101 protein-coding genes and 1 pseudogene (2 of these 102 running past the window's edge) are annotated in these 113901 nt (G+C 68.7%); 45 read left to right on the forward strand and 57 right to left on the reverse strand.

The genetic code is table 11. The features are described 5' to 3' along the window. From dnaE to AB0P21_RS05680, 5 genes are all read right to left on the reverse strand, one after another. Window positions 1-102 carry the 5' portion of a DNA polymerase III subunit alpha gene (gene dnaE / locus AB0P21_RS05660; RefSeq protein WP_363693953.1) on the reverse strand. 3444 nt of this gene lie to the left of the window's left edge, so only the first 102 of its 3546 coding nucleotides appear in the window; the start codon lies at window positions 100-102; its stop codon lies off the left edge, out of view. A gap of 141 nt (window positions 103-243) precedes the next feature. Then, on the reverse strand, window positions 244-885 hold the full coding sequence (locus AB0P21_RS05665; RefSeq protein WP_363693955.1) for a Type 1 glutamine amidotransferase-like domain-containing protein: 642 nt from the start codon (window positions 883-885) through the stop codon (window positions 244-246). Between the two features lie 2 nt (window positions 886-887). Further along, the gene (locus AB0P21_RS05670) at window positions 888-1796 is read right to left on the reverse strand and encodes an RluA family pseudouridine synthase (protein WP_363694427.1); all 909 of its coding nucleotides are present in this window, start codon (window positions 1794-1796) and stop codon (window positions 888-890) included. Between the two features lie 20 nt (window positions 1797-1816). Beyond that, entirely contained in the window at window positions 1817-2464 is a 648-nt protein-coding gene (lspA, locus tag AB0P21_RS05675) for a signal peptidase II (protein ID WP_363693957.1), read from the reverse strand. Further along, window positions 2437-2892: a TraR/DksA family transcriptional regulator gene (locus tag AB0P21_RS05680; RefSeq protein WP_363693959.1), complete on the reverse strand. Its 456-nt coding sequence runs from the start codon at window positions 2890-2892 to the stop codon at window positions 2437-2439. The genes lspA and AB0P21_RS05680 overlap by 28 nt, the downstream gene beginning before the upstream one ends. Window positions 2893-3544: 652 nt before the next feature. On the opposite strand from AB0P21_RS05680, the gene ileS reads away from it, so the two are divergent. Continuing rightward, window positions 3545-6697, forward strand: coding sequence for an isoleucine--tRNA ligase (gene ileS, locus AB0P21_RS05685; RefSeq protein ID WP_363693961.1), 3153 nt, complete (start codon window positions 3545-3547; stop codon window positions 6695-6697). 38 nt (window positions 6698-6735) lie between these two features. Here ileS and AB0P21_RS05690 read toward each other — a convergent pair whose 3' ends face one another. Continuing rightward, window positions 6736-7215 carry a MarR family transcriptional regulator gene (locus tag AB0P21_RS05690; protein WP_363693962.1) on the reverse strand — a complete coding sequence of 160 codons (480 nt, stop codon included), beginning with the start codon at window positions 7213-7215 and terminating at the stop codon, window positions 6736-6738. Between the two features lie 46 nt (window positions 7216-7261). Here AB0P21_RS05690 and AB0P21_RS05695 point away from each other — a divergent pair, with 46 nt between their 5' ends. Next, a complete protein-coding gene (locus tag AB0P21_RS05695; protein ID WP_363693964.1) occupies window positions 7262-7720 on the forward strand; it encodes a pyridoxamine 5'-phosphate oxidase family protein in 459 nt (152 codons plus the stop codon). 150 nt (window positions 7721-7870) lie between these two features. Here AB0P21_RS05695 and AB0P21_RS05700 read toward each other — a convergent pair whose 3' ends face one another. From AB0P21_RS05700 to AB0P21_RS05725, 6 genes are all read right to left on the reverse strand, one after another. Then, complete coding sequence (locus tag AB0P21_RS05700; RefSeq protein ID WP_363693966.1) at window positions 7871-8641, reverse strand: DivIVA domain-containing protein; 771 nt, start codon at window positions 8639-8641, stop codon at window positions 7871-7873. Between the two features lie 209 nt (window positions 8642-8850). Continuing rightward, window positions 8851-9156, reverse strand: a complete 306-nt coding sequence (locus tag AB0P21_RS05705) for a YggT family protein (RefSeq protein ID WP_363693968.1) — start codon at window positions 9154-9156, stop codon at window positions 8851-8853. A 39-nt stretch (window positions 9157-9195) separates the two neighbouring features. Beyond that, window positions 9196-9714 (reverse strand): cell division protein SepF, encoded by a 519-nt coding sequence (gene sepF, locus AB0P21_RS05710; protein ID WP_363693969.1) that lies wholly within the window; start codon window positions 9712-9714, stop codon window positions 9196-9198. A gap of 38 nt (window positions 9715-9752) precedes the next feature. Next, on the reverse strand, window positions 9753-10469 hold the full coding sequence (locus AB0P21_RS05715; protein WP_363693970.1) for a YggS family pyridoxal phosphate-dependent enzyme: 717 nt from the start codon (window positions 10467-10469) through the stop codon (window positions 9753-9755). Then, a complete protein-coding gene (gene pgeF, locus AB0P21_RS05720) occupies window positions 10466-11197 on the reverse strand; it encodes a peptidoglycan editing factor PgeF (RefSeq protein WP_363693971.1) in 732 nt (243 codons plus the stop codon). Before pgeF ends, AB0P21_RS05715 begins: the two co-directional genes overlap by 4 nt. A gap of 121 nt (window positions 11198-11318) precedes the next feature. Beyond that, entirely contained in the window at window positions 11319-12317 is a 999-nt protein-coding gene (locus tag AB0P21_RS05725; protein ID WP_363693972.1) for a S41 family peptidase, read from the reverse strand. Between the two features lie 57 nt (window positions 12318-12374). Between AB0P21_RS05725 and AB0P21_RS05730 the strand changes: the two genes are divergently transcribed. Further along, window positions 12375-12896: a metalloregulator ArsR/SmtB family transcription factor gene (locus AB0P21_RS05730; RefSeq protein ID WP_363693974.1), complete on the forward strand. Its 522-nt coding sequence runs from the start codon at window positions 12375-12377 to the stop codon at window positions 12894-12896. Window positions 12897-13521: 625 nt separating this feature from the next. Here AB0P21_RS05730 and ftsZ read toward each other — a convergent pair. From ftsZ to mraZ, 13 genes and pseudogenes are all read right to left on the reverse strand, one after another. Beyond that, window positions 13522-14496 (reverse strand): annotated as a pseudogene (ftsZ, locus tag AB0P21_RS05735) (cell division protein FtsZ); the annotation flags it as partial. 242 nt (window positions 14497-14738) lie between these two features. Then, window positions 14739-15479 carry an FtsQ-type POTRA domain-containing protein gene (locus AB0P21_RS05740; protein ID WP_363693975.1) on the reverse strand — a complete coding sequence of 247 codons (741 nt, stop codon included), beginning with the start codon at window positions 15477-15479 and terminating at the stop codon, window positions 14739-14741. Between the two features lie 18 nt (window positions 15480-15497). Continuing rightward, window positions 15498-16937: a UDP-N-acetylmuramate--L-alanine ligase gene (gene murC / locus AB0P21_RS05745; RefSeq protein WP_363693976.1), complete on the reverse strand. Its 1440-nt coding sequence runs from the start codon at window positions 16935-16937 to the stop codon at window positions 15498-15500. Beyond that, on the reverse strand, window positions 16934-18022 hold the full coding sequence (gene murG, locus AB0P21_RS05750) for an undecaprenyldiphospho-muramoylpentapeptide beta-N-acetylglucosaminyltransferase (RefSeq protein WP_363693977.1): 1089 nt from the start codon (window positions 18020-18022) through the stop codon (window positions 16934-16936). Before murG ends, murC begins: the two co-directional genes overlap by 4 nt. Before the next feature lie 5 nt (window positions 18023-18027). Beyond that, window positions 18028-19314: a putative lipid II flippase FtsW gene (gene ftsW, locus AB0P21_RS05755; protein WP_363693978.1), complete on the reverse strand. Its 1287-nt coding sequence runs from the start codon at window positions 19312-19314 to the stop codon at window positions 18028-18030. Between the two features lie 15 nt (window positions 19315-19329). Further along, window positions 19330-20769 carry a UDP-N-acetylmuramoyl-L-alanine--D-glutamate ligase gene (gene murD / locus AB0P21_RS05760; protein WP_363693980.1) on the reverse strand — a complete coding sequence of 480 codons (1440 nt, stop codon included), beginning with the start codon at window positions 20767-20769 and terminating at the stop codon, window positions 19330-19332. Continuing rightward, a complete protein-coding gene (gene mraY, locus AB0P21_RS05765; RefSeq protein WP_363693981.1) occupies window positions 20766-21842 on the reverse strand; it encodes a phospho-N-acetylmuramoyl-pentapeptide-transferase in 1077 nt (358 codons plus the stop codon). The genes murD and mraY overlap by 4 nt, the downstream gene beginning before the upstream one ends. Then, window positions 21839-23248 (reverse strand): UDP-N-acetylmuramoyl-tripeptide--D-alanyl-D-alanine ligase, encoded by a 1410-nt coding sequence (gene murF, locus AB0P21_RS05770; protein ID WP_363693983.1) that lies wholly within the window; start codon window positions 23246-23248, stop codon window positions 21839-21841. Before murF ends, mraY begins: the two co-directional genes overlap by 4 nt. After that, the gene (locus AB0P21_RS05775) at window positions 23245-24786 is read right to left on the reverse strand and encodes a UDP-N-acetylmuramoyl-L-alanyl-D-glutamate--2,6-diaminopimelate ligase (RefSeq protein WP_363693984.1); all 1542 of its coding nucleotides are present in this window, start codon (window positions 24784-24786) and stop codon (window positions 23245-23247) included. The genes murF and AB0P21_RS05775 overlap by 4 nt, the downstream gene beginning before the upstream one ends. Window positions 24787-24836: 50 nt before the next feature. After that, window positions 24837-27437 carry a penicillin-binding transpeptidase domain-containing protein gene (locus AB0P21_RS05780; RefSeq protein ID WP_363693986.1) on the reverse strand — a complete coding sequence of 867 codons (2601 nt, stop codon included), beginning with the start codon at window positions 27435-27437 and terminating at the stop codon, window positions 24837-24839. A gap of 4 nt (window positions 27438-27441) precedes the next feature. Beyond that, window positions 27442-28035 (reverse strand): hypothetical protein, encoded by a 594-nt coding sequence (locus tag AB0P21_RS05785; RefSeq protein WP_363693988.1) that lies wholly within the window; start codon window positions 28033-28035, stop codon window positions 27442-27444. After that, the gene (rsmH, locus tag AB0P21_RS05790) at window positions 28035-29015 is read right to left on the reverse strand and encodes a 16S rRNA (cytosine(1402)-N(4))-methyltransferase RsmH (protein ID WP_363693990.1); all 981 of its coding nucleotides are present in this window, start codon (window positions 29013-29015) and stop codon (window positions 28035-28037) included. Before rsmH ends, AB0P21_RS05785 begins: the two co-directional genes overlap by 1 nt. Before the next feature lie 277 nt (window positions 29016-29292). Next, entirely contained in the window at window positions 29293-29724 is a 432-nt protein-coding gene (gene mraZ / locus AB0P21_RS05795) for a division/cell wall cluster transcriptional repressor MraZ (RefSeq protein ID WP_363693992.1), read from the reverse strand. A 304-nt stretch (window positions 29725-30028) separates the two neighbouring features. Between mraZ and AB0P21_RS05800 the strand changes: the two genes are divergently transcribed. From AB0P21_RS05800 to AB0P21_RS05810, 3 genes are read left to right on the forward strand one after another with little or no spacing between them, the layout of a single operon-like run. Beyond that, window positions 30029-30982 (forward strand): AAA family ATPase, encoded by a 954-nt coding sequence (locus tag AB0P21_RS05800; RefSeq protein ID WP_363694429.1) that lies wholly within the window; start codon window positions 30029-30031, stop codon window positions 30980-30982. Between the two features lie 3 nt (window positions 30983-30985). Next, complete coding sequence (locus AB0P21_RS05805; protein ID WP_363693994.1) at window positions 30986-32272, forward strand: DUF58 domain-containing protein; 1287 nt, start codon at window positions 30986-30988, stop codon at window positions 32270-32272. Then, window positions 32269-34635: a DUF3488 and transglutaminase-like domain-containing protein gene (locus tag AB0P21_RS05810; protein WP_363693995.1), complete on the forward strand. Its 2367-nt coding sequence runs from the start codon at window positions 32269-32271 to the stop codon at window positions 34633-34635. Before AB0P21_RS05805 ends, AB0P21_RS05810 begins: the two co-directional genes overlap by 4 nt. A 16-nt stretch (window positions 34636-34651) precedes the next feature. On the opposite strand, the gene AB0P21_RS05815 is transcribed toward AB0P21_RS05810, so the two are convergent. From AB0P21_RS05815 to AB0P21_RS05825, 3 genes are all read right to left on the reverse strand, one after another. Then, window positions 34652-35230 carry a GNAT family N-acetyltransferase gene (locus tag AB0P21_RS05815; RefSeq protein WP_363693996.1) on the reverse strand — a complete coding sequence of 193 codons (579 nt, stop codon included), beginning with the start codon at window positions 35228-35230 and terminating at the stop codon, window positions 34652-34654. Between the two features lie 160 nt (window positions 35231-35390). Further along, on the reverse strand, window positions 35391-35855 hold the full coding sequence (locus AB0P21_RS05820; RefSeq protein ID WP_363694431.1) for a DUF3040 domain-containing protein: 465 nt from the start codon (window positions 35853-35855) through the stop codon (window positions 35391-35393). 244 nt (window positions 35856-36099) lie between these two features. Beyond that, on the reverse strand, window positions 36100-36846 hold the full coding sequence (locus AB0P21_RS05825; RefSeq protein ID WP_363693997.1) for a methyltransferase domain-containing protein: 747 nt from the start codon (window positions 36844-36846) through the stop codon (window positions 36100-36102). Window positions 36847-36966: 120 nt separating this feature from the next. Between AB0P21_RS05825 and AB0P21_RS05830 the strand changes: the two genes are divergently transcribed. Then, window positions 36967-38676, forward strand: a complete 1710-nt coding sequence (locus AB0P21_RS05830; RefSeq protein WP_363693999.1) for a right-handed parallel beta-helix repeat-containing protein — start codon at window positions 36967-36969, stop codon at window positions 38674-38676. A 72-nt stretch (window positions 38677-38748) separates the two neighbouring features. Then, on the forward strand, window positions 38749-39369 hold the full coding sequence (locus AB0P21_RS05835) for an NAD(P)-binding oxidoreductase (RefSeq protein WP_363694000.1): 621 nt from the start codon (window positions 38749-38751) through the stop codon (window positions 39367-39369). Window positions 39370-39381: 12 nt separating this feature from the next. Here the strand turns inward: AB0P21_RS05835 and AB0P21_RS05840 are convergent, their stop codons facing one another. From AB0P21_RS05840 to AB0P21_RS05865, 6 genes are all read right to left on the reverse strand, one after another. Then, window positions 39382-40278, reverse strand: coding sequence for a neutral zinc metallopeptidase (locus tag AB0P21_RS05840; RefSeq protein WP_363694002.1), 897 nt, complete (start codon window positions 40276-40278; stop codon window positions 39382-39384). 53 nt (window positions 40279-40331) lie between these two features. Beyond that, the gene (locus tag AB0P21_RS05845) at window positions 40332-40835 is read right to left on the reverse strand and encodes a hypothetical protein (protein ID WP_363694004.1); all 504 of its coding nucleotides are present in this window, start codon (window positions 40833-40835) and stop codon (window positions 40332-40334) included. 142 nt (window positions 40836-40977) lie between these two features. Further along, window positions 40978-41490 carry a hypothetical protein gene (locus AB0P21_RS05850; RefSeq protein ID WP_363694006.1) on the reverse strand — a complete coding sequence of 171 codons (513 nt, stop codon included), beginning with the start codon at window positions 41488-41490 and terminating at the stop codon, window positions 40978-40980. After that, window positions 41491-41697, reverse strand: a complete 207-nt coding sequence (locus AB0P21_RS05855; RefSeq protein WP_363694008.1) for a type II toxin-antitoxin system HicA family toxin — start codon at window positions 41695-41697, stop codon at window positions 41491-41493. Window positions 41698-42647: 950 nt separating this feature from the next. Beyond that, window positions 42648-43121, reverse strand: a complete 474-nt coding sequence (locus tag AB0P21_RS05860; protein ID WP_363694010.1) for an SAV_6107 family HEPN domain-containing protein — start codon at window positions 43119-43121, stop codon at window positions 42648-42650. Beyond that, window positions 43118-43477, reverse strand: a complete 360-nt coding sequence (locus AB0P21_RS05865) for a DUF6504 family protein (protein ID WP_363694012.1) — start codon at window positions 43475-43477, stop codon at window positions 43118-43120. Before AB0P21_RS05865 ends, AB0P21_RS05860 begins: the two co-directional genes overlap by 4 nt. Before the next feature lie 313 nt (window positions 43478-43790). On the opposite strand from AB0P21_RS05865, the gene AB0P21_RS05870 reads away from it, so the two are divergent. From AB0P21_RS05870 to AB0P21_RS05880, 3 genes are read left to right on the forward strand one after another with little or no spacing between them, the layout of a single operon-like run. Next, a complete protein-coding gene (locus AB0P21_RS05870; protein WP_363694013.1) occupies window positions 43791-44387 on the forward strand; it encodes a DM13 domain-containing protein in 597 nt (198 codons plus the stop codon). Window positions 44388-44437: 50 nt separating this feature from the next. Next, entirely contained in the window at window positions 44438-45472 is a 1035-nt protein-coding gene (locus AB0P21_RS05875; protein WP_363694015.1) for a DUF4037 domain-containing protein, read from the forward strand. Between the two features lie 9 nt (window positions 45473-45481). Continuing rightward, window positions 45482-45952, forward strand: a complete 471-nt coding sequence (locus tag AB0P21_RS05880; protein ID WP_363694016.1) for a YbaK/EbsC family protein — start codon at window positions 45482-45484, stop codon at window positions 45950-45952. A gap of 52 nt (window positions 45953-46004) precedes the next feature. Here the strand turns inward: AB0P21_RS05880 and AB0P21_RS05885 are convergent, their stop codons facing one another. Beyond that, window positions 46005-47936 (reverse strand): N-acetylmuramoyl-L-alanine amidase, encoded by a 1932-nt coding sequence (locus AB0P21_RS05885; RefSeq protein ID WP_363694018.1) that lies wholly within the window; start codon window positions 47934-47936, stop codon window positions 46005-46007. Window positions 47937-48075: 139 nt separating this feature from the next. On the opposite strand from AB0P21_RS05885, the gene AB0P21_RS05890 reads away from it, so the two are divergent. The 3 genes from AB0P21_RS05890 (at window position 48076) to AB0P21_RS05900 (ending at window position 52296) form a co-directional block, all read left to right on the forward strand. Beyond that, window positions 48076-48687 carry a DUF4126 domain-containing protein gene (locus AB0P21_RS05890; RefSeq protein WP_363694020.1) on the forward strand — a complete coding sequence of 204 codons (612 nt, stop codon included), beginning with the start codon at window positions 48076-48078 and terminating at the stop codon, window positions 48685-48687. After that, window positions 48687-49994, forward strand: a complete 1308-nt coding sequence (locus AB0P21_RS05895; RefSeq protein WP_363694021.1) for an FAD-dependent oxidoreductase — start codon at window positions 48687-48689, stop codon at window positions 49992-49994. The genes AB0P21_RS05890 and AB0P21_RS05895 overlap by 1 nt, the downstream gene beginning before the upstream one ends. A gap of 73 nt (window positions 49995-50067) precedes the next feature. Beyond that, window positions 50068-52296, forward strand: coding sequence for a UvrD-helicase domain-containing protein (locus AB0P21_RS05900; RefSeq protein WP_363694023.1), 2229 nt, complete (start codon window positions 50068-50070; stop codon window positions 52294-52296). Here the strand turns inward: AB0P21_RS05900 and AB0P21_RS05905 are convergent. Together AB0P21_RS05905 and metF are read right to left on the reverse strand one after the other, a co-directional pair. Continuing rightward, window positions 52293-52823: a histidine phosphatase family protein gene (locus AB0P21_RS05905; RefSeq protein WP_363694024.1), complete on the reverse strand. Its 531-nt coding sequence runs from the start codon at window positions 52821-52823 to the stop codon at window positions 52293-52295. The genes AB0P21_RS05900 and AB0P21_RS05905 overlap by 4 nt on opposite strands. A gap of 181 nt (window positions 52824-53004) precedes the next feature. Next, window positions 53005-53919 (reverse strand): methylenetetrahydrofolate reductase [NAD(P)H], encoded by a 915-nt coding sequence (gene metF, locus AB0P21_RS05910; RefSeq protein WP_363694025.1) that lies wholly within the window; start codon window positions 53917-53919, stop codon window positions 53005-53007. Between the two features lie 57 nt (window positions 53920-53976). Here metF and AB0P21_RS05915 point away from each other — a divergent pair, with 57 nt between their 5' ends. Then, entirely contained in the window at window positions 53977-55050 is a 1074-nt protein-coding gene (locus AB0P21_RS05915) for a polyprenyl synthetase family protein (RefSeq protein ID WP_363694027.1), read from the forward strand. 14 nt (window positions 55051-55064) lie between these two features. Here the strand turns inward: AB0P21_RS05915 and AB0P21_RS05920 are convergent, their stop codons facing one another. Continuing rightward, window positions 55065-55469 carry a helix-turn-helix domain-containing protein gene (locus tag AB0P21_RS05920; RefSeq protein WP_363694029.1) on the reverse strand — a complete coding sequence of 135 codons (405 nt, stop codon included), beginning with the start codon at window positions 55467-55469 and terminating at the stop codon, window positions 55065-55067. 65 nt (window positions 55470-55534) lie between these two features. On the opposite strand from AB0P21_RS05920, the gene AB0P21_RS05925 reads away from it, so the two are divergent. Then, window positions 55535-55885: a DUF4180 domain-containing protein gene (locus tag AB0P21_RS05925; protein ID WP_363694030.1), complete on the forward strand. Its 351-nt coding sequence runs from the start codon at window positions 55535-55537 to the stop codon at window positions 55883-55885. Beyond that, window positions 55854-56561 (forward strand): DUF2071 domain-containing protein, encoded by a 708-nt coding sequence (locus AB0P21_RS05930; RefSeq protein ID WP_363694031.1) that lies wholly within the window; start codon window positions 55854-55856, stop codon window positions 56559-56561. Before AB0P21_RS05925 ends, AB0P21_RS05930 begins: the two co-directional genes overlap by 32 nt. On the opposite strand, the gene AB0P21_RS05935 is transcribed toward AB0P21_RS05930, so the two are convergent. From AB0P21_RS05935 to thiE, 3 genes are read right to left on the reverse strand one after another with little or no spacing between them, the layout of a single operon-like run. Continuing rightward, on the reverse strand, window positions 56539-56967 hold the full coding sequence (locus AB0P21_RS05935; protein ID WP_363694033.1) for a barstar family protein: 429 nt from the start codon (window positions 56965-56967) through the stop codon (window positions 56539-56541). The two genes, AB0P21_RS05930 and AB0P21_RS05935, sit on opposite strands and share 23 nt — an antisense overlap. Then, entirely contained in the window at window positions 56964-57389 is a 426-nt protein-coding gene (locus AB0P21_RS05940; RefSeq protein WP_363694035.1) for a ribonuclease, read from the reverse strand. Before AB0P21_RS05940 ends, AB0P21_RS05935 begins: the two co-directional genes overlap by 4 nt. Beyond that, complete coding sequence (gene thiE / locus AB0P21_RS05945) at window positions 57386-58051, reverse strand: thiamine phosphate synthase (RefSeq protein WP_363694036.1); 666 nt, start codon at window positions 58049-58051, stop codon at window positions 57386-57388. Before thiE ends, AB0P21_RS05940 begins: the two co-directional genes overlap by 4 nt. A gap of 42 nt (window positions 58052-58093) precedes the next feature. Here thiE and thiO point away from each other — a divergent pair, with 42 nt between their 5' ends. From thiO to pknB, 5 genes are all read left to right on the forward strand, one after another. Further along, a complete protein-coding gene (thiO, locus tag AB0P21_RS05950; protein WP_363694037.1) occupies window positions 58094-59248 on the forward strand; it encodes a glycine oxidase ThiO in 1155 nt (384 codons plus the stop codon). Beyond that, entirely contained in the window at window positions 59245-59445 is a 201-nt protein-coding gene (thiS, locus tag AB0P21_RS05955) for a sulfur carrier protein ThiS (protein ID WP_363694039.1), read from the forward strand. The genes thiO and thiS overlap by 4 nt, the downstream gene beginning before the upstream one ends. A gap of 8 nt (window positions 59446-59453) precedes the next feature. Continuing rightward, the gene (locus AB0P21_RS05960) at window positions 59454-60230 is read left to right on the forward strand and encodes a thiazole synthase (protein ID WP_363694040.1); all 777 of its coding nucleotides are present in this window, start codon (window positions 59454-59456) and stop codon (window positions 60228-60230) included. Window positions 60231-60421: 191 nt separating this feature from the next. Next, a complete protein-coding gene (locus AB0P21_RS05965; protein ID WP_363694042.1) occupies window positions 60422-61420 on the forward strand; it encodes a LysM peptidoglycan-binding domain-containing protein in 999 nt (332 codons plus the stop codon). 135 nt (window positions 61421-61555) lie between these two features. After that, the gene (gene pknB, locus AB0P21_RS05970; protein WP_363694044.1) at window positions 61556-63571 is read left to right on the forward strand and encodes a Stk1 family PASTA domain-containing Ser/Thr kinase; all 2016 of its coding nucleotides are present in this window, start codon (window positions 61556-61558) and stop codon (window positions 63569-63571) included. Window positions 63572-63647: 76 nt separating this feature from the next. On the opposite strand, the gene AB0P21_RS05975 is transcribed toward pknB, so the two are convergent. The 3 genes from AB0P21_RS05975 to AB0P21_RS05985 all read right to left on the reverse strand — a co-directional run bounded on the left by AB0P21_RS05975 (window position 63648) and on the right by AB0P21_RS05985 (window position 65624). Then, window positions 63648-63884 carry a hypothetical protein gene (locus AB0P21_RS05975; protein WP_363694045.1) on the reverse strand — a complete coding sequence of 79 codons (237 nt, stop codon included), beginning with the start codon at window positions 63882-63884 and terminating at the stop codon, window positions 63648-63650. A 74-nt stretch (window positions 63885-63958) separates the two neighbouring features. Then, window positions 63959-64126: a hypothetical protein gene (locus AB0P21_RS05980; protein ID WP_363694047.1), complete on the reverse strand. Its 168-nt coding sequence runs from the start codon at window positions 64124-64126 to the stop codon at window positions 63959-63961. Window positions 64127-64181: 55 nt separating this feature from the next. Beyond that, window positions 64182-65624, reverse strand: coding sequence for a PucR family transcriptional regulator (locus AB0P21_RS05985; protein WP_363694049.1), 1443 nt, complete (start codon window positions 65622-65624; stop codon window positions 64182-64184). Window positions 65625-65709: 85 nt separating this feature from the next. Here AB0P21_RS05985 and gabT point away from each other — a divergent pair, with 85 nt between their 5' ends. Both gabT and AB0P21_RS05995 read left to right on the forward strand, forming a co-directional pair. Next, window positions 65710-67032: a 4-aminobutyrate--2-oxoglutarate transaminase gene (gabT, locus tag AB0P21_RS05990; RefSeq protein ID WP_363694051.1), complete on the forward strand. Its 1323-nt coding sequence runs from the start codon at window positions 65710-65712 to the stop codon at window positions 67030-67032. Beyond that, window positions 67032-68390 (forward strand): NAD-dependent succinate-semialdehyde dehydrogenase, encoded by a 1359-nt coding sequence (locus tag AB0P21_RS05995; protein ID WP_363694052.1) that lies wholly within the window; start codon window positions 67032-67034, stop codon window positions 68388-68390. Before gabT ends, AB0P21_RS05995 begins: the two co-directional genes overlap by 1 nt. Window positions 68391-68393: 3 nt before the next feature. Here the strand turns inward: AB0P21_RS05995 and AB0P21_RS06000 are convergent, their stop codons facing one another. Beyond that, window positions 68394-69812 carry an agmatine deiminase family protein gene (locus AB0P21_RS06000; RefSeq protein ID WP_363694053.1) on the reverse strand — a complete coding sequence of 473 codons (1419 nt, stop codon included), beginning with the start codon at window positions 69810-69812 and terminating at the stop codon, window positions 68394-68396. Between the two features lie 41 nt (window positions 69813-69853). Here AB0P21_RS06000 and AB0P21_RS06005 point away from each other — a divergent pair, with 41 nt between their 5' ends. After that, entirely contained in the window at window positions 69854-70480 is a 627-nt protein-coding gene (locus AB0P21_RS06005; protein WP_363694055.1) for a TetR/AcrR family transcriptional regulator, read from the forward strand. 8 nt (window positions 70481-70488) lie between these two features. Here AB0P21_RS06005 and AB0P21_RS06010 read toward each other — a convergent pair whose 3' ends face one another. From AB0P21_RS06010 to ureA, 6 genes are read right to left on the reverse strand one after another with little or no spacing between them, the layout of a single operon-like run. Then, a complete protein-coding gene (locus AB0P21_RS06010; protein WP_363694057.1) occupies window positions 70489-71751 on the reverse strand; it encodes a GNAT family N-acetyltransferase in 1263 nt (420 codons plus the stop codon). Continuing rightward, window positions 71751-73193: an aminobutyraldehyde dehydrogenase gene (locus AB0P21_RS06015; protein WP_363694058.1), complete on the reverse strand. Its 1443-nt coding sequence runs from the start codon at window positions 73191-73193 to the stop codon at window positions 71751-71753. Before AB0P21_RS06015 ends, AB0P21_RS06010 begins: the two co-directional genes overlap by 1 nt. Further along, window positions 73190-74302, reverse strand: a complete 1113-nt coding sequence (gene ald / locus AB0P21_RS06020; protein ID WP_363694059.1) for an alanine dehydrogenase — start codon at window positions 74300-74302, stop codon at window positions 73190-73192. The genes AB0P21_RS06015 and ald overlap by 4 nt, the downstream gene beginning before the upstream one ends. A gap of 41 nt (window positions 74303-74343) precedes the next feature. Then, on the reverse strand, window positions 74344-75747 hold the full coding sequence (locus tag AB0P21_RS06025) for an aspartate aminotransferase family protein (protein WP_363694060.1): 1404 nt from the start codon (window positions 75745-75747) through the stop codon (window positions 74344-74346). Between the two features lie 18 nt (window positions 75748-75765). Further along, the gene (locus tag AB0P21_RS06030) at window positions 75766-77439 is read right to left on the reverse strand and encodes an urease subunit alpha (protein WP_363694061.1); all 1674 of its coding nucleotides are present in this window, start codon (window positions 77437-77439) and stop codon (window positions 75766-75768) included. Further along, window positions 77436-78203, reverse strand: coding sequence for an urease subunit gamma (ureA, locus tag AB0P21_RS06035; RefSeq protein ID WP_363694063.1), 768 nt, complete (start codon window positions 78201-78203; stop codon window positions 77436-77438). The genes AB0P21_RS06030 and ureA overlap by 4 nt, the downstream gene beginning before the upstream one ends. A gap of 70 nt (window positions 78204-78273) precedes the next feature. Here ureA and AB0P21_RS06040 point away from each other — a divergent pair, with 70 nt between their 5' ends. From AB0P21_RS06040 to AB0P21_RS06065, 6 genes are all read left to right on the forward strand, one after another. Then, window positions 78274-79440, forward strand: a complete 1167-nt coding sequence (locus AB0P21_RS06040) for an agmatine deiminase family protein (protein WP_363694064.1) — start codon at window positions 78274-78276, stop codon at window positions 79438-79440. Further along, window positions 79437-80543 (forward strand): ABC transporter ATP-binding protein, encoded by a 1107-nt coding sequence (locus AB0P21_RS06045; protein ID WP_363694066.1) that lies wholly within the window; start codon window positions 79437-79439, stop codon window positions 80541-80543. The genes AB0P21_RS06040 and AB0P21_RS06045 overlap by 4 nt, the downstream gene beginning before the upstream one ends. Beyond that, complete coding sequence (locus tag AB0P21_RS06050) at window positions 80540-81670, forward strand: spermidine/putrescine ABC transporter substrate-binding protein (RefSeq protein WP_363694068.1); 1131 nt, start codon at window positions 80540-80542, stop codon at window positions 81668-81670. Before AB0P21_RS06045 ends, AB0P21_RS06050 begins: the two co-directional genes overlap by 4 nt. Then, window positions 81667-83463, forward strand: coding sequence for an ABC transporter permease subunit (locus AB0P21_RS06055; RefSeq protein ID WP_363694069.1), 1797 nt, complete (start codon window positions 81667-81669; stop codon window positions 83461-83463). Before AB0P21_RS06050 ends, AB0P21_RS06055 begins: the two co-directional genes overlap by 4 nt. A gap of 38 nt (window positions 83464-83501) precedes the next feature. Next, a complete protein-coding gene (locus AB0P21_RS06060) occupies window positions 83502-84077 on the forward strand; it encodes a TetR/AcrR family transcriptional regulator (RefSeq protein WP_363694071.1) in 576 nt (191 codons plus the stop codon). Between the two features lie 193 nt (window positions 84078-84270). Then, window positions 84271-85800 (forward strand): agmatine deiminase family protein, encoded by a 1530-nt coding sequence (locus AB0P21_RS06065; RefSeq protein WP_363694073.1) that lies wholly within the window; start codon window positions 84271-84273, stop codon window positions 85798-85800. On the opposite strand, the gene AB0P21_RS06070 is transcribed toward AB0P21_RS06065, so the two are convergent. Continuing rightward, window positions 85793-88255 carry an excinuclease ABC subunit UvrA gene (locus tag AB0P21_RS06070; protein WP_363694074.1) on the reverse strand — a complete coding sequence of 821 codons (2463 nt, stop codon included), beginning with the start codon at window positions 88253-88255 and terminating at the stop codon, window positions 85793-85795. The genes AB0P21_RS06065 and AB0P21_RS06070 overlap by 8 nt on opposite strands. Window positions 88256-88420: 165 nt before the next feature. On the opposite strand from AB0P21_RS06070, the gene AB0P21_RS06075 reads away from it, so the two are divergent. Next, the gene (locus AB0P21_RS06075) at window positions 88421-91606 is read left to right on the forward strand and encodes a TIM-barrel domain-containing protein (RefSeq protein WP_363694076.1); all 3186 of its coding nucleotides are present in this window, start codon (window positions 88421-88423) and stop codon (window positions 91604-91606) included. A gap of 241 nt (window positions 91607-91847) precedes the next feature. Here AB0P21_RS06075 and AB0P21_RS06080 read toward each other — a convergent pair whose 3' ends face one another. Next, window positions 91848-94367: an FtsX-like permease family protein gene (locus AB0P21_RS06080; RefSeq protein ID WP_363694078.1), complete on the reverse strand. Its 2520-nt coding sequence runs from the start codon at window positions 94365-94367 to the stop codon at window positions 91848-91850. Between the two features lie 3 nt (window positions 94368-94370). Next, a complete protein-coding gene (locus AB0P21_RS06085) occupies window positions 94371-95171 on the reverse strand; it encodes an ABC transporter ATP-binding protein (protein WP_363694080.1) in 801 nt (266 codons plus the stop codon). A 224-nt stretch (window positions 95172-95395) separates the two neighbouring features. On the opposite strand from AB0P21_RS06085, the gene AB0P21_RS06090 reads away from it, so the two are divergent. From AB0P21_RS06090 to AB0P21_RS06120, 7 genes are all read left to right on the forward strand, one after another. Continuing rightward, complete coding sequence (locus AB0P21_RS06090; protein WP_363694081.1) at window positions 95396-96790, forward strand: BTAD domain-containing putative transcriptional regulator; 1395 nt, start codon at window positions 95396-95398, stop codon at window positions 96788-96790. Between the two features lie 47 nt (window positions 96791-96837). Next, window positions 96838-98139, forward strand: coding sequence for an NAD(P)/FAD-dependent oxidoreductase (locus AB0P21_RS06095; protein ID WP_363694083.1), 1302 nt, complete (start codon window positions 96838-96840; stop codon window positions 98137-98139). 87 nt (window positions 98140-98226) lie between these two features. Further along, window positions 98227-98934: an ANTAR domain-containing protein gene (locus tag AB0P21_RS06100; RefSeq protein ID WP_363694084.1), complete on the forward strand. Its 708-nt coding sequence runs from the start codon at window positions 98227-98229 to the stop codon at window positions 98932-98934. After that, window positions 98931-99629, forward strand: a complete 699-nt coding sequence (locus tag AB0P21_RS06105; RefSeq protein ID WP_363694085.1) for a GAF and ANTAR domain-containing protein — start codon at window positions 98931-98933, stop codon at window positions 99627-99629. The genes AB0P21_RS06100 and AB0P21_RS06105 overlap by 4 nt, the downstream gene beginning before the upstream one ends. Before the next feature lie 50 nt (window positions 99630-99679). Next, window positions 99680-100015: a PadR family transcriptional regulator gene (locus tag AB0P21_RS06110; RefSeq protein ID WP_363694086.1), complete on the forward strand. Its 336-nt coding sequence runs from the start codon at window positions 99680-99682 to the stop codon at window positions 100013-100015. Further along, window positions 100012-100806, forward strand: coding sequence for a hypothetical protein (locus tag AB0P21_RS06115; protein ID WP_363694088.1), 795 nt, complete (start codon window positions 100012-100014; stop codon window positions 100804-100806). Before AB0P21_RS06110 ends, AB0P21_RS06115 begins: the two co-directional genes overlap by 4 nt. Before the next feature lie 80 nt (window positions 100807-100886). Then, on the forward strand, window positions 100887-101741 hold the full coding sequence (locus AB0P21_RS06120; protein ID WP_363694090.1) for a DUF4184 family protein: 855 nt from the start codon (window positions 100887-100889) through the stop codon (window positions 101739-101741). On the opposite strand, the gene AB0P21_RS06125 is transcribed toward AB0P21_RS06120, so the two are convergent. Further along, window positions 101725-102486, reverse strand: coding sequence for an isocitrate lyase/phosphoenolpyruvate mutase family protein (locus AB0P21_RS06125; RefSeq protein ID WP_363694091.1), 762 nt, complete (start codon window positions 102484-102486; stop codon window positions 101725-101727). The genes AB0P21_RS06120 and AB0P21_RS06125 overlap by 17 nt on opposite strands. Before the next feature lie 358 nt (window positions 102487-102844). Between AB0P21_RS06125 and AB0P21_RS06130 the strand changes: the two genes are divergently transcribed. Then, window positions 102845-103726, forward strand: coding sequence for a DMT family transporter (locus AB0P21_RS06130; RefSeq protein ID WP_363694093.1), 882 nt, complete (start codon window positions 102845-102847; stop codon window positions 103724-103726). Window positions 103727-103736: 10 nt separating this feature from the next. After that, a complete protein-coding gene (locus AB0P21_RS06135) occupies window positions 103737-105020 on the forward strand; it encodes a glucoamylase (protein ID WP_363694094.1) in 1284 nt (427 codons plus the stop codon). Here the strand turns inward: AB0P21_RS06135 and AB0P21_RS06140 are convergent. Beyond that, window positions 105017-106090: a glycoside hydrolase family 172 protein gene (locus AB0P21_RS06140; RefSeq protein WP_363694096.1), complete on the reverse strand. Its 1074-nt coding sequence runs from the start codon at window positions 106088-106090 to the stop codon at window positions 105017-105019. The two genes, AB0P21_RS06135 and AB0P21_RS06140, sit on opposite strands and share 4 nt — an antisense overlap. A 148-nt stretch (window positions 106091-106238) precedes the next feature. On the opposite strand from AB0P21_RS06140, the gene AB0P21_RS06145 reads away from it, so the two are divergent. Continuing rightward, window positions 106239-106745 (forward strand): SigE family RNA polymerase sigma factor, encoded by a 507-nt coding sequence (locus AB0P21_RS06145; RefSeq protein ID WP_363694097.1) that lies wholly within the window; start codon window positions 106239-106241, stop codon window positions 106743-106745. Further along, window positions 106735-107907 (forward strand): hypothetical protein, encoded by a 1173-nt coding sequence (locus AB0P21_RS06150; RefSeq protein WP_363694099.1) that lies wholly within the window; start codon window positions 106735-106737, stop codon window positions 107905-107907. The genes AB0P21_RS06145 and AB0P21_RS06150 overlap by 11 nt, the downstream gene beginning before the upstream one ends. On the opposite strand, the gene AB0P21_RS06155 is transcribed toward AB0P21_RS06150, so the two are convergent. After that, window positions 107908-108435 carry a hypothetical protein gene (locus AB0P21_RS06155; RefSeq protein WP_363694101.1) on the reverse strand — a complete coding sequence of 176 codons (528 nt, stop codon included), beginning with the start codon at window positions 108433-108435 and terminating at the stop codon, window positions 107908-107910. A 99-nt stretch (window positions 108436-108534) separates the two neighbouring features. On the opposite strand from AB0P21_RS06155, the gene AB0P21_RS06160 reads away from it, so the two are divergent. Together AB0P21_RS06160 and AB0P21_RS06165 are read left to right on the forward strand one after the other, a co-directional pair. After that, complete coding sequence (locus AB0P21_RS06160) at window positions 108535-111645, forward strand: DPP IV N-terminal domain-containing protein (protein WP_363694103.1); 3111 nt, start codon at window positions 108535-108537, stop codon at window positions 111643-111645. A gap of 110 nt (window positions 111646-111755) precedes the next feature. Continuing rightward, window positions 111756-113901, forward strand: partial view of a glycoside hydrolase family 97 catalytic domain-containing protein gene (locus tag AB0P21_RS06165; protein WP_363694104.1) — the 5' portion only. It continues 470 nt past the right edge of the window; the window shows 2146 of its 2616 coding nt (coding positions 1-2146); the start codon lies at window positions 111756-111758; its stop codon lies beyond the right edge, outside the window.

Raw genomic sequence — 113901 nt, forward strand, 5'->3', positions numbered from 1 at the left:
CTCCTGGGCCGTTTTGAACAACTCGTCGATCCGCGCGGCGCCGTCCAGCATCGAGTACTCGGTGTGCACGTGTAGATGCACGAAACTGTCGCTGGACGCCATGTCTTCGCAGACCTCCCAGAGGCGTGTGTGAGTGGAACTGCGCCAGCCTAATCGGCGCTTCGGACAGTTCTGACACGCCCCTCGGGCGACGCCGCGAACTGACCCCGAATCGCCCGATATCCGTTCGTGGACGACACCACTTCACACCAGTTCGCGTCGCTCGCCGTCCACCACGAGCGCCTGCCCGTCCCGCAGCCCGAGGTGCCGCACGCCATCGCGTTCGTACGCCGCGACGACCTTCTGCAGCAGCTCTGTCTCCGGGTGGCCCGGCGAATCCAGGTGCGGGACGATCGCTTCGTCGAGCACCCCGAGCCCGTCCCAGATCAGCTCGCCGTCGACCTCCTCGACGGGATCGCACAGTTCCAGACCGCGCAGACTCGGTGCGAGCACGCAGCAGCCCGCGCTGTACCCCGCGTAGACGAATGCCTCCGACGTGATCAGCCCGGGCAGGATCAGATCGGCGCCGCTGGCGGCCATCGCGGCACGGAGTACGAACACGTTGCCGCCACGGACCCAGAGCCCGTCGTACTGCGTGAGCCGGGCGCGGAGGTCCTGGTCGGCGCGGGCGCCGCGTTCGGAGTACGAGCGGAGGTCGAGCTCCTCGGGACGAAGGCCGAGAGCGCGCAGCCAGGCGAGCTCGGCCGCCACCTTTTCCCGGCGGACGGCGGGGTCCGCGGCGTCGATGGCGTTGCAGATCACCGCGACCCGTCCTGCCTCCGGGAGCAAGGCGACCAGGTGCTCGGGGTGGTCGCCCAGCCGGAAGGAGGACAGGTACAGCTTCACTGCTACTGGTCGGCGGAGAGCAGGTTCAGGGCTGAGTCGAGGTCTTCGGGGTAGGCCGAGGTGTACTCGACGTACTCGCCGCTGCCCGGGTGGGTGAAGCCGAGGCGCATCGCGTGCAGCCACTGGCGCTTGAGCTGGAGACGCTCGGCCAGCACCGGGTCGGCGCCGTAGGTCAGGTCGCCGGCGCACGGGTGCCCGATCGCGGCCATGTGGACGCGGATCTGGTGCGTCCGGCCGGTCTCCAGGGTGATCTCCAGGAGGGTGGCGAAGCGGAACGCCTCGAGCGTCTCGTAGTGCGTGACGCTCGGCTTGCCGCCGGCCACCACGCCGAACTTGTAGTCGTGGTGCGGGTGCCGGTCGATCGGGGCGTCCACGGTGCCGGTGAACGGGTCGGGGTGACCCTGCACCAGCGCGTGGTAGATCTTCTTCACCGTGCGCTCCTTGAAGGCGCGCTTCAGCACGGTGTAGCTGTACTCCGTCTTGGCGACCACCATCAGCCCCGAGGTGCCGACGTCGAGGCGGTGCACGATCCCCTTGCGCTCGGCCGCGCCGCTGGTGGAGATGGCGAAACCCGCGCCGGCCAGGTGGCCGATCACGGTCGGTCCGGTCCAGCCCGGAGACGGGTGGGCCGCGACGCCGACCGGCTTGTCGACCACGACGATCTCGTCGTCGTCGTGCACGATCCGCAGGTTGTCGACCGTCTGCGGTACGACGGTGATCTCACCCGGCGGCGGGGGCAGCTCGACGTCGAGCATCACCCCGGCCGAGACCCGGGAGGACTTGATCGCGGTCGAGCCGTCCATCTGGACCAGGCCCGACTCGATCATCTCGGCCGCCTTGGTGCGCGAGACTCCGAACAGCCGGGACAGCGCCGCGTCGAGCCGTTCACCGGCGAGTCCGTCGGGGACCATCACCGTACGTGCGTCGCCGCTCACTTCTCAGCCTCTCCGGCCTCGCTGGAGGCAGGTTGTTTTCCGGTGTCCTTGGTGCCGTCGAGCTTGATCCCGCGCAGGGTCTGGATCACCAGCAGGATCGCCGCCGAGGTGACCGCCATGTCGGCGACGTTGAAGATCGCCCAGTGCGGGGTCTGCAGGAAGTCGACCACGTGCCCGTGGAACGGCGACGGCGCGCGGAACACCCGGTCGGTGATGTTCCCGACCGCGCCCCCGAACAGCAGCCCGAAGGCCACCGCCCAGCCGATCGACCCGAGCTTGCGCGACAACCAGACCACGCCGACCGCGACGATGATCTGGATCGCGCTGATCACCGGGGTGAAGTCGGCGCCCAGGCTGAAGGCGGCGCCGGGGTTCCGGATCAGGTTGAACTTCAGCAGGCTGCCGATCACGTTCACCGGCTCGCCCGGCGTCAGGTGCTGCAGAGCCAGCACCTTCGTCAGCTGGTCCAGCCCCAGGATCAGCAGCCCGACCACCCCGAACAGCACGGTCAGGCGCCGGCTCGGGAACGACGAGGAACCGGCCGACTCGAGGTCGGCCGGTTCGGTCCGGGTGGCTGCTGACTCGTCCCCTGGCAGGTGGGACGGTTCTGATTCGCTCAGCGGCGTTCTTCGCGTTCTTTGCATGACACGCACAGTGTCGCACGCGGGAACGCCTGCAACCGACCCTTGCCGATCGCCTTGCCGCAGCTCTCGCACTGTCCGTAGCTGCCGTCGTCGATCCGGGACAGCGCCCGCTCGATCTGGTCCAGCATGTCACTCGCGTTCCGGGCCAGCGACATCTCGTGGTCGCGCTCCAGCGTCGTCGAGCCGACGTCGGCCTGGTCGTTGCCGGCGCCGTCGCCGCCGTCGCGCAGCAGCCCGACGATCTCCTGCTCGGCGTCGCGGATCTCTTCCTTCAGATGGATCGCGTCGGCCTCGAGCTCGGTGCGCAGCTCGGCCATCTCGGCCGCGGTCCACGGGGTCTCGCCGTCCTTGACCGTCAGGTTCTCGGCCTTCTTCACGGGCGCCTTGGCCGGCGCCGTCGCCGGAGTACGGTTCTCGTTGGTCTTCATGGCCACCCTCTTCGTCGGAGTCTGCTTGGCAGGGGCCTTCTTCGCGGAAGGCTGTTGGGCCGCTACTTTCTTCGCGGCCGGTTCGGCGGAGTTCACGGCACTCTTCTCGGCCGCTGCGGGACGTCTGGGGGCGGACTTCTTCGGAGCCGATGTAGCCATGGTCGACTACCCCCTGCCTTCGTCGGAGACTGAAGCGGACTGGTCGCAAGACAGTAGGACACGCGGAAGTCGCGCGCCAGCCCGACGCGCAGACCGTGGACATACGGTAGTCGGTTCTTCAAGCCCACTCGATGTTCCGCGCGTCACAGCCGTGTTTCGGCCCTGGTTCAGCCAAACAGTTGCATCAGTTTCAGCCGAATCCCGGCCATTGTCGGGGACGGATCCGCGCCGGGCCAGTGATTAACGATTCGTAGCCGGATGGAACGAAGTCGTACACTGGCCGGGCACACCGCAAGGCAGTGATGGGGCGATCACCCCGGAGCCGCCGGAAGAACGGTCCGTCACGGACTCACTAGACCCGGCCGCGGAGCGTAACGAAGTGGGCGGCCGATTCCGGGCCGTCAAGGAGGGTGGTACCGCGGAGCCCGGCGACGATGCCGAGGCCTCGTCCCTTCGTCCAGCACGTACGACGCTCGACGAAGGACGAAGGACAATGGCGGACACCCCAACCACCCCGTGGCAGCAGATCCCCACCCAGGTCGATCTGCCCGCGATCGAGCGCGACGTGCTGGCGCACTGGGACGACCAGGACACCTTCGCCAAAACCCTCGAGCAGACCGCCGGCGGTGAGCCGTGGACCTTCTTCGAGGGCCCGCCGACCGCGAACGGGATGCCCGGCACGCACCACATCGAGGCGCGCGTCTTCAAGGACGTCTTCCCGCGCTACCGGACGATGAAGGGCTTCTCGGTCGAGCGCAAGGCCGGCTGGGACTGCCACGGCCTGCCGGTCGAGGTCGCGGTGGAGAAGGAGCTCGGCTTCAACGGCAAGAAGGACATCGAGGCCTTCGGGATCGCCGAGTTCAACGCCAAGTGCCGCGAGTCCGTACTGCGGCACGTCGACGCCTTCGCCGACCTGACCACCCGGATGGGCTACTGGGTGGACATGGAGCACCCGTACCGGACGATGGACCCGGAATACGTGCAGTCCGTCTGGTGGTCGCTCAAGCAGATCCACGACAAGGGCCAACTGGTCGAGGACTACCGCATCACGCCGTACTGCCCGCGCTGCGGCACCGGCCTGTCGGACCACGAGCTGGCGCAGGGCTACGAGACCGTGGTCGACCCGTCGGTCTACGTGCGCTTCCCGCTCACCTCCGGGCCGCTGGCCGGCAAGGCGGCGATGCTGGTCTGGACGACGACCCCCTGGACCCTGGTGTCCAACACTGCGGTCGCAGTGAACCCGGACGTCGACTACGTGGTCGCCACTGACGGCAACGAGTCGCTGGTCGTGGCTGAGCCGCTGCTCAGCTCGTTGGGCGAGGGCTGGACTGTCACCGACCGCTACCTGGGCCGCGACATGGAGCGGTGGAACTACCAGCGTCCGTTCGAGCTGGTCGAGTTCCCTGAGCCGGCGCATTTCGTAGTACTGGCTGAGTACGTGACCACCGAGGACGGCACCGGTCTGGTGCACCAGTCCCCCGCGTTCGGCGCCGACGACCTGATCGTCTGCCGGGCGTACGGCCTGCCGGTGGTCAACCCGGTCGAGGCCGACGGTACTTTCCAGGCCGACGTGCCGCTGGTCGGCGGGCAGTTCTTCAAGAAGGCCGACGAGGACCTGGTCAACGACCTGCGCGAGCGCGGCGTGCTGTTCAAGCACGTGCCGTACGAGCACCCGTACCCGCACTGCTGGCGCTGCCACACCCCGGTCATGTACTACGCGCTGCCGTCCTGGTACATCCGCACCACCCAGGTGAAGGACGCGCTGCTGCGCGAGAACGAGAAGACCAACTGGGTCCCGGACTCGGTCAAGTGGGGCCGGTACGGCGACTGGCTGCGCAACAACATCGACTGGGCCGTCTCCCGCTCCCGCTTCTGGGGTACGCCGCTGCCGATCTGGCGGTGCGCCGACGACCACCAGGTGTGCGTCGGGTCGCTGGCCGAGCTCGGCGAACTGGCCGGCCGCGACCTGAGTGCGACCGACCCGCACCGGCCGTTCGTCGACGACATCACCTTCGCCTGCCCAACCTGCGGCGAGGAGGCGACCCGGGTCGCCGAGGTGATCGACGCCTGGTACGACTCGGGCGCGATGCCGTTCGCCCAGTGGGGCTACCCGTGGGCCGAGGGGTCGCAGGAGAAGTTCAAGAAGTCCTACCCGGCCGACTTCATCTCCGAGGCGATCGACCAGACCCGCGGCTGGTTCTACACGTTGATGGCGATCGGCACCCTGGTGTTCGACGAGTCGTCGTACCGCAACGTGGTCTGCCTCGGGCACATCCTGGCCGAGGACGGCCGGAAGATGTCCAAGCACCTGGGCAACATCCTCGAGCCGATCCCGCTGATGGACAACCACAGCGCCGACGCGGTCCGCTGGTTCATGGCCTGCTCCGGCTCGCCGTGGAAGGCACGCGGTATCGGGCCGAACGTGCTGAACGAGATCGTCCGCAAGGTGCTGCTGACCTACTGGAACACGGTCAGCTTCCACGCGCTCTACGCCCGGCTGGCCGACTGGTCGCCCGCCGCGTCCGCTCCCCCGGTCGCCGAGCGCTCGGTGCTCGACCGGTGGCTGGTCAGCGAGACGCACCGGCTGGTGCGCGACACGGACGAGGCGTACGCGGCGTACGACACTCAGAAGCTCGGCGCGCTGGTCAGCCAGTTCGTCGACGTGCTCTCCAACTGGTACGTACGGCGTTCGCGCCGCCGCTTCTGGGCGGGCGACACCGGCGCGCTGGCGACGCTGCACGAGACGCTCGACGTGCTGACCCGGTTGATGGCGCCGCTGACGCCGTTCGTGACCGAGCGGGTCTGGCAGGACGCGTTCCGGCCGGTCACGCCCGGACTGCCGGAGTCGGTGCACCTGGCCGCGTTCCCGCAGTACGACGCGACGGTGATCGACGACCGGCTCGCGACGCACGTGTCGATGGCACGGCGCGTCGTCGAGCTGGGCCGCTCGGCCCGGGCCGAGGCGAAGGTCCGGACCCGGCAGCCGCTCAGCCGGGCACTGGTCGGGTCGGCCGCGATCGCCGATCTGGACGACGAACTGCTGCGCGAGATCGCCGAGGAGCTGAACGTCGGCGCAGTCGCGCCGCTGTCGTCGGCGGGCAAGGACCTGATCGACTACTCGGCGAAGGGCAACTTCCGCGAGCTCGGCAAGCGGTTCGCCAAGCAGACCCCGGTGGTCGCGGCGGCCATCGCCGCTGCTGACGCAGCCGGACTCGCTGCTGCCCTGAAGGCATCCGGTACTGCGACCGTGGTGGTCGACGGCGCGGACGTCGAGGTCAGCGCCGACGAGGTGCTGCTGTCCGAGCGTCCCCGCGAAGGCTGGTCGGTGGTCAACGAGCAGGGCGAGACGGTCGCGCTCGACCTCGAGATCACCCCGGAACTCAAGCAGGCCGGCCTGGCCCGCGAGGTGGTCCGGACCCTGCAGGAGGCCCGCAAGAACGCCGGCCTGGAGGTCTCCGACCGGATCACCGTCTGGCTGACCAGCACGGACTCCGACCTGGCCGATGCCCTCGGCAAGCACGCCGACGAGATCGGCCGCGAGGTCCTGGCCACCAGGCTGACCCAGTCGGCGCCGTCGGCAACCGACGCGCTGACCACGGGCACGGACGACGACCTGGGCCTCACCTACTGGCTCACCAAGGCCTGACCAACTAAGTGCTCCGTCGCCGCGCGGCGACGGAGCACTTAGTTCGGTGGGCGGACTCGTCGGGACCGTAGGGCCGGGGTTGCGTTCAAGTGGTTGAGGACATCGACCAACAGCAAGCGAGCTGACTCGACGCGGTCGGCTCCCAGCGCCTCCCGAAGTTCAGCCTCCAGTACTGCGCGCTGTTCGCGAGCCGCCGCGATGACTGCTTCTCCGCGAGCCGTCAGCGTGACGAGTCGCGCGCGGGCGTCGGCCGGGTCGGGAACTCGGGTGAGGTAGCCGCGTTTCTCCAGGTCAGCAACGGACTTCGACGCAGCTTGCTGGCTGACCTCGAGCCGCTCGGCGAGCGTGCTGATCGTCACCGGCGACGCCATCAGATGCTGGAAGATCACCCCGTCGGCGAACCGGGCGTCCGCGAAACCGGCGGCGGCCAGGCGGCGCTGGAGCTCGTCGGCGAGCGCCCATCCGGTGAAGAGCGAGGCCAGCGAGAGGTCCGCGTCGGCGGGATCGAAATCTGCCATGCCGAAGACTGTACAACCATGGTTGTGTATCAGTTAATCTACAACCATGGTTGTGGAAAGGGAGTTCATCGAGACAGCGCACCGCATCGTCTGGTGCACGGTGGCGACGGTCGACCGGCAGGGCCGGCCGAGGTCACGGATCCTGCACCCCTACTGGGAGTTCGACGGCGACCGGCTCGTCGGCTGGATCGTCACCAGGCCGACTCCGGTCAAGGTGGCCCACCTGGCCAGTACGCCGTACGTGAGTTGTTCCAACTGGGATCCCACTCAGGACGTCGCGATCGCGGACTGTCACGCGGAGTGGGTCACCGATGCGGCGACCCGGCAACGAGTCTGGGAGTTGTACCGCGAGGCTCCCGCGCCGCTCGGCTTCGACTTCTGGTCGGTCTTCCCCGACGGACCCGGCGGCGAAACCGTCTCGTTGCTGAGATTGACACCGTACCGGTTGCGGATCACCGATGTCGCGACGCTCAGCGGACAGAAGGCCCCGTTGACCTGGCCATGAAGTCCGGCGGCCGGTGGTGGGGACCCTTAGTCACGAAGAAACAACGCTCAGTCAGAAAAGTCAGGACATGACAAAGAGGCGGTGCTGCCGGATTAGCACCGCCCCTAGTCACGCCAAGACCAGGTACTACTTCTTCAGAGCTGGTACTGCTTAAACGCCGTGACCGTGAGCCTGGGCGCGGGCCTCCGGGCGGAAGCCGTTGCGCGGGCTGAGCGTGTCGTCGCCGTTGCCGAGCGCCTTGAGCTGCTCGGTGAAGTACGTCTTCAGGCGGCTGCGGTACTCACGCTCGTACGCGTGCAGGTCGTCGATGGTGCGCTCGAGCTGACCCTTCTGCTTCTCCAGCGTGCCCAGCATCTGAGCGCGACGCTCGGCGATCTCGCCGTCGAGCTTCTCGGCGCGGGCGCGGGCCTCACCGGTCATCCGGTCGGCCTTGCCGCGCGCCTCGTTCTCCAGCCGCTCGGCCTTGGCGCGGGCCTCGCCGATGATCTTGTCGGCGGTGTCCTTCGCCTCCTGGACCAGGTCGTCGGAGTGCTTGGTGGCCATCTCCAGCAGCCGCACGGCGGAGCTGGAAGCGTCACCAACGGTTCCTGCTGCCGCAGCAGCCCCCGCGACCGCTACTGGCGGGGCGACGACAGGCGGCGGCTCTTCCTTCGGCTTCTCGACGACCACTGGGGCCGGCTTGGGCTGCTGCACAACAGGCGGCAGGGCGGCGGTCTGGTCGACCACCGGGCGGTCCTGCCCACTGCCGGCACGCTGGGCCGCGGCAAGCTTGGCCCGCAGCTCCTCGTTCTCGGCGAGAAGTCGCTCCAGCTCGGCTTCGACCTCGTCGAGGAAGGAGTCGACCTCAGTGACGTCGTAGCCCTCCCGCAATCGGACGGGCGTGAACTGCTTCGAGCGGACGTCATCCGGCGTCAGCGGCATCTTTCACCTCGTTTGTCTGTGTCTTGGCGGAGTCGTCGTGGCCTTGACCTCGGCGACTCAGTAGATCACGTTATCGCTTCGTTGTGTTCTGGCGGAATCCGGGCGGGCGATAACTGTGATGGAACTCCTGTCGGGTCCGGTCGATTCCTACCCAGGTGGCCGGGCCCTCATGCTCCGACTTCCCTGTGGATCGGCGGGTTCCGTCGATCTCACAACGACCTGATCGCGGTCGAGTTGATCGACATCGCCAGCGAGACCAGCACGAACAGCATCAGCATCGACAGGTCGATCCGGATCCCTCCCGCGCCGATCGGGGGCAGGATCCGCCGCAGTGGCCGAAGAAACGGATCGGTCACCGAGTAGATCAGCTCGAACAGCAACAGCAGCGGCCCTTTCGGGTGCCATTGCGGCGCGAACATCACGATCAGGCTGAGTACGAACCGCGCCACCAGCATCAGGAAGAAGGCGAGCAGCACCCAGCTGAGAACACCGAGGACGAGCACGAGAGCATCCATGTCAGACAAGAGTGTAGAAGACGGCCGAAGCCGTGCCTCTCAGCTCTGGTTGTAGAACCCGTCCGCGGCGATCTTTTCCTTCTCCTCCGCGGCCAGCGTCACGTTCGGCGGGCAGACCAGGAACACCTTGGTGGTGATCCGCTCGATCGAGCCACGGCAGCAGAAGATCAGCCCGGCGGCGAAGTCCACCAGCCGCTTGGCGTCCGCGTGGTCCATCTCGGTCAGGTTCATGATGACGGGCGTGCCGTCACGGAAGTGCTCACCGATGACGCGCGCTTCGTTGTAGCTGCGCGGGTGCACGGTGGTGATGCGGGCCAACTCGGTAACCTCCGGCGTTGTTGCTGTGACGCCACGTCGTTCTGGGAACTTGCTGACCGTGCCGACCTGTTCGTCGCGACGGTCCGACACCGGCTCGGTCTCCTCGGAGTCCGCCTCGACGGCCTCGTCGTCGTACTCGTCGTAGCCGTCGTCGTACTCGTCGTCATAGCGCGCGTTGTACCGCTCGCCGTCCTCGACCAAGCCGAGGTACACACCCATCTTGCGCAACGCGCCGCTCATGGCCCTCCAGCCCTTCTTCGGTCGACTTGATGTCGACACTAGCCCAGAGGAGTACGCGTACCGAGTAATGCGCGCCCGAGCCGCACGTGTGTCGCCCCGTGCCTGATCGCGGCCTCCAGATCGCCGCTCATTCCGGCGGAGATCCAGCCGGCGCCCGGATGTTCGGAGCGTAGCCGCGAGGCTACCGATTCCAGCCCGCCGAACGCCTCGTCCGGATCCGATCCCAGCGGGGCCACTGCCATCACCCCGCCGAGCTCGAGACCGTCCGCGGCCGCGACCTCCGCAGCCAACTCCGGTACGTCGGCCGGCGCGACGCCGCCGCGGCTCATCCCGGTGGCTGCCCCGTCCGGCCCGTACTCCGCCAGGCTCACCTGCAACAGGCAGCGCAGTACCCGGCCCTCGTCGACGGCCGCCCGGGACAGCGCTTTCACCAGCGAGGACCGGTCGACCGAGTGCAGTACGGAGGCGTTGCGGACCACTGAGCGTGCTTTGTTCGACTGCAGTTGACCGACGAAGTGCCAGGTGACGTCCTGGCAGTCGGGCGCCTTGACCTTGAGCTCCTGCTCGCGGTTCTCCCCCAGGTCCCGTACTCCGAGGGCCGCCAGGGCCCGCGCATCGCTGACGGGGAAGGTTTTGGTGATCCCGACCAGGGTCACCGCGTCCACGGGCCTCCCAGCCGCCTCACAGGCCGCCTGGATCCGCTCCCGCACGGCCTTCAGGTTGTCGCCGAGCTCCTGCTCGCGGGTGGCGTTCACGCGGCGAGCCTGATCAGTCCGGCCAGCCGGCCGCTGACCGCGCCTTCGCGCCGGTACGAATAGAGGTTCTCCGACTCGATCGTGCAGGTGGTCGCGGCGATCACGGTGCAGTCCAGTTCGGCCAGCTGGGCGGTGACTCCGGCGGCGACGTCGATCGAGGGGGTGCCCCAACTCGTTTCGGCGTACGACGCGGGGATCCGCTCGGCGACCTCGGCGCGCATCTCCTCGGGGACCTCGTAACAGTTCCCGCAGGCATAAGGCCCGAGTACTGCGGTGATGTGCTCGGCACCCAGGGCACGCATGGCCGCGACGGTGGCCGGCACCACCCCGGCGTACAGGCCTTTGCGGCCGGAGTGGGCGGCGCCGATCACGCCGTTGACCTGGTCGGCGAGCAACACCGGAAGGCAATCGGCGGCGCGGACGCAGAGGGCGATATCGGTCCGGGTGGTCACCAACGCGTCGGCCCGCGGCATCGGTCGCACCGGCAGCTCGTCACCGGGCGCCACCACGTGCACGTCGTTCCCATGCACTTGGCTGACGCGCACCACGCCGTCCTCGGCGACCCTGAACTCCCCCGCGAGCCGCCGGAAGTTCTCGGCGATCGCGTCGGCCTCGTCCCCCTGCGCGCTCCCGAGGTTCAACTCCCCGTACGGCGGTTGGCTCGCTCCCCCGAACCGATCGGTGAAGGCGAAGCGGACACCGTCGAAAACCTCGTCATAACCGAACACACCTCAAGGCTATCCGTCCACCGCGCCCGGCTGCTGCGCAGCCGGGCGCGGTGGACGAGAGGAGAGCGCGGCCCGCTCAGCGCACGCGCTCGGCGCGGAATGCGCTCAGCGCGGCGCGCGCTCAGCGCCGAATTCTCAGCGCTCGCTCGGCGCTCAGCGTGGAGTGCGCTTCGCGCGCCTCTTCGGTGAGCGCGCGACGGGCCGGGTCGCTGGGCAACGCGAGCACGTGATCGAGTGCTCGGCCGTAGGCCTCCGGGTAGGCCTCCTCGGCAGCTACCTCCACGTCGGGAATCACTCCGACGCCTTCCCAGTTCGTGCCGGAGATCGGGTTCACCGCGCGGTGCAGCGGGATGGTCGCCTCCAGGTGCGGGTGCAGCTTGAAGCCCTGGCGAGGATGCGCGCCGCCGCCGGTGCGCTCGCCGACGACCGAGGCCCGGCCGAGTTGCTGCAGGTCATAGGAAAGCTCTTCCCCACCAGAGAAGGTCTCCGCACTGGTCAGCACCCAGATCGGCTTCGTGCCGCCGAACCGCGGGCCGGGCAGGTGCGGAATGCTCCAGTACTGGTGCACCTCTCCCGTGCCCGGCGTGACCAGATCGTTCAGGTGCACCGGTTCGCCGTCGAGCAGATGGCTGCACAGGAAGGTCACCATGTCCGGCGACCCGCCCCGGCAACCGCGCAGATCGAGCAGCAACGCATCTGTTGCTGACAGCAACGACATCGCGGCGCTCACGGCCGGCCCGGCGTGGGTCGGATCGAAGAGCAGCGGCCGGATCTCCAGCACCCCGACATTGCCAGGCAGGCGTTCCACCCGGGCCATCCCGCCCGCGGCCAGCTCGGCCTGCCGTCGCCAAGCCGCCTCCTCCGCGACCGGATCGGTTTCGTCGACCACCTCGTCGACGTGGAACTTGAGCCGCAGATGCTTGTCCTGGTTGCCCTCCTGCAGATCGGCGGTCACCCGGGCAGCCAGCTCCTCAGGCTCAGCCAGTACGTCGTACCGCCCGTCCGCCGCCGCCTTTGTCAGACGGCCAGCGATCTCGGCGCCAACCTCGGGGAACACGTAGTGCGAGCTGACCAGCTTCGCCAGCCGGTCGATCAGGGAAGAGATCTCATCTGTACGCATGCCGAAGAGTGAACCACCGGGATTGACAAAGCGTCAAGAACTCTTGACTCTTGATTCATGACCGATGAGATGGCCGACCGGCTCGACGTTTCGACCGCGGAGCAGTTCAAGGCGTTGAGCCATCCGCTCCGGCACCGGCTGCTGTTCGCGCTCGGCCAGGAGGCGGCGACGATCAGTCAACTGGCGACCGCGCTCGGGACCGCGAAGGGCAACATCGCGCACCACCTCGGCGTACTGCGGGACGCGGGGATGGTCCGGGTCACCGAGACCCGGCAGGTGCGCGGCGGGACCGAGCAGTACTACCGCCGGACCGCGAAGATCTTCAACTTCACCGGCGAGGGCGAACGCGCGAACACAGCGGTCGCCCTGCAAGCCGCCTCGGCCGAGTTGCAGTCGGCCACCGGCAAGCCGATGCTCAACCTGCGCAATATCCGGCTGACCGAGAAGCAGGCCGAGGAACTGCAGACCCGGTTGTCGGACCTGGTCCACGACCTGCAGGACGCGGGCCCCGGTGAGGCCCGCTACGGCGTGGTCGTCTCGGTCTACCGTCCCCAGCAGCCCGAGCCGACCCGCCCCTAGCTCACTTCAGGAAGTCCGGGATGTCCAGATCGTCTTCGTCGTTGTCCGGCTTCCGCGGCTGACGCTGCGGAGCGGGCTGTGCGGCCGGCGTGTTCGACGGGCCCGTGGTCGGCCAGCTGTGCTGGGCCGGCGCGGACGGCGTCGAGGTCGGCGCGTGCGGGACCGGCGGCTGGTTGGCCGGCTGTCCGTTCGGCTGGTGGGTGCGGACCGGCTCGCCGGCCTGCGGGCGGGCCGAGTGCGTGGTGCCGCGCTGGTCCGTGTTCGGGACCGGCACCGTGTCGTCGGTCGGCGTACCGGCGGGCACCTGGTAGCTCGGCGAGCCACCGGCTGCACCCTGACCGGCCGGAACCTGACCAGCGGATCCATGCCCGGCCGGCGACTGGCCGGCAGGGTCGGCGGACTGCTGCGCGGGCGCTTGCTGCGTCGCCGCAGGTGCCTGTGCCGGAGCTGACGACTGGCTGGCCGGAGGCGTGCCGTACGGCGGGGGCTGGCTGGCCGGCTGGTGCGACTGCGCCGCCTGAGCCTGGGCTGCCTGGGCCTGCGCCTCGGCCGACCGCGGAACGCCCTGGGTCGCGACGTCGCCGCCGGCCGCGGGGAGCTTGTTCTGCGGGCGGGCCTGGTTCATCGCCTGCTCGCGACGCTTCGGCATCCCACCGTCGAAGCCGGCCGCGATCACGGTCACCCGGACCTCGTCGCCGAGCGCGTCGTCGATGACGGCGCCGAAGATGATGTTCGCGTCGGTGTGCGCGGACTCCGAGACCAGCTGGGCCGCCTCGTTGATCTCGAACAGGCCCAGGTCCGAGCCGCCCGCGATCGACAGCAGCACGCCGTGCGCGCCCTCGATGCTTGCCTCCAGCAACGGAGACGAGATGGCCGCCTCGGCCGCCGCCACCGCGCGGTCCTCGCCGCGGGACGAGCCGATGCCCATCAGCGCCGAGCCGGCGTTGGACATGACGGCCTTGACGTCGGCGAAGTCGACGTTGATCAGGCCCGGGGTGGTGATCAGGTCGGTGATGCCGGAGACACCCTGCAGCAGCACCTGGTCGGCCTGCTTGAAGGCGTCCAGGACGGAGACAGCGCGGTCGGAGATGGTCAGGAGGCGGTCATTCGGAATCACTATCAGGGTGTCGACTTCTTCACGGAGAGCAGCAATGCCGTCCTCCGCCTGAGTCGCGCGCCGCTTGCCCTCGAAGGAGAACGGCCGGGTCACCACACCAATGGTCAGCGCACCCAGAGAGCGCGCGATCCGGGCCACGACGGGCGCGCCACCGGTTCCGGTGCCACCACCCTCACCCGCGGTGACGAAGACCATGTCGGCGCCCTTGAGCGCCTCCTCGATCTCCTCCGCGTGGTCCTCGGCGGCCTTCTGCCCGATCGCCGGGTTCGCGCCGGCGCCCAGACCGCGGGTCTCCTCGCGGCCGATGTCGAGCTTGACGTCCGCGTCGCTCATCAACAACGCCTGCGCGTCGGTGTTGATGGCGATGAACTCAACGCCCTTCAGACCGTGCTCGATCATCCGGTTGACGGCGTTGACGCCGCCTCCGCCGATACCGACGACCTTGATGAGTGCCAAATAGTTCTGCGGTGCCGCCACGTCCGCGCCTCTCGCCTCGTTCTGTTCCCGTTATGGCCAGTTGGCCGTCCGAGCTGCGCTGCCTCGGACCCTTCCGTACACCGATCCCCGTTAATCCGGCGCCGGAAAAGCCTGAACCTCAAGTAGATGGTTAGAGATTTGTCAAGCCTAGATTTCTTCGAACGCTACGGGAGTCGATCCGGCAATGTCCACGCGCCTCGCCGCCGGTCCCGCGATGTGTCCCCCAGCCAGGCGCACTGTGGGCACTGTCACTTCTTTTCCCCTTTGGTGACAGGGAGATCGGGCGCCGAGACGTCGTAGACCTGGGCGTCGCGTTTCATCAGCACGCTGAGTACCGCGGCCTTGCGCTCGCTGTCATCGGAGCTGCCCCAGACCACTTTCACCTTCGACCCCAGATTGAGGGTGATCGAGTCCGGCGAAGCCGCCGAGATCGACACCACCTGGGACCGCAGACTGGCCGGCAGGGCGGCCGAAACCGTCACCACCGAACTGATCGTCACCTCGCGCCGGGACCCGACCACCAGTGCCTCGGGCAATCCCTCCGGCTTGGCCGGCACCGTCTTGAAGGCCACGCCGGTCGCGTCCACCAGCTCGAAGTTGCTGCCGTCGGTGACCACGACCACCGGGACCCGCTCGGTCACCACGATCTTCAGCTGGTCCGGCCATGCCCTGGTCACCTGCGCGTCCGCCACCGCCTGGATCGTCCGCACCCGTTCCGCGATCGCGCCCAGGTCCACCTTGGTGAGCGGGGTGCCGAGCGGCGCCGCCGCGACCTCGACGATCGTTGCCGTAGGCACCGTATCGGCGCCGGCCACCTTCACCCCGGAGACCGCGAGCACGGACGAGAAGTAGAACAGCCAGGCGATCACACCGCCGAGCAGAACGACCAGACCGCCGGCCGCCCAGGGCAGCCAGCCGCGCCATCGCACCAACCGCTGCCGGCGCGCGAACCGCTCCTGTGCCCGGGCAAGGTCAGTGCTTTGACTCATCCCCTGCTCACCACCGGCTCACTCCGCGACCGCCGCAGTGCGCGCCGCCCGCTCGGCCAGCAGGCCGACCACCTCGGGCCCGATCAGCGTCACGTCGCCGGCACCGGCAGTGACCACCAGGTCACCCGGCTGGGCCAGGTCCGCGACCAGTTGCGGCACGGCGGACCAGGACGGCTCGAACCGGACCTGATCGGGCTTGAGCGGCACGTGGTTCGCGATCAGCGCGCCGGTGATGCCGGGCTCGGGATCCTCGCGGGCCGCGAACACGTCCATCACGACGACCTCGTCGGCCAGCGAGAGCGCCTCGGAGAACTCGGTCGCGAAGATCCGCGTCCGGCTGAACAGGTGTGGCTGGAAGCAGACGATCACGCGCCCCTCCCCGGCCACCGTGCGGGCCGCGGTCAGGTCGACGGTCAGCTCGGTCGGGTGGTGCGCGTACGAGTCGAAGACCCGGACGCCGTCCTCCAGGCCCTTGAACTCGAACCGCCGGCCGGTCCCGGTGAAGGACGCCAGCCCCTCGGCCAGGTCGGCCGCGGAGAAGCCCAGCCCGAGTCCGACGGTCAACGCCGCCGCGGCGTTCAGCGCGTTGTGCTTGCCGGCCTGCTGCAGCTTCACGATCGGCAGCTTGCGGCCGTGGAAGACCGGTACGAAGGACTGGATCGCGCCGTCGGCGACGATCTCGGTCACCTGGGTGTCGGCCGCCGGCGATTCGCCGTACGTGCGGACGTCGATCCCCTTCGCGCGGGCGAACTCGGCCAGCTCGCGGGCGCCGGCGTCGTCGTAGCAGACGACCATGAAGCCGCCGGGGACCACGCGGTCGCAGAACTGCTCGAAGGCCAGCCGGTAGCTGGCCTCGTCGCCGTAGTTGTCCAGGTGGTCCGGCTCGACCGAGGTGACGATCGACACCTCGGGGCTGTAGGTCAGGAAGGACTTGTCGGACTCGTCGGCCTCCGCGACGAACAGGTCGCCGCTGCCGTCGTGCGCGTTCGAGCCGGACTCGTTCAGGTTGCCGCCGATGGCGAACGACGGGTCCGCGCCGCAGTGCTGCAGCGCGACGGTCAGCATCGAGGTGGTGGTCGTCTTGCCGTGGGTGCCGGCCACCGCGATGGTCCGGCGGCCGACCATCACCGAGGCGAGCGCGGCGGCTCGCGGCAGGATCGGGATGCCGGCGGCGCGGGCGGCGACCACCTCGGGGTTGGTCTCGCGGATCGCGGTGGAGACCACCACGGTGTCCACCTCGGCGACCTGCTCGGCGGCATGACCGACCCAGCAGGTCGCGCCGAGGGCGCGCAGCGCGGCGAGCACCTTGCTGTCCTTGCCGTCCGAGCCGGAGACCTCGATCCCGCGGGCCGCCATGATCCGGGCGATCCCGGACATCCCGGCGCCGCCGATACCGACGAAGTGCACCCGGCCGAGCTTCTCGGCGGGCAGATGGCTGTCAGGAGAGGTGACGATCACGAAGAAGACCTCACCACATCGAGGATGATCCGCGCCAACCGGTCGTCGGCGTCGAGCTTGATCAGGCCTTGGGCCGCAGTGGACATGGCTGTCAGACGCTCGCGGTCGTGCAGAAGTTGCGGCACGGTGGCCCGAACCCAGTCCGGGGTCACCTGGGCGTTGTCGACCAGCAGGCCGCCACCCGCCTCGACCACGGCCTTGGCGTTCTGGCGCTGCTCTCCGTTGCCGTGCGGCAACGGAACGTAGATGGCCGGAAGGCCTACACCGGAAGCTTCGGTGACCGCGTTCGCGCCGGAGCGGCAGACGACCAGGTCGGCCGCGGCGTACGCGTAGTCCATCCGGTCGATGTAGTTGAGCACCCGGTACGGGTAGGGCCCGGTCTGCGCGACCTCGAGAGTGTTCTTCGAGCCGATCGCGTGGATCACCTGGACGCCGGCCGCGAGCAAATCGGCCGCAGCGCCGCCGAACGCCTCGTTCAGCTGCTGGGCGCCCTGCGAGCCGCCGGTGATGAAGACAGTTGGCGCGTTCGGGTCGAGCCCGAAGAACTCCCGGGCCTCCGCCCGCAGCGCGGCCCGGTCGAGGGTCGAGATCGCCCGCCGGATCGGCAGCCCGGCGTAGTTGGCGTGCGGCAGCTCGGTGCCGGGGAAGGACGTGATCACGTGCTCGGTGCAGTAGCGGGCGGCGAACTTGTTCGCGATGCCCGGGGTCGCGTTGCCCTCGTGCACCACGATCGGCGTCTTGCGCCGCCACGCGGCGACGTACGCCGGCATCGAGACGTAGCCGCCGAAGCCGACCAGCACATCGGCCTTGGTCTCGTCGAGGACCTTGCGGGCCGCGCTGACCGAGCTGAGCATCTTGCCCGGTACGGCGAACAGCGCCGGGGTGGGCTTGCGCGGCAACGGGACGGGCGGAATCAGTTCGAGCCGGTACCCGGCCTCCGGTACGACGCGGACCTCGAGGCCACGCTCCGTCCCGAGGGCGACGATCTCGATCGTCGGGTCGATCCGGCGCAAGGCGTCGGCGGTAGCGATCAGGGGGGAAGTATGGCCGGCGGTACCACCACCGGCCAGGACAATGCTCGGCACAGCTTTCAACGCTCCCGCGTGTTCTCACGGCCGGTTCGGCCAGGTGTGCGCCACGAAGACATCCACCCGAACCGAGGCCGCCGGAGTTCCTTGAGGGCGGCCTGCGCGCCGGGCTCGGCCTTCGCGAAGGACAGCAGCATGCCGATCGCGATCAGCGACGGCAGCAGTGCGGACCCACCGTACGACAAAAGCGGGAGCGGGATACCCACGATGGGTAGCAGTCCGATCACGGCGCCCAGGTTGACCAGCGTCTGGGCCATCAGCCAGACGGTGATCCCGGCCGACGCGTAGCGGACGAACGGGTCCGAGTTGCGGGTCGCGATCCGGACCCCGACGTAGGCCACGGTGAGGAACAGCCCGAGCACGGTGAGCGAGCCGATCAGGCCCAGCTCCTCGCCGATCACCGCGAAGATGAAGTCGGTGTGCGCCTCGGGCAGGTTGCCCCACTTCTGCCGGCTGTTGCCGATCCCGACGCCCCACCAGCCACCGGTGGAGAGCGCGTAGAACGCGTGGTAGGCCTGCCAGCCCACGTTGCTCGGGTCGGCGAACGGGTCCATGAACTGGGTCACCCGCTGCATCCGGTAGCTCTCCTGGCTGACGAAGAACGCCGCGATCGAGCCGACGATCACCATCATCCCGACGAACAGCCTGGTCGGCGCCCCGACCACCCAGATCATCCCGATCATCACCGCCATCAGCACCAGCGAGGTGCCGAGGTCGTGCTGGCCGACGATCAGCGCGATCACCAGGCCGCAGACCGGCACCATCGGGACCAGCAGGTGCTTCCACTGGGTCAGCAGCTTCTGCTTGCGGGCGTAGAGATCCGCGCACCACAGCACCAGCGCCAGCTTGGCGAACTCGCTCGGCTGGATCTGCAGCGGCCCACCGAAGCTGATCCAGTTGGTGTTGCCGTTGACCTCCTTGCCGATGCCGGGGATGTAGGTCAGCACCAGCAGGAACACCGAGCCCAGCAACGCGACGTACGCCAGCATCCGGAAGTGCCGCGGCGTCATCCGGGAGGCGACGTACGCCATCGGCAGACCGACGCCGACCCAGATCAGCTGGCGGTAGAAGATCGTGTAGCTGTTGTGGGTGGTTCGCAGCGACTGCACGCTGGAGGCCGACAGCACCATCAGGATGCCGAGCACCAGCAGCAGACCGGCGGCGCCCAGCAGGATGTGGTACGACGTGAGCGGCCGGTCCAGGACGTCCTTGATCGCCGCCAGCCAAGGGCGTTCCGTGGACTCGGGCGCCTTCGCGGCCTTGTCCTTGGGCTGATCCGTGATCGTCATCCGATCACCATCAGCTCAGCGGTCGCCCAGCCGCAGTACGGCTTCGGCGAAGGCGTCTCCGCGGGCTCCATAGTTGGCGAACATGTCCCAGGAAGCGCAGCCCGGCGCGAGCAGCACGGTGTCCCCCACCTGTGCCAGCTTCGTCGCCTCCCCCACCACAGTCTCCATGGCTCCAGTGTCCGTTGCCTCCACGACGATCACCGGGACATCCGGCGCGTGTCGGGCCAGCGCTTCGGCGATCACGGCCTTGTCCTGACCGAGCAGCACGACGCCGCGCAACCGGTCCTTGGCCGCCTCGACCAGCTCGTCGAAGGTCGCTCCCTTGGCCTGGCCGCCGGCGATCCAGACCACCGGGTCGTAGGCGAGCAGCGACGCCTGGGCGGCGTGCGGGTTGGTGGCCTTGGAGTCGTCCACATAGTTGACCCCGGCAACCTCACCGACGGCCGCGATCCGGTGCGCGTCGGGCCGGAACACCCGCAGCCCGTCCCGGACCGCCTTCGCCGGTACGCCGAACGCCCGCGCCAGCGCCGCAGCAGCCAGCGCGTTGGCCACGTTGTGCGGAGCGGGCGGCGTGATGTCCGCGATCGTCGCGAGCTCCAGCGCGGAGCTGGCCCGCTGCTCGACGAAGGCCCGGTCGACCAGCAGTTCGTCGACCAGCCCGAGCATCGAGATCGCCGGCATCCCGAGGGTGAAGCCGATCGCCCGGCAGCCCTCGATCACGTCGGCCTCGGCGACCAGTTCCTCGGTGGCCGGGTCGGCGACGTTGTAGACGCAGGCGACCTGGCAGTTCTCGTAGATCTTGCCCTTCGCCTGCGCGTAGGCGTCCATCGAGCCGTGCCAGTCGACGTGGTCGGGCGCGAGGTTCAGCACGGCGGCCGAGTGCGCCGACATCGAGTCGGTGAAGTGCAGTTGGTAGCTGGACAGCTCGACCGCGATCACGTCGTACGGCTCGGGGTCCATGACGGCTTCCAGCAACGGAAGCCCGACGTTGCCGGCGGCGATCGCGCGGTGGCCGGCGGCGGTCAGGATGGAGGTCAGCATCTGCACCGTGGTGGTCTTGCCGTTGGTGCCGGTGACGCACAGCCAGGGCGCCGCGTTGGCGGGATCGCGCAGCCGCCAGGCCAGCTCGATCTCGCTCCAGACCGGGATCCCGCGCTCGACGGCGGCCGCGAGCAGCGGCGCGTGCGGCGGGATGCCGGGTGACGTGACGACGATCTCGACGTCGGCCGGCAGTTCCGCGGTACTGCCGGGGCCGAGCTTGATGACGGCGCCCAGCGTCTCGAGGATCAGCGCCTTCTCCCGCAGCGCCTCGCTGTCGCGGTCGTCGAGCACCGTGACGTGGTCGGCGCCGGCCTGAATCAGCGAGTCGGCGCAGGCGTACCCCGCCGTACCGAAGCCCAGTACGACGAACCGCGTCGTCGCCCAGCCGTCGTCGGTCCGTGTCGTGAGGCTCACTGCGCCACCCATTCCGCGTAGAACAAGCCCAGCCCGGTGGCGACGCACAGACCGGAGATGATCCAGAACCGGATCACCACGTTGACCTGTTCCCAGCCGAGCATCTCGAAGTGGTGCTGCAGCGGCGCCATCCGGAACATCCGCTTGCCCACCCCGCCGGTCTTCTTGGTGATCTTGAACCAGCCGACCTGCAGGATCACCGAGGCGGTGATGATGACGAACAGGCCGCCGAGCAGCAGCACCAGCAGCTCGGTCCGGGTCATCACCGCGAAGCCGGCCACCGCGCCACCCAGCGACAGCGAACCGGTGTCGCCCATGAAGATCTTGGCCGGCGACGCGTTCCACCACAGGAACCCGAACAACGCGCCGGTCAACGCGGCCGCGACCACCGCCAGGTCGAGCGGGTCGCGGACCTCGTAACACTTGATCTGCGGCGCGGTCTTGCAGCTCTGGTTGGACTGCCAGATGCAGATCAGCGTGTAGGCGCCGAACACCATCATCGAGGCGCCGGTGGCCAGCCCGTCCAGACCGTCGGCGAGGTTGACGCCGTTGGACATCCCCGCGATCAGCAGCAGGATCCAGATCACCACCAGCACCGGAGCCAGGTGCAGCCAGGAGATGTCGCGGATGAAGGAGATGAACGGCGAGGCCGGGGTCTGGCCACGGTCGTCGGGGAACTGCAGGGCCAGGATGGCGAAGGCGACCGCGATCATCGTCTGGCCGGCCAGCTTGGCCTTGCTGCGCAGGCCGAGGCTGCGCTGCCGGAAGATCTTGATGAAGTCGTCCAGGAAGCCGACCGCGCCCATCCCGGCGAACAGGAACAGCACCAGCAGCGCCGACGTGGTCGGCACCTTCCCGGTGAACAGCTTCGCGACGAAGTACCCGACGATGGTGGCGATGATGAAGACGGTGCCGCCCATCGTCGGCGTACCGCGCTTGGTGTGGTGCGAGGTCGGGCCGTCGTCGCGGATCTCCTGGCCGTAGCCGCGCTTGGACAGCAGGTTGATCGCCAGCCGGGTGCCGAGCAACGTGAGCACCATCGACACGGCGCCCGCGAGCAGGATCGAGATCACTGCGAAGCCTCCTCGAGCAGGGCGGCGGCCAGTCTCTCCAGACCGGCCGCGCGGGATGCCTTCACCAGCACCACATCACCCGGCTGCAGTTCCTTGCGGAGCAACTCCAGCGCTCCGTCGATGTCGTCGACGTACGCCGACTCGTTCCCCCACGATCCTTCCAGGGAGGCCCCCAGATGGATCGGGCGGGCTGCCTCGCCGACCGCGACCAGCCGGTTCACGTCCAGCCGGACGACCAGCCGGCCGACGCCGTCGTGCTCCTCGGTGCTGGTGTCGCCGAGCTCACGCATCTCCCCCAGCACCGCCCAGGTGCGGCCGCCTCCGGTCTGCGCGGCGCGGCTGCGGCCGATCGCGACCAGCGCCTTGAGCGCGGCGCGGACCGAGTCGGGGTTCGCGTTGTAGGCGTCGTTGATGACCGTCACGCCGTCGGCGCGCTCGGTCACCTCCATCCGCCACTTGGAGACGGTCGTCGCGGCGTTGAGCCCGTCGGCGATCTGCGCCGGCGTCAGCCCGACAGCCTGTACCGCGGCCGCGGCGGCCAGCGCGTTCGACACTTGGTGCTCCCCGACCAGCTGGAGCTGTACCGCGTGCTCCTCGCCGCCCAGGTGCAAGGTGAATCCGGCCCGGCCGAGCGGGTCGAGCTCGATCCCGGTGGCCCGGACGTCCGCGTCAGGCGTCTCGCCCCAGGTGACCACGGTCTGCTCGGTCCGGCTCGCCATCGCGGCGACCCGCGGATCACCGGCGTTCAGTACGGCGGTACCGCCCGGCAGCACGGCCTCGATCAGCTCGCCCTTGGCCACGGCGATCGCGTCCTGGCTGCCGAACTCGCCGATGTGCGAGTAGCCGACGTTCAGCACCAGACCGACCTTCGGAGGCGTGATCCGGCACAGGTAGGTGATGTCCCCGACGTGCCGGGCGCCCATCTCGGCGACCAGGTAGCGGGTGGTCAGGTCGGCCTTCAGCGCGGTGAGCGGGTGCCCGATCTCGTTGTTGAGCGACCCGACCGGCGCCACCGTCGGCCCGTACGACGCCAGCAGCTGGGCGATCAGGTCCTTGGTGCTGGTCTTGCCCTGCGAGCCGGTCAGGCCGATCACCGTCAGGTCGGGCAGCTGGGAGACGACGTACCGGGCCAGCTCGCCGATCGCGATCTGCGCGTCGGCGACCACGATGCAGGGCGAGCCCTCGACCGGCCGGGTGGTGATCGAGACCGTCGCGCCGGCGGCGGTCACCGCCGGGACGTACTCGTGCCCGTCCACCTTCTCACCGGCGAAGGCGACGAACAGCCCGCCCGCGGTGATCTTGCGGGAGTCGATCTCGACGCCGGCGTCGACGACGGCGGCCGGGTCGGCGCCGACCAGCTCACCCCCGACGGCTTCGGCGATCTGAGCACAACTGACGGGAATCACAGGGTTGCCTCTCGCGTCGCCGCGATCAGCTCGCGGACGGTCTGCCGATCGTCGAACGGGTGGATCACGCCGTTGATCTCCTGGCCGGTCTCATGGCCCTTGCCCAGCACCAGCACGGTGTCACCGGGGCCGGCCAGCTCGATCGCGGTGGCGATCGCCTGCCGGCGGTCACCGATCTCCTGCAGATCCACACCCGGTACTGCGGCCCGCGCGCCTGCGACCGCCGTGGCCCGAATGGCCGCCGGGTCCTCGCTGCGCGGGTTGTCATCGGTCACGATCACCACATCGGCGGCCCGGGCTGCCGCGGCGCCCATCGCGGGCCGCTTGCCGGGGTCACGGTCGCCGCCGCAGCCGACCACGGCGTACAGGCGGCCCTTGGTGGCCGTTCGCGCGGCGCGCAGGGCGAGCTCGACCGCGTCCGGCGTGTGCGCGTAGTCGACGATCACGCTCAGGCCGTCGGCCCGGGTGAAGGTCTCCATCCGCCCCGGTACCGCGGCGTTCTGCAGCCCGGCGGCGATCGCCTCGGCCGGTACGTCGATCTGCCGCAGCATCACGGTCGCCAGCAGCGCGTTCGCGACGTTGAAGTCGCCGGGCAGTCCGATCTCGACGGTCAGCGCCTCGTCCGGGCCCTGGATGTCGATCACCGTGGTGCCGTGCTCGGACTGGTGCGTTCCGCCCACGGTCCAGTCGGCGTCCCGGGTGGTCGAGACGGTCACCAGCGGCACTGTCGTCTGGGCGGCGAGACGGCGGCCGTACTCGTCGTCGATGTTGACCACAGCCAGGTCGCAGCGCTCGGGCGTGAACAGCGACGCCTTGGCGGCGAAGTACTCCTCGAAGGTCTTGTGGAAGTCCAGGTGGTCCTGGGTCAGGTTGGTGAACCCGGCGACCGCGAACCGCGCGCCGTCCACCCGGCCCATCGCCAGCGCGTGGCTGGAGACCTCCATCGCGCACCAGTCGACGGACCGCTCCCGCATCACCGCGAACAACGCCTGCAGGTCGGTGGCCTCCGGCGTGGTCCGGGCGCTCTTGACCGCCTCGTCGCCGATCCGGGTCTCGATGGTGCCGATCAGGGCGGACCGGCCGAGATTCCGCAGGACGGAGTCGAGCAGGAAGCTCGTCGTCGTCTTGCCGTTGGTGCCGGTGATTCCCAGCAGGCGCAGGCCGCTGGTGGGTTCGCCGTAGATCTGGCTGGCGACGGCGCCGAGCACCGCGCGCGGCTTGGCCGACACCAGAACCGGCAGGCCGGTGGCTCGCGCCCGCTCCTCGCCTTCCGGGTCAGTGAGTACAGCGACCGCGCCGGACGCCTGCGCGTTGGCGGCGAAGGCGGCTCCGTGCGTCACCAGGCCCGGCAGGGCGGCGTACAGGTCACCGGGGTGGATCGACCGGGAGTCGAGCGAAACACCGGTCACGGAGACGTCAGCGAGGTCCGTCGAAGCCTGGGCTCCGGCGGTCTGGACGAGGTCGGCGAGGCCGACCGGCACGATCCGTTGCGGCCTGATCGCGGCAACGGCTCCGCCTGCGGCGGTTGGGGAGGACACGGGCCCAGAGGCTACCGCTCCGGGCCCTGCGACACCTACCTGACCCTGCGTCACCACTTGATCGGCACGGCCGGCGCCTTCACGCCGGTCGGCGGTACGACGTACTTCTGCAGCGCGTAACTCATCACGTCCCGGAACACCGGACCTCCCTGGAAACCGCCACCACGCCCGTTCGTCGGGTTCTGCAGTACGACGTACGTCACGAAGCGTGGGTTGTCGGCAGGGGCGAATCCGGCGAAAGAAGTGGCCCAGCGCTTGCCGTAGCACTTGCAGGTCGGGTCGACCTCCTGCGCCGTACCGGTCTTGCCGGCGATCCGGTAGCCCGGGATCGCTGCCTGGAGCGCCGTACCGCCCTCGGAGGTGACTGCCTCCATCATCGTGGACACCTGCTTGGCGGCGTCCTCGCTGACCACCCGGCGCGGCGGCGCGGTCTCGCTCGGGAGGTCGTTGCCGTTGCTGTCGACGTAGTTCTTGACCAGCTTGGGCGGCATGTAGAGACCGCCGTTGGCGACCGCGTTGACGGCGGCGGTCATCTGCACCGCGTTGACGGCGATGCCCTGGCCGAAGGCGACGTTCGAGCGGCTCAGCTCGGGCCACTCGTCACCGGCCGGCATCCGGCCCCGGGTCTCACCGGGGTAGTTCAGCCCGGTCGGAGCGCCGAACCCGAAGTCGTGCAGGTACTTCACGAACTGCGGGATCCGCATCTGCTGCGCGGCCAGGATGGTGCCGACGTTGGACGACTTGGCGATCACACCGGCCATCGTCAGTTGCAGGGTGCCGTGCGGGAACGCGTCCTTGATGGTCCGCCGGTCGACCTCGATCGTGCCGGGCACCTTCAGCTTGGTGTCCAGCGAGATCAGGCCGGCGTCGGCCAGCGCGGCCATCGTGACCACCTTCTGCACGCTGCCCGGCTCGTAGGAGACCTCGAGCGCGTTGTTCTTCAGCACGCCGTTGCTCAGCGCGCCGGACGGCAGCGCCTTGTTCGGGTCGTAGGTCGGGTAGTTGGCCATCGCCAGGATCTCGCCGGTCTTGCGGTCCATCGTGACCACCGAGCCGGACTCGGCCTTCCACTTCTTGACCGCCTCCTCGATCCGCTTCTCGGCGAACCACTGCAGGTCGGAGTCCAGCGTGAGCTGCACGCCGACGCCGGGCTTGGGCTCCTCGACGGTGTGGTCGGCGTTCGGGATCTTGTTGCCCTTGGCATCGACCTCGTACATCGCCTTGCCGTCGGTGCCGGACAGCTTGTCGTTCAGCGCGTACTCCAGGCCGGCCAGGCCCTTGCCCTCCTTGCCGAGCACGCCGACCACGTTCGCGGCGACGGTGCCGAGCGGGTGGTTCCGGACCGGGTCGGACTCGGTGTACAGGCCGATCAGGCGCGGCGCCCAGGTCTCCTTGGGCTTGCCCTTGTTGGCCTTGGCGATGGCGGTGTTCTGCAGCTTGATCTCGGCCTCGATCGCGTTCCACGCCTGCGGGGTGACCTGGTGCGCGAGCTGCACGTAGCGCTTCTTCAGGGTCAGGTCGGCGTAGAACTTCGCGTACGGGACGGTCGGGATCTTCGCGGTCAGGATGGTGGCCAGCTGCGCCGCGACCGGTGCGGTCTGGGTCGGGTCGGCGGTGATCAGCAGTGCCTCCTCCGACACCGACAGCGGGATCCCGTTGCGGTCCAGAATCGAGCCGCGGGTCGCGTGCAGCTCGAACGGCTTGGTGTTCTCCTTGGTCGCGGCGAGCGCGTAGGAGTCCGGGTCGACGCCCTGCAGCAGGATCAGCCGGCCGGCGAACAGCGACAGCACGAAGGCCATCACGCCGAACGTCACCCGCAGCCGGAGCGCCGGGCGCCCCAGCTTGAGGGTGCGCGGCGGCTTCTTCACCTTGGGCTTGCTCGGTGGACGTCTGTTCTGCGGCGGACGTCGCCTGGGGCCGTCGCCTGTGGGTCGCTTGCGCGGTGGCTCGCCTGTACGCCTTGGCGCGCTAGCAGCTTTCACTGGACGCGCTGCAGCAGCCTTCTTCGCCGTACGGCGAGGTGCGTCGCCCTTGCGCGGGTCGGCAGCAGACGGCCGCCGCTGCCCGGCCTTGCGGGCATCAGCCCCGCTGACGGTCTTACGTGCAGCGCCGCCTGAGGTACTGCGCGCAGTACCGCTTGCAGACTTGCGGGGCTCGCCACTACCGCTTGCGATCTTGCGGGGCTCGCCGCTACGGCTCGTGGCCTTCCGGGGCTCACCTGCCCGGCCAACAGCCTTGCGTGGCTCTCCACTGCGGCTGGCGGACTTGCGAGGCTCTCCCGTTGCCTTGCGCGGTCCGTTCGCCGCCTGACGCTCGCCGGGCGCTGCCCGGCGGCCATCGGCGCCGGGCCCGGCCCGCCCGTCCGCGCCGCGGCGTGGCGCCGGAGCGCCGGACTCCCCGGCGGCAGGCCGCGAGCGGCCGGCGCCCGCACGGGGATCACCCTTCCGGGGAGCACCCCCTGCGGCGGACCCACGCTGGCCGGCGTCGCCGGCGGGCCGCTTGCGGGGTGGCTCGCCGTCGGGGCGCGGAGTACTGGAACGGGTGCTGTCTGTAGCGGACGGACGGCGTGGTGGCGTGGCCCGGCGCGGGTTGTCCCGGCCGGAGTCGCCGCCACGCTTGCGTGGCGGCTCGCTGCCCCGTCGCTCCGTCATCCGATCATCCCCCGGTGGTCGTGTTGGCCCCTGTCACCGGCGGCTTCTTGATGGTCGTCGCCGGTGGCTTCGTGGTCGCCGGCGGCTTGGTGGCCGTGGCTGGTGGCTTCGTTATGGTCACCGGCGGCTTCACCGGCGTGCTCGGTACGACGGGTGTCGCGCCGGGCAGGGTCGGTCCGAACATCGCCGCGGCCGTTCCTGCCTTGCCCTCGGCCGGCAGGCCGAGCACCTGGCCGTCCGACAGCCGCAGGAAGACCGGGTTCGGGTTCGGCACCATGCCCATCCGCACCGCCCGGTCCGCCAGGTTCTGCGGCGACTCCAGCGTGCGAACCTGCCGCTCCAGCAGCTCCTGCTGGTCGCGCAACTGGTTGGCCTGGGAGTTCAGGCTGGTCACCTGGAACGTGCCGCGCTGCAGCTCGGTGTTGAGCAGCAGCAGGCCGACCAGGCCGGCCGCCAGCAGCGCCACCACGAAGATGACGAACGGCATCCGCGGCGGCCGGAACGGCGCCCCGTAGACGACCCGGAGCTTCGGCTCCTGCTTCTTCGCCGGCTGCGCGGGCGTGACCCGTGCCTTCGACGGGCTGAACACAGTGCTCATCAGGCCACCAACCCCTTCTCGCGTACGCGCTCTGCCGCTCGGACCCGGGCCGATGCGGCCCTCGGGTTCTCGGCGACCTCTTCTTCTGTCGGCTTCTCCGCTCCGCGAGTCAGCAACTTCAAATACGGCTCATGACCGGCCGGGATCACCGGCAGGTCGTCCGGCACGTCGCTCTTGGCGCCGGCCGCCAGCGTCTGCTTGGCGATCCGGTCCTCGAGCGACTGGTAGCTCATCACCACGATCCGGCCGTGCCACGCCAGTGACCCGACCGCGTTCGGCAGCGCGCGGCGCAGTACCTCGAGCTCGCCGTTGACCTCGATCCGCAACGCCTGGAAGGTCCGCTTGGCCGGGTGTCCCCCGGTTCGGCGGGCCGCCTGCGGGATCGAGTCGCGGACCAGTTCCGACAACCGCGCACTGGTGGTGAACGGCTCGGTCTCGCGGGCCTTGACGATCCGGTCCGCGATCCGGCGGGAGAACTTCTCCTCGCCGTACTGGAACAGGATCCGGGCCAGGTCGGCCGAGCTGTAGGTGTTCAGGATGTCCGCGGCCGTGGTCGGCGCGGTGCTGTCCATCCGCATGTCCAGCGGCGCGTCCTGCGAGTAGGCGAAGCCACGGTCGGCCTCGTCCAGCTGCATCGACGACACACCCAGGTCGAACAGGATGCCGTCGATCGCGGGGATGCCGAGGGTGTGCAGCACCTGGGGCAGTTCGTCGTACACCGCGTGCACCAGCGAGATGCGCTCGGCGTACGGCGCCAGCCGGTCGCCGGTCAGCCGGAGTGCCTCGGGATCGCGGTCGAGGCCGACCAGGCGGATCCCGGGGAAACGCTGCAGGAAGGCTTCGGCGTGTCCGCCCAGTCCGAGGGTGGCGTCGACGAGAACGGCACCGGGGTGCTGGACGGCCGGCTCGAGCAGGGCGATGACGCGATCGAGCATGACGGGGACGTGGCGTCCCTCTGCTCCGCGCTCTGCACCGTCCATCTCGACCCTTCCATTGCCGCGGGGAGCGACCCTGCCCCCGCGGGTTCTCTGTGAACTGCTGTACTGCCGTGCCGTGCTGTGCCGGGGCGGTGGCGTCGGGAATGGTGCGAGCTGATCGGAGTCAGCGAATTCGTCCGGTCAGATCGCGGGTACGCCTTCCGGGGAAGTACCAGTGGCCTTGGCGCCGGGGAAGTGACGCCAACACCCTGGTCGGAAGTCGGACCCGTGATCTCACCGGACGGCGGCGCTATCTCGGTCCTACTCAATGGACACAGGATCAGAAGATGCCGGGCAGTACCTCCTCGGACAGGTCGGCAAATGCCTGCTCCTGCGCCGCGGAGTACGTGTTCCAGTTCTCCGTGTTCCAGATCTCCACCCTGTTCATCGCCCCGATGACGACACAGTCGCGATCCAGCCCTGCGTAATCGCGAAGCATCGGCGGGATGGTGACCCGGCCCTGCTTGTCCGGCACCTCGTTGGAGGCGCCGGCGAACAGCATCCGCAGGTAGTCCCGGGCACCCTTGTTGGTGATCGGAGCCTGCTTCAACTGCTCGGTCATCTGCACGAACTCGCTTTGGGGCCACACCGACAGCGAACGCTCCTGTCCACGGGTGATCACCAGACCCTCCGCAAGTTCGTCGCGGAACTTCGCCGGCAGAAACAACCGGCCCTTGTCGTCGAGCTTGGGGAAGTGCGTTCCAAGGAACACGCTCCACCTCCCCGTTGCGGACTCTCCGACTCAGGTCGAGCTTGTTGTCCACCATTTCAGTACCACTGCGCTCCACCTTACTCCACTTTGCCCCACCGTCAACCAAATTCACCCCGTTTCGCTCCCCCGTACGCTGGAGGTCACGACAGCGCGACAACCGGTGAGGGCAATTTCGATGAACGCCGAAACGACTGGTAACGAAACGCACGGAGATCTAGGCCCGACCCCCACGCCGGGTCAGAATGAGTCGGCCATCAACCAATGGGGAGGACCTAGGGTGAGCACCACCGCGACCAGTTCGGCCATGGATTTCGACGAGCTGACAGAGGTGGCGGGACGGGTCCGCCGAGCCATCGAGACTGTGATCGAGGGCAAACCCGATGTGGTCGAAGTAGCCATCACGGTGCTACTCGCCGAAGGACACCTGCTGATCGAGGACGTGCCGGGCGTCGGCAAGACGATGCTGGCCAAGGCGCTGGCCAAGTCGATCGACTGCACCGTGCGCCGGATCCAGTTCACGCCGGACCTGCTTCCGTCGGACATCACCGGCGTGTCGGTCTTCAACCAGGAGGTCCGCGACTTCGAGTTCAAGCCCGGCGCGGTGTTCGCGAACATCGTCGTCGGTGACGAGATCAACCGCGCCTCGCCGAAGACGCAGGCCGCGCTGCTGGAGTCGATGGAGGAGCGCCAGGTCACCGTCGACACCACGACGTACCAGCTCGAGGCGCCGTTCATGGTGATCGCGACGCAGAACCCGATCGAGATGGAGGGCACCTATCCCCTCCCCGAGGCGCAGCGCGACCGCTTCATGGCCCGGCTCTCGATGGGCTACCCGGAGGCCGCCGCCGAGCTGCGGATGCTCGACGGGCACGCCGCCGCCGAGCCGCTGCTGAACCTGCAGCCGGTGACCGACGGGCAGCAGATCCTCCGTCTGGTGAAGACAGTGCACTCGGTGCACGTGTCGGAGTCGGTGAAGGAGTACGCCGTCGCCCTGGTCGGTGCGACCAGAAGGTCCCAGGAGCTGCGGCTGGGCGCCAGCCCGCGTGCGACGCTGCACCTGGTCCGGGCCGCCCGGGCCGCTGCCGCGCTCGACGCACGGGAGTTCGTCCTGCCGGACGACATCCAGGAGCTGGCCGTGCCGGTCCTGGCCCACCGGGTACTACCGGCCGCCGAAGCCCACCTCGGTGGACGTGGCGCGGCCGACATCATCTCCGGGCTCGTGGCTTCGGTGCCGCTGCCCCGCACGCGTCGGGACTGAGACATGCGGCAGGCACTGCGCGGGCTGACCACCCGGGGGCGGGCGTTCGTCGCTGCCGGTATCACTGCTTCTCTGTGCGCGTTGCTGCTCGGCCAGAAGGACCTGCTGCGGGTCGGCATCCTGCTGGTGGCACTGCCGCTGGTGGCAGCGCTCGTCGTCGGCCGGACCCGGCTGCGCCTGCAGGTACGGCGCAGCCTGGCTCCGGACCAGGTCCCGGTCGGGACCCAGTCCACCGTCGAGCTGACGCTGTCCAACCAGGGCCGGATGCCGGCCGGGCTGTTGCTGCTGGAAGACCGCATACCTTATGTACTGGGGCACCGCCCGCGGTTCGTGGTCGACCGGGTCAGCCCGAACTGGAAGCGCACGGTCACCTACCCGGTGAAGTCCGATGTCCGGGGGCTGTTCCAGGTCGGTCCGTTGATGCTGACGGTGGCGGACCCGTTCGGCCTGGTCGAGACGAGCAGGACGTTCACCCGCAGCCAGCACCTGCTGGTGACGCCGCGCGTCTACCAGCTGCCCGAAGTACGGCTGGGTGCTGATCGCGCGGGTGCCGGCGAGAACCGGCCGCGTGCGATCGCGTCGGCGGGTGAAGAGGACGCCACTGTTCGCGAGTACCGCGACGGCGACGACCTGCGCCGGGTGCACTGGCGGTCGACCGCGCGCCGCGGCACGATGATGGTCCGCCGCGAGGAGCAGCCCTGGCAGAGCCGGTGCGCCTTGTTCCTGGACGCCCGCACCATCTCGCACCACGGCCACGGGCCGTCGTCCAGTCTCGAGTGGGCGGTGAGCGCGGCGGCCTCGGTGGGCATCGACCGGATCCGGCGTGGCTACGTCACCACCCTGCTGGGCGGGCCGACCACGCTGTCGGCGATCAGCCACCGCAGTTCGACCGCCATCCACCAGCCGCTCACCACGCAGCAGTTGCTGACCGAGTGCGCGACGGTGGAGGAGCACAAGTACGCCGAGATCGGTCCGCTGCTCACCGTGGACCGGCACATCCAGGAGCCGAGTCTGGTGGTCGCGATCGTCGGCGCCTGCAACTCCGAGGACGTCACCTCGCTCAATCGCTGGCGGACCAGCCAGGCGACCGGGGTGGCGCTCTTGCTCGATGCGGCAAGCTGGTCGGTGGGCGCGGAGGGTACCGAGAAGGCTGCCCGCCTCAGCGCCGCCACTGATGCCACCGAGAACGAACTGCGCCGCAACGGCTGGCGGGTCGCCAGAGTGCAGCGCGGAGACCATCTCCCGACCGTGTGGTCCACCCTCGGACTACGGAGCGGAAGGATCGCATGACCGGTCACGTCAGGATCTCCCTCGCCGCCTGGGCGGCGACCGTGCTCGGCGCCCTGGTGCTCACGCCGGTGTTCTCCGGCCCGTTCCTGTTCATCAGCGCCTTCCTCTGCGGGGCGGTCACCGGCATCGGGATCCTGCTGCAGAACCTGCGCGCGCCGCGGTTCGTCGTACCGGTCGTGCAGTTGCTCGTCCTGGTCGAGCTGATCTCGCTGTTCTTCCTCCGCGACACGATGCAGTGGGGCATCCTGCCCTGGCGGGACACGGCTCTCGCGTTCAACCAGCAGATGGTTGACGCGATGGACTCCATCAACCGGTACAGCGCTCCCCTGCCGGCCGAGCGGCACCTGCTGCTGTTCGCGTCGTCGGTGATCGCCGTTGCCGGGCTGCTGATCCACCTGATCGCAGTACAGGTCCGGCAGGCTGCGTGGGCCGGCCTGCTGCTCCTGACGATGTACACGGTGCCTGCTGCGACTGTGCACGGCGGTTTGCCCGCTCTGCTGTTCATCCCGCCGGCCCTCGGCTACATCGTGCTGCTGTCGGCGGAGGGGCGCACCAGACTCAGTCGCTGGGGCCGCCGGATCTCCGGTGTGTCACACCTGGACGCCGCTGAGCCGATCGAGGCCTCAGCGCTCGGGCAGGCCGGGCGGCGCATCGGCCTCAGTGTGGTCGCCCTGGCCGCGTTGCTGCCCGCGCTGATCCCCGCACTGCCGGAAGGCGTGATCGGCAACGGCCTGTCCGGTGGTGGCGGCGGTTCGGGAGTCGGCGCGGTCATCGCGGCGAACGACCCGATGCTGGACATGGGCAAGAACCTCAAGCGCGGCGACAATGTGGACGCGCTGACCTACACCGGCGGCCCGGCCGAGGGCACCTACCTGCGGCTGACCGTTCTCGACTTCTTCGACGGCAACGCCTGGCGGATGTCGCAGCAACGGGGCGAGGGCCAGCGGATCGGCAACACCGCGGTCAGCCCGCCGACCGGCTACAACGGCGATCTCGGCAAGGTGCCGCAGAACAAACTCAAGGTCGACGTGAGCCGGAACTTCCGGTCGGTGTTCGCGCCGGTGCCGTACCCGCTCCGGACGATCTCGCTGAAGAAGAACTGGAAGTTCGACGCGTCCGCGCTGGACGTCCAGTCCACCAACGGCCAGGTCGTCGGCGGCCAGGACTACAACCTCAGCTGGTACGACCTGAAGCCGGACCCGCAGGTGCTGAACGACAGCGTCACGATGGGCGAGCCCGACCAGGTCACCAGCGATCTCCCCCGGGACATCGGCCGGTTGTCCGACCTGGCCAGAGAGGTCACCGCCGATGCGAAGGGCAACCACTACCAGCAGGCAGTGAAGCTGCAGGAGTGGTTCCGGTCGGGTGACTTCACCTACAGCACCGCGACCGACAGCCAGAGCGGCATCAGGGCGCTGTCGGCGTTCCTGCTCGACAACAAGACCGGGTACTGCGAGCAGTTCGCGACCGGGATGGCCCTGTTGTCGCGGACGCTCGGCATCCCGTCCCGGGTCGTCGTCGGCTTCATGCCGCGGCCGGCCGACAAGGACAACAAGCACATCGTCAAGATGCACGACATGCACGCCTGGCCGGAGCTGTACTTCGAAGGCGTCGGCTGGGTCCCGTTCGAGCCGACCCCGGCGAGCCGGATCGCGAGCACGCCGGACTGGACGCAGCCGGGCAGCGCGGTCACCCCCAACCCGACCACCGCGCCGACCACCGCACCGACCACGCCGGGCGCCACCGAGGACCCGGGAATCTCCAAGCCCAACCCCCGCGGCAACCTGCCGGACGACAGCGGCCTCGGCCCGATCGACGGCGGCAACTGGTTCACCAACGGCGGCGGCAAGATGATCGGCCTGGTCCTCGCGGTGATCCTGCTGCTCGGGATCCCATGGCTGATCCGCACGCTGACCCGGCGCCGGCGCTACAGCCGCCCGCCGAGCCGGATCGGCATCGAGGGCCTGTGGGCCGAAGTCCGCGACACCTCCCGCGACCTCGGTCTGGAGTGGTCGGAGATCTCCACCCCACGCCAGATCGGCGAGTGGCTGGTCTCCAAGCTCCCCAAGGAGACGCACCCGCAGGCGCTTCGCCTGGCCCGCGGCGTCGAAGCCATGCGGTACGCCGGTCTGGACGACACGTTCCCCGACCTGCGCACCGAAGCCGAAGCGGTCCGCAAGGCCCTCTGGCAGGACGTCCGCCTGGTACGCCGCTGGCGAGCCCGGCTGCTGCCCCCGTCCTGGCGCTGGTACCTCAACCGAGGCAGCGCCGAGGCGTCGGACCTGCTGGACGAGTTCGATCTGCTGCTGGCCCGGATCCGCTCAGCAGTAATCCCCCGCCGGGCAGGACGGCACGCCAACTAGCTGCGGACACAACTGGTTAGATCTCCGCGCGCATGACCCACCGCCACTTGGCGATCTGACGGTCACGCACGAACCCGAACTGCTCGTAGAGCTCCTCCGGACCGGTGTGCAGATAGGCGCCACGCTGCGGCTTGCGGTCGATGGTCTGCTCCGGATAGGCCTCGACCACGCCGCCGCCTGCAGCCTGGATCGCATCCAGTGCGCCCTTGACGGCTGCACGGGCGACGCCGCTGCCCCGGTAGCGGCTTCCGGTGAAGATGCACCCGATCCGCCACGCGGGCAGCTCTGAGGCACCAGCGGCGTACTTGGCCGGGTTCTTGATTCTGGGAAGCTCCGCCGGGCTTCCGTACTGACACCAACCCACGCAAGTGCCGTCCGCGTCGTAGACGAGGATCTGGTGCGCCGTGCCGGCGTCCACGTGAGCGCGCTTCGCAGCGCGGTTGCGTTCAGCGCTGTGCGGTTCCTCGCCGAAACCCTCGACATGGAAGCCTATGCACCAGCAACCACCCCACACCCCGTTGTTGGCCTCCACCAAGGCACAGAAGTCGTCCCAGGTCTCCGGCGACAACGGCCGAGTCGTGTAAGTACCAGTCACCTGGACTCTTCCTTCGTCAGCTCTGCGGATCGAAGCTACCCCGGCCAGGGAGCAGCGGGCAGCCGACAGCGGCGGACGAGCGGCGCGTACGCAGTACCAGGCAGATGCAGAACCACACCCGGCGCCGAGCGCTCGGGTGTGGTTCAGGAAGCTCGGACCGTCAGAGGTCCTCGTCGCGGCGCCGGCGCCAGCGATCTTCCATCCGCTCCATGAAGCTCCCGGACGAGTCGTGTTTGGTCCGGTGGCGCTTCGACTGCGGCGGTGGTGGCGGTAGGTCGTCACCGTCGCTGGCGTTGCTGATCCGCTTCATGCTCAGCGCGGCAACGTAGAGACAGGCGACCATCACCACGAAGCCGATCACTCCGATGATGGTGTTGGGAACGATCGCACCGGTCATCAGAACCACGATGCCGAGCACGAATCCAACGCCGGCGAGCACTGCCCGGCGCTTGTAGTACAAGCGCACATTGGTGCCTCGCATGGCGGAAACAAACTTCGGGTCTTCCGCAGCGAGGGCACGTTCGAGCTGCTCGAACTGGCGCTGCTCTTCTTCCGAGAGGGGCACCGTCGATCCCTCCATGGTGAGCGCGATCTCGATAGGCCGAGTCCAGTCTAGGCCGACCATGCGGTCCACGAAACCCTGACCGCCTCTCCCGCGCGTCACGGTCCGGCAACTCCGCGCTGTAGCCGCCCTGCCGGGACCGGTTTCAGCGCTCGGACACGCCTTGTTTGCCCGGCGTGTCGGCCACGGGACGGACACACCAGGTAACCATCTTTTGAGCAGCCGTTAGCGTCCGGTAAGCCATTCCCGCGACCTTCCGCCGGAGGACGAACGCTTGACCTCCGGCAACCGGCCGTCGCGAGCCCGCTCAGCGGGTGGCGAGGATGTGCAGCTGAGAGGCCAACGCCCGGAACGCCGGGTGCTGACTGGCGGCTCGTTCGAGCTCGGCGAGGGTTTCGGAGGCGCCCGGCTCGGAGTCGACGAACGCGGCAGGCACCAGGTCGGCGAAGGTGCGGACACCGTGCACCGTGTGCACCATGAAGCCGGCCTCGGCGAGCTGGCCGATGATCCCGACCTCGTCGAAGCGCCGCGGCATAGGGTCGGTCGGTCCCCACCGGCCATCGGCGTCCTGCAACGCGACCCGCGCCTCGGCGAGATGCCCGGCCAGCGCCCGGGCCAGCACCACAGCGTTGCGCTGGGCAACCAGGAGGCTCAGCACGCCGCCTTCGCGCAGTACGGAGCGCATCGCCTGCAACGCCTGGACCGGGTCGTCGACGACCTCGAGCACGCCGTGGCAGAGCACCGCGTCGGCACTCGACTCACCGGCGATCTCGGGCAGCTCGGCGGCATCACCCTGCACGCCGCGGACAAGCTTGCTGACACCCTCGTCCGAGGCACGCCGCTCGAGCGAGGCGAGCGCGTCGGCACTGGGGTCGACCACGGTGACGCGGTGCCCCTCGACCGCCAGCGGTACGGCGAAACCGCCGGTGCCACCGCCGAGATCGACAATGTCCAGACCTGCTCCGGGGTCGATACGCGCCCGGCCCGCGAGCGCCACCCGGAGCGCCTCGGCGACCAGCGCCGTTCGCACCGAACGCCGACGTCGGTCGACCATCCTGAAGTCCTCCTCGACGACAACACCACTTCGGCCACACCCTACTTGCCGACCACCGGCCGGCCGCTCACCACCACCGCCGTTCACGGACCACGCAACGGCCAAGGAATCATGGCCGCCATGTCCTTACTTGTCGACGTGGTTGCGTTCGGCGCCGATCCCACCGGGCAGGCCGACTCCGCACCAGCGGTCGCCGCGGCGCTGCGTCATGCCAGGTCGCTCGGCCAACCGACCCGGATCGTCTTCTCCGAAGGCACCTTCCAGCTGTACCCCGAGCAGGCCGAGACGCGTGAGCTGTATGTCTCCAACACGGTCGGCGCCGATCCGCGGTACCGCGACAAGAAGATCGGGCTGCTGGTCGAGGACATGCACGACGTCACGATCGACGGTCGCGGCGCGAAGCTCGTCTACCACGGCCTCCAGACCGCGTTCGCCGCGATCCGCTCGTCCGACGCGACCTTCACGAACTTCTCCTTCGACTACGCCGCCCCGAAGGTCATCGACGTCACCGTCACCGAGACGGGCGTGACTGACGGCCGCGCGTACCGCGTCCTGACCATCCCCATCGGCAGCCCGTACGCCGTCGCCGACAACCACATCACCTGGCTCGGCGAGCTCAGCCCCGCCACCGGCCGGCCGTACTGGTCAGGCGTCGACGGGCTCGAGTACACCCAACTCCACGACCCCGCAGCACAACGAACCTGGCGCGGCGACAACCCGCTGTTCACGGACGTCGCCGCGATCACCGACCTCGGCCGGCGCCGGATCCGCATCGACTACACAACCGGTACGCCGCCGCGCGACCTCGGCCTCGTCTACCAACTGCGGCAGATCGAACGCGAGGAGCCGGGCGCGTTCATCTGGGAGTCGAAGAACGTCACGCTGCGCTCGATCAACGCCCACTATCTCCAGACCTTCGGCGTCGTCGGTCAGCTCAGCGAGAACCTCACCATCGACCAGGTCAACTTCGCGCCGGACCCGGCGACCGGCCGGACGACGGCATCGTTCGCCGACTTCGTGCAACTGTCCGGGATCAAGGGCGACGTCACGATCACCGGCAATGTCTTCGACGGCCCGCACGACGACCCGATCAACATTCACGGCACCTACCTGGAGGTCATCGGGCAGCCCGGGCCACAGACCCTCACGCTCTCCTACGAGCACCCGCAGACGGCAGGCTTCCCGCAGTTCTACCCCGGCGACGAGGTGGAGCTCGTCAACAAGCTCACGTTGTTCCCGCTGGACAACGGCCGAGCGGTGGTCACTGCGGTGGACGGCCCCAGCGGCAAGGACCACAGCAAACCGCTGACCACGATGACGGTCACCTTCGACCGGCCGCTCCCCACCGGCATCGAGCTCGGCGGCACGGTCGCGGAGAACATTACCTACACGCCGACGGTCGTCATCTCCGGCAACACCTTCCGCAACGTCCCGACCCGCGGCGTTCTGGTCACGACCCGCAAACCGGTGCTGATCAGCGACAACCGCTTCGAGGCGATGTCGATGGCCAGCATCTACATCTCGTCCGACGCCTACCAGTGGTACGAGTCCGGCCCGGTCACCGACGTGACGATCCGCGACAACCACTTCGTCGACCCGGCCGGCCCGGTGATCTTCGTGGAGCCGACCAACCGCTCGATCGACCCGGCGAGCCCGGTGCACCGGAACATCACCGTCGCCCGGAACACCTTCGAGATCGCCGACGTCACCATCGTCAACGCCAAGAGCGTGGCCGGCTTCCACTTCACCAACAACACCGTCCAGCGTTTGGATGGTTCTGACGCGCAACCGCTGTTCGTCTTCCACGGCTGCACAGACGTCCAGAGTTGATTGCACACTGGTTAATCCAGCCTTGCCTAGATTGCATTTGAAGTTACGGCTCCCGGCTCATAGCGTCGAAGTATGAAGATCGCTGTTCTTGGCTCCACCGGACAGACCGGCCGACTGCTGGTCACTCGCGCACTCGACCGCGGACACGAGGTGATCGCCCTGGCCCGCCGACCGGATCAGGTGCCTTCAGCAACGAACTTGCAGATACTCCGGGCCGACGTCTCCGACCCCGGCAGCATCGCCGCCGCCGTCGAGGGCGCTGACGTAGTACTGAGCGGCCTGGGCATCACCAAGAAGCAGGACCCCGCGATCCTCATCGACGGTGCCCGCCAGCTCGCAGCGGCCGCACCCCGCGTCATCTGGCTCAGCTCGCTCGGTATGGGCGCCACAGTAGGAGCCTTCGGCCCCTTCACCGGCGCTCTCCTGCACCGCGTCCTGCACCACGAGTGGGACGCCAAAGATCTCGCCGGCCGCGCCATCCGCGACGCCGGCGGCACCACCGTGTACGCCGGCCGCCTCACCGACAAGCCCTACCAGGACAACGGCCGCCTCATCCAAGCGACAACCTTCGAGCCCCGAATGATGCCGCCCACCGCACCCCGTGCAGGCATCGCCGCCCTAATGATCGCGGAAGCCGAAGACCCGCAGTACGCCGACTCGGACACCATCGCCCTGTTCGGCAACTCTCACTGAAGTGCGCGGCGCTCAGGACACAAGCTCGGAGGTCACCGTGTAGGTGTTGCAGACGGCAGGCCCGCCGGCCGCGAGCCCCTTCAACGACCAGGCGGAGTGATTCTTGCTCTGGCCATGGGTTCGCTCGGTATCCCACTCATCCCCCAGCTGGCCAACCAGTTCTTTCAACTCCGCCACCCGATCAGCCGATCTCAACCACGACGGGTTGGCTCCGAAGAACACTCCACCGAGGCAGGACGCCTGCAGTTCGTGCCGCCGAGTCTCCTCGAAATCGAAGTCGACGTTGCTGATCGTCTGCAGCAGCCGGTACTGCGCGGCGGTAATCCCGGTCAGCTCTTGCAGATGATGACCGTACTCATGGCTGATCAAGAACCCCATGCTGGTCAACACCCAACTCCGGTCCGCCTCCGTCGCCGCCTCGCGGTACGCAGCCAGAGACTCCTCGGCGTCGAGGTAGATGGTGGTGCCGTTGCAGTAGAACGACCGACCGTCCGACACATCACACGGCGACGACGGCGACTGCCCAATGGTGACCACCAACTGAGCCGGACGAAAGACAAAGCCCGCCTTCCGAACCACCGGCGCCCAACTCCGATCGAGACAGATCACCGCCTGCTGAAAGAAGCTCCGCGCAGCAGCAAGACTCGACGGCCGAACCGCCGGTTCACGACACCCAGTCGCCACCGGCCGACCCCCGCGGTACAAGCCGTTACCGGTCAACGCGGCCGGCTGCGGAACCTGCTCGATCACCTCAGGCCCACTCGGCACCGGCGTACTCATCGAGGGCAACGCCGACCGAGCCTTCGCTACCTCCGAAGCAGCAGCGTCCGCCGCACTCGCACCGTCATCCGCCCGCCCACAGCCGCTGATCACGATCAGTCCGCCGATGACAAGAGCCCTGATCCACATCGTGTGAACATATCTCCCGTACTACGACCTGCGGCTGTCACGACCCAAACAGGTCAACGACTCGTGTCGTCAGCGATCGAGAACCCGGTCACCGGCGTACCGGGCGGCATCTTCCTGACCTGCTCATGCAACTGCCCCGCCACACTGAGCGCGACGACAAAATCGAGCACGCCGATGTTGTCGAGATTGATCGCACCCCCAAGGATCGGCGGAGCATTGAAGCAGTACACCTGCCCCGCCTCCAACACGATCCCCCGCCGATCAGCCCCCATCGCCAACCCGCCGGTCAGGTAGTGATCCTGCCCCTTGCTGCTGTCCAGATCAGCCCGCAACGCATCCGCGGTCGCCCAGGGGTGACTCAAACTGCCTTCCAGAAGATCCAGCCACCAGAACCCGTCCGGAGCCCGGAAGAACACATCACCGAACAACGACGCGAACACTGGCTCCATCCCGTCGATCCCCAACCACCGCCAGGCTTCCAGACCACGGGAAAACTGCTCAGCGGTAAACGTTCGCGTCAGCTCCACAGCCGGAGGATATAAGCCGATCAGGTCCACGGCGGGTCAGCCGACGGCAAGGTGCAGTTCGCCCCGCTGCCACGGAAGATTGCACTGACCCCAACTTCAGCTTCCTGGAGATACAACGCCCGACGACGGCCGATCTTCTACCTTCGCCGCCGTCGCCCGGACTGACGATTCCTCAGCCTGCAGCCCTCCGATCGGCAGCGCGCGACCGGGCAGGTTTCACCCTGATGTTCCTCGAGCCGGCCACCTTGGAAGCAGCCTTGGCCGTCTGCACCAACTGCGCCAATTCAGTCGTTTGCGTCGCCGGCTCGGCCTGCACCAACTGAGAGACTCGCTGGTGCGACACCCCGAGGACGGTTCCCACATCTCGAACCGGAACACCCGCGCTCGTCATCGCCGTCGCGAATCCCCGGGCGAGTTCGGCGACAAGCACTTCAAGCTGCTGCGCCTGCCTCCGCAGGTCATCTACCAGCATCTTGGCCTCGAGCAGATCCTGCCCAGCGACCTCGATCCCAGAAACCGCCACCGCCACCTGGGACATCGGCACATCAAGAGTCACGGCGACGTACTCGTGCGCCATCTTCTCGACCTCGTCCAACCGACGCGCCTGAGTGAGACCATCCAGCTCAGGAATCTCGATCATCCACCAGCGGCCCTCACGGGTGACTGCAGCCTCATAGGTCTTCATTCACTCTCCCCTTCGGCAACTCGCGAGCGCGCCGTCGACCTTCCGCACAACACCAGGCGAGATCTTCCGATGTCCATCCGGCAAGCTGAAGGAGTGCTGCCCGCAGCCACATTCGTAGACACTGTGCGATCCCTCCGTGCGGACCCGCTTCCAGCCGGCGTCCTTGAAAGCCTTCACGACTTTCCGCGTCGGCATCTCACTGACCATGATTTTAGTCTAGAGAGCTAGACACTTTCAAGGCAAACCAGCTAGACAGTTTGTGCGCAGTCTTGCGACCGGGGTGTCGGAATTGGAGGCCCTCTGTCTCGAAGGAACGGCTCATCCGGGTTTGAACGACAACGCCGGAGCAGGGCGATGCTGGAGCAGAGAGAATGCTGGAACGAAGGGCGATGCAGGACCTGAGGACTGCGGCTGCGCAGGAGACCGGTGCTGCATGTGCCCGACCTGGCCGAGCCCACCTGATCACACAGCACACGACAGCGGGACGCCAACAGGTACAACCAGCGCCTGGCCTGTCGGCATTCACCTCGATTGCACTCCGCGGCGCAGGAGCACAGGACCCGGGTGCACAGGTAACACGCGGGCGGTGTCACGTGAGGCACTCACACAAGCTGCGGCATAGCAGGAGGGTGGGCGGGAGCCGCGCAATCGGATGGGCTGGAGTACCCAGAGGCGCAGACAGGAGCGAACAAGCCCCGGGTGCGCGGACGAGACATGGCGAGCAGCCCGTCAGGTGTTCACCCAAGCTGCGGCGAGGGAGCGGCGCAGCCGGCGGGCGGGAGCACCCAGAGCAGTGGGCGACGCAGTAGCGAGCATGTGCCCGGCGAGCGGGTGACGCGGCTAGCAAGCGCATGAGTCTCTCACCCAGGCGGCGACGCAGGAACCGCGCCGCAGGTGGGAGCACCCAAAGCAGGGAGCGACGCAGTAGCGAGCATGTGCCCGGCGAGCGGGTGACGCGGCTAGCAAGCGCATGAGTCTCTCACCCAGGCGGCGACGCAGGAACCGCGCCACAGGTGGGAGCACCCAAAGCAGGGAGCGACGCAGGAGCGAGCGGGCGCCGGGTGCGCGGGTTAGACGCGGGTGGCAGGCAGAGATAGGTCAGCGCTCGCAGGGACGGGGACCCTGCGAGCGCTGCGACCTGGGTGGTGCGGGCTGGGTTAGCTGGCCTGCATCCAGGGTTGGGCGAGGACTGACTGGCTGTCGGAGTACTTCGGGAGAGGGAGTTGGGTGGCGAGGTGGAGGCTGGAGTCGACCAGGTCGTAGAAGGTTTCTACTGCGCGGACCAGGTCGTCGGCTTCGCGGGTGGTGACGGCTCGTTCCAGGCCGGCTTCGGCGGCGGCGCGTTGGGTGGCGCCGGCGGCGAAGAAGGTGGCCCATTCGCCGAACTCGGGGGCTACCTCGGAGAGCAGGACCCAGGCGTTGCGCTGGACCCGGCGGCGGGCGCCGGAGCGGACCGGGCGGGCTCGGACGGCGAGCACCGCGGCGGCGATCCGGAGGGCTGCCACGTGGGCGCTCGAGTAGCGGAGCAGGTGGTCGTCGGCCTCGCGGGCCTCCGCGAGCGCAGTACGCGCTCGGGAAAGGTCGCGGCTGGCCGAGCCTGCGGCTGCCGGTGCAACCGGTGAAACTGTCATCGGTCCGTCACCCTCTCCAGTTGCCAACGTCCGGAGTCCGGGTCGTGCGCGAGGTCGAACATCTCGCGGCGGCCGTGCCGGCCGCACCCTGCCTCCACCCGGTAGACCGCCCGTTGCGGTCCCCAATCTGCATCCAGCACACCGACGGCCGCGGATGATCCCGCGGTGGCGGTCGCCGTGGCGGCGCCGACACCGGAGCCGATCACGCCGCGCTCCCACCAGGCCGCGGTCTCCACCCAGTGGGCTTGGACCGAGCAGACCAGCCACAGCCGTCCACGCCACAGGAACTGCTGTGGAGTCTGGACGCCGTTCTCGACGTCCGAGCGCACCTCGACGGTCTCGTCGAACTCCCACATGCTGCATCGCCTCCTGTGCACGAGCTTCTTCCCCTGGTCAGCGGCCCGGCGGGCGGGCGCGAGGTGGGGGTCGAGGTCCACCTCGGCGCCCGGCCCACCGGGACCACCGGTTCCCGATGCGGCCGCAACTCCGCACCGGAGTCCTTCAGTTGCTTCGATCGCCGGCTCACCGCGGTCTCCCGACGAGACCGGTGATTCGGCAATCGAACATCTGTTCGAACACTGGAAGCGTAACCCTGTCCGCCGACAATCGTCAACGGGACGTAAGCGGTGAGGTGCCCACGGCGAGCGCGGCCGCGGCCAGACTGGGGTCATGTCGAGAACCCGCACCCTGATCGTCGCCGCGGTGACGGTCGCCGTCGTGGTCACCGCCGTCGCGCTGCCGCTCTTCCAGCCTTGGCGGCTGTTCACCGGCAAGGTGGTAGACGAAGCGCTTCCGGGCGCCGATCCGATCTCCATGACCACATCCTCCAAGGCGCCACCGACAATTTCTGACGACCGCCGCCAGACCCCCACTACTCCCCCGTCGAGCCCAGCTCAGCCGACCACCCAAGCCACCGCCCCAAAGAGCCTGGCCACCGGCGCCTTCATCAGCCACGAGCACCAGACCACCGGCACCGCCACCGCGATCAAGCTCCCCAACGGCGACCGCGTACTCCGCCTCGAAGGCCTCGACACCTCCGACGGCCCCGACCTCGAGGTCTGGCTCAGCGACGCCAAGGTGGTCGGCGGCCGGGCCGGCTGGCACGTCTTCGACGACGGACGGCACCGCAGCCTCGGCCAACTCAAAGGCACCAAGGGCAACCAGAACTACGTGATCCCGTCAGACGTGGACCTGACAGTCCTGAACAGCGTCTCGATCTGGTGCAACCGCTTCAACGTCTCCTTCGGCGCCACCAGCCTCGCCTGACAGCCATAAACCGGATGTGACCACCCACTCCCCCGAACTAGGGTCACCCCATGACCACCGGCGGCGCGTTCATCCCGGCGAGAACCCTCAACGAAGGCTTCCACGACGAGATCATCCGGCCGCTGCTGACCGGAATCCCTTACGCAGCAGGCTTACTGGGCTGGGGCTCGGACGTCCTCGGCTACGACACCGCGCGATCGATGGACCACGGCTGGGGCCCGCGCCTCCACGTCTTTGTCGACGCCCACGAGGTTGACCGCGTCACCCGGACAATCGAGAGCAACCTGCCGACGCAGTACCGCGGGTACGCCGTGCAGTTCGGATCGGACATCCAGGAGCCGATTCACCACCTCACGATCACCACGGTCGACGCCTGGCTCAAGGAACACCTCGGCGTGCTCAACGGCCGCCACCTGACCCTCTACGACTGGCTTGTCACCCCACAGCAGAAGCTCCTCGGAGTAACAGCCGGCGCCGTGTACGCCGATGACGGCCGCCTGCAGGTGGTCCGCGACGCCCTCCGCTGGTACCCGGACGACCTGTGGACCTGGATGCTGGCCTGCCAGTGGTCCCGGATCGAGCAGGAAGAAGCCTTCGTCCAGCGCACCTCCGAGGTAGGCGACGAGCTCGGTTCACGCGTCGTGGCGGCCCGCCTGACCCGCGACCTGATGCGCCTCACCCTGCTGATGGAGCGCGTCTACGCGCCGTACACGAAATGGCTCGGTACTGCGTTCGCCAGGCTCGGCCACCCCGACGGCCTGGATCGCGACCTCGAGCAGGCGCTTGCCGCCGGCAACCTCCCCCAACGCGAGCGCGCCCTCACTGCGGCGTACGAGAAGGTCGCGATCCGGCACAACACCCTGCAGCTCACCGAGCCGATCGACCCGGCGCCACGCCCCTTCCACGACCGCCCGGCGATGATCCTCGGCGCCGACCGGTTCGCTCAGGCGTGCCTGACAGCGGTGAAGGACCAGCAGCTCAAGGACCTCGGCCTGATCGGCGCGATCGATCAGTTCGCCGACAACACCGACGTCCTCAGCAACCCCACCGCGTACCGGAAACTGATCAGCATCTACCAGAAGTAGGGTTTCGCCGTGAGCACTCATCCCAATGTCCAGCTGGTCGCCGACGCGTTGCGGGCGGCCGGCGCCACCGGTGAGATCAGGATTCTCGACGACGCGGTACCGACAGCGGCTGCGGCGGCCGCGGAGCTCGGCTGCGAGGTCGGCGCGATCGCGAACAGCCTGATCTTCGACGGCGACGGCTCCCCCGTCCTGATCCTGACCTCCGGCGCACACCGGGTGGACACGGCGAAGGTCGCCGCCGAGCTCGGCATCGGCAAGCTCCGCCGAGCCACCCCCGAGTTCGTCAAGGAGCACAGCGGGCAGGCGATCGGCGGCGTCGCCCCAGTCGGCCACCCGCGCCCGGTGCGCACACTGGTCGACACCACCCTCGACCAGTACGCCGTGGTCTGGGCAGCCGCCGGAATCCCGCACTCGATCTTCCCGACCACCTACGCCGAGCTGCTCAAGCTCACCAACGGCACCCCGGCCACGGTCAGCTAACGAGTTGAGGCCGCCCAGCAGATGCTGGACGGCCTCAACGACTAGCAAGTGATCAGTGGGCGAGCTTCAGGTCCACATCCGCGGCGCGGACGTAGGCCATCCGGTGGCCGTACCAGATCTGGTAGTAGCGGTCCTTGCCGAGCACCTGCACGTGATCCGTCGGCGGCTGGCCGTTGAAGGTGTTGGCGCGGTAGTAGTCGGTCTCGATGTTCGCGTCACCCACCGGGTAGGCCTGGCCCGCCAGGATCGAGTACTGCAGCGGCGTCACCGTCTGGTACGGAATGCCGGTCGGGTACGCCGCCTGCTCCGGGTAGGCCCGTCCGTAGACCGGCACCGTCGTCTTGCCCGCCTTGGGCTTCACCACGAGTCCCGGCTTGGCGAACGCGTCAGGCGCACTGGCAGGGCTCTTGAACCAGGCCTTGGCACCGAGGTACCAGATGGCCACCCAGTCGCCCGAACGCTCAGCGACCACGTACTGCGAACCAGCAGCCGCCCGCCCGCCGATGTCGGACACCTGCGTGGTGCTGTCGGAGCCGTTCGGCCGGTTGCCCAGGTCCTTGACCAGCGGAGCAGCGTCGTCCGGCGCCTGGCGCAGGTAGACGAAGTTGGTGCCCTGCGGCGTGCACGGCACTCCGGCCGTGGTGCATCCAACGACTACCTGCTGGTTGTCAGCGAAGCCCGGCTTGATCGTCACGATCGTGCCGGCCTTGACCGGGAACACCTTGTGCCCGTAGATCGGCGCGCCCAGCAGGTCGAAGTACCGCTCCCAGTCCCAGTACGGTCCCGGGTCCCAGTGCATCCCCGCGACGGTCGACGGGACCGTGCCGGGCACCTGGTCGTGGCCGATGATGTGCGCCCGGTCGAGCGGGATGTTGTTCTTCTTCGCCAGGTAGCGGACCAGCTTGGCCGAGCTGCGGTAGAGCGTCTCGGTGTACCAGGTCGCGCCCTGGGCGGCGAAGCCCTCGTGCTCGATCCCGATGCTGTGCATGTTCACGTACCAGTTGCCGGCGTGCCAGGCGACGTCGTTGGAGTTCACGTGCTGCCAGACGTGGCCGTCGGACGAGCGCATCGTGTACTGCCAGGACACGTACGTCGGGTCCTGCACCAGGTTCAGCGTGCCCTGCCAGCCGCCCTCGGTGTCGTGGATGACGATGTAGTCGATCTTGCCCGTCTTCGGCCGGTCGGCGAGGTCATGGTTGCCGTAGTCACCAGCCGTCGGACCAGTGCTCTCGTACGGCGCCGGCAACGACTCGCAGGTGATCGTCGTCGGGCACTGCACGTCAGCGGCGTTCTTGGGCGCCGCAGCAGCCGGCAGTCCGGTCTTGGCGAGCTGCGCCTTGTCCGGCGCCACCTTGACCGCAGGCATGACCAGTTGCTGGCCAGTGTTCGTAGTACGGGCTGCACCCTGCGCCAGGATCGCGTAGACGTCGTCGGCGAAGGCAGAGGCGCTAGTACGGTCGCTGGCTCCCGCGTACGTGCTCACTGCGCCGTACCAGGCGGCCGCAGAGGTGTCTGCGCCAACAGGCAGGTTCATCGAGCGCTGGTACGACGCCAGCAGCGCAGCACCACCGGCGATGTTCGCCGTGGGGTCGTTGCGCAGGGCACCGGGGTCGATCCCCGTCAGGTCCGCTGCCTTGTAGAGAGTCCGCAGCGAATCCGCCTTGGCCAGCAGCTTCCCACCGGAGCGCTCGATCAGCTCACCGGGGACCACTGCGGTCAGGTGCATCGGCCCGAAGCCGCCCGACGTACTCGACTTGCCCTGGTGGTCGTCCCACCGGGTCTCGGCGTACGACACGGCCAGCAGCACGGACTCCGGTACGCCGTACTTGGCTGACGCGGCACGGAACGCCTCAGCAGCCGCGGCCGACGACGGCCCCGGGGTGGCCGCGGTCGCCGCGGACGAACCGCCAGGCGACACGCCGACCAGGCTGATGGGCAGCGCTACCACTGCCAGTGCGGCGAGAATCTTCGGACGACGACGCATGTTCTGCTCTCCCTGAACCTGATGGGACGACGGTCACGCAGACCGGCAACCCGTTCACTTTGGGTCGCGGAGATCCGGATGTCAACGGTTAACCATTTTTGAGGTCAGAGTGTTCGATTCTGACGACAAGTGAGGGGCCATGGAAGCGTTGCCGTTGGCGTTCACGACGGGTTGGGCCAGTGGCATCAACGCGTACGCGTGCGTGCTGATCCTCGGGTTGCTCGGCCGGTTCGCCGGGGTCGACGAGGTCCCCCACTCTCTCACTGGCAACGGCGTGCTGATCGCGGCGGGGGCGTTGTTCGCGTTCGAGTTCGTCGCCGACAAGATCCCCTACATCGACTCGGCCTGGGACGCGATCTCCACCGTGATCCGGCCGACCGTCGGCGCGGTCCTGGCCGCCCTGCTGGCCGGTCAGGCAGACAGCCTCCAGCAGGCCGTGATCGTGGCCACCGGCGGTGTCACCGCGCTGGTCTCGCACCTGGTCAAGTCGAGTCTGCGGCTGGCGATCAACACCTCGCCCGAGCCGGTCACCAACATCGCCGCGTCCTCCGGTGAGGACGTCGCCGTCGCCGGCGTCGTCACGCTGGCCGCGTTCCACCCGACCGCCGCCCTGATCATCGCCGGCGTGCTGCTGGTGATCGGGCTGATCTCGGTGTACTTCGCGTTCCGCGCGATCCGCCGGGGACTCGCCAGATTCCGGGCCTGGCGCGAGAAACGAAGCAATCCAGCAACTGGGAGCAGTGCAGTCTGATGGCCCGCGTGATCGTCATCGGGGCCGGCCTCGCCGGTCTCGCCACCGCCGTACGTCTGGCCAAGCTCGGCCACCAGGTCACCATCTGCGAGAAGGAGGACCGCCTCGGCGGCGCTCTGGGCCGCGTGGAGGCCGACGGCTTCAGCTGGGACGCAGGAGCAGCCAGTACTACGCTCCCGGCCGCCCTCCGCGACCTGTTCCGCAAGAGCGGCCGCCCGATCGAGAGCCTGGCCCAGCTGGAGCCGATCACCGAACCCCGGCGCCACCTGTTCGGTGACGGCTCTGTCCTCGACCTGCCGGTCGGAGATCGCGCTGCCCAACTGGAGGCGTGGACAGACCTCGCAGACGACAAGACGGCGCAGCAGTGGACCGACCTGGTCGACAAGTACGGCGAGACCTGGCAGATCCTGCGCAAGTCCTCACTGGAGCCGCCGCTGATGGACAAGCTGCCGCTGCCCGCGATCAGGACCCTCAAGCCCTGGCAGTCGCTCGAGCGCACGGCCCAGCGCAGCCTGGACGACGAGCGAGCCCGCGCAGTACTGCGCTACTACGCGACCCAGCACGGCTCCGACCCGAAGCTCACGCCCGGCTATGTCGGCGTCTGGTCCTACCTGGAGCGCACCTTCGGCCGCTGGACCATCCAAGGCGGCTTCGGCGTACTGGCCGACGCCCTCGCGCAGCGGGCGAGTGAGCGCAAGATCGACATCCACACCCACGCAGAGGTGGTCGGAGTCGACACCAACCACGGTCAGGTGACCGGGGTCCGGCTGGCCGACGGCAAGACGCTGCCGGCCGAGATCGTGGTCAGCGACATCGACCCCCGCGACCTCTACGGGCAACTGGTCGACGACCCCCAGGCCAAGAAGGTGCGCCGCAAGGTGCTCTCCACCCACCAGGCCCAGGCCGCGTACGTCGTCCATCTCGGCCTGCGAGGGCCGGTACCTTCGCTGCCCTTCGAGACGGTGCTGCACGGCAACCCGACGGTAGTGGTCCGCACTGGCGGTCAGGCGCCCGCAGGACACCAGGCCTGGTCAGTGCTGGTCCACGGCTACCCCACTGACGACGTACTGGACCTCCTGGTCGCCAGGGGGCTGCACATCCGAGACAAGGTCGTCTCCCGGCAGACTTCGCCGTCATGGTGGGCAGGAGTGGCCTGGGAGGGCTACAAGACCGCCAAGCGCCGGGCAGCCAACGCCTCCCCCATCAAGGGCCTGTACTGCGTCGGGGCGGGCGCGCATCCAGGCGTCGGAGTACCGGCTACCACGCTCGGTGCGGCCATCGTTGCGGACGCCGTCGGCAAGGCTTGATCGCAGCGCACTAAGATTGATCGTTCATGTGTTCCATGTCGGGGAAGTTTGCCCGGCAGTAGAGAGGACCCCGGTGGATCAAACCCCCACGTCGACCGATCTTGAGAACGTCGAGCGGGCTGAGCTCGAGGCTGAGCAGCAGCACGTCGACCGGGTCTACACCCGGGTCGCCGAAGCCGCCCGATCGGCATCCAGGATCGCTGTCGACGGGCACCAGCGCGGTCAGGCCCAGAACGTCGGCCGTGTCCGAGACGAAGAGCAGACCGGCCTGTACGAGCGCGACGTGCTGGTCTTCGCGGCCGCCCGCCGGATCGCCGAGCTGGACGCCGAGCACGAAGGGCTGGTGTTCGGCCGGCTCGACTCCGACCTGGGCGACGACACCGAGGCGGTGGCGACCGCGGCCGAGCTGGAGAGCCTGTACGTCGGCCGGATCGGCGTCCGCGACGCCGAGTACGAACCACTGGTGATCGACTGGCGCGCCCCGGCCGCCGAGCCGTTCTACCGCGCCACGGCAACCAATCGGCTCAAGGTCGTCCGCCGCCGCGTACTGCGCAACAAGGGTCCGCGGATCGTCGGCATCGAAGATGACCTGCTCGGCCCCGAGCGCGCTCCGGCGGACCTGCCGGTGATGGGCGAGGGCGCGCTGATGGCCTCCCTGTCGCGGGCCCGTGGTCACACGATGCGCGACATCGTCGCCACCATCCAGGCCGAGCAGGACCAGGCGATCCGGGCACCTGCCCGCGGCGTCACGGTGATCGGCGGCGGCCCTGGCACCGGCAAGACAGTGGTGGCGCTGCACCGCGCCGCCTACCTCCTGTACTCCGACCGCCGGCGTTTCGAGCGCGGCGGCGTCCTGGTGGTCGGCCCGTCGTCAGCCTTCATGGCGTACATCGAGCGGGTCCTCCCGAGCCTCGGTGAGAACACTGTGTCGCTGCGAGCAGTCGGCGAGCTCGTCGACGGCGTACGGGCGACTGCTGTCGACGAGGCGGATGTTGCCGCGATCAAGGGCTCCCTGCGGATGCGTGGCCTGCTCTCCAAGGCAGCACGCGACCGGGTGCCTGATGCGCCGACCAGCCTCCGGGTCTTCATCAACGGCGTGAACGTCGAGGTGGACACCAACCAGCTCGACAACGTCCGCCGCAACGCACTTCGCCGTACGCCGCGCAACAAGGCCGGCTCCGAGGCTCGCAAGGGCCTGGTGGCGGCGCTGTGGCAGCGGTTCCCTGACGACCTGCGCAACGGTGTCTACGCCGACCGTGAGTCGTTCGGCGACATCGTGACCGACCTGCCCGCCTACAAGCAGTTCTTCGCTGCCTGGTGGCCAGTGCTCACCCCCGGCGCCGTACTGCGCTGGCTGGGCGACTCCCGGCGCGCACAGCGCTGGGGGCGTGGTGAGTTCAGTCCTGCCGAGATCGACCAGCTCGCGGCAGCGGTGTCGAGCACCAACGAGTTCACCATCGCCGACGTCGCACTGCTCGACGAGCTGGGCACACTGCTCGGCAGGCCGCCGGTAGTCGAGGCGGGCAAGGACGAGGAGTTCGACTGGCTCGAAGGGCTGTCGGACGGGGTCAACGAAGTACTGACCACCTCGGAGCGGCGTGCGCGGGCGATTGCGGCAGCAGATGCCGAGGAGCCCGACGAGTACGCGCACGTGCTGGTGGACGAGGCGCAGGACCTCTCCCCCATGCAGTGGCGGATGGTGACGCGTCGCGGCCCACAGGCGAGCTGGACGATCGTGGGCGACCCGGCCCAGAGCTCCTGGCCCGACCCGGCCGAGGCGCGCGCGGCGATGGACTCGATGCTGTCGCACCTGCAGCGGCACACCTTCCGGCTCTCGACGAACTACCGGAACTCGGCGGAGATCTACGCCTTCGCCGGTCAGGTGATCCGGCAGCAGATCCCGGATGCCGACCTGCCCAACGCAGTACGGGAGACCGGGGTGGATCCGGAGCACCGGGTCTTCGACGCCGGCAAGATCGCCGAGGCGGTCGCCGATGCCGCCGGTGAGCTGCTCCAGCTGGTCGAGGGCACCGTCGGCGTGATCGTGACGCCCAAGCTCCGGCCGGCGATCGAGGCGGTGCTGGCTGAGCTCGGCGATCCGCGTGTGGTCGCGCTCAGCCCGCTGGACTCCAAGGGCCTCGAGTACGACGCGGTCGTGGTGGTCGAGCCGGATCAGATCGTCAGCGACACGCTGGGCGGAGTCCGGGCGCTGTACGTCGTGCTGACCCGGGCGACGCAGCGGATGATCACCGTCAACAGCACCACCCAGTGGTTGCCGCCAGCAACTGGAGACACGCCCTAGCCGCGGGGGATGACGTACTCGACCAGGTCGGCGTCATCCACCGCGAGGTCGGTCCAGCGGGCGGTGTGGTGCAGAACGGCGAGCCCGGAGGTCGGGTACTTCTGGGTGAGCTCGATCCGGTTCGGGCTGGTCCCGTCGAGGGCCAGCTCGTCCGCGAGCCACGGGATGCCCGGGGCGTGGCCGACCATCACCACGGTCCGGACCTCGGCCGGGACGTCCCGGATCACCTCGAGCAGCTCGTCGGTGCCGGCGCTGTAGATCCGCCGGTCGTACCAGATGTCGGTGGCGATCGCACCGGCCTCGGCGGCGTACTGCCAGGTCTCCCGGGTCCGGATCGAGGGCGAGCACAGGACCAGCTCGGCTTCGATGCCTTGGGCAACCAAGTAGCGGCCGGCCGCGGCGGCGTCCGCGCGGCCCCGGTCGGCCAGCGGGCGCTCGAGGTCAGGCATCGACTCCGGCGGCACCGCCTTCGCGTGCCGGAGCAGTACCAGGGTGCGGTCGATCAGCAGGTCCGACGGGTCAGCCATCGAGCCAGGATAGGGCTAGGGCGTGTCTCCAAGCCCTGTGCAGTCGCGAGCAGGTGCTCGGTGCGGTAGCTCGGCGTGCTGGAGCGAAGGCCTCGATGTTTTTCCATCGTGGCCTTTGCTCCAGTGCGCCGAGGTGCCGTGCCGAGTGCCGCGCAGCACGCACAGGGCTTGGAGACACGCCCTATACGACTGTTGACTGCAGGTTGCGGTAGACCTGTCGCGTCGCGGTCGAGCGGTTCAGGGTGATGAAGTGGATCCCGGGCGCGCCACCTTCCAGCAACTGCTCGGACAGCTCGCTGGCGATCTCGATGCCGACCGCCCGCACCGCCGCCGGGTCGTCCGCGACCGCGTGCAGCCGGTCGGTGACCACCTTCGGCAACGCCATCCCGGTCAGCTCGGCCATCCGCTCGATCTGCTTGATGTTCGTCACCGGCATCACGCCCGGCAGGATCGGGATCTCGCAGCCGAGCGCCGAGGCCCGGTCGACCAGCCGGAAGTAGTCGTCCGCGCCGAAGAACATCTGGGTGATCGCGTAGTCGGCGCCGGCCGCGGCCTTGGCCGCCAGGACGCGGGCGTCGGTCTCGAGGTCGGCCGCCTCGGGGTGCTTATCGGGGAAGGCCGCGACGCCGACGCAGAAGTCGCCCAACTCGCGGACCATCTCGACCAGCTCGACCGCGTGGTTGAGCCCCTCGGGGTGCGCGACCCACGGCTGCGACGGACCACCCGGCGGGTCTCCCCGCAGGGCCAGCACGTTCCGTACGCCGGAGCCGGCGTACGCGCCGATCACCGAGCGCAGCTCGTCGCGCGAGTGTGAGACGCAGGTCAGGTGGCCGAGCGGGGTCAGCGAGGTGTCCTGGGCGACCCGCTCGGTGACCCGGATGGTGCCGTCGCGGGTCGTGCCGCCGGCGCCGTACGTGATCGAGACGAAGGTCGGCCGGAGCTGCTCGATCTCGCGGATCGATCGCCACAGCACCTCCTCGGCCTCGGGCGTCTTCGGCGGGAAGAACTCGAACGAGAAGGATGGCTCAGGGGTCGAGAGCAGGTCGGTGATCGTCGGCGTACTGCCGGGGAGCGTGGACGGGAGACCGGTTGCCATGCCGTCAAGGCTACCGGGGCGTGGGCCTTCGTGCCGGGACCGACTACCCTCCGAGACGTGTATGCCGACGCAGACATCCCGACCGAGATCCAGACCGCGCTGACCAGCTTCCTGGACATCCAGCAGGAGCGGCTCGCCGCGATCGGGCCCGAGCTCGAGGAGCAGGTCCAGGCCGCCCGCGACGCGACCAGCGGGGGCAAGCGACTACGCCCCTCGTTCTGCTACTGGGGCTTCCGGGCCGCGGGCGGTGATCCGGCCAAGCAGCCGATCCTGAAGGCCGCCGCCAGCCTGGAGATGCTGCACGTCAGCGCGCTCGTGCACGACGACGTGATGGACTCCTCCGACGTCCGCCGGGGCGCCCCGGCCGCGCATCGCCGGTTCGAGGCGCTGCAGCGCGCCCGGTCGGAGAAGTCCGGCAACGGCGGCGACCCGGTCAGCTTCGGCATCGGCGCCGCCATCCTGCTCGGCGACCTCTGCCTGATCTGGGCCGACGAGATGCTCAACACCTCCGGCTTCGACGCGGCCTCGCTGGCCGCGGCCTCCAAGTTCTTCGACGCCGTCCGGGTTGAGGTGACGGCCGGGCAGTACCTCGACCTGGTCGCCCAGGCCTCGGGTGAGGCCGACATGGATCGGGCCCTGCGCGTACTGCGCTACAAGGCGGCCACCTACACGGTCGAGCGGCCGCTGCACATCGGCGCCGCTCTCGGTGGCGGTGGGCAGCACCTCGTCGACTCGCTGTCGGCGTACGGGCTGCCGTTGGGCGAGGCGTTCCAGTTGCGCGACGACCTGCTCGGCGTCTTCGGCGATCCGGCACTGACCGGCAAGCCGGCCGGGGACGATCTGCGCGAGGGCAAGCGGACTGTGCTCACGGCGTACGCGGTGGAGCATGCGTCAGAGGTCCAGCTGACCGAGTTCGACCGGTTGTTCGGCAAGCCGGATCTGGACGACGACGAGGTCCAGCTGCTCCGGGAGATCCTGCAGGACAGCCGTGCCGTGCAGGCCTGCGAGGACCTGATCACCGAGCGCACCGAGGACTCCCTCGACGCGCTGGAGCGGGCCCCGATCGACGACGAGACCTCCCGCAAGGCCCTCGCCGACCTGGCGATCGCCGCCACCTCGCGGCACGTCTGAAAAGCTCCTGAGGGTCAGACCCTCGCCAGCATGCCGATCGTGTGCAGCAGATCGGCCGTCACCTCGGGGTCGCCGAGGATGATCACCTTCAGCGTGCCGCGGTCCTCGTCGTAGGCGGTCTCCACCCGGAGCCGCCCGAGCCCGCCGGTGTTGATCGCGGCATGCAGGTGTGTGCTGATCCGATCGGCGCCGGCCCGGTCGATCGCGTCGACCTGCACGATGCTCGACACCTCGACGTGCCGCTGGGCGCTGCCCTTCTCGGCCGCTGCGATTCCGGTGAAGGCCGCGAGATCCTCGCTGGAGATCCGGTACTGCTTGCCGATCCGGACCGCGTTCAGCTTGCCGTCGCGGACGTAGCTCCGGATGGTCCGCACGTGCAGCCCGAGCTGCTCTGCCACCTGCTCGACCGAATACAGCATGCTAGATCCCTATCACTTACCTTAGAATTCCCTATAAATGACTTCACGGGGAAGGATAGGGCATCTTGAGGACATACCAGACGACCACGCCGCTCCGGAACGAGCAGGACGCGGTCGACGCCATCGCGGAGGCGCACTACGGGCACGAGGCCGACACCGTGGTCGTGCCGGTCGACTTGTTGCCGGCCGAGTTCTTCCAGCTGAGCACCGGAGTGGCCGGCGGGATCGTGCAGAAGTTCGTCAACTACCGGATGGGTCTGATCGTGCTCGGCGACGTCTTGGCGTACGCCGAAACCAGCACGCCGTTCCGCGACTGGGTCCGGGAGGCGAACCGTGGTCGCGAGCTGAAGTTCGTCCCGGACCAGGCCGCGCTAGATTGCCTGCATGCCGGAGATGATCTCGCCACAGGCGCCTGAGCTCCCCCGGCCGCGCATCCTCAAGCAGACCTGGCGGGACCTGACCTTCATCCACTGGGCGGTCGAGCCGGCCAGCGTCGCGCACTACTTCCCGGCCGGCACCCGGCCCGACACGTTCGAAGGCAGGACGTACGTCGGCCTGGTGCCGTTCCGGATGGCGTTGTTCGGCTCCTGCCTGGAGACCAACATCCGCCTGTACTCCGTCGACAACACCGGCCGCCGAGGCGTGATCTTCCTCAGCCTCGACGCCAACAGCCTCTCGCTGGTCGCAGGCGCCCGCAGCTCACTCGGCATCCCCTACCGCTATGCCCGCATGCAGTACCGCGTGGAAGGCGACCAACTCACCTACATCACCACAGCGGTCCGCTGGCCACGCATTGATGCAGGCAGCACGATTCAGGTCCGGGTGGGCGAGCAACTCGAGCCCGGCCCACTGGAGCACTACCTGACCGCCCGCTGGGGTCTCCACCTATCCAGGGTCGGCCGCACTTGGTACATGCCCAATGAGCACCCGGCCTGGGTGCTGCACCAGGCAGAGCTTGAGAACTTCGAGGATCGCGGCCTGCTCGCCTCTGTCGGACTAGGCGAGCTCAGCAACCGTCCGCCAGACCACGTGGCCTTCAGCGCCGGAGTACCGACGCTGTTCGGCTTGCCTAGAGGACCGGTACCTCGCTGAGCAGGTCCGGTACGTCGTCCGCTTCGCGCAGCAGCACTCGCAGCTGACCGGACTCCTTGGCGTCCTCGGCGAAGATCTGCAGCGCCACGTCGACCGTGTCACGGTCGTGGTCGAGCAGGTGCCGCCAGCCCTCCCACAGCACGACCTCGGGCTCCCCTGTCGACCGGTCACTCAGCGAGTCGGCCAGGGCGTCCCAGTTGCGGCCGAACCAGCGCGGCAGGTCGAAGGTGGTCGCGCACACGTCGAGGAAGCCGGCCTTGTCGTGCACGCTCGTGGTGTCGAGCAGCACCAGGTTCCAGCCGGCCTTGGCGACGCTACGGCGTACCTGGTCGAGGGTGAGCTTCGACTCCCACCGGTAGACGCCCGGGCGCAGACCGTCGCTCAGCACCGTGCGCAGGTCAGTCATCCGTCCTCCCGGATCCGGCGGAACGACTTGTAGTGGTCATCGGTGTAATAGCGCTCATCGCCCTTCCCAGTCACGATCCGGCGGGCGCCTCGGTCCCTCTCACCAGGGGTCTTCACGGTGTACTCGTGGTAGTAGCCGCGGCTCTGCTGCGGCAGGATCTTCTCGAAGTTGCCGAACACCGCGCCGTCCTTGCTGTACGGGTAGGGCCCGCCCTTGTCGATCAGGGCGAGCATCTGCTGCCCCTCCTTGGGAAGGTCGGCCGCTGCCACGAAGGCCAGACCGCTGACCGAGTCCTTGGCCGGTGCGTCCTTGGTCGCGGTGTCTGCCGCGCTGCAGCCCAGCAAGGACGCCGCGAGGGTGATCACCATCATCGCGATCACGACGGCGGCGATGATCCGGGCAGCCTTCGGGTTGTTCATCATCCGGCGGCCCGCAACCGTCGGCTGAACTCGCCTGCCGCAGCGGCCGGGTCGTCAGCATCAGTGATAGCCCGTACTACGACCACGCGGGTCGCGCCGGCCTCGACGACCTCGTCCAGCCGGTCGAGGTCGATCCCGCCGATCGCGAACCAGGGCTTCTCGGTCTGCCGGCTGGCGGCGTACGAGACCAGCTCGAGCCCGGCGGCTTTGCGGCCCGGTTTGGTCGGGGTCTCCCAGGTCGGGCCGACACAGAAGTAGTCCGAGCCCTGCTCGTCGACGGCAGCGTTCACCTGGCTGAAGGTGTGAGTGGAGCGGCCGATCACCGGCTCCATCCCGGTGATCGCGCGGGCCGCGCTGACCGGCAGGTCCCGCTGGCCGAGGTGCAGGATGTCGGCGCCGGCGGCGAACGCGATGTCCGCGCGATCGTTGACAGCCAGGAGCTTGCCGTGCCGCTTGCAGGCATCCGCGAAGACCTCCAAGGCCGCCAGTTCGTCAGCGGCCTCCAGGTCCTTCTGCCGCAACTGCACGATGTCCACACCACCCCCGAGGGCGGCGTCCAGGAACTGCTCGAGGTCGCCCTGCTTCTCCCGGGCGTCCGTGCACAGGTAGAGGTTGGCGTCGGCCAGCCGGTCCCGTAGTCCGGCGTCAGCGGTGTGCTCAGTCACAGGCCCAGCCTGCCATGTAGGCAGAGTCGTAGGCTGGGCGCCATGGCCGAGCGAACCTGTGACGTCGTCATCATCGGTGCTGGGCTGATCGGCCTCGCCACGGCGTGGCGACTCGCTGCAGACAACATCCAGGTGACGGTCTGCGACCCGACGCCCGGCAGCCAGACCTCCTCGGTCGCCGCCGGCATGCTCGCCCCCGTCACCGAGGTCGAGTACGGCGAAGACGCGCTGCTCGCGCTCAACCTGGCCAGTAACGCCGCTTGGCCCGGCTTCGCCGAGGAACTGGAAGCCCTCACCGGCCAGTCCGCCGGCCTCCACCGCACCGGGACTCTCTCCGTCGCGTACGACGCCGACGACGCAGCCGCGATCCGCCGGCTCGCCGACTATCAGCGCAGGCTCGGCCTGGAGGTCGAGGAGCTCACCGGCCGCGAAGCCCGCAGACGGGAGCCGTTGCTCGCAGCAGGTGTCGCAGCCGGGGTCTGGGTGCCCGGCGACCATTCTGTGGACAACCGGCAAGCCGTTTCGACACTGCTGCGCGCTGCCGAGCTCAGCGGAGTACAGATTGTCCGGCAGCGCGTACGCCGGGTCCTGACCTCCGGTGCTACGGCCGTCGGGGTCGAGCTGGAGGACGGGTCGACCATTGCTGCCGGGCAGGTCATCGCTGCAGCCGGGCCTTGGTCTGCGCAGCTGCAAGGCATCCCGCCGGAGCTGCAGGTGCCCGTGCGGCCACTCAAGGGCGAGATCCTGCGCCTGCGCGTGCCCGAGGCGTACCGGCCTGCTCTCAGCCACACAGTGCGCGCCACTGCGCGAGGGTTCTCCGTCTACCTGGTCCCTCGGCCTGGCGGCGAGCTTGTGGTAGGGGCGACCACCTCAGAGCTTGGCTACGACACCCGGGTGCTCGCTGGTGGGGTGTTCGCGCTACTACGCGATGCCCGGATGATTCTGCCCATCACCGACGAGCTTGAGCTGGTGGAGGCAGTGGCCGGGCTGCGGCCTGCCACACCGGACAATGCGCCGATCCTGGGAGCCTCCGGACTCGACGGACTGCTGTGGGCGACCGGGCACTATCGCAACGGAGTACTGCTCACTCCGATCACCGCAGAGGTCATCGCCGAGACAGTCCGCAGCGGAGTCCTTCCCGAGCTGGCGAGACCGTTCCTGGCCACCCGCTTCACCGAAGTTAAGGTGGCGCCATGAACGTGCTCGTGAACGGTAGTGCCGAGCAGATCGCGGCAGGGACCACAGTGGCTGAGGTGGTCGAGCGCTGGGCGCGTAGCCCGGTGGGAGTGGCAGTGGCAGTGAACGAGGCGGTCGTGACCCGGACAGAGTGGCCCGGGACCACACTGGCCGAAGGCGACCGGGTGGAGATCCTCACCGCGGTCCAGGGCGGTTGAGGAGACATATGAGTGACGACACCCTGGTGATCGCGGGTCGCGAGTTCACGTCGCGGCTGGTGATGGGGACGGGCGGTGCGCCGAGCCTCGAAGTACTGGAGGAGGCGCTGGTCGCGTCCGGGACGCAGCTGACGACTGTGGCGCTGCGGCGGCTCGATCCGAGTCAGCAGGGGTCTGTGCTCGATGTGCTCCGCAAGCACGACATCGCAGTACTGCCTAACACTGCTGGTTGCTTCACTGCTGGTGAGGCAGTGCTGACCGCCCGGTTGGCCCGCGAGGCGTTGCAGACGGACTTGATCAAGTTGGAGGTCGTTGCCGACGACCACACGTTGCTGCCCGACCCGGTGGAGTTGCTGGACGCTGCTGAGACTCTGGCGGCGGATGGGTTCGCAGTACTCGCTTATACGAACGACGATCCGATTCTGGCTCGGCGGTTGGAGCAGGTCGGTTGCGTCGCGGTGATGCCACTGGGGTCGCCGATCGGATCCGGTCTGGGGATTCGCAATCCGCACAACATCAGCATGATCGTCGAGGCGGCCAAGGTGCCGATCGTGCTCGACGCCGGCATCGGTACGGCGAGCGACGCGGCGCTGGCGATGGAGCTCGGCTGCGACGCCGTCCTGCTCGCCACCGCGGTCACCCGGGCCGAGCGGCCGGCGCTGATGGCGGCTGCGATGCGCGACGCCGTGACCGCCGGGCGGAGTGCGCGGCTGGCCGGCCGGATCCCGCGGCGCTACCACTCGGCGCAGGCTTCGTCGCCGCTGGACGGCCGCGCGTCGCTTTGACGTGCCCTGAACTTTAGATGCCCTGAGCACCTGTTGCCCGGAGCAAACATCGGTTGTGAACCACAATCATGTAGTTCAGCCTTTAATTGTTGCCTTTTGATCACAGCCGTAACAAACGACCCATCTGTACCTGTTGTCACATCTGTACCACCACTTACCGTCAAGGGACATTCACACGGGGAGATGGAAAGATGGGCAACACGTGGCGAAAGGCCCTTCGGGTAACGACTGGTTTCGCGGTCCCGCTGCTGGCAGCGGGAGTCATCACCGCCGGGTCGCCGGGCCTCGGGCAGTACCAGGTCAAGAACGGTGACACCCTCAGCCACATCGCAGCGGCCTACGGCACCGACGTCCGCACCCTGGTCGCGCTGAACAAGCTGCCGGGCAACGGCAACGCGATCTACGCCGGCGAGGTGCTCAACCTGCAAGGCAAGGCGCCGAAGCAGAGCAAGGCCCAGAAGCAGACCCAGGCCAGGCGTTCGCAGCTCGGCCGGGCGGTCTACGTGGTCAAGGCCGGCGACACGATCGGCAAGATCGCCAAGCGGTACCGCTGCTCGCAGGCCAACCTGCTGGCGGCGAACGGACTGCGCGCCAGCGACCACATCTACGCCGGCAAGAAGATCCTGGTGCCGGTGAAGATCCACCCCAAGCCGGTGGCCAGGAAGCCGGCCAAGAGCACCAAGAAGAAGACCAAGAACAACACCTTCGCCGGCCGCACGTACGCCGACCACATCGTCTCGGCGGCGGACCGGAACCGGGCGGCGCTGCGCAACCGCAACCTGCCCACCCGGACCCAGATGCGGACGATGATCAGCGGCACGGCGAAGCGGTACGGCGTCGACCCCGAGCTCGCGCTGGCGATCTCCTGGCAGGAGTCGGGCTGGAAGCAGCGGGTCGTCTCCCCCGCCAACGCGGTCGGCGCGATGCAGGTGATCCCGTCGACCGGGCAGTTCGCGTCGAGCATCGTCGGCCGCAAGCTCGACCTGCTCAAGCCGCAGGACAACGTGACCGCGGGCGTCGTACTGCTCAGCCGGCTGACCAAGGCCGCGAAGCTCGACATCGCCGTGGCCGGCTACTACCAGGGCCTGGGCGGCGTCCGGCGCAACGGGATGTACCCCGACACCGTGCAGTACGTGAAGAGCGTGCTGCGGATCAAGGCGCAGCTCGAGAAGGGCTGGAGTCCGCTCTGACTCCCGGCTGAGCAAGCGTTTGCCGAGGTGTGACAAGGCGGTCACCCGGGGTGGTCCGGCGCGGCGACGGAGCCGCGACCTTGCGCCTTATTTACACTCTCAGGGCAGACAGCTTTGAGAGGCGGCTCACCGCAAGTGACGGACGACGTAGGCACCCAGGTGGGCGACCGCCTTGTCGGGCGAGTGCTCGACGGGCGGTACCGGGTGGGCTCACGCGTCGCCAAGGGCGGGATGGCGACCGTCTACGAGGCGCTCGACATGCGGCTGGACCGGATCATCGCGCTCAAGGTGATGCACCTCGGGATGGGCGACGACGCCGAGTTCGGGCGCCGGTTCGTCGCCGAGGCGCGGGCCGCCGCCAAGCTCTCGCACCCCAACGTCGTCGCCGTCTTCGACCAGGGCAACGACCACGACACGCTCTTCCTGGCGATGGAGTACGTGCCGGGCCGCACCCTGCGCGACGTCATCCGCCAGCAGTCGCCGCTGCCGCCGGCCCGGGCGCTGGACCTGCTCGCGCCGGTGCTGTCCGCGCTCTCGGCGGCCCACGACGCGGGCATCGTGCACCGCGACATCAAGCCCGAGAACGTGCTGATCTCGAACGACGGCACCATCAAGGTCGCCGACTTCGGCCTCGCCCGAGCCGTCACCACGACCGGCAACACGGCGACCCAGGGTCTGCTGATGGGCACGGTGTCGTACTTGGCGCCCGAGCTCGTCACCGACGGCCGGGCCGATGCCCGCTCGGACGTCTATTCGGCGGGGATCCTGCTGTACGAGCTGCTCACCGGCAACAAGCCCCACACCGGGGACACCCCGATCCAGGTTGCCTACGCGCACGTGCACGCCGACGTACCGGCGCCTTCGCTCGTCGTACCGGGCATCCCGCCGTACGTCGACGCACTGGTGCAGCGGGCCACGGCGCGCGAGCGCGATCTCCGGCCGGCCGACGCGCGGGTGTTCAGCCGCCAGGTCCACCGGGTGCGCAACGCGATCGAGGAAGGGCTGCCGGACGATCCCGAGCTGACCGGCGACCTGACGGTGCCGATCCAGCAGATGCGCCAGGACAACGAGTACGACGACGGCTACTCGCGCGGCAATGGGTACGCGGAGCATCAGCCGCGCAACGACACCATCGTCGTACCGTACGAGCCGCCGACGAATCCGATGCCGCAGCAGTCACTGTTGCGGCCGCACGGGTCCACTCGGCAGGCTGGTCCTGCCGTGGCGCAGTCGGCGCCTGTGCTTGTGCGGCAGGCGCCTCGGCAGTCGCGTGGGCGTGGGTTCATCGCGATGTTCGCAGTACTGGCGTTGGCGCTGGGGGTTGGCTCGGCGGCGTGGTTCTACGGCGTGCATCGCTATACGTCGACGCCGGTGCTGGTGAGTCTGACCGCCGCGGAGGCGAGCACCAAGGCAGCTGAGGACGGGCTGACGACCACGCTGGCGAACCAGGACTACTCGGAGGACGTGCCGCAGGGTGCGGTGATGAAGACCGACCCTGAGCCTGGAGCGCGGATCCGGAAGAACGGCGAGGTCGCGCTGACTGTCTCCAAGGGGCCTGAGCGGTACCGCGTACCGCAGCTGGCCGGGCTTGACGAGGAGGCGGCGCGGCGGGCGTTGGAGTCGATCAAGCTGAATGTCGGGCAGGTCAGCCAGGCTTACAGCGAGAGCGTGCCTACTGGTCGGGTGATTGTGTTTTCGCCGAAGTTCGACTCGGTGATGAAGCCGGGTGATGCGGTGAACCTGGCGATCAGCCGGGGGAAGAAGCCGATCGGAGTACCGGATCTGACCGGGAAGCCGGTGCGCGAGGCGACTCGGACGCTGAAGAAGGCCGGGTTTGTGGTCGGGCGGACCGATCAGTACGACGAGAAGGTGCCTGAGGGGCGGGTGATCTCGCAGACGCCGAACAGTGGGACGTTGTTTGCCAAGGACAAGGTCGCGCTGGTCGTGTCGAAGGGGCCGGCGCTGCGGGATGTGCCGAACGTGCGCAGCAAGAAGTTGGTGGATGCGCAGCGGATCCTCACCGAGGCCGGTTTCCAGGTGAAGGTGGTGAAGGCGCAGTTCAACCTCGGGTTGAATCTGGTGGCTGCTCAGTCGCCGGCTGCTGGTCAGAAGGCCAAGCCGGGGACTGTTGTTACTGTCACGGTGCTGTAAGTACCCCGCGCTGCCTCGCCCGGTCGGGTCGTGAGGGTGGTGCGAGGCGAGGGGTGCATCGCAAGAGCTGAACTGCTCAGCCGACTTCGCTTCGGATCGCCTGGATCACGAAGCCTGCCAGACCGCCGACCGCCGCGGTGAGGAGGATGAACGGGCCGAAGCTCATCCCGCCGAGTTCCTGGCAGAGGTCTGCGCCTCGGGCGATGCAGTCGGCTGCTTCGGTGGACTTCTCGTTGAAGATGATCCAGCCGAGAAAACCGCCGATCAGCGAGCCGATTCCTGACGTCGCGAAGTAGCCCTGGATCGCTCCCATTGTCTCCCCCTCATGCCGTGCCCCCACCTGCTACATCGGCGAGTGGCGGCGATCGTTACGGGGAGTGAGAGCGGTCAGCTCTGCTTCTCGCGGCGTGGTTGCTTCGGGGAGTCCTTGGCCGGTGTCTTCGCGGCCGGGACCGGGACTACTGGGCCGATGCGCACCGGGCGGCCGCCGAGGCGGCGGCTCTTCCATTGCCGCTCGTCATAGTCGTAGTACGTATCTACTCCGCCGACAGCCACAGCTGACTCCTAGCTTTCAAGAACCAACCCGCCCACTGCCGGACGGAGTGCCTCTTCAGTACCCCGGGGGCAAACCTCTTGCCTGTAAGGCGAACCAGGCGGTCATTCTGGAATCAGGGTCGGACAAGGACGCGCCGAGGTGATGCTCGATCTGCTGGACGCGGTTGCGAACCGTGTTGCGGTGCAGGCCGAGGTCTTCGGCGACTTTCAGGTGGGAACCGTGGTGGCGGAGGAAGGATCTGAGGGTTTCGAGTTGGTCGTCGGTGAGTGGCGCCAGGTACGACGTGGCGAAGGCAGCGGCGAGGTCCTGGTCGATCAGGGCAGAGACTCCCTCGCGGACGATTCGGGTCCAGCGGACGACCGGGTTGGCGGGAGACGAACGAGCAAGCGCCTGTACTGCATACGCGCGGCTCCCGGCGAGGTCGGCCGGTTTCGCGGTGTCGCCGATGCCCACGAGCAGGCCCAGGCCGGTCAGTTCGGCCGCGATGCGTTCCGCGGCTGAGGGGGCGGCGACCACGAAGAGTTCGCCGTCCACCAGTACCGCCAGCGGGCTCGCGGCCTCGGCCAGGACCAAGGCGTCGTCGACCGCGTCTGCTGGACCGCGAGCGGCAAGGACTCTCAGTTTGCCGGGGAAAGGGTCGCGGTCGAGTATCAGCTGGGCGGTGTGGTGGTCGCCGGTCATCAGGAGGTCGAAGGCCCGGGCGGCGACTCTGCGGCTGGATTCGAGTCTGTCGCGTTGCTGCACGGAGAGCAGGGCGAGTAGGGCGACTGCGGTCGTGACAGCCTGGCGTTGCGGGGCGGTTGGTCTGGACGCGGTCCCGGTGACGAGGTAACTGTCCGGTCCGATGGGCTGGATGACCAGCACCCGACCCGGCTCGCTCAGGGTCAAGGCCGCGTGCATCCCCTGCGACCTGATCTCCTTCAACTGGGAGCGAATCTCCCCCAGGTCGATCCCTCTCGAGTCCCCCGCCATCACCTGGCCGCCTGGCGCCAGCAGACAAGCCGAGCCGGCCAACGCGAGAGCGAGCTGGTGCAGAATCGCCCCGGACGGATCAGGCCCCGCGGCTGCGGCCGTCAACCGGCGCTGCAGCGCCAAGGCGGTCCGGGCGGCTCGCTCCTCTTCCTGCTCCAGCAGACCGGCCGCGCGCCGGCTGATCGCGACGAAGGCCGTCAGCCGCGGTACCTCGACGAGGTTCACACTCAACTCTTCGCACGCCTTGATCAAGCCCCGGGGCGGCGTCTTGTGGGTCAGCCCGGTGCCGATCGCGAGACCGGCGACTCCTGCCGCCCGCAGGCGGGTGACGTACGCCGTCCATTCAGTCCGCCAGCCGACGGTCGACAGCCCCGTCGTCAGCAGCAATTCGCCGCCCTCCAGGAACGGAGTGGGATCAGTCAGCTCGCTGGTCGCCACCCAGCGCAGCTGCGCGTCCGGCGACGGCAGATGGATCGCCTTCAAGCCCAATGCTGGTTCAGCCAGTACGGCGGACAGCGGGATCATGAGTGTCAGTTTTGCACAATAAGCCGCACGGTAATGTGCAAATTAGACATCGCCTCAAACCCACCGCCACGTCACCGTGGACCCCATGCCACAGCTCCCCCAGGAACGCCGCCTGATCACCGCAATCCCCGGCCCACGCTCTCTCGAGCTACAAGCCAGAAAGACAGCCGCCGTCGCCCGCGGCGTCGGCACCGTGATGCCGGTCTACGCGGTCGCCGCGAACGGTGGTGTCGTGGTCGACGTCGACGGCAACTCCCTGATCGACTTCGGCTCCGGCATCGCCGTCACCACGGTCGGCAACAGCGCGCCGGCCGTCGTGACCGCGGTCCAGGACCAGCTCGCCGCCTTCACCCACACCTGCTTCATGGTCACCCCGTACGACGGCTACGTCCGGGTCGCCGAGGCGCTCAACCGGATCACCCCGGGCGACCACGCCAAGCGAACGGCCTTGTTCAACTCCGGCGCCGAGGCGGTCGAGAACGCGGTGAAGATCGCTCGCTCGTTCACCAGGAAGCAGGCCGTCGTCGCCTTCGACCACGCGTATCACGGCCGGACCAACTTGACGATGGCGCTGACCGCGAAGAACCAGCCGTACAAGAGCGGTTTCGGGCCGTTCGCCGGCGAGGTCTACCGCGCGCCCACCTCGGATCCGTTCCGGGACCACGAGCTCGACGGTGCGGTGACAGCCCGACGGGCGATCGAGGTGATCGAGAAGCAGGTCGGCGCCGAGAACCTCGCCGCGGTGGTGATCGAGCCGATCCAGGGTGAGGGCGGCTTCGTTGTACCGGCGCCGGGCTTCCTACCAGCTCTGGCGCAGTGGTGCCGGGACAACGGGGTGGTGTTCGTCGCCGACGAAGTACAGACCGGATTCGCCCGGACCGGGGACCTGTTCGCCTGCGATCACGAGGGGGTGGTGCCCGACCTCATCGTCACCGCCAAGGGCATCGCGGGCGGGCTGCCGCTGGCTGCCGTGACCGGTCGCGCCGAGATCATGGACGCTCCTCACGTCGGTGGCCTCGGCGGGACCTACGGCGGCAACCCACTCGCCTGTGCCGCCGCCCTCGCGGTGATCGACACGATCGAGACCGAGAACCTCGTTGACCGCGCCCGCGCCATCGGCGACCTGATGACCGAGCGCCTCAAGGCCACCCAGGCTGCCGACAAGCGCCTCGGCGACGTCCGGGGCCGTGGCGCGATGATCGCCGTCGAGTTGGTTGCCCCCGGCACCAACGAGCCCGACGCCGACCTGACCCGCCGGGTCGCGGCCGCCGCCCATGCCCAAGGGCTGATCGTGCTGACCTGCGGAACTTTCGGCAACGTACTTCGCTTCCTGCCGCCGCTCTCCATCCCCGACCAGTTGCTGACCGAAGGCCTCGACCTCCTCGACGCCATCCTCAAGGAGTCCTGATGCCGACCAGCTTCCCCGTCTACAACCCGGCCACCGAAGCGATCATCGCCGAAGTCCCGAACGGCACAGCCGCCGAAGCAACAGCAGCTGTCGACGCAGCCGCCAAGGCCTTCCCCGACTGGGCCGCCACCGCGCCAAGAGCCCGGGCCGAGATCCTGCGCCGCGCCTACGAACTCATTGCCGCGGACATCGATCAACTCTCCGCGCTGATCACCAGCGAGAATGGCAAGTCCGAGGCCGACGCCCGCGCCGAGGTCCTGTACTCCGCCGAGTTCTTCCGCTGGTACTCCGAGGAGGCAGTCCGCACCGAAGGCGGTTACGGCTCCTCCCCCGCCGGTGGAACCCGCACGATCGTGACCCACCAGCCGGTCGGCATCGCAGCGCTCGTCACGCCCTGGAACTTCCCGGCTGCAATGGCGACCCGCAAGATCGCGCCCGCCCTCGCCGCCGGCTGCACCGTAGTACTGAAGCCTGCCGCCGAGACCCCGCTGACCGCCCTGGCGATCGCCGACCTGCTCATCGCGGCCGGCGTCCCCGAGGGGGTGGTCAACGTCGTACCGACCGCCTCGCCGGCCGAAGTCGTCACGGCTTGGCTGGAAGATCAGCGGGTCCGCAAGCTCTCCTTCACCGGCTCGACCCGGGTCGGCCAGGCGCTGCTCGAACAGTCCGCCCGTCGCGTGCTCAACACCAGCATGGAACTCGGCGGCAACGCGGCCTTCGTCATCACCGCCGACGCCGACCTCGACGCCGCCGTCGCGGGCGCGATGATCGCCAAGTTCCGCAACAGCGGCCAGGCCTGTACTGCGGCCAACCGCTTCTTCGTGCACCGCGAGGTCGTCGACGACTTCGTGGCGCGCTTCGGCGCGGCGATCGACAAGCTCGAGGTCGCGCCGCTGATCAACGCCAAGGCCGTCGCCGAGGTGAGCGGTCTCGTCGACGAAGCCGTTGCCGACGGCGCCCGCATCACCCACACCGGCCCGGTGCCGGCCACCGGCTGGTACTACCCGGCCACCCTGCTCACCGGCGTCCACCCCGAGGCCAGACTCGTCCGCGAGGAGATCTTCGGGCCGGTCGCTCCGGTGATCTGCTGGCACGACGAGCAGGAGATGCTTGCCCAGGTCAACGATTCGGAGTACGGCCTGGCCTCGTACGTCTACGCCGGCCGGCTGCAGGACGCGCTGCGGATCGCCGAGTCGATCGAGGCGGGCATGATCGGCGTCAACCGCGGTGTCGTCTCCGACCCAGCGGCTCCGTTCGGTGGCGTCAAACAGAGCGGACTGGGCCGCGAGGGCGCCCGCGAAGGACTGCGGGCGTTCCAGGAAACCCAGTTCTTCTCTGTCGATTTCGCAGGAGCCTGAGCCTCAGACCCGCGGCTGCTGCTGGGTGGCGCAATGAATCGTCCCGCCACCCGTGCACAGCCCATCGGTCGTGATCTGCACAACAACCTTGTCCGGGTACAGCTCCGAGATGGTGTCGAACGCCTCCTGATCGGTGGTCCGGTCGCCGTACTGGCCCATCACGATGCAGTCGTTCGCCTCGTAGTACCCGATGTAGCCAGGCGCGGCGGTAAGGCTGAATTCGTCCGCGCCCCGTTCGGTGAACGGCAGCGCCTGGTTTCGCGCCTTGTAGGTCTTGTAGACCTCAGCGGGATCCGGCTCGGGCAGCGTGGCGGTCTTCAGCTTGCCCGAAGCGCCGCCGAGCAGCTTCGACCGCTGGTCGGCGGGGAGGTCGTTGATCTGGTCAACGGCCTTCAGCAGCAGCTTCCGGTCGCGCTTGTCGGCCGCTTCGCCGTACTCGGCCGATGCGTAGAGCAACTGACCCGGTGAGGTGAACCGGGCCAGGAAGTCGACGTGCCAGTCGGTGACCTCGAGCCCGGGCCGGCCCGGCATCCACAACATCCGCTCGACGCCGAACAGCCGGCGCAGCTCCGCCTCGACCTCGGCCTTCGTCTTGCCGGGGTTGCGGTTCGGGTTGAGGATGCAGCTCTCGGTGGCGACTCCCAGACCGGAGCCGTTGACCTCCAGGCCGCCGCCTTCCATCGTCAGCCAGGTCTTCACCAGCGGGGCCTCGCTGTCGGCCGCGATCGCCTTCGCGACGGTCCGGTCGCGCGCGATCGGCTGGTCGGTGACGCCGTTCGCGGCCTTCTTCGGGTCCTTGCGCCAGCCGCCCAGCCCGGTGGCGATGGGCTCCTGACCCCAGCCGTTGAAGTTCAGGTCGACGCCGCGCAGCTTGCCGGCGGCATCGGTCACGAAGACCGGTCCGGTGTCGCGGACCCACAGGTCGTCGAGCGGGACCAGGACCAGGTCGAGCGGGTGCGTCTGGATCGGCGGCAACTCGCTGGGTTTCACATCGCCGATGTAGATGCGGCCCGAGCCGTCCAGCGCCTTACCGAGCTGGTCCTTCGGCGAGGTCCCCGCGACGATCGCCGCCAGGAACTGCCGGGCTTCCGCTTCGTCCGCGGCCGACGTCACCAGCAGCGCCACCGGTTCGAACCGCGAGATGGTGGCCGCCAGCCGGACCAGATCCTGCCGGGCCACCAGCCGGGCATTGGTGAGATCACGCCCGTACGGCGTACTCGGCTCCTCGCCCCAGACCCCCGGGGTCGCGCCGTACGCCATCCAGGTCACTTCGTGCGGCTCCCCTTCGGCCGGCAGCCGGTAGCCGTCCTTGGACGGTTTCGGCTTCGCGGCCACGGTCGGCTCCTCTTCGGCGCATCCGGTCAGGCCCAGGGCCAGGCCGGCCGCGCCGACGGTCCCGAGGAATGTACGACGACCCATCATCAGTGCTCTTCTCCTTGTGGTGATCCTACTAAGCTCCGGCTGTGGCCGAAGCAGACAACGGGGTGACCAAGCGGCAGGAGCGCGGCGCCGCCCGGGAGCGGCAGATCGTGTCCGCCGCCGCCGAGCTGATCGCCGAGCGCGGACTGGCCAACATCCGCGTCACCGACGTCGCCGAGCGCGCCGGGATGAGCGTCGGCCACGTCTCCTACTACTTCCGGTCCAAGACGATGTTGCTGATGCGCGCGATCCAGCAGTCCGAGGACGCGTTCATCGACCGGGTCGAGGCGACCATCCACGGCATCAAGGACCCGTGGAGACGCCTCACGAAGTACGTCGAGCTGTCTGCCGCGAACGGTCCGCGGGACCCGGGGTGGGTGCTCTGGTTCGAGGTCTGGAGCAACGCCGCGGTCAACGACGAAGTGGCCGGGCTGCACGAGGAACTGGACGCGCGGTCGTGCCGCATCCTGGCCGGCATCGTCCGGTACGGCTGCGAGCAGGGCGCCTTCAGCAGCGACGATCCCGACCGGACCGCAGCCCTGATCTCGGCGACGATCGACGGGCTGTCGATCCAGCTCACCCTCGGCCGCCCGGGCCTGACCGGCCAGGGCGTTGTGCAACTGTGTCTGACCACCGCACGCGCCTTGCTCTCCCCTGCTACCGCCCACTGACTTCACCGCTACGTCCGCGCGAAGGTCGCGATGTCGAAGCCGAACTCGTCCAGCAGTTCCTGCGTGACGGTTCGCCGGAGCCTGGCCAGCGCCTCCAGGTAGTCGGCAGTGACCGGCCGGCTGCGCTCCTCCGATCGCCCCGCGGCCAGGTCGCGCTCGAACGACGCCTGCGCGGCGGCCCGGGCGACGTACTCGATCTCTGCCGGGGTGAGCCGATCGCTGACCTCGACCAGTTGATCGACATCGACACCTTCGGCCGCATAGCGCTTCCAGATCGCCTGGCGCGCGCCGTCGTCCGGGGTGCCGATCGGCAGCACGTAGTCGAATCGCCCCGGGCGCAGGAACGCCGGATCAAGGTCCGCGATGGTGTTCGTGGCGCAGACCAGCAACCGGGTGTCGTGCTGCCGGAAGGCCGGGATGAGCTTGAGCAGCTCATTGGTGACCCCTGCCACCGAGGATCCGTCGCGGGCGGCAGCGATCTCCTCCACCTCGTCGATGAAGATCAGCACCCGTTCGAGATGGGTGACCTCGGCGAACGCGTCCCGCAACGCGGCCGACAACCCCTGCGGGCCACCGGCCAGCCTCGACGGCAACAGCTCCACGAACGGCCAGCCGAGCCTCGACGCGATCGCCCGGGCGAAGGTCGTCTTGCCGGTCCCCGGCGGCCCGAAGAGCACGATCGCGCGCGGCGGCTCGACGCCGTGCTGCTGGGCCAGCTCCGGTTCGGCCAGAGGGAGCAGCACCCGCTTCTCGATCAGGTCCTTCTCCTGGTCCATCCCCGCCAGCTCTTCCCACAGGCCGCGCGGCAGGAGCTGGCCACCCAATCGGTCCAGTACGACGGCTTGGTCCGCGTCGACCGAGATTGTCTTGTCGTAGTACGCGACGGCGGGTCGCCTGCTGTAGCCGGCGTTCTCGAGGCCGCGCGCCAGCAGCTCCTCCTCACGCAGTACGTAGGCGATGCTGCGCACCCGGCGCTCGACGAGTTGGGTTTCGAGGGCGAGCAGCAGCGCGCTGGCGAGTCCCTGACCACGGAGGTCGTCCGGAATGGCGATCCGGGTCACCCAGGCCCGGTCGCCGGAGACCATGGACAGGGCCGCACCGACCACCCGACCGTGGCTGACGGCAACCACCGACGGCTGCCGGCTTCGCAGTACGCCGATGCAGTCCGCCAGCGTGAAGACCGAGTGCTGGCTGTCGGCCGTCGTGTCACACAGCCGGACGACGGATTCCAGGTCGTCGTCGTGGTACTCGCGGATCAGCCAACGCTTCATCAGGTCGCCTCGAAGGCGGACATCACGTGCTTGATCCGGGTGTAGTCCTCGAACCCGTACTGCGACAGGTCCTTGCCCTGACCGGAGTGCTTGAACCCGCCGTGCGGCATCTCGGCCACCAGCGGCAGATGGGTGTTGATCCAGACGCAGCCGAAGTCGAGCCGGGCGGACACCCGCAACGCCCGTGCGTGGTCGCGCGTCCACACCGACGAAGCCAGTGCGTAGGGCAACGAGTTCGCCAGCCGGACGGCCTCGGCCTCGTCGGCCGCGCGTTGCACGCTGATCACCGGACCGAACACCTCCTCGCGGGTGATCTCGTCAGTATCGTTGACTCCAGCAACGATCGTCGGCTGGACATAGAACCCGCGAGTCCCCTGCCGACCGCCACCGGCGACCACCTCGGCATGACTGGGCAGCCGGTCGAGGAACCCGAGCACGCGCTCGAACTGCTGCCGGTTGTTGACCGGCGGCAGCGTCGCGTCCGGATCGCCCGATCCTCGCTCGTACGTCGAGCTCACGGTCTTGCACCTCGCGGCCAGCGCGGCCACCAGCTCGTCGTGAATTTCGGGCGTCGCGATCACCCTGCTGGCCGCCGTACAGTCCTGGCCTGCGTTGTAGAGGCCGGCCTCGACGATCTGTGCCGCCGCCCGGCCGACCTCGGCGTCGTCGAAGACCAGCACCGGGGCCTTGCCGCCCAGCTCCAGATGGACTCGCTTCAAGTCGTTGGCCGCAGTCGCGGCGACCGCCATGCCCGCCCGGATCGAGCCGGTGATCGACACCAGCTGCGGAATCGGGTGCCCGACGACGAGCCGACCGGTCTCACGGTCGCCACAGACGACATTCAGTACGCCGGCCGGCAGGAACTCCGCGGCAAGCTCTGCCAGCAACAAACTCGTCACCGGCGTGGTCTCACTCGGCTTGAGCACCACGGTGTTGCCGGCGGCAAGCGCCGGCGCGATCTTCCAGATGGCCATCATCAGCGGGTAGTTCCACGGCGTCACCTGGCCGACGACTCCGATCGGCTCCCGGCGGATCCACGAGGTGTGGCCGCGCAGGTACTCACCCGCCGAGCTGCCGTCGAGCACTCGGGCAGCGCCGGCGAAGAAGCGCAGCTGGTCGACGGCCGCCGGGATCTCCTCGGCAGCGACGAGATGCAACGGCTTGCCGGTGTTCCGCGATTCGGCCGCGACGAACTCGTCGGCGCGCTGCTCGATCGCCGTCGCCAGCCTCAGCAACGCATGCTGCCGCTCGGCGGGCGTGGTCTCTCGCCATGTCTCGAAGGCGACCGCTGCCGTCTGATACGCGTGGTCGACGTCCTCTTCACCGGCCACCTGGACACGCGCGAAACCGTCGCCGGTGGTCGGGTCGACCAGTTCGAGCTCACCGCCCGACGAGTCGACGTACTGGCCGCCGACGAAGCCGCGCAGGATCTGTGACGTCATCCCACCAACTCCAGATCCGCCCACGCCATCCCGTGCGCCTCGGCCACCGGGCGATGGGTCACCTTGCCCGCATAGGTGTTGAGGCCACCGGCGAGGGCGGCGTCAGCACGCAGGGCCTCTCGCCAACCGTGATCGGCGAGCGCGGCGACGTACGGGAGGGTGACGTTGGTGAGCGCGTACGTCGAGGTGTTGGCGACCGCGCCGGGCATGTTCGCGACGCAGTACAGGACCGAGTTGTGCACGGTGAACGTCGGCTCGGCGTGCGTGGTCGGGCGCGAGTCCTCGAAGCAGCCACCTTGGTCGATCGCGATGTCGACGAGCACGCTGCCCGGCTTCATTCGCGAGATCAGGTCGTTCGAGATCAGCCGGGGAGCCTTGGCCCCCGGGACCAGGACGGCACCGATCACCACATCGGCCTCCAGCGCGGCCCGCTCGATCTCCGGGAGGCTGGACACGACGGTGCGCACCCGGCCGCCGTACCGGGCGTCGGCGGCGCGGAGCCGATCGACGTCCAGATCAAGCAGCGTCACCTCGGCACCGAGGCCGACAGCGACAGCAGTTGCGCTCATCCCTGAAACACCGGCGCCGATCACCACGAACCTGGCCGGTCGAGTCCCCGGTACGCCGCCGGGCAGCACGCCACGACCGCCCATCGATCCCATCAGGTGATGCGCTCCGGCCTGAGGCGCCAAGCGGCCCGCCACCTCACTCATCGGCGCCAGCAGCGGCAATGCGCCCGACGGGAGTTGAACCGTCTCGTAGGCGATCGCCGTGACCGACCGGTCGAGCAAGGCCTCGGTACACGGCCGGGACGCCGCGAGATGCAGGTAGGTGAACAGCACCTGCCCCTCGCGCATCCGGCCGTACTCCGCCTCGATCGGCTCCTTGACCTTGAGCAGCAGGTCGCCTGCCGCCCACACGTCGTCGGCCGTGTCGAGGATCTTCGCCCCGGCCGCCAGATACTCCGTGTCGGTGATGGACGAACCGAGCCCGGCCGCCGTCTCGACGTACACCTCGTGGCCGCGTCGGGTCAGCTCGTCGACCCCGGTCGGGGTGATCGCGACGCGGTACTCGTGGTTCTTGATCTCTTTGGGCACGCCGATCTTCATGGCGTTCGTCGCCTTTCTGGAGGGTGGAACAACAGGGGATGTCAGAGCAGCGCGCCGGCCTCGGTGAGGACCGCGCGGAGGATCTGCTCGATCTCGTCGAAGTGGGCCTGGTCGCAGATCAGCGGCGGGGCCAGCTGGATCACCGGGTCGCCCCGGTCGTCGGCGCGGCAGTAGAGACCGGCGTCGAAGAGCGCCTTGGACAGGAAGCCGCGGAGCAACCGCTCAGCCTCTTCGTCGTTGAAGGTCTCCTTGGTGGACTTGTCCTTGACCAGCTCGATCCCGAAGAAATAGCCGTCGCCGCGGACATCGCCGACGATCGGCAGGTCCAGCAGGCGTTCGAGGGTGGCCCGGAAGCCGGCCGAGTTGGACCGGACGTGCTCCAGCACGTTTTCGTTGTCAAAGGCATCGAGGTTGGCCAGCGCGACCGCCGCCGAGACGGGATGGCCGCCGAAGGTGTAGCCGTGCGCGAACATCGCCGTGTCCCGCAGGAACGGCTCCATCAGCCGGTCGGAAACGATGGTGGCGCCCAGCGGGGCATAGCCCGAGGTGAGTCCCTTGGCGCAGGTGATCAGGTCGGGCTGGTAGCCGTAGCGCTCGGCCCCGAACAGCTCGCCCAGCCGGCCGAACGCGCAGATCACCTCGTCGGAGACCAGCAGTACGTCGTACTGGTCGCAGATCTCGCGGACGCGCTGGAAGTAGCCGGGCGGCGGCGGGAAGCAGCCGCCGGAGTTCTGCACCGGCTCGAGGAAGATCGCGGCGACCGTCTCGGGACCCTCGTTCTCGATCGCGACGGCGATCTGGTCGGCGGCCCAGCGGCCGAACGCTTCCAGGTCGTCGCCGTGCTCGGGCGCACGGTAGAAGTTGGTGCTCGGCACCCGGAAGGTCGACGGCACCAGCGGCTCGAACGGTGCCTTCAGCCCGGGTAGTCCGGTGATCGACAACGCGCCGTGGGTGGTGCCGTGATACGCGATCGAGCGGCTGATCACCTTGTGTTTCAAGGGTTTGCCGGTCAGCTTGAAGTACTGCTTGGCCAGCTTCCAGGCAGTCTCGACGGCCTCACCGCCACCGGTACTGAAGAAGACCCGGTTCAGGTCGCCAGGAGTCCGGGAAGCCAGCCGTTCCGACAGGTCGAGAGCGGTGGGATGGGCGTAGGACCAGACTGGGAAGAAGGCCAGCTGGGAGGCTTGCCGCGCACCGGCCTCGACCAGGTCGGTCCGGCCGTGACCGAGCTGGTTCACGAACAGGCCGGCCAGACCGTCCAAGTAGCGCTTGCCATGGGCATCGAAAATGTAGGCGCCCTCACCGCGGACGATGATCGGCACGTCAGCGGCCTGGACCGCCGACATCCGGGTGAAGTGCATCCAGAGGTTGTCGCGCGCGGCCTGCTGTCTGCGCGCATGAGCGTCCGCCGCCATGGCGGCAGGGGTGGTCCCGAGGTCGAGCATGCTGGGTCTCCTTGCTGATCAGAAGTGGTAGAGCTGCTGGAGCGGCGCCCGGTCGACGGGAGGCATCGTCAGCAGCTCGCCGCGGAAGCGGGTCTCGCCGCTGTGCGGGTCGACGACGACCGGTCCGGTGGTGCCGTGGTGGGCCATCGAATCGAGCCGGACCGTCCGGCAGCCCCGGACCGGCGCGAGGCGTCGGCGAGTAGGAATCACTGTGTTGCCTGCGGAGGCGGCCGCCGCGTTGACGAAGAGCAGGGACAACTCGGCGGCGGTCGCGCCGTGGCCGCCGTACTGGGCGCCGAGCACGAGTGGCTGCGCGCTGTCGATCGCCGCGTTCGGGTCGCCGGTCACTCCCCAGGCGGGGAAGCCGGCTTTGAGGACGAGTTCGGGCTTGGCCGCGAAGGAGGCCGGCCGCCAGAGCACGATGTCGGCGACCTTGCCGGCTTCGAGGCTGCCGACGTGTTGGTCGAGACCGTGGACGCGGGCGGGGTTGATGGTGAGTTTGGCGAGATAACGCAGTACTCGTGCGTTGTCGTCGCCGAGCGGTTCGCGGGGCGTACGTAGTACTGAGGCGAGGCCGAAGGTGCTTCGCCAGGTCTCCCCCGCTCGGCCCATGCCCTGGGCATCCGAGGAGGTGATCGGGATGACGCCAAGATCGTGCAGCAGGTTCTCGGCGCCCATCGTGGCGCCGCGGACCCGGTCCTCGGCGAGGGCAAGGTCGCCCGGAAGGTCGCTGCACAGGCCGTGGACGTGCGCGATCATCGCGCGATGCTCCGCGATCGCGTCCCGGCCGAAAGGCAGGGTCGGATTGGTCGACGAGGCAAGCACATGCGGCACCCCGGCCAGGCTCAGTACGTCGGGTGTGTGGCCGCCGCCGCAGCCTTCGACGTGGTACGCGTGGATCGCCCTGCCGTCGAGCACCGCGAGAGTGTCGGCGACGGTCAGGCCTTCGTTGAGTCCGTCGGTGTGCACGGCGATCTGGACGTCGTAGTCCTCGGCCACCGAGAGCGCGGTGTCGAGCGTGCGCAGGTGAGCGCCGGTGTCCTCGTGCACCTTGAACCCGCAGACCCCGCCTTCGAGGGCCTCGAGCAACGGATCGCGTCGGCTGGAGGAGCCGCGCCCGAGGATGCCGATGTTCAGCGGATAGTCGTCGAACGACCCGTACCCGGTCCGCAGGATCCAGGCCGATCCGACCCCGACGCCCCAGAACGGCCCGATCTCCTGGCCGATCACGGTGGTCACACCGGACGAGAGCTCGGCCTCGCAGACCCGGGGCGACAGCATGTGCACGTGGGTGTCGATCCCGCCCGGGGTCGCGATCAGGCCCTCGCCGGACACCACCGCCGTACCGCTGCCGATCACCAGGTCGATGTCGTCCATCGTGTCCGGGTTGCCGGCTTTGCCCACGCCGACGATCACCCCGTTGCGGATCCCGAGGTTGGTCGCCCGGACGCCGAGCACCGGATCGATGACGAGCACGTTGCTGACCAGCAGGTCACACGACTCCGCGGTCCGTACTGCGCGCATCCCGATGCCGTCGCGACCCGTCTTGCCGAAGCCGAGCAACACCTCGTCGCGATCGGCGCCACGGTCGTCCTGGTCCACCTTGACCACCAGACCGGTGTCGCCGAGCACCACTCGATCGCCCAGCCCCGGCCCGTAGGCACCTGCCCTGGCTCGCGCGTCGAAGGTCATCCGGTCACCGCCGCTCGGACAGCCCGTTCCGCTGCCTGCGAGGGATCCGGCTGCTCGGCGGTCTCGGGCAGATCGCTGTCCAGGAAGCCCCAGGCCCGTGCCCGGGTCACCGCCTGTTCGAGCATCCCCGGCTCATCCAACGGGCCGTCGACCAGACCGGCGAAGCCGACGACGACCCGGCTCCCACGGATCGGCGCGAGATCCACCCGAACCGGTTGCCCCGGCTCGAAGCGCACATGCGTCCCGGCCGGGATGTCGAGGTGCCGCCCGTACGCCGCCGCGCGCGGAAACCGCAGCCGCGCGTTCGTCTCGAAGAAGTGGAAGTGACTGGTCACCGAGATGACCACCGGCGCCGTGTTCAGCACCTCGACGCTGACACGGTCGTCGGACTCGGCAGGCCGCGCCGCTGCGGGCGCGACGGCGGTCATCACCGCGCCGGGCATGTCATCGCGCTCGACCACTGGGCCGAACGGCTCGCCGACCACAACCAGTCGCGATCCGTCGGTGAAGACGGCTTCGACGGCGACGCTGCGGACGACGTACTGGACCTCCTCGAGTACCTCGGCGGCGGTCAGCGTGGACCGGCCGACCTCGACCGCCTCGGTGTGCCGGCCACCCCGGCGGGCGACCTCGCAGACCTCATCCGCAATCAGCGCGGTGGCCTCGGGGACGTTGAGCAGCACGCCGGCAGCGCGGCGCCGGCGCGCCAGTTCGGCAGCGGTGAACAGCAGCAACCGGTCACGTTCGGTAGGGGTGAGACGCATCGTGGAGCCCTTGTCTGAACTCGGCCTGAAGCCTTGACTAAAAATTAAGTCAACCACAAACTAACTCACTATGACCACCTCCACAACGCCGCTGCCGGCGCCGGCCGACGCCGATCAGGGCCTGGCCGCGAGCTATCCCGCCGAGTTGTCCCACCACGGTCTGACCGCCGTCGCCGCGACCCCGCCACCCGTGGTGGACCCGCGACTGAAGGCGTTCCGGATGCCGGCCGAGTGGGACCTGCACGAACGCACAGTGATCACCTGGCCGACCCGCCGCGAGTTGTGGGCCGGCGTCTTCGACGACGCGAAACGCGAGTACGCCACAGTGGCGCGGACGATCGCCGACTTCGAACCGGTGACCGTCGTAGCCCTGCCTGGTACGCGAGCGGAGGTGCTCGACCACTGCGGCAGCGCCAACATCGACGTCCTGGAGGCGCCGGTCGACGACTCGTGGATCCGCGACAACGGCCCGCTCGTGGTCCGTGATGCCCAGGGCAACAGACTCGGCGTCGACTTCAGCTTCAACTCGTGGGGCCGCAAGTTCCTGCCGTACGACCGGGATGCGGCGCTGACGCCACTGCTGCTCGATCATCTGGGGATCGAACGGGTGCCGGTCGACCTGGTGCTCGAAGGCGGCAGTATCAGCGTCGACGGCGCCGGCAACCTGATCACCACCGCCCAGTGCCTGCTTCACAGCAACCGCAACGCGGGCCTGTCCGAGGCCGTGATCGAAGACACTCTCCGGAGTGCGCTCGGCGTCGAAACCGTGCTGCTGTTGCCGTTCGGGCACTTGGACGACCGGCACACCGATGGCCACGTCGACGGTGTCTGCACCTACGTCGCGCCCGGCCGGGTGGTGGCCCAGACCTGTGGCGACACCGGCAACGTCAACCACGAGGCGATGGCCCGGAACCTTCGCTACCTGCGCGACAACCCCGATCACCACGGCCGGACCGTCGAGGTGCTCGGTCTGGACCTGTTCTCGTCGTTCGCCGTGCGCGGCATCACGGAGTACGTCGCCTACCCGAACTTCTACGTCGCCAACGGCGTGGTCGTCGTACCGGTCAGCGGGAACGGCGCCGACGACGAGCGCGCGCTGGAGCTGATCGGTTCGCAGTTCCCGGACCGGCAGACGATCGGCGTGACCGGTCAGGTGATCGCGTACGGCGGTGGCGGTCCGCACTGCATCACGATGCAGATCCCCGCCGCGATCGCGAAGGACGGTGCCACCCCATGACCCTGCTGACCGAGCGACCCCACTCCCCCGGCAGCTCCAGCGCCGACGTCGAGCTGATCGGGCTGGCGAAGCGGTACGGCGGAACTGTGGCCGTCGACAACCTTTCGCTCACCGTGCCCGCCGGCGAATTCGTCGCGCTGCTCGGCCCGTCCGGGTGCGGCAAGTCGACGACGTTGCGGATCCTGGCCGGTCTCGAGCAGCCCGACCAGGGTCAGGTCCGACTGTCGGGGACCGACGTGACCGGCGTACCGGCTCATCGGCGGGACATCCACACGGTGTTCCAGTCCTACGCGTTGTTCCCGCATCTCAACGTCGCGGACAACATCGCCTTCCCGTTGCGGCAACGCGGCGTCCCGCGCGCCGAGATCCGCAGCCGGGTCGCCGATGCGCTCGCCCTGGTTCATCTCCCTGCCGTCGGCAACCAAGCGGTGGCCGGCTTGTCTGGTGGCCAGCAGCAACGAATCGCGCTGGCCCGGGCCATCGTCGACCGGCCAGGAGTCCTGCTCCTGGACGAGCCGCTGTCCGCCCTCGACCGCGGTCTGCGGCAGGCGATGCAGGTGGAACTACGCCTGCTGCAACAGGATCTGGGCATCACCACCGTGCTGGTGACGCACGACCAGGAGGAGGCCCTCAGCCTCGCCGATCGGATCGTGATCATGGCCGACGGAAAGGTCGAGCAGCTCGGCACCGCGGAGCAGGTCTACGACCACCCGGCCAGCCTGTTCGTGGCCAGGTTCGTCGGTGAGCAGAACGAGATCAGCGGCGACAGCGACGGGCAAGGCCGGGTCGATCACCCGGCCGTGATGGTGGCCGCCGACCGGACCATCGAGGCCGGCCCGGCGATCGCCCTGATCCGTCCCGAACACGTCCGGGTCAGCGACGACATCGCCGGCGCGGCCGGAGTCAACAGCATCGACGGGATCGTCCGCGGGGTGAGCATCGCCGGCATCTCCAGCGCAGTACTGGTGCATTGCCGGGGCCTGAACCTGCTGGCTCGGATCCCTCGTGACGGCCGCACGCTGCCCCGCGTCGGCGACCAGATCCGCTGCTCGTGGGACCCGGCCCACGTCCGGATGTTCCCCACTCCCGGAGGAGAGTCATGACCATCAAGCACCGCCACCGGTACGCCGCCCTGCTGGCGACGGCCCTCGCGCTGGGCAGCCTCGCCGCCTGTGGATCCGCGGCCGACAAGACCGCCGAGACGCCGGCCGCGGCGTACCCGAGCGTGGTGGAGAAGGGCTCCACACTGACGATCTACTCCTGGGCGGACTACGTCTCGCCGGCGAACATCGCGCAGTTCGAGAAGGAGACCGGGGTGAAGGTCAAGGTCGACGCCTACGCCTCGGCCGAGGAGTCGGTCGCGAAGCTCCGGCTGACCCAGGGCACGAGCGGCTACGACCTCGTCGTGATGGACGGCGCCTACGTCCCCCAACTGGTCCAGGGCAAGTCCTTGCTGCCCTGGGACAAGAGCCGGCTGCCCGACTTCGCCGGGCTGTCCCCCACCTTCATCGGCAAGTCCTGGGATCCCACCAACACCTATGCGATCCCGAAGTCGGGCGGCTCGACCGGCTACGTCTGGGACAGCGCGATCGTCAAAAAGCCGCCGGCCTCCTGGAACGACTTCTACGACGCGTTCGCCGATCCCGCGGTCAAGGGCCGGACCTCGGTGGTCGACGGCGCGCCCTCCTTCGTCGGCTCCTACTTCTGGGGTCACGGCATCTCCGACCAGACCACCGAGCCCGCCGACTACCAGGCCGCTCAGCAGTACTACGAAGCCAAGGTCATGCAGCACCTCAAGGAGTTCAACTCCTACCCCCGCGCCGACCTCGCGGCCGGTGACCTCGTGCTCGCGCAGGCCTTCACCGGTGATGCCCGAGGCGCCCTGATGGACGGACCGAAGACGTTACGATTCGCCCTCGGCGCCCCGAAGACCGACCTGTACGTCGACCACTGGGTGCTGCCCAAGGGCTCCCAGAACCCGGCCGCCGCGCACGCGTTCGTCGAGTTCCTCCTCAAGCCGGCCAACGCCGCCAAGGAGACCGCGGCCCACGGCTACTACACCGGCGTCCAGGCCTCCCGGTCCTACCTGCCCGATAACCTGCCCTACAAGGAGATCGTCTTCTTCGACGAGGGCATCCCCGCAGATCGCTTCGAACCTGCCGAGGTCACTCCGGCCAGGAAGCTGGCGGTCTCCACCTTCCAACGGCTCAAGGCGGCGGGCTCCCGGTGAGCGCGCAGTTGTCCGTCCAACCTCCCCCGACCACGACAACCAGGCCCACCAGGACCGAACCCCCTCGATCCCGCTACCGATCGCCGCACAAGATCCACGGCCTACTCCCCTCACTTCCCGCCTTCACCTGGCTCTGCATCTTCTTCCTGCTGCCAGGCGCCCTGGTCGCTGTGTTCAGCCTGGGCGAGTCGACGTTCTTCGGCACCAGCCCCGTCGACCTGAGCTCCCCCTCGCTGAACCGGTACGACGAAGCAGCCGGCGACACGTTCCGGATCGTCTTCCAGAACACGCTGCAACTCTCGGTCGTCGGTACGGCGATCTGCGTCCTGCTGGCCTTCCCGATGGCCTATCTGATCACCACCCGGCTGACCGGCGCCTGGAAGTACGCCGCCATCGCGGCCGTCGTCGTGCCGTACTGGATGCCCTTCCTGCTGCGCACCTACTCCTGGCGAATCCTCCTCGGTGATCACGGCCCCCTGGCCGGCCTGCTCGGCATCGACGGACTCGGAGTACTGGACACCCTGGCCGGCGCCCAACTCGGCGTCGTCTACAACTACCTGCCACTCGCCGTGCTGCCGATCGCGGTTGCTCTCGATCGTCTCGATCCAGCACTCCGGAAGGCAGGACGCGATCTGGGCGCCAGTCCTTGGCGAGTGTTCTGGCAGGTCACCCTGCCGGCCGCGCGACCGGGGGTGATCAGCGCCGCCCTGCTGGTCTTCATCCCGCTGATGGGCGACTACGTCACGCCGTCGGTGCTTGGCGGGGTCAAGACGGCAGTGGTCGGCTCGCTGGTGAACAGCTCGTTCCTGGAGAGTCAGGACTGGGCGCTCGGCTCGGCTGCCGCAGTACTGCTGATCGCTTTGGTGCTGCTCGTCTTGGGTTGTGCCGCAGTACTGCTTCGCATCGGTACGGCGATCGTCCGGGTGGTTCGCCCGCTCGATCTGACCGCCCGGTTCGTGCGAACCCCGGCGCTGACCTTCGACGCCTGGGGTCCGGCCCTGCGCGTCTTCGGGGTCGCGTTGTGCCTCTTCCTCTGGCTGCCGATCCTGACGATCGCGGCTTACTCGTTCAACGGCGGCCGGACGCTACCGATCTGGTCGGGCTTCAGCACCCACTGGTACTCCGCGATCGGCGAGAACACCGCCCTGGTCCACGCGATCGGGGTTTCGCTGCGGGTGGCCGCACTGTCGACATTGGTGGCCGTGATCGTCGGCACGCTGGCCGGCGCCGCGCTCGCCCGCGCGTCGCGGCCGTTGCGCTGGAGCCTGCTCAGCCTGCTGCTGGTCGTCTTCATCACGCCGGAGATCGTCTCCGCGATCGGTCTCCTGCTGCTGTACGTCGGCGCCGGGCCGACGCTGGCGAACGGGACCGTCCGGCTGGTGATCGCGCACTCCGTGATCGCGATCGCGATCGTCGCGTTCGTCGTTCAGGCGCGGCTGGCGAGTCTCGATCCGCGGCTGTCCGATGCCGCCGCCGACCTCGGCGCAGCGCCGCTGTCGGTCTTTCGACAGGTGACTGCGCCACTGGCCGCGCCTGCGGTGATCGCGGCCGCCGTACTGGCTTCGACGGCTTCGCTCGACGACGTCGTCGCCTCCAGCATGCTCGGCACGGTCGGAACGACCACGCTGCCGGTCTTCATCTACTCGACTCTGCGCAACGGCCTGCGCGGAGACGCCGCAGCCGCCTCCGTCGTAGTGATGCTGGGAATCGCGCTGGGCGTCGTACTGATCGGCCTGATCCTGCAGCGCAAGGGCCAGGCGAAATCCTTCACCGACGGGCTGGTGGGCCGATGACCGCGAACCGAAAACCAGGGACAACTAGGATCGGTACCGTGACCGACCGCCGCGCTCAGCTCCTGCAGGCCACCATCGCCGTGATCGCCCGCCGCGGCGTCCGCGGAATGCGAGTCCAGGAGGTGGCCGCCGACGCCGGCGTCTCCGTGACCCTGCTCTACCACTACTTCGGCAGCCGCGAGGGTCTGCTCGAGGCGGCGCTGGTCGCGGTCAGCGATCAGGCCGGGCGGTACGCCGCCCGGGCCGCCGAGGGCGCCACCTCCGCGCGGGCCGAGCTGGTCGCCCGGTTGGTGGGCGAACTGCTCGGCACCGAAGAGGTGCAGATCAACTCCGCGGCCTGGGGTGAACTGCGCTGGGCCTCGGTGTTCGACGAGCGGCTTCGGCCGGCCGTGCACAAACTCACCGCGGAGTGGGTCGACGAGATCGCCGATCTGGTCGGCCGGGTCCGCGACGAGGAGGGCAGCAACGGCACGGTTGATGCCGGCGCTGTCGCCGAGCGGCTGGTCGCCTTGGTCGAAGGCCTGTCCGGACGCTGGCTCACCGGCGCGGTGCCGCCCGAGCATCTGCAGGACCTGCTGGCCGACGCGATCAAGATCGAGCTGCCACTCCCCTGAGTGCCCCGCACGACCTGCCGGATAGGTTGCCCCAGGCAAGCTCTCCGGAGCTGCCGCACGCCCTGAAACCCCTTGTCTGCAGGCATTTCAGGCCGTCCTATCGGTGCTCTTGACATCACTTTCCGCTGGGCGCATCGTTGCGGCAAAACTTGGATGCCAACCAAGTTTTCCGATCGACTCGAGAGGACCCAGGATGACCCAATTGGAAAGTGGAGCCCCGCCGGCGGTGCGCGGACGTGGCCTGTCCCGCCGGCAGTTCGTCGCTCGCACCGGCCTCGCTGCCGCCGGACTGGCCGCGGCCGGTGGCGGTCTGCGCGCCGTCAGCACCCACGGCGCGGCGTACGCCGCGTTGCCGTACAAGGTCCCGGGCGAGGAGGCTCTGGTCCGGCGGACCTGGATGGCCTGGCCGTCCAGTACGTCGATCTGGGGCAACCTGCTCGGCGGGATCCAGAGCGACATCGTCAAGCTGGCCAACGAGATCGTGAAGTACAACCCGGTGGTGCTCTGCGCCGATGGCACCTCCAACGCCAACACCGCCCGCAGCCGGGTCAGCGCCGCGGTCAGCGTGATCGGTTCGATCCCGGTCAACGACTGCTGGATCCGCGACACCGGGCCGGTCTTCCGGCTGGACGGCGCCGGCGGGATGGACGCGTTCGGGCTGAACTTCAACGGCTGGGGCAACGAGCAGACCCATGCCAAGGACAGCCTGGTCGCGCAGAACATCGCGATGTACGACGGGGTGTCGCTGACCAAGGCCAGTGTGATCGGCGAAGGCGGTGGCGTGATCTGCGACGGCGACGGCACCCTGATGGCCAACAAGAGCTCCTGGCTCGACCCGGCCCGCAACCCGGGCAAGAGTCTGGCGCAGATCGAGGCCGAGCTGCTCGCGCAGTACGGTGCCACCAAGATGATCTGGGGCCAGGGTGTCTCCAATGAGGACATCACCGACGACCACATCGACAGCACGGTGCTGTTCGTCCGGCCCGGTGTGGTGATCGTGCAGCTGGCCAGCCCGTCGCGGCCGGCCAGCGCCTACTCCCGGGACGCGATCGCCACCAGGAACCTGCTGCTGACGGCCAAGGACGCCAAGGGCCGCAGCTTCCAGGTGATCACCATCTACGGTCCGTCGACGCTGCCGCGGATCCCCAGCTCACAGTGGTCCACGTTCTTCGACGGCTATCTGAACTGCGCGATCACCAACTCGGCCGTCATCACCGCGCAGTTCGGCGACGCCCAGGCGGACGCGGCGGCGAAGGCGGCGCTGGAGTCCGCCTTCGGCAGGCCCGTCGTACAGCTCAATCTGGATCACCTGATGGGCGACGGCGGTGGCGGCGCGCACTGCGTCACCATGAACGAACCGCTGCCAACCACCGGCGGACCGAACCCCACCCCGACTCCGACGCCTACCCCGACCGCCGGAGTGCCTGCCGTGGTGGCAGACCGTACGACGGTACGCCGCGGCGCTCAGATCAAGGCCACCGTGACGAACGGTCCGGGCAACCCTCGCGACTGGGTCGGCCTGTATCGGGCCAGCGCCGGCAACTCGGCCGGTGGTGTCGACGAGAAGTACCTGAACGGCGGCAACAACCCGCCGTCGACCGGCCTCACCTCGGCCACCATCACCTTCACCGCGCCCAGCTCCACCGGCACCTACAACTTCCGGTTCTTCGCCGACGACGGCTACACGCTGCTGGCCACCTCGGCGAACTTCACCGTCACCTGACCAGGTACCGCCCGGTCAGGCTTTCCGGAACCTGCGGAAGGAGGGCGGGGGTGGTCGCGGCGACTATCCGGCCGCCGTCGACGCCGCCGCCCGGGCCGAGGTCGATGACGTAGTCCGCGTTCGCGATCATGTCGAGGTCGTGCTCGATCACGATCACCGTGGCGCCCGCGTCGATCAGGCGGTCGAAGACCTTCAGCAGGACGCGGATGTCGGCGGGGTGCAGGCCGACGCTCGGCTCGTCGAAGATGAAGAGGGTGCCGGACTGGCGCTTCTCCAGGTCGGTGATGAGTTTGAGGCGTTGCGCCTCGCCGCCGGACAGGGACGGGGTCGCCTCGCCGAGCAGGACGTAGCCGAGACCCACCTCGTCGAGGGTGCGGAGCCGGGCCTGCATCTTGCGCAGGCCGGTGAACTTGGTGCGGGCCTGCTCGACGGTCAGCGCGAGGGCGCCGGCCATGGTGACACCGTCGAGGGTGATCGCGTCCGCGTCGGGCCCGTACCGGCTTCCTTCGCACAGCGAGCAGGGGATGTCGACGTCGGGAAGGAACTGGACGTCGAGCGAGATCTGACCAGTGCCCTCGCACAGGGCGCAGCGCAGACTGCCGGTGTTGTAGGAGAAGTCCGCCGCGGTCAGGCCTCGCGCTCCAGCTTCTTCTGTGGCCGCGAAGGCGCGCCGGAGTTCGTCGAGTACGCCGCTGTAGGTCGCGACCGTGGACCGCACGTTTCGCCCGATCGGTGCGGCGTCGACCATCACCGTGCGATCGATGCCGCCGGCATCCAAGTGCTTCACGTGCCGGGGTAGCGGCCCGTCAGCCGTGAGAGCCGCGGCGAGGCTGTCCAGGACGAGGGTGGTCTTCCCCGAGCCGGAGACTCCGGTCACGGCAGTGAGCCGTCGTACTGGAAACGAGGCCTCGAGCGGTTGGAGGGTGAAGCGCGGACCGGTCTCGATCCGGATCCGGCCGTGCTCGAAGAGCTGGTCCTCGGCGATCCGGCGCCGGACCACGGTGTCCTCCCGGCCACTGAGGAAGCCACCGATCACGGAGGTGGCAGCCGCCGAGAGGTCCTCAACGGTGCCGGTGGCAACAATCTCGCCACCGTGCGAACCGGCGCCCGGACCGATCTCGATCAGCCAGTCGGCGTGCCGGAGTACCCGGATGTCATGGTCGACCAGGACGACGGAGTTGCCGGTCTCGACCAAGCGGCGCGCGACCGTCATCAGGGCGTCGATGTTGCTCGGGTGCAGCCCGATCGACGGCTCGTCGAGGACGTACAGCAAGCCTGTCGCGCTGCTTCGAAGCGTCCGGCTGAGCTGCACGCGCTGGAGCTCGCCAGTCGAGAGCGTGCGCGAGGCACGGCCCAGGGAGAGGTAACCGAGGCCGAGACCGAGCAGGTGTTCGGCGGTGGCGGTGAACGCCTCCACGATCTGACCCGCCATCCGGCTGAGCTCGGGCGGCGCGGCCGAGGGCAACTTGCGGACGAAGCCGGTCAGCTCGTCGAGACTCCAGGTCGACGCCTCGTCCAGCGCGATGCCGTTCAGCGTCACCGATCGCGCGCGCTCGTTCAGCCGGGAGCCACCGCACGACGGGCACTGGGCGACGTGGACGAAGCGGTCGAGCCGGGTGACCGTGGTCTCGCTCTGCGCGTTGCCGAGCGCGTCCTGGATCACCCGGTTGGCGTTCCGGTACGTCGCGTTGAGCTCGAAAGCGTTGCCTTTCTTGCTCGTGACAACCACCGTCCGCTTGGTCTCCTCGCCACTGAAGACGATCTCGCGCTCAGCCGGTGTGAGGTCCCGGAACGGCACATCGGTCCGCACCTCCAGCTGGGCAACCACTTGCGGCAGCAGGCCGGCGCCGAACGACCCCCACGCCGCCACCGCGCCGTCATTGATCGACAGCGACTCGTCCGGCACCAGCGCGTGCTGATCGATCTGGCGCGTCTCGCCGGTCCCGGCGCAGGTCTCGCAAGCGCCATCTCCGTTGAACGCGAAGGACTCCGCCCCCGGTACGGCGAAGCGCACCCCGCAGGTCGGGCAGGCGAGATGCCCGGTCGAGGCGATCTCGATGGTCGGCTGGTTCCGGTGCCCGTTGGGACACAGATGCGCCCCCAACCGCGAGTACATCAACCGAAGTGCGTTGAGCAGCTCGGTCGCAGTACCGAACGTGCTGCGAACCCCCGGTACTGCGGGCCGCTGGTGCAGCGCGATCGCAGCCGGCACGCCGTCGACGGCATCGACATCCGCCCGGGCCGCCTGCGACAACCGCCGCCGCGTGTACGCCGACAGCGCCTCCAGATAGCGGCGCGAACCCTCCGCGTACAGCACGCCCAGCGCGAGCGACGACTTGCCCGATCCCGAGACGCCGGTCAACGCCACCAGTTGCCGCAGCGGCACCTCGACGTCGACGTTCTTCAGGTTGTGGACCCGAGCACCCAGTACTACCACCTGCTCGCCCCATCGCATGGCGCCATCGTAGGCACCACGAGCTGTAGACACGCGGAGCCGGGCTGTGCTGCTATTCGGTCTGCAACAATTTCCATCGTTGTAGATTTCCGCCCCCTCCAGGATCGGAGTTCCGTCGTGCGGACGAGATCACCAGGTACTTTCCGACGGGCAGTAGCCCTCGTCGTGGCCGCGGGGGCGGTGGCTGCCGGGACGGTCATGCTGCCCGCGGCCGCCAAGCCGGACCGGCAGACGGTCGTCGCGGGCAATGCCCGCTTCCAGGTCCTCTCCCCCACCCTGATCCGGACCGAGTACGCCGGCGACGGCCGGTTCGAGGACGCCGCGACCTTCAACGCGGTCGGCCGCAAGGACTTCACTCCGGTCCCGTTCACCAGCGAGGTCGCCAACGGCGTCCTCACCATCCGGACCAGCGCCACGACGCTGACCTATCGCCTGAACTCCGGCCCGTTCGACGCCGGAAACCTGACCGTCAACCTTAAGACCGGCAGCGTCCCGGTGGCCGCCACACCGTGGCACCACCTGACCTGCGCCGCCGGCGCGCTGTGCGAGGCCGAGGACCTGGCCGCGGACGGTCTCGGTACTGCGAAGGACCACGCCGGCTACACCGGTGGCGGATTCCTCGCCGGGTTCGAAGCGGCCGGCATGCAGGCCACCGCGGACGTCCTCGTGCCAGAGGCCGGCACCTACGCGCTCACCACTCGCTACGCGAACGGCACCGGCGGCGACGGCAAGCACGAAACCCGCACGCTCAGCGTGTCGATCGACGGCGGCCCGGCCCAGCGGGTGACCTTCTCCCCGACCGCCAATTGGGATGCCTGGGCTCTGGCCTCAACTCCAGTCACCCTCAGCGCCGGGCACCACGTCGTACGGATCGTCCGCACTGCGACCGATTCGGGCAGCATCAACGTCGACAACTTCGCGGTGATCAAGCCCGGCGCCGCCTACCCGCCTGCCTCCGCTCGCGCGTTCGGCGACTGCGGCTTCGCGGTCAGTTGCGAGGCAGAGTCCGGGCTCCCGAGTGGAACGGCCATCGTGGCCAGCGACCACCCGGGGTACGCCGGTCGCGGGTTCGTCGCCGAGCTCGCAGGCGGTTCGAGTCTGACTCAGCGGATCGTCCGCGTACCCGCAGACGGCACCTACCAACTCCACCTGCGCTACGCCAACGGCACCGGCGGCGACGGCAAGCACGAGACCCGGACCGCCACTGTCGCCTCGGCCGGAGTCACCCGTACTGCGTCCTTCCCGGTGACCGCCGACTGGAACGCCTGGGGCACCGCCTCGGTCCCGGTCGACCTCAAGGCCGGTACGAACACAGTCGTCCTCGGTTGCCCGGACGCCGCGAGCTGTCACATCAACATCGACACGATCGCCGCCACTCCCACCGGCGCGACTGCACCACAACCGCATCTCGCGCTCGGCGGCTACCGACGCGGGCTCGACGGCGTCAACGCAGACAACGGCGTACCGAGCACCACCGCCGGGCTGCTGCATCAAGACGGCTGGTACCTGCTCGACGACACCAGCTCGGCGCTCTACAACTCCCAGACCAAGCAGGTCACGCAGCGCTCAGCGCGCGGCGGCAACCAGTACCAGGACGGCTATCTCTTTGCCTACGGCCACCAGTACAAGACCGGCCTGGGCGATCTGAAGACACTCACCGGGCCGGCCCAACTGCTGCCGCGCTGGGCCTACGGCGTCTGGTACTCGGAGTACATCGACCGCACCGCGGTCGACTACAAGACCATCATGGCCCGCTTCCGGGCCGAGGGCGTGCCGCTCGATGTGCTTGCCATCGACACCGACTTCAAGTCACCGGACACCTGGAACGGCTGGCAGTTCGACACCGCCAAGTTCCCCGACCCGAAGGCGTTCTTCGACTGGTCGAAGTCACAGGGTCTGCACGCCAACCTGAACATCCATCCCAGCATCATGGGCAACGACCCGCAGTTCGCCCGCGCGATGGCCACCGCCAAGGGCATGCTGACCAAGTCCGGCTGCGGCGCCGACTGCTACACCTTCGACTGGGGCGACCCCGACCAGCTCAAGGCCTACCTCGACCTGCACTCCGAGATGATGGCCCAGGGCAACGACTTCTGGTGGCTCGACTGGTGCTGCGACAGCTCCCGCTCCAGCCTGCCCGGCGTCACACCTGATGCCTGGATCAACCAGCAGTACGCCGACCTGGCCGCACCCGCGACCGGTCGTGGGTTCGTCATCTCGCGGGCCTATGGATCGCTGCAGGCTGGTGGCTACGGCAATCCCCTCCCGCTCGCCACCGGCCCGTGGGCGGACAAGCGCAGCACGCTGCACTTCACCGGCGACACCGCCTCGAACTGGAACACGCTTCGACTCGAGGTCGGCTCCACCCCGGCCGAGTCGGTAGCGACCGGCATGTCCGCAATCAGCCACGACATCGGCGGCCACAACGACACCACCGGACTGCCCGGCAGCGAGGTCTACCAGTCGGGCGGGCAGGAGCGTCGTACGAACAAACTGCCGGACGACATGTACGCCCGCTGGGTCCAGCTCGGCACCTTCCAGCCGATCGACCGGCTGCACAGCAACCACAGCGACCGGCTGCCCTGGCAGTACGGAACCGACGCCGCGAAGTCCGCGACCAAGTTCCTCAACCTGCGCGAGAACCTCGTCCCCTACACCTACACGCTCGCCCAGCAAGCCACCGCGACCGGCGTACCGGTGGTGCGGCCGATGTACCTCGAGTACCCCGAGGAGCCGAACGCCTACGCCACCGCGGCCAGCCAGTACCTCTACGGCCCCGACCTCCTGATCGCCCCGGTCACCACCCCTGGGGCACAGTCGACCACCAGCGTCTGGTTCCCACCCGGCCAGTGGACCGACTACTTCACGGGCAAGGTCTACACCGGCGGCACCACCCAGCAGGTCACCACCACCCTCGGAACCATGCCGGTCTTCCAACGCTCGGGCGGCATCACCATCACCCGCACGAACAACGTCACCAACGACACCCAGAACCCGTTGACGAAGGCCACGGCCACCATCGCAACCGGTGCCTCCGGCAACTTCACGCTGTTCGAGGACGACGGCACCACTACCGACCAGACGCAGAAAGCCACCACGGAACTCGACTACCAGGAAACCCCCGGCCGACACGAACTCACGATCGAGCCGACCCAGGGCCGCTTCGCCGGCCAGGTGGCGGAACGAGAGTGGACGGTGAAACTCCTCGGCGTCACTGCGGCGCCTAGCCGTATCAGCCTCAACGGCCAGCGGCTTGATGCTGCCAGGTGGTCGTGGGACAGCACTGGCAACACGCTCACGGTGAGTGCACCGTCGCAGCGGACGAAGACACCGCTCAGGATCTCTTACTGAGGTAAGCAGGTGCTGGGCTGGTCCGGGATCACGCCGGATCAGCCCAGCGCTTGCTGAGTTGGAGTGCACATGCGGGCCTGACAGCCGAGGCGAGCGCCAGCCATGCGCTCGCGAGACGCTCAGCATCTGCAGCGCGACTGCCCTCTTTCAGTTCGCGCGACGTAGGAGCGCCTCACCAAAGGGTGGGTGGGGCGCCGAGTAGCGAGCGACGCAGGAGCGAGCAGCGAGGCAGCGTGGGGTATTACTCTTTGGCGCCAACATGGTCGACCGGCGGGGTACGGAGCAGCCGGCTGATCGGCAGGACGGTGGTGGCCATCGCCAACAGCGTGGCGCCACCAAGTACCGCGACCCAGCCGAGCGGTGGGACGAACGGAATCGGGTCACCAGTCAGCGTGGCCACGACCGCGACCAGGGTGAGAGCTGCAATCGTCCCGCCGATGGCGAGAGCGACACCCAGCAGACCAGCCTGCTCGGCATGCACCATGCGCTTGACCTGGCGACGAGTGACTCCCGCCAGCCGGAGCAGAGCCAGCTCGCGGCGCCGCGCCACCGCGGCCATCACCATCGTGTTGGCAGCAGCGAGTGCCGCATAGCCGACCATGACCCCGATCAACAGCTTGTTCAACCAGGCACTGAGAGCGAGATCGTCAGCGAGCTTGCCGTTGAGCTCCCCCGTACCCACGAAACTACTGGTCGGATAATGCGCCGCAACCTCGGCAAGCGCCCCCGCATCAAAGCCCGGAGAAGTCCGGATCAGCACTTCGTCCAGACCACCACCCACAGCCTCCCGACTGAGAACGACATCACCAAACCCGAGCCCCCGCTCATAGATCGCAACCACCCGCAGCTTCTTCGCAGTACCGTCGCCGAGCCAGATCTCCACCTGCTCACCCAACTTCCACCCCTGCGAGGATGCACGCAGCGCCGAGACCGCAACAGTGTCTCCGCGCAACTCGCTCAGGCTCCCCTGCTCGACCTTCAGATCCATCGTCGCGTCAGCCCCGACCGGATCGATCGCGCGAGCGGGCACCACCTCGGCGCCGTCCATGATCCGCACCAGCACCGAAGTACGCCGTACGCCGGTGACCGCCTCCACCCCCGGAGTCGCCCGCAACTCATCGACAGCCTTGGCAGGCAAACCGCCAGGCGCGACCAACGCGTGTTGCGCCCGCATCCCATCACGACTCTGCTCGACAGTCGCCCGCTGCAGGTTGTCCTGCAGGAACCACACCGAGCCACCGAAGCCGACCGCCAGTACCAGCGCGGTGAGCACAGTCGCCATGCCTTGCGCATTCGCCTTCAGGTTCGCGGTGGCCAGGAAACCACTGGTACCCCAGACCCGATTCAGCACCGGCGCCAGCAGCTTGGCGGCGAAGCGGTTGATCCACGGCGCGAGCAGCCCGACCGCGATGACGAACAGATAGAGCATCCCGACCGCGGCGGCGAGCGCCGACTGTCCCCCGAGGCCGATGCTGGCCACGCTCGAGGACACGCCGCCGAGCAGCGTCACCAGACCGAAGCCGAGCCGGACCTTGCCACTGCGCGCAGGCTCGACAGCAGCTTCGCCGAGCGCCTCGGTCGGCCGGATGGCGGTGATGCGCCTGGCGGCAATCAAGCTGGCCAGTACTGCGAACAGAGTCGTCACAGCAACCGCCGCCAACGCCGCAAGTGCACCGTTGACCATCGGGAACTCAGCCGGGACGAACCCCCGGCTGACCAGCTCGCCGACGGCCCAGTGAGTGGTGAGGAGACCCAACGGGACTCCAGCAATCGCGGCGGCAAGCCCCGTCAGCGCGGCCTCGGCCATCAGCATCCGGCGTACCTGACCTGGCGTCGCGCCGATCGCCCGCAGCAAAGCGAGATCACGGCGGCGGTGCCGGACGGACAGCCCGACCGTGCCGGCCACCACGCAGATGATCAGCAGGACGATGTAGCCGCCGAACGCCGCGCCGATCTGGATCAGCAGGTCCTTGGCCTGCGCGGCTATTCCGGACTGCTCGGCCTTGGCGCGGTCATCGCCTGTATAGGCCTTTGCCGCAACGGACTCCGCGAGTTGGCCGACGGTCGCTGCAACGGCGGACTGATCGGCATCGGGCGTTGTCATGACGCCGATGGCATCCACCCGGCCGGGGTGGGGTGCGAGTGCCGTGGCTTGAGCATCGGTGAAGAACAGTGCAGCGGGTTGGTCGCCGGCGGTCGCGTAGGCCGTACTCGTCCGCGGGCTCTGATCGGCAATGCCGGCGATCCGGAAGCGGTGCGCAGTACCGGCGATGGTGAGGTCTGTCGACTGGCCGACACGGAGATGCGCATCAGAGGAGACGACGATGTCGCCAGCTCGGCGCGGCTCTGACCCAGCAATCAGCCGGTACGGCGTGAGCGCGGCGCTGCTCCAGCCATGACCGACTGCCGACCCGAAGGCCTGGGACAGGATCGGGATGGAGTGGTCGGGAACGGCGGCCGCGACCCCGGGGATCTGCTGGATCTTCTCGACCAGGTCAGCCGGGACGGTGCCGCCATCGGGCAGGTTCACTGTCGTCTTGTAGGGATCGCCGCCGATTTCCTTGCCGGTGAAGGTGATGTCGCGGTCGGCGACCACGATCGCAGTACCGGCGTAGCGCTGGGGCTCGGGCCGGTAACGCAGACCCGACTCGATCAGCACACCCATCGTGGTCAGGATCATCACGCCCACGGCGAGCGCGAGCAGGGTCGCGATGACACTGCCGGGGCGGCGACGCAGCATGCCGTAGGCAAGATTCGTCATCGGTCAGCCCTCCCGGTTCAGCTGCGGGCGGCCACCGAGGGAAGCCAGCTGCTCGGCGATGCGATCGGCGCCGGGCTGCGGCAGGTCCGCGACGATCCGGCCGTCGGCGAGCACCATCACGCGATCGGCGTACGACGCAGCCACCGGGTCGTGGGTGACCATGATGACCGTCTGGCCCTGCTCGTCGACCGTCGACCGCAACAGGCCCAGTACTTCGGCAGCGGTCTGGGTGTCGAGAGCGCCGGTCGGCTCATCGCAGAAGATCACGTCGGGACGCATCGCAAGGGCCCGGGCGATCGCGACGCGCTGCTGCTGGCCGCCGGAGAGCTGAGCCGGCCGGTGGTGCAGGCGGTCGCCGAGTCCGACCCGGTCGACCACTTCGGTCAGCCATCGACTGTCGGGGCGGGCGCCGGACAGGCGCAGCGGCAAGGTGATGTTCTCCTCGACCGTCAGCGCGCTGATCAGGTTGAAGGCCTGGAAGACGAAGCCGATCTTGGTCCGGCGGAGCTTGGTCAGCTTGGTCTCCGACATGGCGGACAGCTCCGTCTCGCCGATCCAGACCCGGCCGGAGGTGGGACGGTCGAGCCCGGCCGCGGTCTGCAGCAGCGTGCTCTTGCCGGAGCCCGACTGGCCCATCACGGCGGTGAAGGTGCCACGGGCGAAGGTGGCGTCCACGCCGTCCAGAGCAGTCACCGGCTGACCGCCGGCGGCGTAGATCCGGGTGAGCTGGTCGACGCGGACGGCGGCCTGGTTGGTGGGGTCGATGAGCAGCTCGTGCTCTGGTGTCGCGCTGAGGAGGGACATACCAAAACGCTATGGCGATTCGGCCGCCCTCAACATGCAGCCTCCAGGCCAACCGAGGTAGAGCAGGCACTACCGTCGCCGGCTCCCGTCCAGGGCCAGATCGAACTGCTACCAGGCCTTCAAGACCGCCCTGTGCAGCTAGGCTCCAGTATATACCGCCTGGTTGGGCGGTGGCTTGGCTCGGGTAGTACTGGCAGCGGGGATCTAGGGACCACATGTCGCAGGTGAGTTCGAGCATCCTGGGCACGCTACGTGTTCAGGTGGACGGCGCTGTGCTGCCTGCGGCGCGGCCGGCGGTTCGCAATGTGCTCGGCGCCTTGCTGCTGCACCCGGGCGAGACGCTGAACGCCGCTCGGGTGGCTGAGCTCGGCTGGGGGCCGGGCGGTTGCTCCAGCGGCGCGTTGCAGACGACGGTGACCCGGCTCCGGGACTGGCTCAAGGAACATTGTGGGCCGGGCGCAACCGTTGACTGGGACGGCCACGGGTACCGGCTCGACCTGCCTGACGCGGAAGACCACTTCGCGCAGTACCAGCAGCTCACGCTGGCGGCGCGGCCGACCGATCCGGCGGAGGGCGCGGCCGCGCTGCACCACGCGCTCAGCCTGTGGCGCGGGCCGATCTTTGCCGACGGCCCCGAATGGATCCGCACCGATCCGCTGGTCCGCCGGTGGGAGGAGTCCCGGATCAGCCTCGCTCTCGAGTTCGCCATCGCGGCTCAGCAGGCGGGCACCCCGGACTTCGCGCTGGACCAACTGGAGCAACTGGCCGCCGAGCTCCCGTACGACGAACGAGTCCACGCGCGACTGCTGACCACCTTGCTGGCCTCCGGCCGGCGAGCCGAGGCCCTCCGCCGGTACGACGAGGTACGGCGCCGGCTGGCCGACGAGCTGGGAGTGAGCCCCAGCTCGGAGCTGGCCGAGATCCACAGCGAAATGGTCAGCGAGCCCCGGTCGGCTCGGCCGCCACTACGCGACCCACTGAAAGCCGGCGAGCTGGTGATCGGCAGCCACGAGGCCATGATCGCGCTGCCCGAGGTCCGCGCGCTGCTGGCCGAGATGAAGCTGCGGCACCCGGAGATCGCCCTCAAGGTCCGCCATCTCGATTTCGTCGAGCAGGTGACCGCCCTGCCGCAGGGCCAGGCGGACGTCATCGTCGCCTATCTCCCGGTCCCGCCCGGGGTGCCGGTCGAGCCGCTCTCCACCGGGACCCGAGTCGTTGTCGTCAGCAACGATCACGAGCTGGCCTCGCGGAAGAGTCTCACCTTGGCCGACATGGCGAACCGGATCGTGGTCAGCCTGTCTCCCAGCGTCCATCAGGAGTACCGGGACTTCTGGGCCGTCGACCCGCGACCGGACGGCAGCCCGGTCGTCTACACCGACGACGAGGTGACGAACCTCGAGGAGCTGTTCTCCGCAGTGGCCCACGGCCCGCACATCACGGTGGTACCGGCGGCCTGCCGGGAGTTGTATCCGCGCCCCGACATCACCTACATCGACGTGCTCGACATGGAGCCGATCACCGTCGCCCTGGCCTGGATGCCCGGCCCCGAAGGCCCGGCCATCAGCACCCTGGTCAAGGTGGCCCGCCGCCTGCGCAAGGCGGTCACCGCGGAGGGCTGATCGTCGGGCCCGGTTTGGCGAATCGCCACAACTGGTACCGGGGCTGCATGGACAAGCCGAGGATCGTCATCGTGGGCGCGGGATTCGCCGGATTCCACGCGGCCCGCCGACTGCACCGGCTGGTCAGGAACAAGGCCGAGATCGTGCTGGTCAACCCCACCGACTACTTCCTGTACGTGCCGCTGCTCCCGGAGGTGGCGACCGGCATCATCGAGTCCCGGCGGGTGACCATCTCGCTGGCCGAGACGCTGTCCGGCGTACGGCTGGTCCTCGGCGAGGTCGACGGTCTGGACCTCGACGACAGAACAATCCGGTACGCCGATCCGACGGGCACCCGAGGCGAGCTGGCCTACGACCAGCTGGTCATCGCGGCCGGCAGCGTCAACAAGCTGCTGCCGATCCCCGGCATCGCGGAGTACGCGCACGGCTTCCGCGGGATCCCCGAGGCTGTCTTCCTCCGTGACCACCTGACCAAGCAACTCGAACTGGCCGACGCGACCGACGACCAGGCGAGCCGCGACGCGCTGTGCACCTTCGTGGTCGTCGGCGCCGGCTACACCGGGACCGAGGTCGCCGCCCATGGCGTGCTCTTCACCGAGCTGCTGAGGAAGCGGCACCCCCGGCTGCGCGACCAGCGGCTGCGCTGGCTACTGCTCGATGTCGCCGGTCGGGTCCTGCCGGAGTTGGACGAGCGCCTCTCCAAGACGGCGGACCAGGTACTGCGTCAGCGTGGCGTCGAGGTGAAGCTCGGATTGTCGGTCGAGGAGGCCGGGCCTGACGGCGTACGGCTCACCGACCAGAGCGAGCTGGCGACCCGATCGCTGATCTGGTGTGTCGGCGTGCGTCCCGATCCGGTGGTCGACGGGCTCGGGCTGAAGACCGACAAGGGGCGGTTGGTGGTCGACGAGTATCTCCAGGTGCCGGGGCATCCCGAGGTGTTCGCCTGCGGTGACGCCGCTGCCGTGCCCGACCTGACCCGGCCGGGCGAGGTCACTCCGATGACGGCGCAGCACGCTGAACGACAGGGCAAGCAGGCCGCCGACAATGTCGCGGCCAGCTTCGGGATCGGCGAAGTACGGCCGTACCGCCATCAGGATCTGGGGTTCGTCGTCGACCTGGGCGGTACCCAGGCAGCAGCCAATCCGCTGCACATCCCGCTGGCCGGCCTGCCCGCGAAGGTCGTCACTCGCGGCTATCACTTGCTGTCGATGCCGGGCAACCGAGTCCGGACGGCCGCCGACTGGCTCTTCGATGCCGTTCTGGGCCGTCAGACCACCCAGCTCGACGTCATCCCGGCCGACCGGGTACCGCTCGAAACTGCCGCTCCGGAGCGGGTCGACGGCGGGTGAGGCTCGTTGCCGCCACCGATCCGTGCAAAGGTGGTTGGTACTGCTTCGATGCCGGGGCGATGACCTGTAAGCGATGGATGGCGACCGATGAGCGAGCTGGATCCGACCACGCTGCTGGGGCGCCTGGCCAAGTTGATCGCTGACGACGATCCCGCCAGGCCGTTGGAGGAGCGGCTGTGCCGGGCCTACCTGGCGATCCTGGGCGGCGACGGCGCCGCGATCACCTTGTCCTACAACGATCCCGACCGGGTCACGCTGTTCGCGACCGATGATCTCGCGGCCCGGCTCGAGGACCTCCAGGACGTGCTCGGCGAAGGGCCGGGGCCTACGGCGTACGGGTCGGAGACGATCACGGTGGCCGATCTGCGCGCCGAGGAGAGTCGGTGGCCGCTGTTCGCCGACGCCGCCCGCTCCATTCCTGGCGCCGCGGTGGTGTACTCGGTGCCGATCCGTCCGTGGAACCACGGAGCGGTCGGCGTCCTGACCGTTCATCAGGACGGCGGCGACCTGCCGGCCAGCGACCGGGCCCAGTTCCTGGCGAACGCGATCGGCGCGGCGCTGGCCAAGGATCCGCCGGACGAGTCGGAGCTCAGATCCGGGCCGTGGGCGACCCGCTCGGAGGTGCACCAGGCGACCGGCATGGTGGTGGCCCAGCTGCACGTCAGTCCGGAGGACGCGCTGGCCCTGCTCAGGGCCCATGCGTTCTCCCACAATCTCTCGTTGGCACAGGTCGCCCAGGAGATCACCAGCCGACGCCTGTACTTCTCCGATGACGCTGAAAGCGAGAACTCATGACTGCCGCCGGCGCCTCCCAAGCCCTGGTCGACGCCGCTGCCGCGATGGTCGGACAGCGCGATGTCGCCGGTACGTTGTCGCGGCTGCTGGACGACTGCGCGAAAGCCACCGCCGCGGACGCGATCGGGATGCTGGTGAAGGACGACCAGAGCCGGCTGGAGGTGCTGAGCGCGACGTCGCACCAGGTGACCGAGCTCGAGCTGTACCAGTTGCAGCAGGACATCGGCCCGTGTATCGACGCCAGCCGCGACGGGATCGCCTTGTCGGTCAAGGGTGCGGAGGAGATCGTCAGCCGCTGGGGCGAGGTCGGCCAGGCGATCGTGGCCGCCGGGTTCCAGGCCGTGCACGCCGTACCGCTGCGGTGGCACGGTCAGCTGATCGGCGCGATGAACGCCTTCCACGCCGACCCGGCCACCGCCGGCCAGGCCCAGCAGCTGACCCAGGCGTTCGCCGACATCGCGACCGTCGTCATCGTCCAGTCCACCGACCTGACCGCGAGCCAGCTCGATGAGCGGATCGGCATCGCGCTCGCCGGGCGCACCGTGATCGAACAGGCCAAGGGCGTGCTCGCGCACACCACCGGCGTCGATATGGCGACCGCCTATCAGCGACTCACCGAGCGTGCCGCCGCGAACGGCTCCACCCTCACCGAGACGGCCGGCGAGATCATCCGGCAGGCCCAGCGACGAACCTGAGGAACTCGCGCGGGTTCCAGCAGCTCCGTCGAACGGAATAGTCTGTTGGCATGACCGATCGAGGGATGCAGGAGCTGGCCCTGCTGTTGCTGACCGCGCTCGCGAACGAGTCCCGGCACGGCTATGCGATCGCCCAGGAGGTCAAGGCGATCACGGACGGCCGAGTCTCACCGCGTACCGGTGCCCTGTACGGCGCCCTGGACCGGCTGCTGGCCGAGGGGCTGATCGAGGTGGTCCGCGAGGAGGTAGTGCGCGGCCGGGCCCGCCGGATCTTCGCTCTCAGCTCCACCGGCCGGGAGCGGCTGGAGGCCGAGGCTGCGAGGCTGGACGCGGCCGCCCGTGAGGTCCGCCGTCGGCTGGCCGCCGGTACTTCGCCTGCGACATGACCGACCCTCTTCTCCGGCTGTACCCGCCTGGCTATCGGGCTGCGCACGGTGTGGAGATCCTCGAGGTTCATCGTGAGCTGACGATGGACCTGCCCCGGGTGGCCCGGCTGCGAGCCGACGCCGATCTGGTCGCGCATGCGCTGCGTGTTCGGTTGGGGCTCGACTCGGCGTCAGCCGCAGGGCGCTTCTTCGCCTTGGCCGCGCCGTTCGCGCTGGGCGTCGCCGCGGCGTACGGCGGGATTCATCTGATGAAGTGGTACGCCGGAGTCGCGCTCTCGCCGGGGTCGACCTGGAGCCACCTCGCGGCGATGGATGTGGCGGGGGCGCTGAACGTGGTGCTCCTGGGGATGGTTTCCGCAGGTGCGGTCGCCGCGCTGGTCCGATGGTGGGTGCCGGGCATGGTCGTGGCGGTGTTGGGGCTGCTCGGGTTCGCTGTGCAGTGGACGGTCGCGCCGGCCCTCTACGGCGACGGGCCGTTCGAGCCGATCGCGGCGGTGCTGACGATTCTCGTAGTACTCGGTTGTCCGCCGGATCGACGCGGTGACCGACGGCTGGCGGTGATGGCCGGTGCCATGGCCGCGATCGCGTGGTTCCCCGTTGCGCTGGTCCAGACCCGCAGCTTCATCTTCAGCACGGACTACGGCGCCTGGCCCTTGCTGACGCTTGCCTGCACCGGAGTCGTCCTCACCCTGCGCGCCCGTCCGCTGGGCCTGCGCGCTCTGGGCGCGATGGCGGCGGCTTCCCCACTCTTCCTGGCCCAGGCCTTCACCACTGGGTGGCTGTTCACCTAGCGCGGTGATTCGCCATAGTCCGTTCAGGTGAGTATTCTCGGCAGCGGACCATCCGACGCCGAGCAGAGAAGACCCTCGAGATGCCCTTCACCCTGGCTCACCCCGCCGCGGTACTTCCTCTGCTGCGCCATCCCTTCGTCCCGGCAGCACTGGTCGCCGGCGCGATGGCACCCGACGTCCCCTACTTCCTCAACGCCGCCGGCCTGACCGCAACCAGCGCCGACGACTGGTACGAGCCACTCCTCAACGCCACCCACACGCACGCCCTCAGCGGCCTCCCCATCGCCCTCCTGTACGCCGTATTCCTGGTGGCCGCCTACCGCCTCGTCCGGGCTCCGCTCACCGCACTGCTCCCAGCCGGCCTGAGCCTCCCGACCTCAGCGCGACCGAGGACCGCGCAGCACTTCGGCTGGCTACTCGTCTCCGCCCTGATCGGCGTCGCGACCCACGACCTCTGGGATCTCCTGACCGACGCCGACTTCGCGCCCGCCCGGCTGCTCCAGTACGCCAGCACTGCCTTCGGTCTGATCACCGTCGCGTGGTTCCTCTGGAAGCACCGCTCGCAACTCCGCAGCACCTCGTCGACTCCTCACCTCGCCACGGCTACGCGCCGACTGGTGATCGTGCTCCTGATCGCGGCCCCCGTGCTGGGCGCCGCCGCCCTGGCGCACCACGACTACACCAACTTCTCAACGGTGACCGAAGTGGACTACGCCCACCCGGTCACCGTTGACGAAGGCAACGGAGTCACCAGCACCAGCTACCCCACTACCACCGGCCCGGCGCCTTGGACCGCCATCGCCGAAGGCGTCCTCACCGGAGCGGCCAAACGAGCAGGCGCCGGACTCGCGGCCGCGCTGCTCCTCTACGCGACCGCCTGGCACCTCTTCTCGTCTCCCCGGCGCACCCTCCCCTGGTTCAGCGCCAGGGCTTGACGAGCTCGGCCACCTTGTCAGCCAACGCCATCTGCAGCAGCGGCCCGAAGGTGATCCGCTGCACGCCGGCCGCCTTCAGTTCGTCGTACGAGCCCGAGGCCGCGCCGTCGACGGGATGCGCGGTCACGTTGACCGGCCCGGACAGTTCGGTGAGGAGGGTGCGCAGCGTCTCGGCATCAGGAATCTTGACCGGGTAAACGCAACGCGCCCCCGCTGCCTCACAGGCCTTCAACCGCGTCAACGCCTCAGCCAGCGGATCATCGAAGGTCACCACGTTGCCGAGGAAGGCGTCGGTCCGGGCGTTGATCACCAGATCGACACCGGCTTGGTCGGCGGCAGCCCGCAACGCGCCGATGTAGTCAGCGTGCTCCTGTACTTCGCGCAGCCGCCCTTCGTGGTGCAGGGTGTCCTCGATATTGATGCCAACGGCACCGGCCTCCAGCACCCGCTCCACCAACTCGGCGGCCTTGGTGCCGTAACCGGACTCGACATCAGCGGTGACTGGTACGTCGACCGCCCCGGTCACCCGCCGGATGCCGTCCAGCGCGTCGTCAAGCGTCATCCCCTCGTTGTCCTTCTGCCCACGCGAGTCAGCCAACGGATGGCTGCCGATGCTCAGCGCGGGGAAGCCTGCGTCGACGACTGTCTTGGCCGACCAGGCATCCCAGACCGTCGGGAGCACCAGCGTCTCGCCGGTGTGATGCAGACGCAGGAGTTCGGTGGCTTTAGCGGTGATATCCGTCATGCTCCCGAGCATGCCACGCGGGTGGGAGAACAGGCGGGAGTGTTCGGTGGGGTAGGTGATGTGGGTTCTGTTGCAGGTCAACTCGCGTGTTGCGCAAGGCGCAGAGTGGTGCTTCGCGTTCGCGCAAGACAGGCACTCACCGCGTCTCCTGCGCGACGCGGGAGCTAGGCGACGAAGGAGCCCGCTCTCAACCCCGCGCAGCGCAGAAAGCAACACCCGGCGACGCAGGAGCCACGCTCGCGCGACGCAGGAGCGACCAAGGGTGGGTGGGAGCGCCAAGCTGTGAGCGACGCAGGAGCGAGCGGGCGCGGCAGCGCGGGATTCGCTCAACGTGTCAGGTGTCTGAGAGGCTTTGGTCGTGAACAGGTCCCGGGTCGCCGTACTGGCTCTGCTGGCGGTGGCCGCGGCGTGGGGCTCGACTTTTTTCCTCACCAAAGATCTCCTGGCGCGGATGGACGTCGCCGACTACCTGGCGCTCAGATTCGCGATCGCCGCCGTCGCGCTGATCGCCATCCACCCGCCGGCGATCTCCAAGCTGAGCCGGCTGGACAAGGGCCGTGGTGTTGCCCTCGGCATCACCTACGGCATCGCCCAGCTGGTCCAGACCGAGGGCCTCAGGCACACCTCGGCGAGCGTCTCAGGCTTCGTCACCGGCATGTACGTCGTCTTCACGCCTCTGCTGGCCGCCGTCATCCTGCGGCACAAGATCGGCCGCTGGGCCTGGGTCGCCGTCGTCCTCGCAACCATCGGCCTCGGAGTCCTCTCGCTGCGAGGCTTCACCATGGGCACCGGCGAGCTCCTCACGCTGGCCTCGGCCGGGCTCTACGCGCTCCACATCATCGGCCTCGGCGCCTGGTCCACCCCGGAGAACGCCTTCGGCCTGTCGGCCCTGCAGATGCTGGTGATCACCGCGGTCTGCGCGGTCGGCGCGATCCCCGGCGGTTTCACCCTGCCGACCGGTGCGGGAGACTGGATCTCGGTCGTCTACATGGCCCTGATCGCCGGAGCGCTCGCGTTGATGGTGCAGACCTGGTCGCAGGCGCACCTGACGCCGACCCGGGCGGCGATCGCGATGACGATGGAGCCGGTGTTCGCGTCCGCGTTCGCCGTACTGTTCGGGACGGAGAGTGTGACCGCGCGGATGCTGATCGGCGGCGCGCTGGTGATGTCCGCGATGTATCTGGTCGAGCTCGCGCCCCGGCGTAAGTTCGAGGCCGAGGTCCAGCACCTCGGTCAATGAGGAGAGTGAGATGCGGGACGACGGCGCGCTGCGGCTGCGGTGGTTCCCGTACGCCGTGATCGCGGTCCTGCTCGCCGTCCTGGCCGCCGGCACCGCGGTCAACCTCGATCGCAACCCGCAACCGCAACTGGTTGCCGAGGGCATCACCGGTCGCTCTGGCCCGGTCGAGATCGAGCCACCGGTCGACTCGGCCGACCTGGCCCGGCCGGAGCTGATCCGGGACGCGCTGGCCGATCTGGACGCGCTCACCCTGCCCGGCGGCGCGACGCTGGCCGGCTGGGACGGTCCGTGGCGGTTCGTCTGGCCGCGCGACGCGTCGTTCGTCGCGGCAGCGCGCTGCTCCGTCGGCCAGTACGCCGAGGCCGACAAGATCCTCGGCTTCCTCGACAAGATCAGGCCGTCCGCCGGCCGCTGGGGAGCCCGGTACTCCGCTCCGGATGGCAAAGAGGTCGCCGACGGCCGTGAGCCGCAACTCGACGGCTCCGGCTGGGTCCTCTGGGCGACCTGGTTCTGCGCCGAGACCAAGCGGCAGGCGGCCGGCCGCTCCGGCGCCGAGGCAGTCACGCTCTCGACCGGCGCGCCGCTGTCGCAGTACTGGGCGATGGTGAAGGAGTCCGGCGATCAGATCGTCGCCGAACTGGGCGATGACGACCTGCCGGCCGCCTCGCCCGACTACTGGGAGCGCTCGGAGTCGAAGGTCACCCTTGGCACCATCGCGCCGTTGATCACCGGGCTCAGGTCCGGCCTGCGGATCGCGGCCGCGCTGGACCGCAGTACCGAGGTCGCCAGCTGGCAGCACGCGCTCGAAAGGTTGTCCAAGGCAACCGACGACAAGTTCGGTCCCAGCTATCCACGCACACCCGCCGAGGCGGTCAGCTACCTCGAGCCCGGCGTCGAGCCGATCGGCATCGGCGGCGGCGCGGACGCGATCGTCACCGTTCTCGGCCCGCCCTTCGCCCCCGCCCGCGACGTGGCGACGAAGGCGATCGAGACCACGCGCCACGCGCTCACCCAACCCAACGGCGGCGTCACCCCCGGCGAGGAGTGGCGCACCGACGGGGTCTCGTGGACCCCGCAGACCGCCCTGTTCGCCTTGAGCGCCGCCGCCCGCGGCGACCGCAGTACTGCGGAAGAACTCCTTGCCTGGCTCAACACGCACCGGACCGCGACCGGCTCGTTGCCCGAGAAGGTCAACCGCGATCTCAAGCCCGCCGGCGAAGCGCCTCTCGCCTGGACGACGGCGCTGGTGGTCCTCACTGCCTCGGCCTTGGACCACCCACTCCCAACGCCCTAGCAGATCTCCATCACGTCAGCGGTCGGCGGTTCCGGCCGCGTAGTGCTGGCCGCCGTCGAATAGAAGAACGCGGTCGACGCGATGTCGTCCTGCAGCGGCAGATACCGACCACCCGACCGCCACCCCAGCGCCTGTACGTCGACCCGCAGCTTCTCCCGGAAGCGAATCGGGTCAGGCAGGTGGAAGCGGTACATCCCGAACCGCTGCTGACTCTGGTACTGCCCGTCCGGCCGGATCACCTGCGGCAACCCGAGGTACGGCGTACTGAACTCCGTGTACCCGCCGCGATCCTCACCGATGTCGAAGTTCCAGGCGCCACCGAAGTAGTCCTCCGTCCCCGTGCCGCAGATGGTCGGGAACTCCTCGTCATCGTCGAGGTAGAACTTGACCTCTCCCTCGCCCCACCAACCGGAACTGTTCACGCCCCAAGCCAGATAAGTCCCCACGTAATGCCCCGGCCCCTCCACACCATCGAGCAGCGTGTGGACAGTCTTCGACGGCAGCGGATTGCTGCGACGCCACTGCGTGTGCAGGTACGCCGATCCCTCCGCGATCGCGCCCAGCCAGTAGTCCACCTGGAAGTACACGATCACCGCCGAGTCGTGCGTGTTCTCCAGCGTCAACTGCGCCTGCGAGCTGAACGGCATCTCCCAGTAGCAGTTGAAGCCACCGTTCGGGTTCACCGCGACCGGCAACGAGTTGACCTGCGCGAAGCGCCCCCAGCCGGAGCAGAAGAAGTCCCCCACCGGCGCCTCGATCGCGGGTGCCTCGTCGCCGTCCCAGTGGCCGCGCAGGATCAGGCGGCGCCAGTTGTCGGTGTGGGTGGTGAGCCAGATGTGCGTGATGCAGCCCGGCCCGGCGATGTCCGCCAGCGTCACGGTCTCCCCTGCCGCGATCTCGATCGACGGCGAGACCTTCCAGCCGACCCCGAGATCACGAGCCGCGTTCGCCCCCGTCCCCTCGGTACGCCGCCCGCCCTGGCCGGGCTCGCCGGTCGGGTTCTCCGGGCTGATGGAGCGCGTCCGCACGTCGACGACCGCGCTGATTCCGGACAGATTCGGAAGAGTCATACCCCGACCCTAGGGTCCGGATTCCGCTCGGGCGAGGGTTGGAAATCGATTTCTCACACTCTGGTCACTCCCGGAGACAGCAGATCGACCCTCGGCGCAGTCTTTAGTGGTACAGGCCGGGATCGACCGGCCCGGACGAGGAGACCGCGTGACGTTCGACGAGTGGACCCGGGCCGGGCTGCCCACGTTGCTCCGGTTCGCGACCGTCCTGTGCGGCTCCGGCGACCTTGCCGGTGACGTGGTGCAGGAGGTCGCGATCAAGGCGCACCGGCACTGGGACCGGGTCGCCGCGGCCGCCAATCCCGAGGCCTATCTGCGCAAGATGGTGGTCAACGAATACCTCTCCTGGCGCCGCAAGTGGTCTCGCTTCGTCCCCCGGCCGGAGATCTTCACCGCCGAGACGGTGGCCGACCACGCCGACCAGCAGGCTGATCGCGACGAACTGATCGCCGAACTCGCCAAGCTGCCCCGGCGGCAACGCGCAGTACTCGTACTGCGGTACTTCGGCGGCCTGACCGACGCGGAGATCGCCGACCTGCTCGGCTGCTCCGGCAGCACGGTCCGCGCCCACGCGTCCCGCGCCCTGGCCACGCTCCGGATCGAACTGGTGGCCCCCAAATCCTTTCAGAACACCGGAGTAACCCATGCGCACTGAGGAAGACCTCCGCACCGCCTTCGACCACCTCGCCGACTCGGCGCCCGCGGCCGACGACATCCTCGCCGCGCTGCCGCCCGCCACCAAGCCGGTACGCCGAAGCCGCACGCCGCTCGTCCTGGGCGCGGCCCTGGCCACCGCCGCGGCCCTGATCGGCGGCTCGCTCCTGGTCGACCACCTCAAGCCCTCGGAGCAGGCTGCAGACCAGTTCACCGCCGCCGACTGGACGCCGTGGCTCACCGTTCCGGCGCCGCAGCAGATGCGGGTCAACCCCTTCGTCAGCACGCCGAACCGGCAGACCTGGGAGCTGACCAAGATCGCCGGCTCCGGGTCCGGCGGGTGCTTGGTGTCCGCACACCGCAACGGCGACTTCGACCCGGAGACCATTCCGGCCGACAGCCCGACCGTGGACGTCAACGGCGCCAAGGGCCGGATCATCACGTCCGCCAAGATCGATCCGTTGCTGCCGCCACTGAAGGGCAGCTACACGCTGCAGAGCCCGGCGCAACCGGGCCAGACGATCGCCTGGCAGCCGGCCCGCGGTTTGTGGGCACTGGTCGCCTGCCAGACGAACGGAGGGGGCACGGGTGAACCCCACTCGCTGTGGAAGTCCGATCTCCCGAAGGCCACGGAACTCGCCCGCGCCGTCTCGACCGGCGAACGCCTCGCGGCGCCGTACAAGATCGAGGTGCTGCCGGGCGGGCTCAAGCCGGAGCAGGTGAGCTACTGGAGCCCGGAAGGCGAGACCGCTGGGACCGGCCGCCGGTTCCTCACCCTCTGGTCCGACGGCAATCCCAAGACGGGCGACCCTCAGCGGGGTACCGACGTGAAGATCTGGTACGAAACGTCTCCGGCAGGCATCTCGATGAGCGGTTTCAAGCCCGATGCCACAATCAATGGCCTGAACGCCTGGTACTTGAACCTCTACAACGGTCCTTCCGACCCGGGTAACCCCACGGTCGCCCTGCCGATCACGGGCAATGGTCCCACCGAACTCATCCACCTGGAGGGCGCCGGCTTCGCCCTCACCGTCCAGAGTCTCAGCAGGACCGTCAAGCTGGCCGACCTCGTCGCCATCGCCAGGAAGATCCAGCTCGCCCCGAGCGCCACCGACCTCAGCACCTGGTACGACGCCGCGACGGCGATCCCGGCGCCGAGGTGATCAGCAGGGACGGACCTTGGCGTCCAACCCGTGCTCAAAGGCCAGACAGGCCCGCGGCCGACCCTGGTCCTTCTTGGCGCGAATGACCAGCGGATAGGCATCGGCGTTACGAACCTCAGGGGTGCGGTCCGTCTTCAAGGTGCCGACCGCACCGCCGCGCGCCTCGGTCGCCGCCTTCACGTCAGCGACACTCACCACACTGCTGGCCTGCTTCTGCGCGGCTGCCTTGGCGTCGTCGGCGACCGCCAGCGCGAACTTGATCTCCGGCGGCTGCGACCAGGTCGTCGAGGTGACCGGGAACACCAGGCCGAACATCAGCAACCCGACGAATCCGATGATCTGCCGGGCCTTCCGCCGCTTGTCGGTCCACAGCACGCCGGCGCAGCAGATCGCCACCGCCAACGTGATGCCGCGGATCACCCAGTGCCGATCCAGCCGGCTGTCCACCGCCAGCGCCGCCACGATCGCGATCACGACACACAACCCGGCAGCGACACTCGCCCGGACCGCCGGCGACACAGACTTCATGCCGCAGACCCTAGCCGACACGCCGATCCGGGCGGACCGTGAGCGACCCCGGTGGCAGATTCGATGGCGTCCTCACCGCCCTGAGGGATTGGATCCGCTGTGAATCTCGATGATCCGGGTTTCTGGAGTGTCTCCCGCCGCCGCGCCCTGCAACTGAGTGCGGGAGTGGCCGCGGCCGGCTCCCTGCCATTGACGGCAACGGCCGCTGCTCGCAGTACCGGCGGGCAGGCCGTGTTGACCGAAGGCACCAATTTCATGGTCTCGGTCTCCCCCGACGGTCGATGGCTGGCCTTCGATCTGGTGACCGCGATCTGGGTGACATCTGCGGCCGGCGGGCCGTCCCGGCGACTCACCGACGATCTGCAGGACGCCAGCCGGCCGCGCTGGTCGCCCGATGGAGCGAGCATCGTCTTCCAGTCCTATCGCGACGGCAACTACCACCTCTGGACGATTCGCCCGGACGGCTCCGGGCTGCGCCAGTTGACCACCGGCCGCTTCGACCACCGCGAACCGGCCGTCGCGCCGGACGGAAAGTCGATCGCCTTCTCCTCCGATCGCGGTGGCACCGGAAGCTACGGCATCCATCAGCTCACCGTGAGCAGCGGCACGATCGTCGCGCTGACCGACGACCTGAGCGAGGAGGCCGAGCCGGTCTACTCCCCCGACGGCAACAAGATCGCCTTCACCGTCGACGCGGCGTCGATCGTCGAGCTCGACCTGCGCACGGGACAGCGCCGTACCGCGGTGCCGGCCGTGACCGGCAGCAGCCTCTACGGACCTTCCTACTCACCCACCGGGCAGCTCGCCTACGTGCGCCTGACCGGCCCTGCCAGCGATCTCGTGATCGGCGAGCAAGCAGTGACGTCCGGCAAGGACGTCTTCGCCCTGCCGCCGTCCTGGGACTCGGCCGGCGAGCTCTTCTACACCGCCGACGGGCAGGTCCGGAAACTCGACGCCGGCACGGACACCCTCATTCCGTTCACAGCCGCCGTACCGGTGACGTCTCGCCGACCCCGGCCGAAGGCGCCCGACCTCGAGTCGACCCGGCGCCGGCCGGTCTCCGGTATCGCCTCGCCGACCGTCTCACCCGACGGTCGCCGGATCGCCTTCCGGGCCCTGAACGCGCTCTGGCTGGCCGACACCAGTGGCCGTGGGCAACCACGCAAGCTCGTTGCCGACGGCTACTTCAACTCCGACCCCGACTTCTCACCCGACGGCCGGAAGTTGCTCTACGCCAGCGATCGCGACGGGACCGCCGATCTCTGGCTGCACGACCTGAAGACCGGTGCCGACAGCAAGCTCTCCTCGTTGCCCGGGGCCCAGACCGCGCCACGCTTCTCCCCCGACGGCCGTCAGGTCGCCTACCAGGACCAGGACGGGATCGCCTGGACCCTCGAGCTCGACTCGGGTCAGGTCCGCCAACTCACCCCGACCCTGTTCCAGCCGGGTCGCGTCAGCTGGTCCGCCGACGGCCGCACGATCGTCCTGGCCGCGGTCAAACCGTTCTCGAAGCGCTTCCGCGAAGGCACCAGCCAACTCCTGTACGTCGACGTGGCAACCACCGCCCTCGAGTACGTCGAGCCGATGCCGTTCCGCTCGCTCGCGACCCGAGGCGACGACGGCCCCGTCTTCTCGCCCGACGGCAAGCACCTCGCCTTCGTCGTCGAGAGCCTCCTGTACGTCGTACCGGTCGATCGCCGAGGTCGCCTCACCGGCCAACCCCGAGCCGTGACCTCCGAGGCCACTGACTCCCCGGTCTGGCAGGACAACCGGACCCTGCTCTACCTCCACAACGGCCTGGTACGCCGTACCGACCTGCGCCGCACGCGACCCCGGACGGTCGAACTCGACCTGCACTGGCGCCGCGCCACCATCAACCAGCACGTCACCATCCACGCCGGCGCCCTCTGGGACGGTCGGGCTCCGGAGTTGCGCAACAACGTCGATGTGGTCGTCGACGGATCGAGGATCGCCGCCGTCCGGCCACACCGAAGCAAGGCCGACATCGACGCCGGCGGACTCACCGTGATGCCGGGGCTGATCGACGCCCACAACCACTGGCACCTGCGCGGCCGGGCCTGGGGTGCCCGGCAGGGCAACCTCTGGCTCGCCTACGGCATCACGAGTACGCGCTCTCCCGGCGATCCCGTCTACCAGATGCAGGAGACCCGGGAAGCGCTCTCTCACGGCACTCTCACCGGGCCGCGCTACTTCGCCACCGGGGAGGCGATCGACGGGTCGCGGGTCTACTACAACTTCATGCGACCGACCCTGTCCTTGCGGCAACTCGCACTGGAACTCGACCGGGTCGAAGGACTCGCCTATGACCTGGTGAAGACCTACGTCCGGCTGCCGATCGAGTACCAACGGCGGGTGATCGCGGCAGTCCACCGGCTCGGTCTGCAACTGTCCTCGCACTATCTCTACCCCGCTGAACACCTCGGCATGGACGGCATGGAGCACACCGGCGCGACCAATCGGCTGGGCTACTCGCACACCGTCAGCCGGCTCGGCCGCGCGTACTCCGACGTGATCACGCTGTTCACGAAGTCCGGGATGTCGGTCACCCCCACGCTCTTCAACTCGACGATGGCGCACGTGGACGACCCGTCGCTGCTCACCGACCGACGGACCACCACCTTGTACCCCGCCTGGGAGTACGCCGCGCTGCAAGCCGAGGTGGCCGCTGCTGCGGGGCCGGCCGGGGTCACCACCCGGGCGCTGCTGGCCGGCAATGTCGAGATGGTGCTGCGGATCCATCGAGGGGGCGGTCTGGTGATTGCCGGCACGGATTCACCGCTGGACAACATCGCCGTCTCGCTGCACGCGAACCTCCGCTCGATGGTCGCAGGCGGCTTCACGCCGTACGAAGCGCTGACGACGGCGACCCGAAATCCGGCGAAATGGCTCGCGCTGGGCGACAAGCTGGGGGTGGTGAAGCCTGGCGCCCAAGCCGATCTGTCCTTCGTCCGAGGCAATCCGCTGGCGGATATCACCCACGCGGCAGCGGTCCAGCAGGTGATGGTGGCCGGCCAGCTGCACACCGTCGACCAACTCCTCGCTCCCTTCACGCCGAAGCCGGCCACACCCGCACTCGTTGCTACAGGCAACGGAGCGGAACCGCTCAGCCGGGAGCAGGCGCACGCCCACGACCCGAAGTACTGGTGGCACGAGCCGGAGTGGCTGCACCGACTCTGCTGCGAGAGCTGAGGCGGCGGTATTCCGACATTTGCGCACGGCATCTTGCAGTAATCAACATTTGATTCTAGCGTGATCGCGACTTGGTGTGCCCGCCCGTTCACCGATCATGAGGATCGCTCATGCCCAAGCTCCTCCCTCTACTGCTCAGCGCCTTACTGCTTCCGCTCGCTCCAACCCCGGCCAGCGCCGCCTCGACCGCGACCTGGGTGCTGCCCGGCGTCGAAGGGGTCGGCGCGACGCTGGAGTCGACCAGCGGCAAGCTGCGGCTCAAGGTCAGCTCCCAGGCCACCGAGGTGGTCAGCGTCGCCGATCTCGGCGTGATCACCGCGGCCGGCGACCTGTCCACGGATCTCGCTCTGACAGCCGAGAGCCACCGGACGCTGCGTTCGTCGTACCGGATGACGTCCGGGAAGCAGCGGGACCGGAGCGTCTTCCAGCAGGAGAGCCGACTGACCTTCGGCAACGCGAAGGGGGCGTTCGCGCTGGTCGTGCGGGTGTCCGACGACGGCGTCGCGTACCGGTACGAGCTGCCCGGGCCGGTGACTGTCCAGCGCGAGACGGGCGGCTTCACGTTTGCCGCCGACGCGACCAACTGGCTCCAGCCCTACAGCCCGCAGCACGAGAACGAGCACGCGCGAGCGACCGCCGCCACCGCACCCAGCGGGCAGTTCGGACACCCCGCTCTCTTCCGGGCCGGGAGCAACTATGCGCTGCTCGCCGAGTCCGGGCTCGACGGCCGGTACTCCGGTGCGCGCCTGACCCACACCCAGGGCTCCAGCCGGTACGACGTCCAGCTGGCCGACCCGCAGGTCACCTCATCAGGGCCCTTGGCAACTGCTTGGCGGACGATGATCGTCGGCACCCTGGCCACCGTCACCGCGTCGACCCTGGTGGACGACCTCGCTGACCCGGCCCGCTTCACCGACACCAGCTGGATCCAGCCCGGACTGTCGTCCTGGTCCTGGCTCGCCGAGAACTCCAGCCCCGGGAACTTCGAACGCCAGAAGGACTATGTCGACGCGGCGGCGAAGAACAACCTCAAGTACGTGCTCGTGGACGAAGGCTGGAAGGCGGCCTGGCTGCCGGAGCTGACCCGGTACGCGCGGGCGAAGGGCGTCGACGTGCTCGTCTGGTTCCACTGGACGAATCTGCAGACGCAGGAGCAGCGCGACGACTGGCTGCCGAAGCTGGTCCGCTGGGGCGTCAAGGGTGTGAAGGTCGACTTCATGGAGTCCGACACCCAGGCGCGGTACCAGTGGTACGACGCGATCCTCGCCGACACCGCGCAGTACCGGCTGATGATCAACTTCCACGGCTCGACCGTGCCGCACGGACTGGCCCGGACCTGGCCGCACGTGATGACGATGGAGGGCGTCCGCGGCGAGGAGAACGGGCTGAACGCAGGCCGCAACACGATCCTGCCGTTCACCCGGAACGTGATCGGCTCGATGGACTACACCCCGACCCGGTTCGCGACCGCGGCGAACCCGAAGCCGGAGACGTCCAACGCGCACGAGCTCGCGCTGCCGGTCGTCTACGAGTCCGGCTGGACGCATGTCGTCAGCTCGCCGGAGGAGCTCGCGTCGCAGCCTGAGGGCGCGCGCTTCCTGGGTCAGCTGCCGACCAGCTGGGACGAGACTCGGCTAGTTGGCGGAGTACCGGGTGAGCAGGTGGTGATGGCGCGGCGGAGTGGGACGCGGTGGTTTGCCGGTGGGATCACGGCGGGTGAGGCGGGCGTTGTCGCCGTACCGCTGTCGTTCCTTGGCGGGAGTCAGCAGTGGTTGGTCGAGGTCGTCGCGGACGGCGGGCGGTTGCTGACCCGATCGTCGTCGGTGCGCAGGGCAACCGATCAGCTGACTGTTGCTGTTGGCAAGCATGGCGGCTTTGCCCTGCAGGCTTGCCCGTACTCCGCAGGGCTGGTCACCTGCGACCAGCCGCGCTCGGCCGTGCCGAGCACAACGGTGTTGGTGGATGCGTCGACGAGTGAGATCAGCACGGGCGGGACGGTCAAGGTGCAAGGGATCTTCGTCGCGCGGACCGGTGGCCCCGTGCGCAACCTCACGCTGGCCCCTGAGGTGCCGGCCGGGTGGACGCTCGTCGCTGGCGCGCCGATCACCAAGAACCGGTTGAACGACGGGGAGAGCGTCAGCGGGAGCTGGACGTTGCGGCTCGACGCGGGTGGCGCTCGGGGTGCGCTGGAATTGGTTGTCGCCGGCAAGTACACGGCACCGGACGGACGGTTGATCCACTCGGCCGGCGCAGCGC

The sequence above is a fragment of the Kribbella sp. NPDC056861 genome (assembly GCF_040687575.1).
Lineage (GTDB): Bacteria > Actinomycetota > Actinomycetes > Propionibacteriales > Kribbellaceae > Kribbella.

Excerpts from the sequence above, each read along its gene's own strand:
- AB0P21_RS06100 (WP_363694084.1), top strand. The coding sequence starts at position 98,227 with ATGAGCGAGCTGGATCCGACCACGCTGCTGGGGCGCCTGGCCAAGTTG.
- AB0P21_RS05890 (WP_363694020.1), top strand. The coding sequence starts at position 48,076 with ATGGAAGCGTTGCCGTTGGCGTTCACGACGGGTTGGGCCAGTGGCATC.
- AB0P21_RS06040 (WP_363694064.1), top strand. The coding sequence starts at position 78,274 with ATGACCACCTCCACAACGCCGCTGCCGGCGCCGGCCGACGCCGATCAG.
- sepF (WP_363693969.1), bottom strand. The coding sequence starts at position 9,714 with ATGAGCGGCGCGTTGCGCAAGATGGGTGTGTACCTCGGCTTGGTCGAG.
- AB0P21_RS05725 (WP_363693972.1), bottom strand. The coding sequence starts at position 12,317 with ATGCGTACAGATGAGATCTCTTCCCTGATCGACCGGCTGGCGAAGCTG.
- AB0P21_RS06110 (WP_363694086.1), top strand. The coding sequence starts at position 99,680 with ATGACCGATCGAGGGATGCAGGAGCTGGCCCTGCTGTTGCTGACCGCG.
- ileS (WP_363693961.1), top strand. The coding sequence starts at position 3,545 with ATGGCGGACACCCCAACCACCCCGTGGCAGCAGATCCCCACCCAGGTC.
- thiS (WP_363694039.1), top strand. The coding sequence starts at position 59,245 with ATGAACGTGCTCGTGAACGGTAGTGCCGAGCAGATCGCGGCAGGGACC.
- AB0P21_RS05965 (WP_363694042.1), top strand. The coding sequence starts at position 60,422 with ATGGGCAACACGTGGCGAAAGGCCCTTCGGGTAACGACTGGTTTCGCG.
- AB0P21_RS06050 (WP_363694068.1), top strand. The coding sequence starts at position 80,540 with ATGACCATCAAGCACCGCCACCGGTACGCCGCCCTGCTGGCGACGGCC.
- AB0P21_RS06030 (WP_363694061.1), bottom strand. The coding sequence starts at position 77,439 with ATGACCTTCGACGCGCGAGCCAGGGCAGGTGCCTACGGGCCGGGGCTG.
- AB0P21_RS05865 (WP_363694012.1), bottom strand. The coding sequence starts at position 43,477 with ATGTGGGAGTTCGACGAGACCGTCGAGGTGCGCTCGGACGTCGAGAAC.
- lspA (WP_363693957.1), bottom strand. The coding sequence starts at position 2,464 with ATGCAAAGAACGCGAAGAACGCCGCTGAGCGAATCAGAACCGTCCCAC.
- AB0P21_RS06085 (WP_363694080.1), bottom strand. The coding sequence starts at position 95,171 with ATGTCCCTCCTCAGCGCGACACCAGAGCACGAGCTGCTCATCGACCCC.
- AB0P21_RS05885 (WP_363694018.1), bottom strand. The coding sequence starts at position 47,936 with ATGCGTCGTCGTCCGAAGATTCTCGCCGCACTGGCAGTGGTAGCGCTG.
- AB0P21_RS06125 (WP_363694091.1), bottom strand. The coding sequence starts at position 102,486 with ATGACGGATATCACCGCTAAAGCCACCGAACTCCTGCGTCTGCATCAC.
- AB0P21_RS06070 (WP_363694074.1), bottom strand. The coding sequence starts at position 88,255 with ATGCGATGGGGCGAGCAGGTGGTAGTACTGGGTGCTCGGGTCCACAAC.
- AB0P21_RS06010 (WP_363694057.1), bottom strand. The coding sequence starts at position 71,751 with ATGAAGCGTTGGCTGATCCGCGAGTACCACGACGACGACCTGGAATCC.
- AB0P21_RS05850 (WP_363694006.1), bottom strand. The coding sequence starts at position 41,490 with ATGAAGACCTATGAGGCTGCAGTCACCCGTGAGGGCCGCTGGTGGATG.
- AB0P21_RS05920 (WP_363694029.1), bottom strand. The coding sequence starts at position 55,469 with ATGCTGTATTCGGTCGAGCAGGTGGCAGAGCAGCTCGGGCTGCACGTG.
- AB0P21_RS06115 (WP_363694088.1), top strand. The coding sequence starts at position 100,012 with ATGACCGACCCTCTTCTCCGGCTGTACCCGCCTGGCTATCGGGCTGCG.
- AB0P21_RS05875 (WP_363694015.1), top strand. The coding sequence starts at position 44,438 with ATGACCACCGGCGGCGCGTTCATCCCGGCGAGAACCCTCAACGAAGGC.
- AB0P21_RS05705 (WP_363693968.1), bottom strand. The coding sequence starts at position 9,156 with ATGGATGCTCTCGTGCTCGTCCTCGGTGTTCTCAGCTGGGTGCTGCTC.
- AB0P21_RS05800 (WP_363694429.1), top strand. The coding sequence starts at position 30,029 with ATGGATTTCGACGAGCTGACAGAGGTGGCGGGACGGGTCCGCCGAGCC.
- AB0P21_RS06065 (WP_363694073.1), top strand. The coding sequence starts at position 84,271 with ATGACCCAATTGGAAAGTGGAGCCCCGCCGGCGGTGCGCGGACGTGGC.
- AB0P21_RS06080 (WP_363694078.1), bottom strand. The coding sequence starts at position 94,367 with ATGACGAATCTTGCCTACGGCATGCTGCGTCGCCGCCCCGGCAGTGTC.
- rsmH (WP_363693990.1), bottom strand. The coding sequence starts at position 29,015 with ATGGACGGTGCAGAGCGCGGAGCAGAGGGACGCCACGTCCCCGTCATG.
- AB0P21_RS05855 (WP_363694008.1), bottom strand. The coding sequence starts at position 41,697 with ATGGTCAGTGAGATGCCGACGCGGAAAGTCGTGAAGGCTTTCAAGGAC.
- AB0P21_RS05695 (WP_363693964.1), top strand. The coding sequence starts at position 7,262 with ATGGTTGTGGAAAGGGAGTTCATCGAGACAGCGCACCGCATCGTCTGG.
- AB0P21_RS05930 (WP_363694031.1), top strand. The coding sequence starts at position 55,854 with ATGCCGGAGATGATCTCGCCACAGGCGCCTGAGCTCCCCCGGCCGCGC.
- AB0P21_RS05830 (WP_363693999.1), top strand. The coding sequence starts at position 36,967 with ATGTCCTTACTTGTCGACGTGGTTGCGTTCGGCGCCGATCCCACCGGG.
- AB0P21_RS05805 (WP_363693994.1), top strand. The coding sequence starts at position 30,986 with ATGCGGCAGGCACTGCGCGGGCTGACCACCCGGGGGCGGGCGTTCGTC.
- AB0P21_RS05975 (WP_363694045.1), bottom strand. The coding sequence starts at position 63,884 with ATGGGAGCGATCCAGGGCTACTTCGCGACGTCAGGAATCGGCTCGCTG.
- AB0P21_RS06000 (WP_363694053.1), bottom strand. The coding sequence starts at position 69,812 with ATGATGGGTCGTCGTACATTCCTCGGGACCGTCGGCGCGGCCGGCCTG.
- AB0P21_RS05985 (WP_363694049.1), bottom strand. The coding sequence starts at position 65,624 with ATGATCCCGCTGTCCGCCGTACTGGCTGAACCAGCATTGGGCTTGAAG.
- AB0P21_RS05690 (WP_363693962.1), bottom strand. The coding sequence starts at position 7,215 with ATGGCAGATTTCGATCCCGCCGACGCGGACCTCTCGCTGGCCTCGCTC.
- AB0P21_RS05820 (WP_363694431.1), bottom strand. The coding sequence starts at position 35,855 with ATGGTCGGCCTAGACTGGACTCGGCCTATCGAGATCGCGCTCACCATG.
- AB0P21_RS06140 (WP_363694096.1), bottom strand. The coding sequence starts at position 106,090 with ATGACTCTTCCGAATCTGTCCGGAATCAGCGCGGTCGTCGACGTGCGG.
- AB0P21_RS05905 (WP_363694024.1), bottom strand. The coding sequence starts at position 52,823 with ATGGCTGACCCGTCGGACCTGCTGATCGACCGCACCCTGGTACTGCTC.
- AB0P21_RS05780 (WP_363693986.1), bottom strand. The coding sequence starts at position 27,437 with ATGACGGAGCGACGGGGCAGCGAGCCGCCACGCAAGCGTGGCGGCGAC.
- AB0P21_RS05935 (WP_363694033.1), bottom strand. The coding sequence starts at position 56,967 with ATGACTGACCTGCGCACGGTGCTGAGCGACGGTCTGCGCCCGGGCGTC.
- AB0P21_RS05895 (WP_363694021.1), top strand. The coding sequence starts at position 48,687 with ATGGCCCGCGTGATCGTCATCGGGGCCGGCCTCGCCGGTCTCGCCACC.
- AB0P21_RS06120 (WP_363694090.1), top strand. The coding sequence starts at position 100,887 with ATGCCCTTCACCCTGGCTCACCCCGCCGCGGTACTTCCTCTGCTGCGC.
- AB0P21_RS06025 (WP_363694060.1), bottom strand. The coding sequence starts at position 75,747 with ATGCTCGACCTCGGGACCACCCCTGCCGCCATGGCGGCGGACGCTCAT.
- AB0P21_RS05840 (WP_363694002.1), bottom strand. The coding sequence starts at position 40,278 with ATGTGGATCAGGGCTCTTGTCATCGGCGGACTGATCGTGATCAGCGGC.
- AB0P21_RS05810 (WP_363693995.1), top strand. The coding sequence starts at position 32,269 with ATGACCGGTCACGTCAGGATCTCCCTCGCCGCCTGGGCGGCGACCGTG.
- metF (WP_363694025.1), bottom strand. The coding sequence starts at position 53,919 with ATGGCAACCGGTCTCCCGTCCACGCTCCCCGGCAGTACGCCGACGATC.
- AB0P21_RS06095 (WP_363694083.1), top strand. The coding sequence starts at position 96,838 with ATGGACAAGCCGAGGATCGTCATCGTGGGCGCGGGATTCGCCGGATTC.
- AB0P21_RS05740 (WP_363693975.1), bottom strand. The coding sequence starts at position 15,479 with ATGAGTCAAAGCACTGACCTTGCCCGGGCACAGGAGCGGTTCGCGCGC.
- AB0P21_RS05670 (WP_363694427.1), bottom strand. The coding sequence starts at position 1,796 with ATGGTCCCCGACGGACTCGCCGGTGAACGGCTCGACGCGGCGCTGTCC.
- AB0P21_RS05860 (WP_363694010.1), bottom strand. The coding sequence starts at position 43,121 with ATGACAGTTTCACCGGTTGCACCGGCAGCCGCAGGCTCGGCCAGCCGC.
- ftsW (WP_363693978.1), bottom strand. The coding sequence starts at position 19,314 with ATGACGATCACGGATCAGCCCAAGGACAAGGCCGCGAAGGCGCCCGAG.
- AB0P21_RS06135 (WP_363694094.1), top strand. The coding sequence starts at position 103,737 with ATGCGGGACGACGGCGCGCTGCGGCTGCGGTGGTTCCCGTACGCCGTG.
- AB0P21_RS05825 (WP_363693997.1), bottom strand. The coding sequence starts at position 36,846 with ATGGTCGACCGACGTCGGCGTTCGGTGCGAACGGCGCTGGTCGCCGAG.
- AB0P21_RS05680 (WP_363693959.1), bottom strand. The coding sequence starts at position 2,892 with ATGAAGACCAACGAGAACCGTACTCCGGCGACGGCGCCGGCCAAGGCG.
- AB0P21_RS06155 (WP_363694101.1), bottom strand. The coding sequence starts at position 108,435 with ATGAAGTCTGTGTCGCCGGCGGTCCGGGCGAGTGTCGCTGCCGGGTTG.
- AB0P21_RS05700 (WP_363693966.1), bottom strand. The coding sequence starts at position 8,641 with ATGCCGCTGACGCCGGATGACGTCCGCTCGAAGCAGTTCACGCCCGTC.
- AB0P21_RS06150 (WP_363694099.1), top strand. The coding sequence starts at position 106,735 with ATGCGCACTGAGGAAGACCTCCGCACCGCCTTCGACCACCTCGCCGAC.
- AB0P21_RS05835 (WP_363694000.1), top strand. The coding sequence starts at position 38,749 with ATGAAGATCGCTGTTCTTGGCTCCACCGGACAGACCGGCCGACTGCTG.
- AB0P21_RS06015 (WP_363694058.1), bottom strand. The coding sequence starts at position 73,193 with ATGACGTCACAGATCCTGCGCGGCTTCGTCGGCGGCCAGTACGTCGAC.
- AB0P21_RS06105 (WP_363694085.1), top strand. The coding sequence starts at position 98,931 with ATGACTGCCGCCGGCGCCTCCCAAGCCCTGGTCGACGCCGCTGCCGCG.
- AB0P21_RS05785 (WP_363693988.1), bottom strand. The coding sequence starts at position 28,035 with ATGAGCACTGTGTTCAGCCCGTCGAAGGCACGGGTCACGCCCGCGCAG.
- ureA (WP_363694063.1), bottom strand. The coding sequence starts at position 78,203 with ATGCGTCTCACCCCTACCGAACGTGACCGGTTGCTGCTGTTCACCGCT.
- AB0P21_RS05995 (WP_363694052.1), top strand. The coding sequence starts at position 67,032 with ATGCCGACCAGCTTCCCCGTCTACAACCCGGCCACCGAAGCGATCATC.
- AB0P21_RS05730 (WP_363693974.1), top strand. The coding sequence starts at position 12,375 with ATGACCGATGAGATGGCCGACCGGCTCGACGTTTCGACCGCGGAGCAG.
- AB0P21_RS05960 (WP_363694040.1), top strand. The coding sequence starts at position 59,454 with ATGAGTGACGACACCCTGGTGATCGCGGGTCGCGAGTTCACGTCGCGG.
- AB0P21_RS05870 (WP_363694013.1), top strand. The coding sequence starts at position 43,791 with ATGTCGAGAACCCGCACCCTGATCGTCGCCGCGGTGACGGTCGCCGTC.
- AB0P21_RS05940 (WP_363694035.1), bottom strand. The coding sequence starts at position 57,389 with ATGATGAACAACCCGAAGGCTGCCCGGATCATCGCCGCCGTCGTGATC.
- ald (WP_363694059.1), bottom strand. The coding sequence starts at position 74,302 with ATGAAGATCGGCGTGCCCAAAGAGATCAAGAACCACGAGTACCGCGTC.
- gabT (WP_363694051.1), top strand. The coding sequence starts at position 65,710 with ATGCCACAGCTCCCCCAGGAACGCCGCCTGATCACCGCAATCCCCGGC.
- thiO (WP_363694037.1), top strand. The coding sequence starts at position 58,094 with ATGGCCGAGCGAACCTGTGACGTCGTCATCATCGGTGCTGGGCTGATC.
- AB0P21_RS06045 (WP_363694066.1), top strand. The coding sequence starts at position 79,437 with ATGACCCTGCTGACCGAGCGACCCCACTCCCCCGGCAGCTCCAGCGCC.